This is a genomic window from Scytonema sp. NUACC21, from assembly GCF_054684315.1.
Map to the genome: position 1 here is coordinate 1 of NZ_BAAFZH010000067.1, position 87,047 is coordinate 87,047.

66 protein-coding genes and 7 pseudogenes are annotated in these 87,047 nt (G+C 42.8%); 39 read left to right on the plus strand and 34 right to left on the minus strand.

Features of this window, described 5'->3' with window-relative positions; genetic code table 11:
• A partial coding sequence (mfd, locus tag ACYRY3_RS11715) for a transcription-repair coupling factor (protein WP_460201847.1) occupies nt 1-2,823 on the minus strand: 2,823 nt, incomplete at its 3' end.
• Between the two features lie 298 nt (nt 2,824-3,121).
• Here mfd and ACYRY3_RS11720 point away from each other — a divergent pair.
• On the plus strand, nt 3,122-4,453 hold the full coding sequence (locus ACYRY3_RS11720; protein WP_460201848.1) for a hemolysin family protein: 1,332 nt from the start codon (nt 3,122-3,124) through the stop codon (nt 4,451-4,453).
• Between the two features lie 282 nt (nt 4,454-4,735).
• Here the strand turns inward: ACYRY3_RS11720 and ACYRY3_RS11725 are convergent, their stop codons facing one another.
• Nucleotides 4,736-5,521 carry an HAD family hydrolase gene (locus ACYRY3_RS11725; RefSeq protein ID WP_460201849.1) on the minus strand — a complete coding sequence of 262 codons (786 nt, stop codon included), beginning with the start codon at nt 5,519-5,521 and terminating at the stop codon, nt 4,736-4,738.
• A gap of 104 nt (nt 5,522-5,625) precedes the next feature.
• Here ACYRY3_RS11725 and ACYRY3_RS11730 point away from each other — a divergent pair, with 104 nt between their 5' ends.
• Entirely contained in the window at nt 5,626-6,504 is an 879-nt protein-coding gene (locus ACYRY3_RS11730; RefSeq protein ID WP_460201850.1) for a hypothetical protein, read from the plus strand.
• Between the two features lie 28 nt (nt 6,505-6,532).
• Here the strand turns inward: ACYRY3_RS11730 and ACYRY3_RS11735 are convergent, their stop codons facing one another.
• The 3 genes and pseudogenes from ACYRY3_RS11735 to ACYRY3_RS11745 all read right to left on the minus strand — a co-directional run.
• Nucleotides 6,533-7,240: a DevA family ABC transporter ATP-binding protein gene (locus ACYRY3_RS11735; protein WP_460201851.1), complete on the minus strand. Its 708-nt coding sequence runs from the start codon at nt 7,238-7,240 to the stop codon at nt 6,533-6,535.
• Between the two features lie 118 nt (nt 7,241-7,358).
• The gene (gene devC / locus ACYRY3_RS11740) at nt 7,359-8,528 is read right to left on the minus strand and encodes an ABC transporter permease DevC (RefSeq protein ID WP_460201852.1); all 1,170 of its coding nucleotides are present in this window, start codon (nt 8,526-8,528) and stop codon (nt 7,359-7,361) included.
• Nucleotides 8,529-8,552: 24 nt separating this feature from the next.
• Nucleotides 8,553-9,605 (minus strand): annotated as a pseudogene (locus ACYRY3_RS11745) (Tex-like N-terminal domain-containing protein); the annotation flags it as partial.
• A gap of 244 nt (nt 9,606-9,849) precedes the next feature.
• Here ACYRY3_RS11745 and ACYRY3_RS11750 point away from each other — a divergent pair.
• Nucleotides 9,850-10,161: a hypothetical protein gene (locus ACYRY3_RS11750; RefSeq protein WP_460201853.1), complete on the plus strand. Its 312-nt coding sequence runs from the start codon at nt 9,850-9,852 to the stop codon at nt 10,159-10,161.
• 216 nt (nt 10,162-10,377) lie between these two features.
• On the opposite strand, the gene ACYRY3_RS11755 is transcribed toward ACYRY3_RS11750, so the two are convergent.
• The 4 genes from ACYRY3_RS11755 to ACYRY3_RS11770 all read right to left on the minus strand — a co-directional run bounded on the left by ACYRY3_RS11755 (nt 10,378) and on the right by ACYRY3_RS11770 (nt 15,537).
• A complete protein-coding gene (locus ACYRY3_RS11755) occupies nt 10,378-10,893 on the minus strand; it encodes a DUF4385 domain-containing protein (RefSeq protein ID WP_460201854.1) in 516 nt (171 codons plus the stop codon).
• 248 nt (nt 10,894-11,141) lie between these two features.
• Complete coding sequence (locus tag ACYRY3_RS11760) at nt 11,142-13,196, minus strand: hypothetical protein (protein WP_460201855.1); 2,055 nt, start codon at nt 13,194-13,196, stop codon at nt 11,142-11,144.
• Between the two features lie 196 nt (nt 13,197-13,392).
• Entirely contained in the window at nt 13,393-14,010 is a 618-nt protein-coding gene (locus tag ACYRY3_RS11765) for a hypothetical protein (RefSeq protein WP_460201856.1), read from the minus strand.
• Nucleotides 14,011-14,319: 309 nt separating this feature from the next.
• On the minus strand, nt 14,320-15,537 hold the full coding sequence (locus ACYRY3_RS11770) for a methyl-accepting chemotaxis protein (RefSeq protein WP_460201857.1): 1,218 nt from the start codon (nt 15,535-15,537) through the stop codon (nt 14,320-14,322).
• A gap of 349 nt (nt 15,538-15,886) precedes the next feature.
• Between ACYRY3_RS11770 and ACYRY3_RS11775 the strand changes: the two genes are divergently transcribed.
• Together ACYRY3_RS11775 and ACYRY3_RS11780 are read left to right on the plus strand one after the other, a co-directional pair.
• Nucleotides 15,887-16,348: a VOC family protein gene (locus ACYRY3_RS11775; protein ID WP_460201858.1), complete on the plus strand. Its 462-nt coding sequence runs from the start codon at nt 15,887-15,889 to the stop codon at nt 16,346-16,348.
• Between the two features lie 133 nt (nt 16,349-16,481).
• Nucleotides 16,482-16,769 carry a hypothetical protein gene (locus tag ACYRY3_RS11780; protein ID WP_460201859.1) on the plus strand — a complete coding sequence of 96 codons (288 nt, stop codon included), beginning with the start codon at nt 16,482-16,484 and terminating at the stop codon, nt 16,767-16,769.
• A gap of 180 nt (nt 16,770-16,949) precedes the next feature.
• Here ACYRY3_RS11780 and ACYRY3_RS11785 read toward each other — a convergent pair.
• Nucleotides 16,950-17,114 (minus strand): annotated as a pseudogene (locus tag ACYRY3_RS11785) (chorismate-binding protein); the annotation flags it as partial.
• Between ACYRY3_RS11785 and ACYRY3_RS11790 the strand changes: the two are divergent.
• From ACYRY3_RS11790 to ACYRY3_RS11810, 5 genes are all read left to right on the plus strand, one after another.
• Entirely contained in the window at nt 17,092-17,763 is a 672-nt protein-coding gene (locus ACYRY3_RS11790; RefSeq protein WP_460201911.1) for a phosphopantetheine-binding protein, read from the plus strand. The pseudogene ACYRY3_RS11785 and the gene ACYRY3_RS11790 overlap by 23 nt on opposite strands.
• Nucleotide 17,764: 1 nt before the next feature.
• Entirely contained in the window at nt 17,765-22,444 is a 4,680-nt protein-coding gene (locus tag ACYRY3_RS11795) for a type I polyketide synthase (RefSeq protein WP_460201860.1), read from the plus strand.
• Between the two features lie 124 nt (nt 22,445-22,568).
• Nucleotides 22,569-23,639 (plus strand): LLM class flavin-dependent oxidoreductase, encoded by a 1,071-nt coding sequence (locus ACYRY3_RS11800; RefSeq protein WP_460201861.1) that lies wholly within the window; start codon nt 22,569-22,571, stop codon nt 23,637-23,639.
• 56 nt (nt 23,640-23,695) lie between these two features.
• Nucleotides 23,696-26,569 carry a 3-dehydroquinate synthase gene (aroB, locus tag ACYRY3_RS11805; RefSeq protein WP_460201863.1) on the plus strand — a complete coding sequence of 958 codons (2,874 nt, stop codon included), beginning with the start codon at nt 23,696-23,698 and terminating at the stop codon, nt 26,567-26,569.
• A 113-nt stretch (nt 26,570-26,682) separates the two neighbouring features.
• Complete coding sequence (locus tag ACYRY3_RS11810; RefSeq protein WP_460201864.1) at nt 26,683-27,585, plus strand: flagellar assembly protein H; 903 nt, start codon at nt 26,683-26,685, stop codon at nt 27,583-27,585.
• A gap of 33 nt (nt 27,586-27,618) precedes the next feature.
• On the opposite strand, the gene ACYRY3_RS11815 is transcribed toward ACYRY3_RS11810, so the two are convergent.
• From ACYRY3_RS11815 to ACYRY3_RS11840, 6 genes are all read right to left on the minus strand, one after another.
• Entirely contained in the window at nt 27,619-27,768 is a 150-nt protein-coding gene (locus ACYRY3_RS11815; RefSeq protein ID WP_460201865.1) for an NACHT C-terminal alpha/beta 1 domain-containing protein, read from the minus strand.
• Nucleotides 27,769-27,888: 120 nt separating this feature from the next.
• Nucleotides 27,889-28,494 carry an exopolysaccharide biosynthesis protein gene (locus tag ACYRY3_RS11820; protein ID WP_460201866.1) on the minus strand — a complete coding sequence of 202 codons (606 nt, stop codon included), beginning with the start codon at nt 28,492-28,494 and terminating at the stop codon, nt 27,889-27,891.
• A 169-nt stretch (nt 28,495-28,663) separates the two neighbouring features.
• Entirely contained in the window at nt 28,664-29,569 is a 906-nt protein-coding gene (locus ACYRY3_RS11825) for a lipid kinase (RefSeq protein ID WP_460201868.1), read from the minus strand.
• A gap of 400 nt (nt 29,570-29,969) precedes the next feature.
• On the minus strand, nt 29,970-30,314 hold the full coding sequence (locus tag ACYRY3_RS11830) for a cupin domain-containing protein (RefSeq protein WP_460201869.1): 345 nt from the start codon (nt 30,312-30,314) through the stop codon (nt 29,970-29,972).
• Nucleotides 30,311-33,196: a glycerol-3-phosphate acyltransferase gene (locus ACYRY3_RS11835; RefSeq protein WP_460201870.1), complete on the minus strand. Its 2,886-nt coding sequence runs from the start codon at nt 33,194-33,196 to the stop codon at nt 30,311-30,313. Before ACYRY3_RS11835 ends, ACYRY3_RS11830 begins: the two co-directional genes overlap by 4 nt.
• A gap of 295 nt (nt 33,197-33,491) precedes the next feature.
• Nucleotides 33,492-33,632 carry a hypothetical protein gene (locus ACYRY3_RS11840; protein WP_460201871.1) on the minus strand — a complete coding sequence of 47 codons (141 nt, stop codon included), beginning with the start codon at nt 33,630-33,632 and terminating at the stop codon, nt 33,492-33,494.
• A 341-nt stretch (nt 33,633-33,973) separates the two neighbouring features.
• Between ACYRY3_RS11840 and ACYRY3_RS11845 the strand changes: the two are divergent.
• Nucleotides 33,974-34,408 (plus strand): annotated as a pseudogene (locus tag ACYRY3_RS11845) (SGNH/GDSL hydrolase family protein); the annotation flags it as partial.
• Here ACYRY3_RS11845 and ACYRY3_RS11850 read toward each other — a convergent pair.
• Nucleotides 34,367-34,564, minus strand: a pseudogene (locus ACYRY3_RS11850) (iron uptake porin); the annotation flags it as partial. The pseudogenes ACYRY3_RS11845 and ACYRY3_RS11850 overlap by 42 nt on opposite strands.
• Before the next feature lie 409 nt (nt 34,565-34,973).
• Between ACYRY3_RS11850 and ACYRY3_RS11855 the strand changes: the two are divergent.
• From ACYRY3_RS11855 to ACYRY3_RS11905, 11 genes are all read left to right on the plus strand, one after another.
• Nucleotides 34,974-35,846, plus strand: a complete 873-nt coding sequence (locus ACYRY3_RS11855; RefSeq protein ID WP_460201872.1) for a lysophospholipid acyltransferase family protein — start codon at nt 34,974-34,976, stop codon at nt 35,844-35,846.
• A gap of 358 nt (nt 35,847-36,204) precedes the next feature.
• Nucleotides 36,205-39,069 carry a HEAT repeat domain-containing protein gene (locus ACYRY3_RS11860; RefSeq protein WP_460201873.1) on the plus strand — a complete coding sequence of 955 codons (2,865 nt, stop codon included), beginning with the start codon at nt 36,205-36,207 and terminating at the stop codon, nt 39,067-39,069.
• A 370-nt stretch (nt 39,070-39,439) separates the two neighbouring features.
• Complete coding sequence (locus tag ACYRY3_RS11865; RefSeq protein ID WP_460201874.1) at nt 39,440-43,138, plus strand: PAS domain S-box protein; 3,699 nt, start codon at nt 39,440-39,442, stop codon at nt 43,136-43,138.
• A gap of 136 nt (nt 43,139-43,274) precedes the next feature.
• A complete protein-coding gene (locus tag ACYRY3_RS11870; protein WP_460201912.1) occupies nt 43,275-45,620 on the plus strand; it encodes an ATP-dependent helicase in 2,346 nt (781 codons plus the stop codon).
• A gap of 59 nt (nt 45,621-45,679) precedes the next feature.
• On the plus strand, nt 45,680-46,426 hold the full coding sequence (locus ACYRY3_RS11875) for a hypothetical protein (RefSeq protein WP_460201875.1): 747 nt from the start codon (nt 45,680-45,682) through the stop codon (nt 46,424-46,426).
• A 211-nt stretch (nt 46,427-46,637) separates the two neighbouring features.
• Nucleotides 46,638-46,835 carry a 50S ribosomal protein L35 gene (gene rpmI, locus ACYRY3_RS11880; protein WP_460201876.1) on the plus strand — a complete coding sequence of 66 codons (198 nt, stop codon included), beginning with the start codon at nt 46,638-46,640 and terminating at the stop codon, nt 46,833-46,835.
• A gap of 20 nt (nt 46,836-46,855) precedes the next feature.
• Complete coding sequence (gene rplT / locus ACYRY3_RS11885; RefSeq protein ID WP_460201877.1) at nt 46,856-47,212, plus strand: 50S ribosomal protein L20; 357 nt, start codon at nt 46,856-46,858, stop codon at nt 47,210-47,212.
• Between the two features lie 58 nt (nt 47,213-47,270).
• Entirely contained in the window at nt 47,271-48,218 is a 948-nt protein-coding gene (locus ACYRY3_RS11890) for a transporter substrate-binding domain-containing protein (RefSeq protein ID WP_460201878.1), read from the plus strand.
• Nucleotides 48,219-48,675: 457 nt separating this feature from the next.
• Nucleotides 48,676-49,842 carry a prenyltransferase/squalene oxidase repeat-containing protein gene (locus tag ACYRY3_RS11895; RefSeq protein WP_460201879.1) on the plus strand — a complete coding sequence of 389 codons (1,167 nt, stop codon included), beginning with the start codon at nt 48,676-48,678 and terminating at the stop codon, nt 49,840-49,842.
• Nucleotides 49,843-49,866: 24 nt separating this feature from the next.
• Entirely contained in the window at nt 49,867-50,694 is an 828-nt protein-coding gene (locus tag ACYRY3_RS11900) for a WecB/TagA/CpsF family glycosyltransferase (protein ID WP_460201880.1), read from the plus strand.
• Between the two features lie 249 nt (nt 50,695-50,943).
• Nucleotides 50,944-51,468 (plus strand): tetratricopeptide repeat protein, encoded by a 525-nt coding sequence (locus tag ACYRY3_RS11905; protein WP_460201881.1) that lies wholly within the window; start codon nt 50,944-50,946, stop codon nt 51,466-51,468.
• Nucleotides 51,469-51,825: 357 nt separating this feature from the next.
• Here ACYRY3_RS11905 and ACYRY3_RS11910 read toward each other — a convergent pair whose 3' ends face one another.
• Together ACYRY3_RS11910 and ACYRY3_RS11915 are read right to left on the minus strand one after the other, a co-directional pair.
• A complete protein-coding gene (locus ACYRY3_RS11910; protein WP_460201882.1) occupies nt 51,826-52,191 on the minus strand; it encodes a hypothetical protein in 366 nt (121 codons plus the stop codon).
• Nucleotides 52,192-52,363: 172 nt separating this feature from the next.
• Nucleotides 52,364-52,627: pseudogene (locus ACYRY3_RS11915) on the minus strand (RNA recognition motif domain-containing protein); the annotation flags it as partial.
• Between the two features lie 164 nt (nt 52,628-52,791).
• On the opposite strand from ACYRY3_RS11915, the gene ACYRY3_RS11920 reads away from it, so the two are divergent.
• Together ACYRY3_RS11920 and ACYRY3_RS11925 are read left to right on the plus strand one after the other, a co-directional pair.
• A complete protein-coding gene (locus tag ACYRY3_RS11920; protein ID WP_460201883.1) occupies nt 52,792-53,058 on the plus strand; it encodes a hypothetical protein in 267 nt (88 codons plus the stop codon).
• 26 nt (nt 53,059-53,084) lie between these two features.
• Nucleotides 53,085-53,573 (plus strand): CVNH domain-containing protein, encoded by a 489-nt coding sequence (locus tag ACYRY3_RS11925; protein WP_460201884.1) that lies wholly within the window; start codon nt 53,085-53,087, stop codon nt 53,571-53,573.
• Nucleotides 53,574-53,815: 242 nt separating this feature from the next.
• Here the strand turns inward: ACYRY3_RS11925 and ACYRY3_RS11930 are convergent, their stop codons facing one another.
• The 3 genes from ACYRY3_RS11930 to ACYRY3_RS11940 all read right to left on the minus strand — a co-directional run bounded on the left by ACYRY3_RS11930 (nt 53,816) and on the right by ACYRY3_RS11940 (nt 58,263).
• A complete protein-coding gene (locus ACYRY3_RS11930; protein WP_460201885.1) occupies nt 53,816-54,460 on the minus strand; it encodes a Uma2 family endonuclease in 645 nt (214 codons plus the stop codon).
• 70 nt (nt 54,461-54,530) lie between these two features.
• Nucleotides 54,531-56,546: an AAA-like domain-containing protein gene (locus ACYRY3_RS11935; protein ID WP_460201886.1), complete on the minus strand. Its 2,016-nt coding sequence runs from the start codon at nt 56,544-56,546 to the stop codon at nt 54,531-54,533.
• A 1,288-nt stretch (nt 56,547-57,834) separates the two neighbouring features.
• A complete protein-coding gene (locus ACYRY3_RS11940) occupies nt 57,835-58,263 on the minus strand; it encodes a hypothetical protein (RefSeq protein ID WP_460201887.1) in 429 nt (142 codons plus the stop codon).
• Between the two features lie 197 nt (nt 58,264-58,460).
• Between ACYRY3_RS11940 and ACYRY3_RS11945 the strand changes: the two genes are divergently transcribed.
• The gene (locus ACYRY3_RS11945) at nt 58,461-58,811 is read left to right on the plus strand and encodes a DUF3611 family protein (protein WP_460201913.1); all 351 of its coding nucleotides are present in this window, start codon (nt 58,461-58,463) and stop codon (nt 58,809-58,811) included.
• Between the two features lie 24 nt (nt 58,812-58,835).
• Here ACYRY3_RS11945 and ACYRY3_RS11950 read toward each other — a convergent pair whose 3' ends face one another.
• Nucleotides 58,836-59,606, minus strand: coding sequence for an SDR family oxidoreductase (locus ACYRY3_RS11950; protein ID WP_460201888.1), 771 nt, complete (start codon nt 59,604-59,606; stop codon nt 58,836-58,838).
• 214 nt (nt 59,607-59,820) lie between these two features.
• Here ACYRY3_RS11950 and ACYRY3_RS11955 point away from each other — a divergent pair.
• Nucleotides 59,821-60,669, plus strand: a pseudogene (locus tag ACYRY3_RS11955) (alpha/beta hydrolase); the annotation flags it as partial.
• 147 nt (nt 60,670-60,816) lie between these two features.
• The gene (gene folE / locus ACYRY3_RS11960; RefSeq protein WP_460201889.1) at nt 60,817-61,524 is read left to right on the plus strand and encodes a GTP cyclohydrolase I FolE; all 708 of its coding nucleotides are present in this window, start codon (nt 60,817-60,819) and stop codon (nt 61,522-61,524) included.
• A gap of 94 nt (nt 61,525-61,618) precedes the next feature.
• Here the strand turns inward: folE and ACYRY3_RS11965 are convergent, their stop codons facing one another.
• Complete coding sequence (locus tag ACYRY3_RS11965; protein WP_460201890.1) at nt 61,619-62,254, minus strand: phosphoribosylanthranilate isomerase; 636 nt, start codon at nt 62,252-62,254, stop codon at nt 61,619-61,621.
• Nucleotides 62,255-62,473: 219 nt separating this feature from the next.
• Here ACYRY3_RS11965 and psaK (ACYRY3_RS11970) point away from each other — a divergent pair, with 219 nt between their 5' ends.
• The 4 genes from psaK (ACYRY3_RS11970) to ACYRY3_RS11985 all read left to right on the plus strand — a co-directional run bounded on the left by psaK (ACYRY3_RS11970) (nt 62,474) and on the right by ACYRY3_RS11985 (nt 65,484).
• Nucleotides 62,474-62,728 (plus strand): photosystem I reaction center subunit PsaK, encoded by a 255-nt coding sequence (psaK, locus tag ACYRY3_RS11970; RefSeq protein ID WP_460201891.1) that lies wholly within the window; start codon nt 62,474-62,476, stop codon nt 62,726-62,728.
• Between the two features lie 269 nt (nt 62,729-62,997).
• On the plus strand, nt 62,998-63,276 hold the full coding sequence (gene psaK / locus ACYRY3_RS11975) for a photosystem I reaction center subunit PsaK (protein ID WP_460201893.1): 279 nt from the start codon (nt 62,998-63,000) through the stop codon (nt 63,274-63,276).
• A 304-nt stretch (nt 63,277-63,580) separates the two neighbouring features.
• Complete coding sequence (locus ACYRY3_RS11980) at nt 63,581-64,774, plus strand: site-2 protease family protein (RefSeq protein ID WP_460201894.1); 1,194 nt, start codon at nt 63,581-63,583, stop codon at nt 64,772-64,774.
• 119 nt (nt 64,775-64,893) lie between these two features.
• A complete protein-coding gene (locus tag ACYRY3_RS11985; protein WP_460201914.1) occupies nt 64,894-65,484 on the plus strand; it encodes an HD domain-containing protein in 591 nt (196 codons plus the stop codon).
• Here ACYRY3_RS11985 and ACYRY3_RS11990 read toward each other — a convergent pair.
• On the minus strand, nt 65,481-66,179 hold the full coding sequence (locus ACYRY3_RS11990) for a lipoate--protein ligase family protein (RefSeq protein WP_460201895.1): 699 nt from the start codon (nt 66,177-66,179) through the stop codon (nt 65,481-65,483). The genes ACYRY3_RS11985 and ACYRY3_RS11990 overlap by 4 nt on opposite strands.
• 5 nt (nt 66,180-66,184) lie before the next feature.
• Nucleotides 66,185-66,688, minus strand: a complete 504-nt coding sequence (locus ACYRY3_RS11995) for a YbjN domain-containing protein (RefSeq protein WP_460201896.1) — start codon at nt 66,686-66,688, stop codon at nt 66,185-66,187.
• A gap of 277 nt (nt 66,689-66,965) precedes the next feature.
• On the opposite strand from ACYRY3_RS11995, the gene ACYRY3_RS12000 reads away from it, so the two are divergent.
• The 7 genes from ACYRY3_RS12000 (at nt 66,966) to ACYRY3_RS12030 (ending at nt 73,438) form a co-directional block, all read left to right on the plus strand.
• Nucleotides 66,966-68,030: an aromatic ring-hydroxylating dioxygenase subunit alpha gene (locus ACYRY3_RS12000; RefSeq protein ID WP_460201897.1), complete on the plus strand. Its 1,065-nt coding sequence runs from the start codon at nt 66,966-66,968 to the stop codon at nt 68,028-68,030.
• A 147-nt stretch (nt 68,031-68,177) separates the two neighbouring features.
• Nucleotides 68,178-68,354 carry a hypothetical protein gene (locus ACYRY3_RS12005; RefSeq protein ID WP_460201898.1) on the plus strand — a complete coding sequence of 59 codons (177 nt, stop codon included), beginning with the start codon at nt 68,178-68,180 and terminating at the stop codon, nt 68,352-68,354.
• Nucleotides 68,355-68,890: 536 nt separating this feature from the next.
• Entirely contained in the window at nt 68,891-69,907 is a 1,017-nt protein-coding gene (locus ACYRY3_RS12010; protein ID WP_460201899.1) for a DUF362 domain-containing protein, read from the plus strand.
• A gap of 1,059 nt (nt 69,908-70,966) precedes the next feature.
• Nucleotides 70,967-71,149: a TLTLP motif-containing protein gene (locus tag ACYRY3_RS12015; RefSeq protein ID WP_460201900.1), complete on the plus strand. Its 183-nt coding sequence runs from the start codon at nt 70,967-70,969 to the stop codon at nt 71,147-71,149.
• 320 nt (nt 71,150-71,469) lie between these two features.
• Complete coding sequence (locus ACYRY3_RS12020; protein WP_460201915.1) at nt 71,470-71,982, plus strand: inorganic diphosphatase; 513 nt, start codon at nt 71,470-71,472, stop codon at nt 71,980-71,982.
• Between the two features lie 160 nt (nt 71,983-72,142).
• Nucleotides 72,143-72,526 (plus strand): aspartate 1-decarboxylase, encoded by a 384-nt coding sequence (gene panD / locus ACYRY3_RS12025; protein WP_460201901.1) that lies wholly within the window; start codon nt 72,143-72,145, stop codon nt 72,524-72,526.
• A gap of 12 nt (nt 72,527-72,538) precedes the next feature.
• On the plus strand, nt 72,539-73,438 hold the full coding sequence (locus ACYRY3_RS12030; RefSeq protein ID WP_460201902.1) for an MBL fold metallo-hydrolase: 900 nt from the start codon (nt 72,539-72,541) through the stop codon (nt 73,436-73,438).
• Nucleotides 73,439-73,468: 30 nt separating this feature from the next.
• On the opposite strand, the gene ACYRY3_RS12035 is transcribed toward ACYRY3_RS12030, so the two are convergent.
• The 3 genes from ACYRY3_RS12035 to ACYRY3_RS12045 all read right to left on the minus strand — a co-directional run bounded on the left by ACYRY3_RS12035 (nt 73,469) and on the right by ACYRY3_RS12045 (nt 76,818).
• Nucleotides 73,469-74,563, minus strand: a complete 1,095-nt coding sequence (locus ACYRY3_RS12035; RefSeq protein ID WP_460201903.1) for an anthranilate phosphoribosyltransferase family protein — start codon at nt 74,561-74,563, stop codon at nt 73,469-73,471.
• A gap of 85 nt (nt 74,564-74,648) precedes the next feature.
• Entirely contained in the window at nt 74,649-75,599 is a 951-nt protein-coding gene (locus tag ACYRY3_RS12040) for a LysR family transcriptional regulator (RefSeq protein ID WP_460201904.1), read from the minus strand.
• A 103-nt stretch (nt 75,600-75,702) separates the two neighbouring features.
• Nucleotides 75,703-76,818 (minus strand): HEAT repeat domain-containing protein, encoded by a 1,116-nt coding sequence (locus ACYRY3_RS12045; protein ID WP_460201905.1) that lies wholly within the window; start codon nt 76,816-76,818, stop codon nt 75,703-75,705.
• A gap of 531 nt (nt 76,819-77,349) precedes the next feature.
• On the opposite strand from ACYRY3_RS12045, the pseudogene ACYRY3_RS12050 reads away from it, so the two are divergent.
• Nucleotides 77,350-78,246 (plus strand): annotated as a pseudogene (locus ACYRY3_RS12050) (CmpA/NrtA family ABC transporter substrate-binding protein); the annotation flags it as partial.
• A 397-nt stretch (nt 78,247-78,643) separates the two neighbouring features.
• Here ACYRY3_RS12050 and ACYRY3_RS12055 read toward each other — a convergent pair.
• The 5 genes from ACYRY3_RS12055 to ACYRY3_RS12075 form a co-directional block, all read right to left on the minus strand.
• A complete protein-coding gene (locus tag ACYRY3_RS12055; protein WP_460201906.1) occupies nt 78,644-79,813 on the minus strand; it encodes an NAD(P)/FAD-dependent oxidoreductase in 1,170 nt (389 codons plus the stop codon).
• A gap of 122 nt (nt 79,814-79,935) precedes the next feature.
• Complete coding sequence (locus ACYRY3_RS12060) at nt 79,936-80,388, minus strand: response regulator (protein WP_460201907.1); 453 nt, start codon at nt 80,386-80,388, stop codon at nt 79,936-79,938.
• Nucleotides 80,385-81,884, minus strand: a complete 1,500-nt coding sequence (locus ACYRY3_RS12065) for a sensor histidine kinase (protein WP_460201908.1) — start codon at nt 81,882-81,884, stop codon at nt 80,385-80,387. Before ACYRY3_RS12065 ends, ACYRY3_RS12060 begins: the two co-directional genes overlap by 4 nt.
• Nucleotides 81,853-83,829, minus strand: coding sequence for a CHASE3 domain-containing protein (locus tag ACYRY3_RS12070; RefSeq protein ID WP_460201909.1), 1,977 nt, complete (start codon nt 83,827-83,829; stop codon nt 81,853-81,855). The genes ACYRY3_RS12065 and ACYRY3_RS12070 overlap by 32 nt, the downstream gene beginning before the upstream one ends.
• Before the next feature lie 133 nt (nt 83,830-83,962).
• Nucleotides 83,963-87,047, minus strand: a 3,085-nt coding sequence (locus ACYRY3_RS12075) for a response regulator (protein WP_460201910.1), incomplete at its 5' end; no start/stop codon positions are given.

The following is an 87,047-nucleotide window of genomic DNA, read 5'->3' on the forward strand; positions in this document are numbered from 1 at the left end:
GGATAAACCGAAGCGGTGAGCATCTTCAATCAAGATAGTATTGACTCGCGGGATGTCCAAACCTGATTCAATAATGGTCGTACAAACCAGAATATCTGCTTCTGCATTGCTGAAGGAGAGCATGGTTGATTCTAACTCACTTTCTTCCATCTGACCGTGGGCAATGGCAATTCTTGCTCCCGGTATCATCTCCCGCAAACTTCCTGCTATCTCTTCAATTCCCTCAACTCGTGGAACTACGTAAAACACCTGTCCGCCCCTATCGAGTTCTTGACGAATAGCACTGCGGACAGTTTCTGGGTTCATGGGAGAAAGGTGAGTTTTAATTGGTCGCCGGGATGGGGGTGGCGTGGTAATCAAACTCATTTCCCGAATTCCCGATAGGGACATATACAGAGTCCGGGGAATGGGTGTCGCAGACAGGGTTAACACATCAACCTGAGTTTTGAGTGATTTGATTTTCTCTTTTTGGTTGACCCCAAAGCGCTGTTCTTCATCCACCACTAACAATCCCAAGTCGCGGAAAACAACGCCCTTACCTAAAAGTTGGTGTGTTCCAACAACCACATCTAATTCCCCAGTTGCCAATCGTTTCAGAATATCGCGACGTTCTTCGGCAGTACGGAAACGGTTGAGTAAACCTACGTTGATGGGATAAGGTGCAAAGCGTTCTTTTAGGGTATGATAGTGTTGCTGAGTCAGGATGGTAGTCGGTGCAAGCAGTGCCACTTGTTTTCCTGCAGCAGTGATGGCTTTGAAAATGGCGCGGATTGCTACTTCTGTTTTACCAAAACCCACATCCCCACATACCAATCGATCCATTGGTCGTTCGCTTTCCATGTCTCGTTTGACATCTTGTGTTGCTTTTAACTGGTCGGTTGTGGGTTGGTAGGGGAAGGAATCTTCCATTTCCTCCTGCCAAGGTGTATCGACGGGGTAAGCATATCCTTTCTGTTGCGATCGCGCTGCGTATAATTTCAACAAGTCCACTGCCAATTTTTTGATAGTTTTGCGGACTTTGTTCTTGGTATTTTCCCAAGCTTTGCCAGTCATTTTATTAAGTTCTGGTGCCTTATCGCTTGTTGTACGCAACCGCGACAAAACACCGACTTGGTCAGCAGCAACTCTCAGTAAACCGTCAGCGTATTGTACTACCAAATACTCGCGTGTTTCCTCATTCAGTGTCAGACTTTCTAGTTTGAGGAATTTACCAACACCGTGGTTTTTATGAACGACATAGTCTCCCGGACGCAGTTTGTTGGGATCGACTTGTTTTGAAGCAGCTTTTCGCCGCTTGCGAATATAGGTGGGAGTTGCAAGAGTGTGCTGACCGTAGAATTCGCGGTCAGTAACGACGACTAAGCGGAAAGTCGGAAGAATAAATCCTTCTAATTCAGCCAGCCCCGAATACTTCAGAGCAACTGGTGTGTGATTGAGTTGTAACTTTTCAATCGCTTGGTAGTCGCGGGGGTTGGGAATAAACTGTGCGGGACAGTCGTGTTCCTGCAATAGGGAAACCGAACGGGAAGGTTGGGCGGAAATCAGCCATATTGAGAACTTGCGATCGCGTTCTTGTCGCAGTGTTTCCGCAATTTTCGCAAATTGGTGTGGATTGACCGGAACTCTGCGACTGGCAAGATTAACAATACCAGAACCTTCTTCTACCAGTTCCGATAGGGACAATTTATGAAATTTTGCCAGTTCCCCAAGACACTCATCAAAGCAACAATGGAGTTTCGGTAAAGTTATGGAACAGAAGGCAGTGTCTTCCCGACTCTCCAAATGCTGCCATTGTTCTTCAGCATTTTCTACCCACCGGTCGCTATGAGCATGGCATTGTTCTGGCTCATCAATAGCCACTAAAGTATTGCTAGGTAAATAATCTAGCAGTGAAGCTGGTTTGTCAAAAGCTAAACCCAAAAAGCGCCGACTACCTTCTAAAAGAGCGGAATGCTCGGTAGTAAGTTCTGAGTCGTTTAACTCCCCACTCAGTATTTGGAACTCAGCACTATCTTTCAGTGCTTCTGTCACGATGGGAGCAAAGCTAGTAGGGGTAAGAATCAGTTGGTCTATTTTGTCAAGGGCTGCGGAACGTTGAGTTGCTGGGTCAAATTCTCGTAGCTGCTCAATTTCGTCACCAAACCATTCCAGTCGAATTGGTAACTCTGAGGAAACAGGGAACACGTCAACAATATCACCGCGTCGGCTCCACTGCCCTTCTGTTTCCACCATAGGTACCCGTTCATACCCCAAATGAGTTATTTTTTCACTGAAGGCATTGAGGTCAAATTCCATACCCCGCTTAATAGTTAGGCAGAACGGCATTAAGGCGGATGGTGGCGGCAAATGAGGTTGTAGTGCTGCAACCGTGGCTACGATCGCTATTTGTCCTTTATCATTTGTCCTTTGTGCTTTGTGAGCCTGCGCTGTCGGGGTGTCCTCCTCTGTAGAAACATTGAGGGAATCAATTGCTGAGGACTCGTGAAAGCTGATTAAATCCGCCAGGACTTGCATTTGTCCCCAAGTCATTTCTGTCTCGGGATCGAAGGGTTCGTATGGGGATGCTTCAGAGGTTGGGTAAAAATGGACTGTCTGCCAACCCATCGCCTCTAATTGCGTTGTCCAGCGTCCGGCTTCCTCCAGAGTTGCACAAACCACGAACAAATTTCGTCCCTCAGTTTGAGCTAATGCCGAAGCCACCAAGCCTTTGGGCAATCGAGGAATGCCACTTAACAGCAATTCTTGTTGCCGATTTAACTTGGAGAGAAGTTCAGTGGTGAGCGGAGACCGCCCTAAAGTACGCACAATGGAAGAAAATGCCATAAGTTTCTAATCGATTCTTCTAAGCAGGTAAGTAGAATACACCTACCTTCTCCATTTTAAAAGTCTCAACAGTTGAAGGAGTCTCGCTCTAGATCGGTAAATAACTAGTACAATGTCCACTGACGAATCGCTAACATACGAATCAGTGTGACTTATAGTAACTAGCTTATGACTGACCTACGGTTCTTGATTAATTGCTTTTTCTGTATTTAAAGTATTTCATAACAACTCCTTGGATACTAGATACTAAGAGGTTAAGGTTAAGCACAGGTTGCCGAAGGTATCGGCATTTATAGAAATGTCTCCAACAATCGAAATTCTATTGATTCTTCTTTTAATTCTCGCCAATGGTCTGTTTGTCATGTCTGAATTGGCGATCGTCTCAGCACGAAAAGCACGCCTGCAACAACTGGCTAATCAAGGTGATACCAAAGCTCGGGTTGCTTTGGATTTGGCTTCTTCTCCCAATCAGTTCCTGGGAACCGTTCAGATTGGGATCACCCTCCTCACGATTCTTTCCGGTGCTTTTGGTGAAGAAACTATCGCCAAAAGACTTGTGCCTATTTTAAGTGTTATACCTTTGCTAGAAAAATATAAGGGACAGTTAGCTCAAGGATTAGCAATTTTAATTATCACCTATTTGACGCTAATTATTGGTGAATTAGTACCAAAACGGCTAGCCTTAGGTCACCCAGAACCGATAGCTTCTGTTCTTGCCATCCCAATGCGGATGTTAGCTACAATTGGGGCACCTGTTGTTTATTTACTCAGCGTTTCTACGGAAACAGTACTGCAAGTTTTGGGGATCAGACCATCCACAGAACCGCAGGTAACAGAAGAAGAAATTAGAGTCCTGATCGAGCAAGGGACTGAGGAAGGAACTTTTGAGGAAGCAGAGCAAGATATGGTCGAACGGGTATTTCGCTTGGGCGATCGCCCTGCTAGTTCCTTCATGACCCCCCGACCTGATATTGTTTGGCTGGACTTGGAAGATACTCCCCAAGAAAACCGAAAAAAAATCATTGACAGTGGCTATTCCCGGTATCCTGTTTGTCAGGGAGGGCTGGATAATGTACTCGGTATTATCCGAGTCACCGACTTGTTAGCCCGGAGTTTTTCCGGTGAGCAGCTAGATTTGACAATGGGTCTGCTACAGCCAACCTATGTGCCAGAAAGCACTCGCGGTCTGAAAGTTTTGGAATTGTTCAAGCAAACCGTAACCCACATGGCACTTGTGGTTGATGAATACGGCGTGATTCAGGGGCTAGTGACCCTCAACGATGTCATGATAGAAATTGTTGGTGATGTTCCCTCAATTGAAGACCAAGAAGACCCGCAAATTGTACAACGCGAGGATGGTTCCTGGTTGTTGGATGGGATGCTGTCTGTAGAGGAATTTTTTGAACTTTTTGATGTCGATCGTCTTCATTCTGAAGATCGGGGTAGCTATCAAACATTAGGTGGTTTTGTTATGGCACATTTAGGTCGTATTCCTACAACAGCAGATCACTTTGAATGGCAAGGTATGCGGCTTGAGGTGGTTGATATGGACGGGAACCGCGTTGATAAAGTGCTGGTGATGCCGCCAGTGGATAAATCAGCAGAAAATAATAGTAACTCTGATTCATAAAATTTTATTTGAATTGGTGGGGCTTTAGCCCCACCTACTGTTTATGTTTTAAGTAAATGTGCGGGAATAAACAGAACTATGTTACAAAATGTAATGTGCGGGAATAAACAGAACTATGTTACAAAATGTCAATAGATCGAGAAGTCTTACCAATGAGGAATGACCCTCCGGGTATCTCCTCCTCCAGAGGCTGCGCCAACGCCAGTTCACTCTTGTTGGGAAACCCGCCTGCTTTCCCTGGACTCACAAATGACTAAGGACGACCATTACCAGTGATGTTTTTTATACCGACCTACTTATTTGTAACAAATGACGGGTAAATTCACAAAAGCCTTCTCCTTCGCGGGCATTTGTAACATAAGCAGGTTGATACTTGAGTTGACCTGTATATTCAATTACGTTTGCTACCCCCACCGATACGGAAAAATAACCCTCATTAAATAAACTTTCATCATTGGGGCTGTCACCAACAGTCACTATCTGTTCTGAGGTGTATTGGGGAAAGTACTGCTGCAATACTTGTAACAATCCAATGGCTTTATCTTGTTCCAAAGGTTTGATGTGACACTGTACGTTACTGTAGGTGAATCCCCAACCCATTTGCTGGCAAAACTGACTTAATATTTGTAGTTCGTTTGTACTTAAGCCTTGGACATCAAAAGTCCAGTCAGTGATGCGAAAACGGTTATCTGTTGACTCTTGAAGCAGGGGAAACTGGGTTTTTAATTGCTGAAAAGCTGCTGCAAGCTGTTGGCGGTGGGCAACGAGGTCGGGAATGGGCGTTAGAGGTATTGGCGTATCACTTCCAGAGAGATAAAACAAACCACCGTTTTCAGCTATGGCACCAACAATAGGCAAGTAGTACGCTAAACCACTTACCCAACCCGCGCTTCGCCCGGTAACGATCGCGACTTGAATGCCAGCTTCTGCTAAATCCTGTAATCCTTGTAACAAACTACTGGTAAACTTTCCTCTCCTGGTTAAGGTACCATCCATATCAGTGGCGACTAAACGAATATTGGTAAAGGATGTAGTTGAACCACTCGATAGGGGGAGGAGTTTGTGCATATGCGGTAATGGAAAAGCTGTAAAAAACACTAACAATACCGCAATTTAGCATAGACGATTTGGGCATCCTAAAAGTGATGAATCATTTTTTGTGTTTGTCAATCATGTCCATTTTAGTGAGTGCTGCCCAATCCGCAAAACCAAAAACTGCAACAACAAAGACCACTCCCACAAAGGCATCCCAGGAAGTACCAGCGTTGGAGCCACAAGCATCTCCCCCAATCTTGGCGGTCACTTCGGTCGGGCTAGGTTTAGTTGTGGTTGCTTTAATTGTGTATGGTAAATTCCAGTTCAAAAAGTTGGAGAAAAAAGTTAAATTTGAACAGTTCCGCACGCGAGAACTGGAGAAGAAGTTTAAGCTAGCTCTAGAAACAATTCGTAAAATGGAAACGAACCCCGATTTGATCAACTCACGGGAGTTTAACTTGGATTATCTGCGAATGCGGATGTCGGAAGAGGTTTTCCATTTTGCGATCGTCAATCAAGTTAAAATCCAAGTCAAAGAAAAAATTTCTCAAGCACTCCGTCCAAATCAAGCCAATCAAGGCGTTGTGGGTATTGCTAGCAGCAATGGACGTCAGGTAGATGAAATGTTTGACGTAGAGTATGAAACTGGTAGTCCACCAAATACAGCTAAACGCGTCCTGTTTCGCGCTCAAATCCGTCTGATGAAGTTACCCACGCAACCGACTTCTGCCACTATCAGCCAAATTATTGACTGCATTGAAAATTTTCTCAGTCCGGCTGATGACCATGATACTTGGCAACCAACAATTCAAGGTCGCATTGCCTATATGCACTGGGACCAAAAGGCTAAGCCAACCCCTCTGCTGGTGTTGGAACAATCCAATGAAGGTGTGAATGTGACTTTCCGTACAAGTCGTCAGCCTAACGCCAACGCCCCTGCACAACAGCCTGTCAGTCAACCAACTTCACCAAGTTCATCCGCAAAGAAAAAGTCAGCAAAGAGTGAAAAGCCGTAAACAAGTTGCAATCAACGTTTTTACACAATTAGGAACTTCTCACTTTACTTTGAGAATTACGGGTTAAAAGACCATCTTCCATTTCTACAATGCGATCTGCTATGTCTAAAATGCGGTTGTCGTGGGTCACTAATAAAATCGTTGTTCCCTGTTCTTTTGCCAGGCGCTGCATCAACTCCACGACATCTCGCCCTGATTGTTTATCCAACGCTGCTGTTGGTTCGTCTGCTAACACAAGTGGTGGATTATTGACCAAAGCGCGGGCGATCGCAATTCTTTGTTTTTGTCCTCCTGAAAGATGTTCGGGATAGTAATTAATTCGTTCTCCCAAACCAACTGCTTTGAGCATCGCTTCCGATCTAGCAATGGCTTGTTGTTGAGAAATATGCTTGTTTAGTTCCACTGCCATTTGCACATTTTGCCTTGCAGTTAAAAATTCTAGCAAGTTATGCGCTTGGAAAATATAACCAATCTTACGCCGAATATTCACTAGTTTATTTTGGCTAGCTCTAAAAAGTTCTACATCTAAAAACTTTAAGCTTCCCTCTTGTACTGAACGCAGCCCACCAATCAAGCTCAGTAATGTAGTCTTCCCTGAACCTGATGGTCCAGTCATAATAACAATCTCTCCCGCCGCAATTTCCAGATTAATATTAAATAAAATTTGTTTTTTTAGAGCACCTTTTCCATAGTAGTGGTTAAGATTTTTGATACTAATGACAGAGCCTGTATACATAATTTTACAAGTGAGTGGTTAGTTGTTAGTGGTTATTGGTTGTCAAGACGCTACTAATAACAAATGACAAATGACTAAGGACAGCCTTCTCCAGTTACATTTTTTCACACTGATCTACTTAAAATATATCTGCTGGATCGGCTGACTGTAGTCTTCGTACAGCGATCGCGCCAGAAATAAAACACATTAAAATAGTCAAAATAAGTACCGTCACTGCTCTTTCAAGGCTCATAAAAACTGGTAGAAGAGTGGCAGCCCTTGCCCTGTCATATAAAAACAGCGTGACACCCAATCCTGGCAAGTATCCTAAAATTGCTAAAATCAAAGCCTCCTGTAGAATGACAACTAACAAATAATTATGTGTATAGCCTATTGCCTTTAAAGTGGCATATTCTGATAAATGGTCTGTTACCTCAGTGTAAAGTATTTGATATACAATTACAGTTCCAACAATAAAACCCATGATGGTTCCCAAAGTAAAAATGAAACCGATGGCTGTACTGCTTGCCCAGTAATTTCTCTCAAAATCAATAAACTCTTGCTTAGTTAAAACCTTAATATCTTTAGACAAATAGGCTTGTAATTTTTTAGCAACAATCTCCGGATTTGCTCCTGATTTTAACCTTATCAAACCAATATCAATTAACCCTGTCTGACGGTGAGAAAATATTCTTAGGAAATTTAGATCGCTCGTTACTAAATTACCATCCGCTCCAAAGGAGGCACCTAATGTAAATAATCCCCCTACTCTAGTTTTTCGATTTCTTACTTCTGCAGTAACAATTTTTCCCTGCTCGTAATCAGCAACAATTGGTCCGTATTCTTGCCTGGAAGAACGGTCATATAAAACAACATCAGATAATTTTAAATTATTGATATTTTCCTGGATACCGGGTAAATCTAATAGATTAAAATCTGGGTTCATTCCGACAACAAGAAGATTGCGAAAGCGACCAGTGACAGGATTTTTCCAAGCAGCATAATCCAAGTAAATAGGATGAACGGATTCAACTTCCCGTACATCTAAAGCTTTGTACAATCGCCGTTGAGAAAAGCTTTTTAATGACAATACAGCATTAGATTGATTGTTAATTAAAACAATATCTCCTCGCAAACTCATGTGGAGACGAACATTACTGTGATAAAGAGAATCCCGAAAGCCAAGTTGCATAAACATGAGAACGTCAGCAAAGGCAATTCCTGCAAGTGCCACAGCAAGACGTATTTTTTCTCGCTTTAGTTGCAACCACGCTAATGGTATTTTGTCAAAGAATTTATTCTTAATCATTGGTCATTGGTCATTGGTCATTGGTACCGCTTGGTATTCTAAAAATTTACCTGTTTGGTCGAGTACTGCGACTTTACATCCAGTGCGAAAACCCGGATCTATAGCTAGCGTTGGTTTCATTCCTGCGGGTGCTCCCAGCAATAACTCTCGTAAATTAGCTTCAAATGTTTTGATAGATTCAATATCTGCGTAGGTTTTCTTTTCCGCAATCACTTCACTCATCAAGGAAGTTTTCATCAATCGATTGAAAGCGTCTTTGAGCATTGCTTGATAAAAGTCACGTATTGCGCGAACTTTTGTTTTAATTTCCTCTGATTCTAAATAAGATAGGACGACATCTTCATCATAGGAAATTTCAAAGTTCAGCACTTCCTCTGCTTCACCCCGACATAATGCCAGCATATTATGTGGGGCAATATTTTTGACTTTCATCTGATAATTGCGGTACATTTCAAATTTAGTTGTACCTTCTGGATGGTCATCCTTAATGCGGGAAACAAACACTCCTTCTTCTAGAAAATAGTCTCGGAGATACGATCGCAACTCCGCTTTTTCCGCAACTTCTTCCGCGAGGATATCCGCAGCGCCTTTGAGTGCTTCGGAGGCTGTTTTAACGCCCTTCTCAAGGGAAATGTATTTTGCTGCTTCAGCATCTAAAGAGGCTGATACACCGTTTTTGACGTTTAATGACTTGATGAACTCTGCAAGTGGTTCTAACCCTTTTTCTCTGGCGACGGTAGCACGGGTACGTCGTTTTGGACGGAAGGGTAGGTATAAATCCTCAAGTTCGGTTTTTTGTAAACAAGCTTCTATTTTTTCTTTCAGTTCGTCTGTGAGTTTACCTTGTTCTGCGATCGCGTTTAAAATTGTCGATTTTCTTTCTTCCAATTCTGTTAAGTAAGAATACCTATCTGCCAGTAGGCGCAACTGAACTTCATTCATTTCCCCAGTACGCTCTTTGCGATAACGTGCAATAAAGGGAATTGTTGCACCCTCCGCTAAAAGATCTAGCGCGTTTTGCACCTGATAGGGTTTAAGGTCTAGTTCAGTAGCCAGTAATTGAGGAATGTTTAGCATTGGGTGTTTCAGTTGAAAACGCTACTTTTAAGGGTAATACGCTAGATAGATTCATCAGCGCAAGCAGAAAATGTTAAGCTAGTTTAACAGACTCATTCGGAATCTTGTATTTATACGCTGTTGTTATGGTTAGCGTGTTATGGCTGAAACAGGATAGTCTGTTATATTAAATACACTTGTTACCGACAACAGTTCTGATATGCACACATTAACGCTTCTGCTATTTGCCCAGAGGTGAGGAACGATGGCTTTGTTTTTCTTGATTCCGCTACTTACCGGTTTGATAGGTGGCTACATCTTTAAAAAATGCACTGACGAAATTGGGTATTTCGTGGGGATTTTTGCAATTATCTGCTTTGTTTTAAGTTTGGTGCTAGCACCGTGGCAGATTTTGCTTTTGCTGCTCCTAGTTATCCTCATTACTACTCAAAAACTTTTGCAGAGAGTGGAAAAGAACGATGAAAACGTAGATGACTCTGGTGGAAAAGAACTAGTCGATTCTAAACATCAGGTAACTGAGGAAATGGGACGCAAATACCGTGGTATAACTTACTAAGTGTTGCATCCCTACCGATCCAGTTACTGAGAAAAAACTTGCAGGAGTAAGTCTTTGAAAATTCAAAGCGCTCGCGGCTCCTGTAGTTTAAATTACTTCGTTAGATAAGTAACTCATTTTTTGACTTGAATAATTAACAATCTTATTTAATTTATGAAAATGAAAATTACAGACCCCGGTTTCTTTAAGAAGTTGAGGGTTTCGTTTTTTGGTAAGTCAATGTTCATACATTTGCTTGTGCTTGGCTAAAAGCTGGAGGTACTTTTCATTTGTCTTTGCTTGTATCCACTTTTCTTTGAAAATTGCAGCCGACTCAGCCTTAACTGGGTCAGTCTCTGTCGGCAGAATCTCTTTCCTAGCTTGAAGTTGAGCTTCTTTAGAAGTTTCTTTTTGTGGATTTGTTTTGTACTTTTTTCCACTTTTGTGATTGGCATAGCGGCGCGATCGTGTATAACCCATCTGTAAAAACTTACGTGCCATGTCTGCACCCACAAAATCATCTTGCTCTAAATATTTCAGAAACATTTGGTATATTTTTTCACTTGATTGTTTGGCAATCTCTGGAGTTTTGAACCGCCAATAAGGCAGAATTTCTGATTTGTAAGGTTCTACCAACAGCACTCCCTGTTCGCCTTTTCCAATGTGATAAAGTTCAGGGCATTGTCTGAAATTAATATTCTGAAAGTCTAAAGAATAATCAAACATTTGAGGTTGTCCTTTGTCATTAGTCATTTGTCATTTGTGATTTGTAGAAGGTCATTGGTTATTTGTCCATTGTCTTTTGCTTAATACAAAAGAAATATCCGTAGGTAGGGCTATGACTCACAATTGAATAACGGTGGGCAGTGCTACATGACTCATGTTGTGCAATTGGTGGGCAGTGCCCACCCTACATGACTACTAGTTTGAACCGTTAATCATTTGTCCAAAGTCCAATACTTAATACAAATGACTAAGGACAAATGACTTTTGACAAATGACTAGGGACAACCCATACCACATCTATCAACTTTTGCCCAAACTTTTGTTGTCTTTTGAGTGGGACTGGGAGGTGGTACAAATTCGACTTGAAGAATTTTGAGTTTTTCTTTAGGTTTAAGAACTGACACAGCTTTTTGTTCTTTATGACTAAAATTAGGTGCTTGCGGTCTATTCTCCCTTAGCGTCACTCCTGGTGTAACTATTACAGTGACTATTTCTCCTACTGAAGGAACAACACGTGAATCGGTAGACTGGGAATTTTGGAGTAAAGGCTTTCCAACCAATGCTGTATTTGAAGCATTGTTAACATTACCCAGAAAAATCCAGCCATCAGGATTGGAAAAGATTGGAGATGGTGTTGTAGGTGATGCTTGATTGATATTTTGGCTAACTTCTGACAATGTTGTGGATGATATTTGATTGATATTTTGGCTTGGTTCAGGTGCTTTTGTAGCAAACAGATTTTGTTTTGGAATAAATCCTGCGATCGCACCAACCAAAGTTATAATTCCTACTCCTGCAATAAATTCGCCAATTCCAGAGAAGCTTCGTTTTTGTTCTGTTTTTGGTTGAATTCTTTGATGCTGAAGCTGTTGAAAATCTTCTTGCCTTTGTTGATTTTTTTGATTCTCTGTGGTTTCACGAGCATTATTAGCCTGTTGTAAATCATTCAACCTTTGACCAACCTGTTCCTGAACATCATCGCTGGGTGGATGCTCGATTGGCTTCAAAAGCTGCACTTTCACCTTATGCTCTTCACTCAATTTAGTGTTGAGATTTGCAGGCTTCTCTTCATGAACGACTTTTTCAACGTTTTCTACAGCAATTAGAGATGGCTGAACATCTTTAGGTGTAGCTTTTACGGTGTTTTTTACATCAACTACAAAGGGGCTAAACTCATTAGGCGTAACTTCTACTACATTACCAACACCATTGATGGTGTGGTTAATTACCTCAACAAAATTCTGGAAGTTATCTCCTACAGATGGTCTAGTATTCTCAGGTAAAGCTTTTGGAGCATCCTCTGCACTTATTACAGGTGGCTTAACATCCTCAACTGTATCTGCTGTTGATTTTTCTGCATTGTTTACACAGGAGTTCACACCCTCAGTTTCATTGTTATCTGTACCTTTTACAGATTCCTGGGGCTGCACTTCTTCTACTTCTTCTGGTGTCTGTTCTACCGCGTTAGCAATATCGGACTTAGAGGCATTCACCAGTTCAACTGTTTCTTGAACTGCCTCGACTTTGCTTTCTACAGATTCCTGAGGCTGCACGTCTTCTGGTGTTTCTTTTGCTAGAAACTTTTCATTATTGACATTGGAGGGAAAAGCAGTAGGTATATTTTCAGATTCACTGACTACAAGAGGCACTACGGAAGGCGTAACCTCTGGCGGCGTAATTTTTTCTGTATCCTCTATGTCTTCTACACCGACTACAGAGGACTTGACTTGCTCAACTGTATCTTTTACTGTATTCGCTACATCGTTTACACTTTGGTAAACAACCACAGCCACGTCTTGGGCTGTATCGACTACATAGGGCTTGACCTGCTCAACGGTGTCTTTCACCGTATCAACAGCAGTCACCACAGAAGGTTTGACTCGATCGACCGTGCCTTTCACCGTATCAACGGTATCTTTTACTGTATCAACGGCACTCACTACAGAAGGTTTGACCCGGTCAAAGGTATCTTTCACCGTATCAACCACACCCACTACAGAGGGCGTAACTTGCTCCACTGTATCCTTGAGTGCATCTCCTACACCATTTACACTATGATGAACAGCGTCAGCTACAGTCTTGGCTGCACCTACAACACCCTCGACAGTCCGGTTCACAGTTTGAGCTGTACCCTTACCTACTAAAGCGCCAGCTACTGTGCCCACTACACCACCAACAGCTCCTCCGACTCGGCGACCAAGTAAACCACCAATTGCTGCTCCAACTAACCCACCACCTATACCTGTTGCTACTCGCGGAACCACATTTTGCTTCCTAGAGCGGTCAGCCTTTTCTCCATGCTTCTCAACAGGCTGGTTGTTATCACTCATAATAATTGTCTCTCTCCTACAACAAGGCGGTATTACACCCAACTGAAGCAGCTATTAAGCACAAATTTAACAGGTGATTGAGTGACAGCTTAACGACCTAAAGGTGTATCTCCTGAGATTGTTGGCAATAGAATCTTAACTTTTGTTGCAAGCTGGGAAATTGAATCAGCAGGGTGGGGAAATCCCACCCCAATCTTTATTTTTGCTGGTCTAATGGAACTAAAATATAAGTCGTCTGATTATTGGGTGCCTGACTATTAGGTAGGGTGACTATTTGACCGATGGGTGGAGTCTTATCTTCAACTGCGTTAGTGGCTACGTCTACCGTACCTTTGATGTTGTTGTTAACACCTTCGGCTGCACCCTTCACGATGCCTATGGAGTTGTTTAAGGTGTCATTAACGTTGACTGCTGTGGCTTTGACAGCAGCCATAGCATTGTTTACAGTTTCGTTAATGCCCAAAGCTGTATCTCTGACGGTCTCCCCTACTTCGTTGACAGTGCCGTTAACACCATCTGCTATTGAGGTGACTGCGTCTCCTACACCTTTTGCAGTTTGGTTAATCCCCTCCGCTGTATTCCGTACCGCGTTTCCGGCTCGTTTTACATTTTGGTTAACCCTTTCGGCTGTACCCTTAATAGTCAAAGCTCCAGCTATTGCGCCTAAGCTAGCACCAATGAGTGCTCCAATAGCTACTTTAAAAAATCCATTACTCTTATCTTCATTTATTTGAGCGGCATTTTCATCAACATTAGGTTGCTCTGTACTAAAATCAATATCTTCCCGATCCAAAACTTGCTGGTTACCGTTCATAATAATTCTTTCCGTTGTGCCAAAAGTTATTCCTGCTTACACCATGAATCAATGTTTAGAACTTTTTTCCTTGATTTAACAAGGTCTAAACAGGAAAAATCCTAGTGTGTGACTTGTATGTTTCCTATGTTTTTAGGTAGCCCTCAAGCTTGAAGGTATAAGAATAGCTCCAAGTTTATCGAAAAGAACTATGGTTTACCCTTGGTTGTTTAGGACTACCTTGCTTTAACAGTTAACAGTGAGTAAATTCTAGGGCTTATACCTTTTTGTTCGGCGATAACTGCTCACTGTTCTCTGATTTTGCTCAAATTATCTATTGCGATCGCTCAACCGAGAAATTTCTTCATCAATTGCCTTTTTTTCGTCATCATCTAACGACATCCCAGCGGTTACAGCCATAGTTGGATCGCCTAAAGGCATAGTTGGAGCAACATCAAGTCCTTCCATTGGGTCTGGTGCTGAAACATAGACCATTGGCATCCGATCCATTTCTACGTTCGCACTGTCGATTTGCTCTTTACCCGCATTCGTTCTGTCTTGAAATTGATTGCTCCGATCTTGCGATCTTTGTGCATTATTAGCTGCATCTTGCACAGATTGGCTAATATCCTGGGCTGCATTCTGTACGGAGTCCGATGCACTTGCTACAGTTTGCTTAGCTTCCTCAGCAGCACGATTTGTTGTATCTTTTGCATTCTCAGCAGCAGTTTGTACAGCTTGGTTAAGATTGTGCGCTGTATTCTGTACTGCGTCTACTGTACCTGCCACGGTTTGCTTAGCTAACTCAGCTGCACTCTGGGCTACTTCTACTGTACCTGCTACAGCTTGGGTGGCTCCCTGAGCAACACCTTGTGCTGTGTCCACTGCACCGCCAACAACAGCTTCGCTAGCCCCCTCAGCGATGCTCTTTACTGCTTGCCCTAAGCCTTTTCCCGCATGGCCGAGACCCTCGCCTATAGTCTTTGTCGCTTCTCCAAGTCCTTTTGCAGCAGTATTAAAACCTTTAGCTACTCTTCTACCAGCAAAAGCGCCAATTAATGACCCTAATGTACCAGCAACGAGTCCTCCTACTAATGCTCTGGTTAACATAGGATTCATGCCTTTGTTACCAGTTTGAGTATTGGATTGACCTGCAGATGGAGAACTATTTGCCTGTGTATATGCCCCCACACCTGTATTAATACTTACTGAACCTGCATTAGGTTGAGCCGATCTCGTGCGGTTAGCATCATCGTTTCTCGATACTCCTGCACCTGTGTTGATACCTGCTGAACCTGCATTATAACCTGCATTATATTGACCGGAACTCATGCGGTTAGCATCATCGTTTCTCGATACTCCAGAACCTATGGTGATGTTATCTACTAAACCTGCATTGGATGGAGCCGAAATCATGCGGTTAGCATCATCGCTTCGCGATACCCCTGCACCTGTGTTGATGCCTGCTGAACCTGCGTAAGGTTGTTCTGCTGTCATACCGTTAATATTTACGTCCTGTCTATCCCGACCCTGCCTGCTTTCAACCATGATTATTTGTTTCCTGATTCAAAAGGGGTTAACGCTTATTTAGTAAAGATTGTTTTCATTTGAAATCTAACGATTAAAATTAACAACTTAACCAATCTCAGGGTATACATATTAAAATAGATACTCTATCTGTAGTTGTAATTAATAAGCTAATTGACATATATATATATTTAACGTTACTTATTTTTACTTGTTAATATATGTTTCATCTTTAATTTCTTGTCGATTTCCTATTAAATAACATTAATTAATTCATTTTATCAATTTTATTTCTAAGTTATTGAATTTATTTTTAACTAACTGTTTTAATAAAAATGTTCCTATCTGAATCAAGAAATTTAGGTCTGCTATGCTATCAAGTCCCCAATCCCTACAAAATGTCCTTGCTCCGGGCGATCTACGGCAAGTGCATCACATAGCCCTCAACGTTCACGATATGCAAGCTTCACGACATTTCTACGGCACTATTCTCGGTTTGCACGAACTAACTGGTGATGAAGTTCCTGCAACCCTGGTGGATTTAGTCGCACAAGGAAAGGTCGCCAATTTTGTCACTCCTGATGGCACGATTCTCGATTTATTTTGGGAACCGGATTTACCGCCACCAGACCCGAATCCAGAACGCACTTTTACCAGAGCATACCATTTGGCATTTGATATTGCTCCCCAGTTATTCGATCGCGCTGTTGAAGTTTTAAGACAGAATCAAATGACAATTGCTCACGGTCCAGTTACCCGCCCAACAGGTAGGGGAGTGTACTTTTATGACCCCGATGGCTTTATGATAGAGATTCGTTGCGATCCAGAATAGATAATGGTTAGTGGTTAGTGGTTAGTGGTTAATGGCAAAACTACTAATTACTAACTACTAACCCCCACCTACTAACTACTAACCCCCACCTACTAACTACTAACTACTAACTACTAACTAATCACAAACGACCATGATTGACTCAAAGACATATCAAGTGATTGAAGAAGCAATTCAGAGACCTCCAATAACACATGAACCGCAGAAGCAGTCATTGAAAGCTTGGGCAATGTATTGTTTGCGTGATAGAGGTTTTAAGGTGGTATATGCTCAAAATGCTGATTTTGCTATAGAAAGTCGAAGCGGAGAAAAAATGTATTTTAAGGTCACGGAGAGTACAACCGATTTGGATAATCAGTTTGGTTGGATAGTTTGGGATAGTACAACTAAAAGTGCTAGCTTGATTCCGCCTCAATCTTAGGGAAGAATTTTGGTGGGCAGTGCCCACCAAACACTACTTATGAGGGGGGAAACAAGACATCTAATTCCCGAACCTTTATAAGGGGAGGGTTAGGGAGGGGTAAATTTAAATTTTATAGCTTGACCGAAGCGTCAAGAATCACCGACCCTTTAGGGCGGTGAGCATGTCAAAAATATCCGCTTATCGCAAGCAGCGAATTGCCTCTAATAAACCTCGAGATTTATTCAAGGTTTCTTCATATTCTTTTTCTGGATCGGAATCAGCAACCAAGCCTGCACCTGCTTGCACGCTGACGGTATTATTGCGGACAACCATTGTGCGAATGGCGATCGCACTATTCAATTGTGGTTTCCGTATCGAAACTGGAGAGATTGAAACCCAACTTGCCCAATATCCCTCGGTTCAAGAATCCGTAGTTGTAGTGAGAGAGGATATACCAGGTGACAAACGGCTTGTGGCTTATGTAGTATCTGAACGGGAATTAGCTCCTCAACTCAGTGAATTACGGTATTTCTTAAAAGAAAAACTACCCGATCACATGATACCTACTGCCTTTGTACCAATGAAGGCACTGCCACTCACACCCAATGGCAAGGTGGATCGCCAAGCGCTACCAACACCAGATAATCTTCGCCTACAGTTAGAAGAAACTTACATTAAACCACAAACTGATATAGAAAAATCTATCGCTACAGTTTGGCAGAAAATACTCAAGGTAGACAAAGTTGGCATCCATGATAACTTCTTTGACCTTGGTGGACATTCATTATTAATGGTTCAAGTTCACAGTCAACTCTGTCAAATATTCCAAACAGAATTATCCATACTTGAACTTTTCAGGTATCCAACCATCAGTTCTTTAGCTGATTTTTTCAGTCGAGCCAATCACAATAAATTATCAGATTCTTATCAAACGGAGTCCCGAACCCAACAGTTAGAAAATGGAAAAGCTCGCATCAAACAATTTCTAAAAATTAGCAAGAAAGTGAAATAAAATGAATCATTCTGTAACTTTCAGTCAAACTGGTTTAGAAATAGCGATCGTTGGTATGGTAGGGCGTTTTCCTGGTGCCAACAATCTTGAGGAATTTTGGCAAAATCTACAAAATGGTGTAGAGTCAATAGAGTTTTTTAGCGATGAAGAACTGAAATCGGCAGGAATAGACCTGGATAAAGTCAATGACCCTAATTATGTCAAAGCAGGATCTGTATTAGAAGACATAGAGCTATTTGATGCTTCATTTTTTGGCTTCAATCCCAGGGAGGCAGAATGTATCGACCCTCAACAACGCATTTTTTTAGAATGTGCTTGGGAAGCTCTTGAAAGTGCTGGCTACGATTCTAAGCAGTATAAAGGTTTGATTGGAGTTTACGCCGGTACAAGCATTAATAATTATTTCATTAATCTTTATTCAAATCAGAACGTTAGAAATTCTATTGATGAACAACAGCTTGTTTTTGCCAATGATAAAGATTTTCTAACAACACGAGTGTCTTATAAATTAGAGTTAGAGGGACCTTCGGTAGACATTCAAACTGCCTGTTCGACTTCACTAGTTGCCGTACATTTAGCTTGCCGTAGTTTGCTCGGTGGTGAATGCGATATTGCCTTAGCTGGTGGCGTTGCAATTAATTCATCACAAAAATCTGGATATGTCTATCAAGAAGGGGGAATTTTATCTCCTGATGGTCATTGCCGTGCTTTTGATGCTAAGGCACAGGGAACCGTTTTTGGTAATGGTGTAGGAATTGTAGTTTTGAAGCGTTTGGAAGATGCTCTTGCTGATGGGGATTGCATTCATGCTGTCATCAAAGGTTCAGCTATCAATAATGATGGTTCTCTCAAAGTTAGTTACACAGCACCTCGTATCGATACCCAAGCAAAGGTGATTAAAACGGCTCAAACAATTGCTGAACTTGACCCTGAGACAATTAGCTACATTGAGGCACACGGAACAGGAACTTCTCTTGGAGACCCGATTGAAATTGCCGCACTGACGCAAGCTTTTCATGTTGGTTCACAAAAGAAAAATTATTGCGCTATAGGTTCAGTTAAAACAAATATTGGACATCTGGATACCACAGCTGGTGTTGCAGGCTTAATTAAAACAGTTTTAGCCCTTAAAAATAAACAAATACCGCCCAGTTTGCATTTTGAGCAGCCCAATCCCCAAATTGATTTCGACAACAGTCCTTTTTACGTTAACACCGCACTTTCAGAGTGGAAGGCAAATGGCACTCCTCGCCGTGCTGGCGTGAGTTCTTTCGGCATTGGTGGAACAAATGCCCATGTGATTCTGGAAGAAGCTCCACCTACTCAACCCTCTGAAGCATCTCGCTCCTGGCAGTTGTTGCTGCTTTCTGCAAAAACAGATTCGGCATTAGAAACGGCAACGGCAAATTTAGCGACTTATTTCAAGCAACATCCTAACGTAAACTTAGCTGATGTCGCGTATACCTTACAAGTTGGTCGTCGAGCTTTCGATTACCGCCGAATACTGCTATGCCAAAATGTTAATGATGCGGTGACAGTTTTAGAAAGTTTAGACCCACAAAGAATTTTTTCCCGCTTCCATGAGTTATGTAACCGACAGGTTGTATTTATGTTTCCCGGTCAGGGTTCACAGTATGTCAATATGGGTCAACAGTTATACGATTCTGAGCCAGTATTTCGGCAACATATAGACGAGTGCTGTGAAATACTTAAATCTCATCTTAGTGTCGATTTACGCTCTATTTTATATCCGGATAAAGAACGAGCACAGGTAGCTGTAGAGCAATTGCAACAAACTCAAATCACCCAGCCAGCAATGTTTGTAACTGAGTATGCCTTGGCTCAGTTGTGGATGTCATGGGGTGTATCACCCGCAGCCACGATCGGTCATAGTATTGGAGAATATGTTGCAGCTTGTTTGGCAGGTGTTTTTTCTCTAGAAGATGCTTTAGCGCTGGTTGCTGCCCGTGGACGGCTCATGCAACAACTTCCCTCTGGGGCTATGCTTTCGGTTCCACTTTCTGAAGAGGCACTACAACCCTGGTTGAATGAGGAGCTTTCGTTAGCGGCAATTAACGCACCATCTCTGTGTGTTGTATCGGGTTCAGAAGGAGCGATCGCCCAGTTGCAAAGTCGTTTAACACAAGAAGGTGTGGAATGTCGTAGATTGCATACTTCCCATGCCTTTCATTCCCAAATGATGGATTCCATTCTGGAACCATTTACTGAAGAAGTTAAAAAAGTTACTCTAAATCCTCCTCAAATTCCTTTTATCTCCAACCTGACAGGAACCTGGATTACAGCATCGGAAGCAACTCATCCCAGCTATTGGGCAAGTCATTTACGGCAACCAGTGCGTTTTGCTACAGGCATTGCTGAGTTAATAAAAGAATCAGAGCACATATTGCTGGAAGTTGGTCCTGGGCGAACGTTAAAAACTTTAGCCAAACAACAGACCAATGATTCAATAGTCTTGAGTTCAATACGCCATCCGAAAGACCAACAGTCAGATTTAGCATTTTTACTCAATACTTTAGGACAACTTTGGCTAGCAGGGGTACAAGTGGATTGGTACGGCTTTTATGGAACTGAGCAACGCCACCGTATTCCATTGCCTACTTATCCATTTGAGAGACAAAGATACTGGATCGATGCACAACCAGAAGTCGCTGTCAATACAACTCAAGGATTGTTACATAGGAAGCCCAATATTGCTGATTGGTTTTACATTCCTTCTTGGGAAAAAGACATAGCGTTTGAGTATGTTGACAATCAAAGGCAAACAACGCCAAAATCCTGTTGGCTAATTTTTGTGGATACTTGTGGGATAGGTTCACAAATTGCCAAACGACTAGAACACGAAGGTGAAGATTTCATTACCGTAACCCTAGGAAAACAGTTTACCAAATTCAGCGATCGCTCATACGCTATTAATCCCCAAAAACGAAATGATTATGATGCTTTGCTCAAAACTCTAGACGCAAAAGATTTGACACCAAATATAATTGCTCATTTATGGGGAATTTCACCCAATACACAACTCCATGACAATTTGCCCAGCCAACATACGCAGCTGGAAATTACAAACTTTGAAGAATATCAATCTTTAGGCTTCCATAGCTTACTCTTTTTAGCTCAGGCATTGGGAGAAAAAAATAATAGCAATCCTGTAGAAATTGCGGTTGTTACCAACAATATGCAAGATGTCGTTGGTGACGAAAATACCTATCCAGAGAAAGCAACCGTATTAGGACCGTGTATGGTCATTCCCCAGGAGTATCCAAATATCACCTGTCGTAGTATTGATATTCTTATCCCACAATCGGGAACAAAGATAGGAGATAAGTTAGTAGAACAGCTCGTAGCAGAAATAAAAACACAACCAAATCACCCAGTGGTAGCCTATCGTGGTGGTTACCGATGGATTCAAACCTTTAAAGCTGTTTCCTTGGATGACACGATTAAGGAAAGAACGCGATTAAGACAGGAAGGTGTATACTTAATTGCAGGCGATTTAGTAGAAGGTTTTGGTCTTGTTTTTGCAGAGTATTTAGCTCAGACAGTACAAGCAAAATTAGTTTTACTTGAAACGGCAAATTTTCCCGAACAACATGAATGGGAACAATGGTTAGTAACTCATGATGACCAAGATAGAATCAGTCATCATATTAAGAAATTACAAACCCTCAAAGAGTCTGGTGTAGAGTTTATCCTCATTCAGGTTGATGTGACTGACGAAGACCAAATGCTGGCAGCGATCGATAGAGCCTATAACCATTTTGGTGCAATTCATGGAATATTTTATATACCGGAAATTAGTCCCTTAAAGTCCGCCGTTTCAATCCAGGAAGCCACTCAATGTGACTGTTATTTGCAATTCCAGTCGAAAGTTTACGGTCTCTTGATACTAGAAAAAGTTTTGCAAGGGAGAAACATCGATTTTTGTCTTGTACAATCCTCAATGGCAACGATTTTAGGAGGGTTGGGTTTAGTTGCTTATGCAGCATCTTACCAATTTATTGATGCCTTTGTTCGCAAGCACAATCAGACTAACTCTATTCCCTGGTTTAGTATTAACCGACAAGCTTTGCACTCTGATTCAGAACAAGAAGCAATTGAAGTGACTGCCACAGAATTGGCAATGACGCCAAAAGAAGTTTGGCAATCCTTTGAATTAGTTTTATCTATGAAAGCACCGTGTCAAGTTATTGTCTCAACAGGTGATTTACAAACTAGGGTTGACCAAGCAATTAGATTTAAAGCCTTAAAAGAAATAAATTATTCCCAAACATCACAGCAAGCAGACTCTTTAAAATCTCACTCACGACCAAATTTACAGAGTGTTTATGTAGCTCCTAGTAACAACATTGAGCAAACGATCGCAACCACTTGGCAAGAAATTCTTGGTGTTGAACAAGTCGGTATTCACGATAATTTTTTTGAGTTGGGGGGGCACTCTTTACTCGCGGTTCAAGTGACTTCACGTCTGCGAGAAATTTTTCAAGTGGAATTGCCCCTACAAAGTATTCTTTTTGATGCTCCTACCGTGGGTGGACTTGCTGCTATCATTGCAGAACAGCAACCCAAACAAGAAGACATTGAAGAAATTGCTGCTTTATTAGAAAAGGTAAAAAGCCTTTCAGCAGAAGAGATTCAACAAGAACTAGTTAAGGATTCTTAATTATTAGTCATTTGTCCTTGGTCATTTGTCCCTAGTTCAAATTTCTTGACAAATGGTCAAAAACTAATAACAAAGGACGCTCTTCATTTAGATAATTGCTCGACCCAATTTAGGGAGTAAAGAAATGGAATTTAGCCTATTTTATTTTTCTGGTGATGGTTCTAAAAGACAAAAAGACAAGTATAATATTTTCATAGAAAGCGCTAAATTTGCAGATCGCAATGGTTTCTCTGCACTTTGGACTCCTGAAAGGCATTTTCATCCATTTGGAGGTCTTTATCCCAATCCTTCTGTGACCTGTGCAGCCCTAGCAATGGTAACTGAACGAATTCAATTACGCGCAGGTAGCGTTGTTATGGGACTTCATAATCCAGCACGTGTTGCTGAAGAATGGTCTGTAGTTGATAATCTTTCAAACGGTAGGGTGGCTCTAGCTTTTGCCTCAGGTTGGACTATAGAGGACTTTGTACTTTCTACCACAAGTCATGCTAACCGAAAAGAAACTATGTGGAACGGAATCAAAAAGGTTCAAAAACTTTGGAAAGGGGAACAGGTTGAACTTCAAGATGTGACAGGAAACAGTTTCAATATAAGGACATTTCCACGACCACTACAGGATAAATTACCTACTTGGATTGTGTGTCAATCTTCAGCAACATTTATTGAGGCTGGCAAAATGGGTGCCAATGTACTGACCTCTTTGCTGGGAGGGACTTTAGAAGAAGTTGCTCCACAGATAGCACTGTATCGCGAATCTTTAGCAAAGCACGGTCACGATCCGAAAGCTGGAAAGGTCGCAATGATGATACATACCTTTGTAGGAGAAGACTTTAACACCGTAAAAGAACAAGTGAGAGAACCTTTTTACAATTACTTGAAAACACATCTCGACCTGTTAGAAAATCTAGCAAAAAACGCTGGAATCAAAGTAAATTTAGAAAAATTTACGGAAGCAGATATTAATAGCCTTTTACGTTTTGCCTACGAAGGTTGGCTCAAAGGAAGAACTCTGATTGGCTCGAAAACGACTTGTATGCAGATGATAGAACAACTGAAACAAGCCGATGTTGATGAAGTCGCTTGCCTCATAGACTTTTATGAGAATTTTGATGCAGTTATGGACAGTTTACCTTACCTAAAAGGTTTGAAGGATATGTGTAATTTGAAAACAGAAAAAATGATGGCTCGCAGTTGAAACTTTAGTTAATTTGATAAAGCTTTGTTGAAAATTAATGATTGCGGGTTATACTAATGAATGATTTCAATCTAGAGATTGCTGCTCTTTCTCCAGAGCAAAAGGCACTATTTGACAAGCTACTCAAGCAAAGTGGTTTGAGCCATGTCAAAACTTCAGAAATCTCAAGAATATCCATTCTAAAAAGAAAATACGCTGACAATATACCTTTATCTTTTGCTCAGCAAAGACTGTGGTTTTTCCAGCAATTAAATCCTGATAACGGTGCTTATAATGTTTTTAGCGCCTTGCGTCTTAAAGGTCAGCTTAAGGTCACACTCCTAGAAAAGGTATTTACTGAAATTGTCAGGCGTCATGAAACCTTGCGGACAACTTTTATAACCAATTCAGAGGGACAACCAGTTCAGGTCATTGCTTCGCCTCAGCCATTTACACTACCAATACTGGATTTGAGGGAAGCATCTAATGTAGAGCAGGAAGTTGAGCGATTAGCAATTGCACAAGCCCAATGTCCTTTTGAACTAACTCAACCGTTACTGCGAATCACTCTCCTAAAGTTGACAGCGACAGAGCACGTTTTGTTGTTAACAATGCATCATATCATATCTGACCGCTGGTCTTTAGGGGTATTTGTTAGAGAAATGAAAGCCCTTTACGAAGCTTTTTCTAATGAGAGGTCTTCACCCCTCCCTGAATTACCAATTCAATATGCAGACTGGGCAATTTGGCAGCAACAATATCTGCAAGGAGAAGTGTTGGAAGCCCAGATGAATTACTGGAAGCAACAACTTGCTAATCTTCCTGTTTTGGAATTACCCACTGATAAACCTCGACCAGCTATTGCAACATATAAAGGTGCAAAACAATCTTTTGAATTATCTAAAGCTCTCACTGATGCACTTAAGGCTTTGAGCGCGAAGGAAGGCGTCACATTATTTACATTATTATTAACAGTATTTAAAGTCTTATTACATAAATATACTCATCAAAATGATATTGTCGTTGGCACTGATATTGCTAATCGCAATCGAGTAGAAACTGAAGGATTAATTGGTTTTTTGATTAACACTTTAGTACTACGCACTAACTTGTCTGAAAACCCGACTTTTCGCCAGTTGCTAAATCGAGTACGTGAAGTTACTCTTAAGGCTTATGACAATCAAGATATACCCTTCGATAAACTGGTGGATATTTTGAAACCAGAGCGAAATTTAAGCGATATGGTACCGTTGTATCAGGTCAAATTCGATCTGCAGCTGGCACAGGTGGAACCATTAGAACTTTCAGGACTAACTGTGAGTCCTTTGGTATTTGACAACGGGACGGCTAAGTTTGAGTTGCGTTTTAACTTGTTGGAAACGTCTCAAGGACTGACAGGGCTGGTAGAATACAGCACCGACCTTTTTGAGGCTCTTACCATCACTAGGATGGTGAAACATTTTCAGAACTTGCTTGAGGTTATTGTCGCTAATCCAGAGCAACGCCTTTCAGAGCTATCCTTCTTAACAGAATCCGAGCGACACCAATTAATGGTTGAATGGAATGATACAAAAGTTGAGTATCCTCAACATCAATGTATTCATCAGCTGTTTGAAGCTCAAGCAGAACGCACGCCTAATGCTATAGCAGTGGTGTTTGAAGACCAACAGTTAACCTACCGGGAACTCAACGCTAAAGCAAATCAACTAGCCCATTACTTGCGTTATCTGGGAGTGAAACCAGAGGTGTTGGTGGGGATTTGTGTGGAGCGATCGCTTGATATGGTCATCGGACTTTTAGCCATCCTGAAAGCAGGCGGTGCATACGTTCCACTAGACCCAACTTACCCGCCACAACGATTGGCATTTATACTAAAAAACGCTCAAGTATCAGTGTTGTTGACGCAAGCATCCCTCGTGCAGGCAATGTCGCAACACAAAGCAAAAATCGTTTGTTTAGATACTGATGGGCAAGCTATTGCACAACACAGTCAGGAAAATGTATTGTGTGATCTAACAGATCAAAACCTGGCTTATGTGATTTATACCTCTGGTTCCACAGGCAAACCCAAGGGCTACAAAACCCTGAATTCGGTGCAGAAAATCTATGATGCTGCTTTGGAAAATCGCATAGAACGCTCGTCAACTATGGTGGCATTGGGAGGCGGTGTCATTGGAGATATGACTGGCTTTGCAGCAGCAACTTGGCTGCGGGGAATTAACTTTGTACAGGTGCCAACCACTCTGTTAGCAATGGTAGATGCGTCCATCGGTGGCAAAACTGGTGTAAATCATCCCCAAGGCAAGAACTTGATTGGTGCATTCCATCAACCCCGTTTGGTTCTGATAGATCCGGAGGTATTAAAAACTTTGCCAGTGCGGGAGTTTCGTGCTGGAATGGCAGAAGTGATTAAATACGGTATTATTTGGGATGCTCAATTGTTTGGCGAGATGGAACAGAGCAAACGTCTTGACCAAATGCGCTACATCAAGCCAGAATTAATAGACACCATATTGACACGTTCTTGTCAAGCAAAAGCCGATGTTGTTAGTAAAGATGAGAAAGAAGCCGGACTGCGGGCAATTCTCAACTACGGTCATACAATCGGTCATGCAGTAGAAAGCTTGACAGGTTACCGTGTTGTGAATCACGGTGAAGCAGTTGCCATTGGCATGGTAGCAGCAGGGCAGATTGCAGTGGCACTGGGAATGTGGCAGAAAGAAGAGACAGAACGTCAAGATGCCCTGATTCAAAAAGCGGGTTTACCAACTCAACTTCCACCAGGGTTGAATGTTGATGGGATTGTTGATGCTTTGCAATTGGATAAGAAAGTGAAAGCTGGTAAAGTCAGGTTTATTTTGCCAACCCAGATTGGTGTAGTACAAATCACTGATGAAGTCCCCTCGGATACGATCCGGCAGGTGTTGCAAGGGATGATGCCTTCAGAATAAATAGCCCGCAGGTTTAGCCAGGGGTTAAACGAACAAACAGGTAAGGGTCAAAAAGAATACTTGTACTGGGAGATAGTATGTGGTAAATAAGGATAGTACTGCTATACTATCTCATGACTAGAACTCCCTTTGACCAGTTTTCCAAACAATTCTTGGAAGAGTTCCTAACTCCATTCGGAGAAGTGAAACCAAATTTTGAAGTCCCAGGGGAATCTAGATTTGTTGATATTTGGTTTGCCCCATCCCAACAACCAACTCTCAATCCTCAAACTTTGGGTTTGTTAGGTAGGATTGCCACCACACCTTGCTTGCTAGAACCTTTCCGCAATCAACCCTCATTCACACAAGTACGAAATTGTTTACTCAAGCTATTTTTGGTACAAGCTGATTTTCAACGCCAAGCCAAACGAGGAGGTTCGCTGATTCGAGAAACAGAGCTGCCTCATTTATGGATTCTTGCTCCCTCCGCCTCGGATAACCTTTTAAGTGCATTTGGTGCGTGTTTAGATGAGACTTGGCTAGAAGGAGTTTACTTGATGGTCACTGCTCTGAGGGCAGCAATAATTGCTATCAATGAGTTACCTCGAACTCCAGAAACTCTGTGGCTGAGAATTTTGGGTAGAGATGCGACACAACAACAAGCCATAGAAGAAGTTATTGCTCTGCCTGTTGAAGATCCGCGACGCTCTGCAACATTAAAGTTGCTATCAACTTGGAAGATTAATATAGAAGCAAGTGGCGAAATTGGTGAAGAAGAGCAGAGGTTGATTATGACATTATCACAAGCATATTTAGAGTGGGAAAAACAAACTGAGCTTCGAGGAATTGAGCAAGGAATCGAGCAAGGGCAACGCTTAGTAGTGGAGAACCTTCTTAAAGTTCGCTTTGGTGAATTAGACAAACAGCTAGTTAATATCATTCCATTGTTGTTAGAGCTACCAATTGAGGAGTATACTCCGCTACTGCTGTTGTCCCGAGAAGAACTACTGGCACGATTTCAACGCCCGCCCGTGTAAAGAACTAAAAATGCGTTTTTTGAGAAGATAGTATCAAATGAAGCTATTTATCCAAGCCAGTACATCCTCTGTTGGCTGGCTTGACCTGAAGAAGGTCAGTGGCGAGTTATTTTTACAATCGCCACAGATAACACAAATCGCGCCATCAAATTTGCTTAGGTCATTGAGAATTGTTTCGCTCAATTCTTCACCAACTCTGAAGGAACTTCTTGATTCTTTCCGGAAAAACAGGGAGTTGAGGGGGATATAGAGATGGTAGATGCACCCTAATTATCATCCCTCAGTCTGTGGCTGAGGGTTTTTTTATCGCAAAATTTGAGGAAGTAAACTAGGAGCCATCCACAAAGCGTAAATAATAAATCCAAAGAATAAAGTTGTTAAAACAGTGAAAATATAGCCAACCCACATCAACAAACCATCAGACTCTATAGTGGCTACTGCTAAAAGTAATATCCCAACTGTGGGAATGGGGTTGGTTAGAGGAACTGGTGAAATCAGTAAAATAGTTAACCAAGATATACAAAGACCATTAAATCTCCAAGTTAAAGGATGTTCTGCTATCTTTGCCAAGCGAGGACGGGTGATTTTTTCTAACACTCTGGTCACTCGTTGCAGGTTTTGTAAGAGTATCTCAACAAAGGCACGCGGGATTTTGTACTTGGCTATTTTTTTCGGGAGCCAAGGCGATCGCCTTCCAAACACCATCTGCACTGATAATATCATGCTAGCGCCACCAAAAGGTCCAGTTAATCCTGGCGGTATGGGAAATAGGAAAGGCAAAACTAATAATACAATCACCAGGCAAAGCCCTCGTTCTGAAGTTTCTGCCAAAATATCACCCAGACTAAGTGGCTGTTCTGCTAATCGCTGCAGCAAGGACTTAATATCTTGAGAGAATTTGAGGTGCATTGAGCTTGAGTTGAATGTGAGTCTCCACAATACCCAGCTTTACTTAACTAATAGAAGAATTGCAACCAGGTTATAAACACAAATCCTGTTTCTTCTATCCTAACCTAGCCTATGATAAGCGATCTATTTGCCTATTATGCAATAATTTACACTTAGTCATTAGCGATCGCTAGTAACTGTTCAAGCCCACGCCATTAGATTCTGCGATTGGAACTATCACAGCTAAAGCTTTGGGAATAACACGGAAGTGAGCCGGGGTATAAGTTGTAATTTCACCATCAGTATTAATAGGGCGTGGTTTGCGAGTATACACTTCAATTTCCTGACCTGAAAGGGAACGAACACCCTGCCAATGAACGTGCCGCCCTTGCCGCATGGTAGGTAAAATAGGAATAACTTGCCACCAGTGGCGAATTTCCAAACTGTACAAGTCCAATCTTTGGTCATCAATTGTGGCATCATGAACAACTGCCATCCCGCCGCCATAATAGCGACCATTACCCACTGCAATTTGCACCGTTTTTACCAGATATGATTGACCGTTGACACGCAGTTCTGCGCTAAAAGGTCGAGATTCCCAAATCACTTGTAAAGCAGCGAAAGCATAAGCAAATATTCCCCAACGGCGCTTAGCTTTTTTAGTCAATTTCTGGGTAATTTTTACACTCAATCCCAAGCTTGCAACATTAAAAAAGTGCTTACTGTTGACCAAGCCTAAATCTATATGTCTTACCTCACCTTTGGCAATAATTCTGCAAGCTTCTGGTATGGAATTGGGAATTCCCAAAGTTCTAGCCAAGTCATTTGCAGTTCCTAAAGGTAAAATTCCCAGAGGTAACTGAGTTTCTACCAAAGCGTCTACCGCCGCATTTAGGGTACCATCACCACCACCAACAATGATGAAATCAACTTCATGTCGATAGCGCAGGATGATTTCATGGATATCTTGTGGGCGTTCAGTGGTTTCTTGTATCAATTCAATGCCCAATTGCTCAAGACAGCGAATCGCTTCAGGTAAGCGCTTTTCTCCTTGACGGGCGTGGCGATTGACTAACAGCAGTGCGCGGTGTCTCATCGGCTGTTGCTTCTCGATTGATAAGCTGAAGGACTTAACTCTTATATATACAGTCTGCTAAAAATTTCTGTTATAACTGTATTTGTAATATAATGTATAAACTTTGCTCGAATTATTAGATATTTTTATGTTTCTTGTATCTTTGCGAATCCAAAAGAATAAATAAAAAAGATACAAAGTTTGTAAAGTAAAGGAAGAATTTTATTTTTATGAAAGCTTGGATTTACTTTATAACTAAGTTGACGTATTTTTAACTATAGCAGTTCTATTTGACTGGGTAAAAATTATTAACTGCCAAGACGCTAAGAGCGCCAGGAAAAGAGAGAATTTTACAAATGATTTAGGATTGCTACAGCAGTTCTCTGGGCGGGCAATAAGTTTAAAAAGGATTGCTAGAATATCAGCTTTTCTCTACCCGCAATCCAAAGTAGGTTAATACCAATTCAGTAGAACCAATATTAATAACTTCATGATATTCTCCCGGTTCAACTGCTACGCAACTTCCTGGAGCTAGAGGATACTCTTTGTCATTGATGCGAATCGTGCCAGAACCGGACTCAACAAAGAATACCTCACACATATCTTGGTGCGCGTGGGCTTTTGCTGTTTGTCCGGGGGCAAATCGAGATTGAGAAAAGTTAGTCAGGTGAGGCAAGTCGCCGAAGCGCAGCATCACCTTTTTCTTAATTTCGGGATTGTGTGAAACAGGTTCTTCTGGTAAGTCGTTGAGGGAAGTGAGTTTCATTCAGGTTGTTGTTCGGGTCTTAAATCGTTAGATATTTCTACGATACCCTGATACCCATCAATTCTTACTCTCTGCCCATCTTGCAAGACCCATGTTGCGCTTTTAACATCCATAATTGCGGGAATCCCATACTCGCGAGCGATGATTGCTCCGTGAGAGAGGCGTCCACCGGCTTCAGCAATTAATCCCCCAGCCCTTACTAGCAAGGGTGCCCAGCCAGAATCGGTGTATGGTACGACCAGAATAGTATCTTTATCTACATCTGGAACTGATTGTAAATTTCGCAACACCTTGACTCGTCCTTCTGCTTTTCCAGGACTGGCTGGAATGCCTTGCAGGACTTGGTCGGGAGAAGCGATCGCAGTTCGGAAAGGGAATTCTGGGGGATCGTTTCCGTAAACTAACAAAGGTACTGGATCTAACTGGCTATCATTTGCAAGATGGTTTCGTCTCAATTTCACCAAGTCGTGTAATTGATCCACAAAATCTGGTTCAAAACCTTCAACAAGACGTCGCACCTCATCATAATCCAAGAAAAATATATCCCCTGGTTCTTCAAGCAAGCCTGATTTTAGCCAAACCTGTTCTAAAGCAACAAAGCACCAGCGCAATTCAGCCAAAAGCTGGGAATAGACCTCTGTGACTCGTCCCTTTAAATGAACGCGGCTTTGTACAAATCCTCTTTTTTTCTGAGGTTGTTTGGTTTGAGGTGGTTCTGGTGCGAGGATGAACTGCACGAACAGCTGCTTGAGGGCTGATGGTTCTTCCTTCCAGGTGGGAACAGCAATATCAGTTCCTACTTCACTCAAATAACCATAACGGTGAAGCAAATTCTGAAATTTTGTCAAAATCTCTTGCCCTTCGGGTGTTTGTTCTAATTGCTCAAACACTTTATCTGGGTCAACTTCAAGTATAGCTTGGCGGGCTTTCGCTGCTAATTCCTGAAGCGATCGCAACGCCGCTATCTCAGGAGTCCTGCTGTTATCTAATTCTCCATCCTTTACCCGAAAGATAGCTTGTCGTAATGCCGCACTCAATGGAGCCATTATACTGTAGTAGGTCGCACGACGAAGTAACTCCAAAATCTCCTCTACTCTGGCGACCAACCTCACCGGATCGAGGTCTTCTACAGATTCCTGGCTTAATTGAGACAAAGCAGGAGCAAATCGCTTGCGATTGTCCCATTGAAAATCCATTTTTAAACAAATTTCCCGCCAAACTATCCGCAACAATCCGGGTAAATTGCGTAAAGTGGTATCCAAGGGTGGCTTACTCATTTTTGCTCCCCGAGTTAAAAATTCCAGACTTTCGGGAGGTAAACCCATACGTCGGAAAATTTCCCCCAACAAGGACGCATTAAAGTAAGCTCTGGAGTAGTGTAAGGTTGCTGTTTTGTTGAAATCCAGCCCGACAGAGCGTTCACCCAACACCAGAGCAAAAATTCCCCCCCAAACACCACAAGTTAACGGGCGATTAATCGACCAGGTTAGGGGGCGAATCACTCCGGGAATGACTTCTGCTGCAATTTTACGAGTCCAAATAGGTAGTAGGGTGGTTATAGGACGTGCTTGCAACACCCAAAGAGTTTGCCCATCAAAAGTCCATTCTATGTCTTGAGGAACGCCATGATAACGCTGTTCTATAAGCCGACATAAATATGCAACTTGCTTGATTAAAGCGGGTGGGATGTTCCCTTTCCCCTCTAGTTGTATGGAAGTGAAATTATCTGTATCGACAATATAAGCGCGATATTGCTCTGGCGTAACTCGTCCGGATACCACCTGTGTTGCGTTTCCTGGCAATGCTTCTATCACAACGGCTTCACCTTGCTTGGTAATGGGGTCGCGGGTAAAGGCAACACCGGAAAACACTCCTTGGACTTGTTGTTGAACAATAACCGCCATTGCTCCGTTGTAGACTCCGCGATCGCTTCGGTATTGTACTGCTGATGTACTATCGTAGGAAGCTTGACAGGTGGCGATTGCCGAGCGTAATTCCTCTTTTGTTGTTACATTCAACACTGTTACGTACTGACCCGCAGCAGAAGCCAGTTCTGAGTCTTCTCCTATTGCCGAGGAACGTACCACCAAGGGAAATATACCTGATGGCTGAAGCAACTCTATCAAGGGTTCGGGATTGTCATAGGGAGCAAGTACCCATCCTTTTGGGACTGGATAACCCCATCGCTTAACCTCTGATAATCGCGCTGCCTTTTGTCCTACAAAAGCAGCATCTAAATCATCATCTAAGGTGAGAATATTTTGTTCGCCACGAAAAAATTTAAACGCCGTTTGTGTTTCTGGTTGTGCCTGTTCAACTGGTAAGTCCAAGTCATCCGGCATTTGTTTGTAAATCCAACCGAGTAAAACAGCTAGGGCAATTGCGGCTACAATTTTGGGCGGATCTTCGCTATGTAAAATCCCTACAATCAGTGGGAATAATATTAAAACACCAAATTTTGCCAACTGTCTGGAGCGCACAATCGTAAAACTCGCGCTAGCTAGCAAAAATACAAATGTTGCTGCCAGGGGATCGTGTACGGCGAATCCCCAAACAACGTTGGTCGTACCCGCTCCTCTGCCCGCTACATATCGACCTAATACTAAGGCAATCAAAGCTACCAATTCCCATGCCGAGCCATCTTTGAAAACGGCACGGGCAAGTAAGACGGCAGCAATCCCCTTCAACGCTTCTGATAAAACTGCCAGCACTCCTACCAGCGTTCCACCGTGGTAGAAGGCAGCTGAAACACCGATGTTACCTGTTCCCAATTGTGCTATCTTCCGCTTCGATAGAGCTTGGGTAATCCAGGCAATAAGCGGTAGCGCACCCAGGAGGGGGCAGATAATGCAGATTGTTAAAATACCCCAGAGTTCTAGCATTTTTGATTCTGATTTTAGATTTATTTTCAATCCAAAATCTAAAATCTGAAATCTAAAATTTTCCTTATATTATTATATGATTATCATATCATTACAGACACTTGGCTGTGATATTTAATATCTCTGCCAGTGACTTAATTTGACTGACTTATACACAGTCAGATTTTATACCATAGTTAACATCTAATCGGTCAGTCATTTCCGAACACAACACTTGCAAGCAGGTGTAAAGCTATGCCCGGAATGACTGTTTAGGATAACTCGGCTTTTAAATTCAGCTCGTCCCCTAATTGAATTAGTGGACTGCGTAGGCGGCTTGGAGTGCCCAAATAATAAGGGCAGAAATCGATCCCAAAATTAGCACGGAGAAGATGGTGACTAATTTTGGGGAGTCCGCGCCTTCAAACTTCATGATTCCTCGATTTAAGTCGGACATAGCTCGATCGGCTTGCTCCTTAAAACTCAGTCAAAATTGTCTAGTTCTATTTCCCGCTTATCCATTGGAGTTGGCTCCTTTGAGTCCACGGGGCTAAAATTCGGACAGTGTTGCTCTGCCCGTTTCGATTTTAGACCTTAGGTTAGCATGGAATGCAAACTTTCTTTATCATTATTGTTCAAGTTTGGCAATGTTGACATCGCCACAATTACCTATACCAAAAGATGTGACATCTACTTTTATACAAAAGCGTACTTGGAAATTTTCCAAAAAATTAGTTGCAGTTGGAACTCTTAACTTTCCAGCTTTGTTTACAAAAATTTACTTGGGGGAATTTGGCGGTGAAAGGTTTGCTATTACTCAGTGTGGGGGTCGTTGTTGGCTTATTCGTAGCTCTAGAGTTAGGATTGCGATGGCTCTTTGGTTTCGCTAACCCCCTCACCTACATCGCGGATGAGGAGATAGGCTACTTGCTAGCCCCGAATCAGCGTACCAAACGCTTTGGAAAGCGTATAGAAATTAATGAGTATTCAATGCGAAGCGAGCCAATACAAAAGTCGCTTTCATCTTCTACTCTACGCGTACTGCTATTGGGTGATTCTATAGTCAATGGTGGCTGGTGGACTGACCAGGATAAGACGATTTCCAGCTTGATGAGTCACTCTCTACCATCAGCAGTTGGCAACAGTTTCCAACAGGTGGAAGTACTCAATGCTTCCGCTAACTCTTGGGGGGAATGCCCAGTCTGTAGGTTGTACATCAGAAAACTGGGAAACAGATGTGACTTGACCGATGTTAATGCCTTCGGATAATTCAGCAACAGATGTTAGCCGTTGGTTAATTTCACTAGCTAAGGTGCTGTTGGTAGCAAAAAATGTGGTGGCAAAAACAACTGGACTCAGTCTTAGAAAGTTCCAGAATAATTTTGTCATAATCTTTTCTCTCACACCTAATTAACAGGAAATAGGGAACAGGAAATCCCCATACCGTTGCTAGGGGAATTTACCAGGTAATAAAGTTTTGTTTTATACTAACATAAAATCAAGGGCTGTTTTACCATCTGAGCCGACATCAAAATAACAATAAGACAAGATTTAGGAGAATATACCAAGTTTTTGAGCAAATAAATTCAACATTTAAGAGAGCTTAAAAGAGTTATAAATGGCGTATTGTTTAAGTAAATGAATGCATAATATCATGAAATGATAACCATAATAGAAAAATGATGAAAATTGCAACTTAATTTCAAACAAATATCATCATTTGATTATTTATGGGCGAAAGAGAAGAAAAGGTGCAATATTAAGAAAGTCTATATTATTGTGGTAATAGCCCGTTTCCATGCTAGAAGAAGTCCGCAGCGTTAGCAAAGATTTACTTGATGTATTGAAAGGACACAACGAAAAAACAAAACTGGGATGGTCTTTGGATCGACGAGATCCAAAATTTATTCAACTTTTCATGCCAGTATGGGAATGGCTGTACTACCACTATTATCACGTCCAAACAAGTGGCTGGGACAACATTCCTACTCAACAAAAAGTCTTATTTGTCGGTTCTCATAATGGGGGATTTTCAGCTCCCGACCAGTTTATGATTATGTATGACTGGTTCCGACGATATGGTGTGGAAAAACCAGTCTACGGTCTTTTGCACCGTAAAGTATGGCAGGTGTCCCCACAACTGGGGTATATGGCTGCAAAGATTGGAGCAGTTGTAGCTCATCCTAAAATGGCAATTGCTGCTTTGCGTTCGGGAGCGAGTGTACTCGTCTATCCTGGTGGAGTACAGGATGTTTTTCGACCACACTATTTGCGTAACCAAATCTGCTTGGCTGGGCGTAAGGGGTTTATTAAGCTAGCGTTACAAGAAAATGTTCCTATAGTACCTGTGATTTCAACTGGTGCTCACGATACGTTTTTTGTGTTGGCTGATTGCTATGACATTATGCAGCAACTCCATAAATGGGGAATGCCTTGGTTGTTTGGCATCGATCCAGAAGTCTTTCCTATTTATTTGGGATTACCTTGGGGAGTTGCTTTTGGTCCTTTGCCTCATATCCCAATCCCTACAAATGTCCGCATCCGCATTTGTCCTCCCATTGTGTTCGATCGCTACGGTGTAGAAGCGGCTGGCGATCGCGAATACATTGATGCTTGTTATGAAATTGTTCGCTCTCAAATGCAACAAGAGTTGGACTGTTTGGTAAGTTAAAAAGTATAAAGGATGAAGGGTAAAGGATGAAAAATTTCGCTCTCTAGAAACAGTAGCATCCAACGTAGGTTGGGTTGAGGAACGAAACCCAACAAAATCAATTATTTGTTGGGTTAAGCCACAGAGAGACCCAACCTACAATTCATCGTAACTGAACCGTATTGTCTTACCTAGAAATTATCTGTAGCGCTTTGCTGCTTAGTTGGTATAAATGTAGTAAAACAAGTATCAACATAAACCTTTAAATTGGATTTTATTGTAACATAAATTTATTACCACAAATTTACATGAAATCCCCAAAAGGATAGAATAAACGCATAATTTTGATTACCATCAATTTCTCTGCACAGTCTGATTTATGCGTAGACTGCCTTTCTTATTGCTGCTAAAAGTTTTACTTTTGAGTGCTTCATCTAACTTATTGTTGGCAAGTTATATTTGGGTTTTCTCAGTTACCAAGCAAGAAAACCGAGTTAAAGCTCAAACTCTAGTTCAGTCTAACCTCCAATCAAGTCAATCTGCTAACCGAAATCAGACAAATCCACCTACTCAACAGACAAAACAAGAGGAAGAGAAGAAATCGGATGAGCAGAAAAAGCAGGATCTGCCTTTAGTAGTAGTCGCAGCAATTGTTGCAGGTACTGTACTTATCTACTTGGGAGTTCTCAAGCTGCGTCCATTATGGTTGTTGTTGCTACCTGCAGAATTAAAGATACCTAAATTAGTACCAGGCATCCCAGAATTTAAACTACCCGTTCCAATTTTACTTTGGTTAAAGTATAGACCTAAAATTCTGGATGCTTGGGTGAAAAAGCACATGGCTACTTTTGCAAAGAACTTTGAAAAGAGTGAAACTGTCGCAGAGCGGAAATGTTATGTTTCTATCCCCGTACAGTTAGATAATAGGGAAATTGATGAACTCACTGTTGAAACTTTAAGAGAAACTTTTAAACAAAGACGAGTACGGCTGCTGATATGGGGAGAGGGCGGCTCGGGAAAAACGACCCTTGCTTGTCAGATTGCTAAGTGGGCAATGGAAGAAGAAAAATCCCAACGCCTATGCGAACATTTGATGTTACCAATTCTTATTGAGCAAGAACTTGACCTTGAAATTGGGGAAGGTAAAAAACCTTTGATGGAAGCACTTGCGGGAGAACTGCAAGATGCAATTGACAGCGAACAACAGATTTCCGATGAATTAGTTGAACAACTGCTCCGTCAACGCCGGATTATAGTGATTGTGGATCGTCTCTCAGAGATGAGTGAAGAAACCCGTAAAAAGATTAAACCTGCTGTCAGAGACTTTCCCGCTAATGCTTTAGTGATAACGTCTCGAATTGAAGAAGATAAACAAATCAAAGGAATTGACAATAAGATTAAAACTCTTCGTTTTGATGGAGAGGAGCTAGTTTCTTTTATTAAGGATTACTTAAAGAAACGGCAAAAATGGCAGATCTTTGAAAATGAGGAAACACCTTGGGAATTTTTACAAGAGTGTGCTAAGGTTGAACGCATTGTAGGTGAAAGGAAAACGATTACAGTTTTGTTAGCCAAGCTATATGCAGAACGAATGATCAATGCTAAGGAGAATGTATTTGTTTCTGTGCGCTCCCTCGATAACATACCCGCTTTGATCGTTGACCATTTAGAAAAACTTAATAATGATGTAAAAAGACGCACTCGTAAGGAGTACCATACTCTTAAACAAGATGCCCAATGGATTGCTTGGAAATGTTTGGAGCGAGAGTATAAGCCCAGCTATGCAAAGCGTGTTGATATTGTGGCTGGCTTAGAGACAGAAAAAGCAGAAAATTCTATTGAATTCTTTGAAAAAGAACTGCATCTCATTGTGTCTGGCAATGAGGGAGACACAATCCGCTTTGTCCTCGAGTCAGTGGCTGAATATCTTGCTGGTTTATATCTGGTTGAAAACTATAAAAACGATACAACTAGATGGTCGGATTTTCTGAAAAAAGCAGAAAGCAAACGACCAGAAGAGATTGAAAAAATTAAAGGGTTTCTGCTAGCTATAAGAGAAGGCTGTCTTGCTAACGGTTCGGAAAACAAAGTCCCAGGGTTTGTCGAGAAGGAGCTGGGTAGACTTGCGGGGCTGGATTTAGAAGTTATTGAAGAAGAACAACTGAAACAACGCATTCATCGCTTAACAGAAGATCTATCTTCTCCATTTGTAGAAGATAGGCGACATGCTGCTGAAACCATAAACGGGATTGGTTTAAAAGCAAAATCTGCAGCTTCTGCTCTCTTGAGAGCAATGAAAGATGAGGATTTTGAGGTCCGTTTCATTGCTACCAATGCCTTGGGCAAGATAGGCAAGGACTCGGAGCCAGTAGTGAAAGGTCTAGTGACACTGCTCAAAAATGAGAATTCTGAGGTACGCTCCTGTGCTGCCGAAGCGTTGGGTAAAATCGGCAAGGACTCGGAGTCAGTGGTGCAAAGTCTAGTGGCACTGCTCACAGATGAGGATTCTGGGGTGTGCCGCAGTGCTGCTAATGCCTTGGGCAACATCGGCAATGACTCCAAGCCAGTAGTAGAAGGTCTAGTAACACTGCTCAAAGAGGAGAATTCTTTGCTAAGCTCCAGTGCTACCGATGCCTTGGGCAAGATCGGCAAAAACTCAGAGCTAGTAGTGGAACGTCTACTGACACTGCTTAAGCATACGGATTATTGGGTACGCTCCGGTACTGCCTATGCCTTGGGCAACATCGGCAACAACTCGGAGTCAGTGGTGCAAGGTCTACTAGAACTGCTTACAGATAAAGATTCTGGGGTACGCTTCCATGCTGCCAATGCATTGGGTAACATCGGCAATGACTCGGAGTCAGTGGTGCAAGGTCTACTAGCATTGCTTGAGGATGCGGATGATTGGGTACGCTCTGGTGCTGCCTATGCCTTGGGTAACATCGGTAATGGCTCCGAGTCAGTGGTGCAAAGTCTAGTGACACTGCTTACAAATAAAGATTCTGGGGTCTGCTCCGGTGCTGCCTATGCCTTGGGTAACATCGGTAATGGCTCCGAGTCAGTGGTGCAAGGTCTAGTGACACTGCTCACAGATGAGGCTTCTGAGGTACGCTCCGGTGCTGCTGATGCCTTAGGTAAAATCGGCAATGACTCGGAGTTAGTGATGCGAGGTCTAATGAAACTGCTTAAAGATAAGAGTGAGAGGGTACGTAAGAGTGCTATTGAATCCTTGGAAAAATTGTAATTATAGCATATTTTAGGTAAGTGAAGTACATAGGTAGGGGCGCAAGGCATTGGTCTCTTACAACAACCTGTACCTCCTCCGCGTTGCAATCTGCTGTAACAGTGGGTCATTACAAATAAGGGAGCTCCAGATAAAAAAATATCCAACTTTCTCTTGTGGTGCAGGCTTCTAGAAAGCCACTCATGTAGAACGGGTGAGGACGCCCGTCCCACAAGATGGATAATTTATTTCTTGGACATCCCTAAAGTTAACTGGTGGTGGTTGTCCTTTGTAAAGGTCATAGCCAAAACCTCAGTCTTAAGGAAGATCCTTATTAGAGAGCCAGTGGGATTGAATGGAAAAGACCGTGTATGCATACGGATGAATTTTCATGAAACGCGATGCCAGTGGTAAGTTTGTTAGCAATTGGGGCTCAGAAACGAAACAAAGAGTTAGCCTATCTCTTACCAGTACAGCATGGCGATCGCTCAATGAGGAGGCTCAGAAGCGAGGAATTTCCCGTTCGGAAGTGATCGAACAGGTTGCCCGCAGTTTTGGAAATGAACGACATCTCGATTCCGGTGAAAGGGGCAAACAAGCTCTTGCAGAACGGGAGCGGTTGCTGCAAGAATTGGAAACCGAACGCACTCGCTTTGAAGCCGTTTTACGACAGATGCCAGCAGGTGTCATGATTGCCGATGCTGCATCTGGCAGATTGGTTCTAGCAAATGAACAAGCCAAACAGATTGTTGGCTACGCCTACGAACAATTACTGGAACTGAACGAGTACGATCCCCTCGTTTCATACATTCCGTTTCGTTCTGACGGTCAACCCTATACTCATCTAAATATGCCCTTGGCGCGATCGCTGAAAATGGGTGAGGTCGTGACCAACGAAGAAATGGAGATTCATCGGGATGATGGCAGTTGTATTTTCATCAACATCAATTCAGCACCGATTTTAGATAACCAGGGGCAAATTGTTGCAGCCGTTGTTATCTTCCAAGATGTCACCAACAGCAAACGTGTAGAGCAAGCCTTACGGCAAAGTGAATCGCAGCTGCGAGGTTTATTCAATGCAAATCTGATTGGCATTATTGTTAGCAATTCTCAAGGCTATATTTTAGAAGTCAACGACGCTTGGCTAAACATTTTAGGTTACACGCGGGAAGAAGTTTTATCTGGAGATGTCAACTTCCATGAGATTACTCCACCGGAGTTTCGGCATTTAGACCGGCAAGCAATGGTAGAAATGAAACAATTTGGCTGCCATACACCGTTTGAAAAAGAATACATTCGTAAAGACGGCACTCGTATCCCCGTCTTAATTGGAACTGCTTATCTCGGAGAACCAGACAGTTTAGAAATCGGATTTTTAATAGACCTGACAGAGCGCAAACAGATTGAAACGGAGCGAGAGGAACTACTGAAACACCTCCAGCAGAAAGAGAGACAGCAACAATTTCTGATCGAATTGAATGATGCAATTCGCACTATTAAAGACCCAAAATCCGTCATGTGGCAGGTGGTTCGCGCAACAGGGCAGCACTTCAAGGTCACTCGCTGCACCTATGGTGAAATCGATCCCACTCAGGAATACGTGATTGTCGATCGCGACTTCTGCGATGGCACTATCAGCGTTGTAGGTAAACATCACATGAATTCCTTTGGCCCTGAAATCATTGCCCAGTTGAAGCAGGGCAAAACAATCGTCGTGGATAATGTTGATGTCGATCCCCGTACTGCTGATTCTGGAGTTGCTGCCTTTAACGCCATTCAGACAAAATCTCTCCTGTGCGTTCCTTTAGTCAAAGAAGAACAATTTGTGGCATTGTTTGTGTTGCACCATGTCTCTCCTCGGCATTGGACAGAAGAGGAAGTGGCGTTGATGGAGCGAATTGCCGAGCAAACCTGGTTAGCCGTAGAGCGCACGCGAGCAGAAGAATCATTGAGAGAAAGTGAGGCTCACCTGCAACTAGCAGTCAAGGTTGGGCGTATGGGAACCTGGGACTGGGATGTGCAAACTGGTGCATTGCTATGGTCGGAAGGACACTACAGTGTACTGGGTTTGCAACCCTATGAATGTAAACCGAGCTATGAAGTGTGGGCAAGCCGCGTTCATCCTGAGGATTTAGCGCAAACCGAAGTGAAACTTCAACAAGCCATGCTTGAAAAGAAGGAGTACCACCACGAATATCGGATGCGTTGGTCAGATGGCTCAGTCCATTGGGTGGAAGCGAGAGGAAAGTTTACCTACGATTCTGGAGGAAATGCCAAACGCTCCATCGGTGCTGTTATTGACATCACAGAGCGTAAGCAAGCTGAACAAGAACGAGAACAATTGCTAGAGCGAGAACGAATTGCTCGTACTCAAGTAGAAGCCGCGCAGCGCCAATTGGCAACTATTTTTGAAACCTCTCCCGTTGGTATTGCATGGCTGGATACGGAGCAAAGATTTATCGCCATTAATGAAGCATTAGCAGAAATCAATGGATTAACCCGAGAGCAACATTTAAGATATTCAATTCCAGAACTTTTTGGTCAATCCGATCCCAAGCTAGTTGAAGTCTTTCACCAGATTTACACCACAGGTAATCCTTTCATTTCACCCAACTTTGGGGTTAATGTGCCAGGACGCGACGATCGCCGTCCCGGTTACTACAACGTTTACTATCTTCCGACGACCAACCCAAGCCATGAGGTGGAAGGGGTTTTAGTCTATGTTATAGACGTCACCGAACGAGTACGATTGGAGCATGCCCAACGCTTTCTTTCTGAGACAAGTGCTGTTCTTGCTTCGTCACTGGACTATCAAACAACTCTGGAGAGAGTGGCACAGCTGACAGTACCGGAATTAGCAGACTGGTGTACTATTCACATGGTTGAAGAAGATGGTTCTATCGAGCAGATTACTGTCGCTCACACCGATCCTGCCAAACTCCAATGGGCAGACCAGATCCGACGTAAATATCCTCTCAATCCGGACGAGCCTCGGGGTGCTGCATTTACATTGCGAACAGGGCGCTCGGATTTGCTAGCGGATATTCCAGATGAGTTGCTCTTACAAGCAGCCCAAGACCCAGAACATTTAGAAATTTTGCGGCAGGTTGGATTCAAATCTGTAATGACAGTGCCATTACGAACCCAAGCCAACATTATAGGCGTCATTTCCTTTATTTTCGCTGAGACTGAGCGACGTTACGACCGGAGCCATTTGCAGCTCGCAGAGGAACTGGCTTACCGTGCTTCCTTGGCCATCGAGAATGCCCAGTTGTACCGGGTGGCTCAACGGGCTCGCGCTAAAGCAGAATCTGCCAACCGGGTAAAAGACGAATTTCTTGCTGTACTGTCCCATGAATTGCGATCGCCCCTCAATCCAATTCTGGGCTGGACAAAAATGCTCCGAAGTAAGCGGCTAGACACCACAAAAGTTGAGCAAGCTCTGGAAACGATCGAGCGTAACGCCAAGCTACAAGCGCAACTGATTGAGGACTTGTTGGATGTCTCCCGCATCTTGCAAGGGAAAATGACGTTAAACGTCGTTCCAGTTAATCTAGCTGCAACGATTCAAGCAGCCAAAGAAACAGTACGACTGGCAGCAGAAGTTAAAAGTATTCAAATTCACACCACACTCAACCCAGTTTTGGGAACCGTTTTAGGGGATACAAACCGCATACAACAGATTGTCTGGAACCTCTTCTCCAATGCTGTAAAGTTTACCCCAAATGGGGGACGAGTCGAGGTGCAACTGGAGCAGGTTGGTACTTATGCTCAAATTCAAGTCAAAGACACGGGAATTGGTATCAGCCCAGAGTTCTTGCCCCATGTTTTTGAATACTTCCGGCAAGAAGATGGCACAACGACACGACGATTCGGCGGGCTGGGATTGGGGTTGGCAATAGTTCGCCATTTAACTGAACTGCATGGAGGAACCGTTCAAGCAGTTAGTCCGGGACAGAATTTAGGGGCAACGTTCACCATCCGGCTACCGTTAAACGCTGTCGAGCCGGAAGTTTCTTCCGATCGCAGCGAGCAAGAAAGTGTGACAAAGCTAACAGGTATTCAGATATGGATAGTCGATAGTGGATAGTTGTTCTACTAACTACTAACTACTAACCACTAACGACTAACTACTAACAATTTCCAATCTCAACTCTTATTACTAAGACCTTTAATTTACAGATACAGTGCCTCAAGAATCCAATCCTACAGAAATATATGCTGAAATGCCAGTGTCTTCGTTACGGGAGACAGCCATAACACGCATTCGTAATAGCTTGCGTCCCGGTCAACAGCAAATGGCTGACTGGCTATCGGGTCCATTAGCTGTTTCGGCGGTTCCTGGTGCTGGTAAATCAACAGGTATGGCAGCTGCTGCCGCAATTGCCATCGCCCGTCAATACGAACGTGCTGCCTCCTCACGCAAGCGATCCCGCAGTCAATTGATTGTGGTGACCTTTACTCGTTCGGCTGCTGCAAATATTAAAGCTAAAATCCGTCAATACTTACGGGAAGAACTATCCTTACCTCAAACGGGCTTTGTGGTACATACATTACACGGTCTCGCATTAAACATTGCCAGCCGCTATCCCGATTTGTCAGGTTTGCAATTAGAAAACGTTACTTTAATTACACCGAACCAGAGTCACCGATTTATCCGTACTGCTGTAGAACAGTGGATTTCCAATCATCCGGGACGATATTCCCGTCTTTTGGAAGGTATACAGTTTGACGGAGAAGAAACAGAAAGACTGCGGCGTCAATCCGTATTGCGAACAGAAGTGCTACCGGATTTGGCGACGACCGCGATTCATGAGGCAAAAAGTTCTGGTCTATTACCGGAACATTTACGTACTTTAAGCCAACAAACACCGGATGAATATGGGATTTTAAGCATTGCTGCTGGGTTGTACGAGCAATATCAAAATTTGATGACTTCTCGTGACTTTATTGATTACGATGATATGATTCTAGCCGCCTTGCGCGTTCTAGAAAACGAGAAGGCTCGTAAAATTGAGCAAAACCAAGTTTTTGCAGTTTTTGAAGATGAAGCGCAAGATTCCAGCCCTTTGCAAACTCAACTACTCACAATACTTGCCGTTGACCCCAATCATCCCAACCAACTACCCAATCTCATCCGTGTTGGTGACCCCAACCAAGCGATTAATTCCACCTTTACCCCAGCCGATCCGATTTATTTTCGGCAATTTTGTGAAGAGTGTAACCTGCAAAACCGACTGGCAACAATGAATCAAGCAGGTCGCAGTACCAGAATCATCATTGAAGCTGCTAATTTTGTCATGCAATGGGTGAATAGTCATTCCTCCGTTGATAACGATGGAGGACGTGTGACAAATGACACTGGACAAAGGACGGATAACCAAGGACAATTACCTTTCCGCCATCAAATAATTCGACCTGTCAATTTTGGCGACCCACAACCAGATGCCAATCCCAAACCAGTAGGAGGGGGACTAGAACTTCAGACTCCCCGCGATATTCATCACACAGTTGAATTGTTATCTGCAAGGATTGTAGAGTTATTTGCTCAAGACCCAACTAATACCAGCGCAGCAATTTTAGTACGGGAAAACCGTCAGGGACGATGGCTGGCAGAGGCATTAGCTCCTACGTGCAAACTGCATAAAATTCCCCTTTACGATGTCGGCGAACAGGAACGCCACTCCCATGTCCCAGAAGAAATTTTGGCATTGCTGCAATTTTGCGATCGCCCTCATTCCCCAGATTACCTGAAAGCAGCATTAGAAGTGTTTGTACAAAGGCGATTGATTGAAACACAAGACCTCAATGCTCTTGCAACTCAACCGGAAGAATTTTTGTATCCCGGTCCTTTAGCCCCTCCCCAATTAGAACCCGTGCAAAAAGCAGCCCATCTGTGTCGAAGTTTACTTCGCGCCCGTTTGGAACTGCCTTTGTACCATCTGATTTCTTTTCTGGCTTTGGCACTTGATTACGACCAAGCAGAACTGGCAACAGCTGACAAATTAGCAGAAAGAATCAACCAACAAATAGCCGGTCATACTTCAATGGGTATGATGCTCAACGTATTAAGTGAAATCGTTAGTTCCGAAAGGTTTGAACCTGTGGAAACAGAAGATTCAGAAGCGCGTTACACCCGTCGGGGTCAACTGACAATTATCACCATGCACAAAGCAAAAGGGTTAGATTGGGACTGCGTTTTTATACCTTTTCTACACGAAAATTTGATTCCCGGTAGATTTTGGGTTCCCCCGCAAAGTCAGTTTCTCGGAAACTTTACTCTATCAGAGGTCGCCCGCGCTCAAATTCGTGCCGCTCTCCACGATGACTCTACTTTACCCAGTGTGACTACCGCTTGGGAACAGGCTAAATACTTAAAAATTGCCGAAGAGTATCGTTTGCTTTATGTTGCCATGACAAGGGCAAAGCGACTGCTATGGATGTCTGCAGCACAGAAAGCCCCATTTACTTGGAGCAAACCTGAAAATTTACAAGACCAAGCTCCTTGTCCTGTCTTTTCAGCATTAAAGCGCCAGTTTCGCAATAGTGTAGTCCCAATGGCAACAATATAGCACTAAAACCGTCTGTTTTATTATGTGAAATTCTGCGATTTAAATAGGCTATTGTTAATATGAGATTCACAGTTAATAAGCAATTTCCTCTGATTTATGCTGTCTGTAAACTTCCTAAAGGTGTTGTTTTGTCACTGGTGTTAACGAGTTTGCTTTCCTATGGGCTGGTGAATATTTCTTCTGCCTTTGCGATCGCACAACCAGCAAGCCGGGGTAGTAACATAGCTCAGGCTGAAAACTCCAACCCCCAGGCAAAGACACTACCAAAACGCATTGCCAATGCAATTTTGCGCGATGCATCCAAACGTTCTAACCTACAGATTCGGGATTTACAGATTACTAAAGTTACATCAAAAACCTTCGGCAATCCCTGTATTTTCAAGTTTGGGGAAGTTTGTACTAGAGAATTCAAGCCTATTGAAGGTTGGGAAGTCAACGTACAGGTACGGAATGATTCTTGGACTTATCATGTTGATAAATCTGGCTCGCAAATCGTTTTAGATCCAAAAGTAAGCAATTCTCAAGGAAATACATTACCAAAAGCGATTGAAAATTCTATTTTACGTGATGCTTCAAAACGTTCCAAAGTCCCAATTGCTAACTTAAAAGTTACCCAAGCTACGCAAAAAACCTTTGGAAATCCTTGTGAGTTCAAGTTTGGTGAAATTTGCACCAAAGAATTTAACCCTATCAAGGGGTGGGAAGTGGTTGTAGCAGTTGGCACGCAATCTTGGACTTACCATGTTAACGATTCGGGAGCGCAAATTGTTTTAGATCCTAAAGTCAGCGCAACTACCAGAAGCTGAATCGATGGAACGGGAGATGCGTGAAACTTAGTAAAACGACGTAAAACGGTGTAGTTTATTGAAATAATGGGTGAAAAAGCTGGGAAATAGACGGGGGGGACGCCCATCCCACTTGTAGAATCAAATCGGCAGCTCCATAAGAATCAAATTGGCAGTTCGTTTTGATTTTCTTAGTTTATAATTATGGATTGTGTCTAATTAACGCCAACCCATGCCTAAACTAAAAACCCGTAAAGCGGCGGCGAAAAGATTTCGTGCCACAGGTAGTGGCAAAATCGTCCGCCGTAAAGCTTTCAAAAACCACCTCTTAGAGCACAAAAGTTCTAACAAAAAGAACAAACTGTCTAAAATGGCAGTTGTTAACGAGCGCGATGAAGAAAATGTGCGCTTGATGCTTCCATATTTGTAATAGATTCAGGAATATAAGACATGACAAGGGTAAAACGCGGTAACGTTGCTCGCAAACGCCGCAATAAAATTCTCAAACTGGCTAAAGGTTTTCGCGGTTCTCACTCAACTCTGTTTAGAACTGCCAATCAGCGGGTAATGAAAGCCCTTCGGAACGCCTATCGCGATCGCAAAAAGCGCAAACGCGATTTCCGTCGCCTGTGGATTACCCGGATTAACGCTGCTGCACGCGCACACGGTATGAGCTACAGCAAGTTAATGGGCAATCTGAAAAAAGCTGATATCCAACTCAACCGCAAAATGTTGGCACAGTTGGCAGTCCTCGACCCAGCTAGCTTTAGCAAAGTTGCTGAATTGGCAAGTCAAGCCCAAGGATAACGGTGGCAGGTGATGTGTAACGGACGTAACAGATTTAGCAACAGATGTGATAACGGATATGGCAACGGATGTGGTAATGCATATAGCGGGTAAGTTGTCTGTGGGAGTCATAGATAAAATATCCGTAATAACCGCTCTTAAATCCGCTGCCACGTTGTATCCGCTACCTAATCCGTTGCGAACGTTACATCTGCTGTTATCCGCAACCATTTTTTTATTTTTGACTTTTTGCTTGATTTTTGCAGATACACAATTGTCAGCATCTGCCGCAGAAATGCCAGAAATTCAGCGGCGGGGCTACATAAATATTGCCGTCAAAGATAACTTGCGTCCATTGGGATTTCGAGATGCAAGCGGTCATTTGCAGGGCTTAGAAATCGATTTAGCAAAGGCATTGGCAGCAGACTTACTGGGGAAAGCAGACGCTGTGCGTTTGCAGCCAGTAGCAAATCAAGAGCGTTTGTCCGCAGTGTTACAAAATAAAGTGGATATCGCCATTGCTAGAGTAACAGCAACCGCCTCACGTGCTCGCTTGGTGAGTTTCAGTGTTCCCTACTACTTTGATGGTGCTGTCATAATCACGAAAGATAATACAGTGCAGCGGCTTAGCGATCTGGCAAAGCGAAAAATTGCTGTTCTCGATCGCTCAAGCACAATTGCTTCAGTACGTTATTACTTACCAACTGCTTCCATAGAAGGGGTTGATTCTTATCAGGCAGCAATTGCTCTTTTAGAAAAGGGTGCAGTTGCTGCTTTTGCAGCAGATGGTAGCGTTCTTAGTGGTTGGGTACAACAAGATCCTCAGTATCGTATACTACCAACCAAGCTATCCACGGAACCGTTGTCTGTAGTCATGCCTAAAGGCTTGCAGCACGATCTACTACGAAGGCAGGTGAATGAAGCACTCGCCCGCTATATTAATTCTGGTTGGCTTGAAGAACGCATCAGCTACTGGGGTTTACCTAACATACACAAAGAATTAAAAAGTCTTCAAGAAACTACGTAAAGATTGATTGTAGTTGGCAACAACAAAGCGAGCGGTAGGTGGCTAGGAATAAAAGCCGATATGTTAAGGTATGTAACCACTGTCTCAACTCTTACCAATGACAAAGGACAAGGGACAAAGGACAAGACACACCAAATTTGTGCCAACCTGTTTAAAATAATAAAGTTCATATTAACTAATTAAAGAATTCAAGGGTTTTTCTTAAAAAACACGTAAAGATAGTAGACTTAAAGCCCTAACATCAGTAATTTTACAGATAGACCAAAAAATGAGTGTTTTACGAGTTAGCAGCCTAATAAATAGATAAGGCTGGCATTGGCATTTTCGGCAAAAGCAGAAAGTGCGCGATTGCAGGACTAGGGATGACTACCAAACTACACATTCGGGTATGTTTTCAAGGGTGTTTTCTACCTGATGCGTAGTAGCTTTCTTTGGCAGTATAACCTCACAAATTCCCATGCAAAGCGAGATAAAAGTAGAGACATCTGGCGGCTTCAAGCAACCAGGAACGTTAAAGTTGCTTTGGTATTTTTCAAATGTATCGGTCAAAGACCTATTCAATAAACCCAAAACAAGATTTGAACCAAGAGAGCACCTAGAAGTTGCTATTCAATGGCTCAAACGGGCTCACGATTGTAGCCCTGATGATGGAGTCAGTTGGGGTTATTCTCTCAAGGGAGGGTGGAGGCTTAGCTACCGCGAAACATCTGGGTACATTGCCGACACATTTTTTGATTTAGCTGATGACACTCAAGATGATGACGCTTGGGAGCGAGCAGTTAATATTTGCAAGTGGTTAGTGCGAGTCCAAAACGATGATGGTTCCATTTCCGACCCTCGATATGGTTCCCAAGGTATTGTCTTTGATACAGGTCAAGTCCTGCAAGGTCTAATTAGAGCCTATGAAGAGACACACGACACCTACTTCTTACAAGCAGCTCAAGCGGCTGGTAATTGGCTTGTTAGAGTTGCTGATGAAACAGGGCGTTGGACTCAAAACACGCATTTGGGTGTTCCTCACGTCTATAACACCCGTGTTGCTTGGCCCTTGTTAAAATTACATACTCATTGCCCCCATCCAGACAGAGAGAGAGTTGCCAGAGCTAACCTGGATTGGGCAATAAGTCAGCAAAATAGAGGATGGTTTGACCAGTGCGCCTTTAAACCAGGAGTTCCTCCCTTTACTCACAACATTGCATACGCCAATCGCGGTCTTTTAGAAGCAGGTTACTTGCTAAACGAGCAAAAGTATGTTGATGCCGCGATCGCGGGAGCCAAAGCAATGTTAAAGCACGTCCGTGATGATGGATTTATTCCCGGACAGATAGATATTCAAGGGATGCCTCACGGAAATTACTGCTGCTTGACTGGTAACTGTCAAATGGCAATTATTTGGCTCAAGCTTTTTCAACAAACAAGAGAACAGCAATATTATCAAGCCGCATTCAGCAGTTTGCAATACGTCATGTCCTGCCAAGACATTCATACCTCTAACCCAGATATCCGAGGAGGTATTAAAGGCTCTCATCCGATTTGGGGACAGTACACTCGCTTATCGTATCCAAATTGGGCGGCGAAGTTTTTTATTGATGCAGTGCTTCTGCTACTTGAGGTCGAGCAATAGAGGCTAGATACTGAGGATATAGTTATGGAAACAGTAGAAATTTTCAATTGCAGCCCTGGGAAAGAGCCAATCCAACATTCTCGAAGCGAGGATACGGCTACAAAGAGAGTGCATATCTTAAACAGTAGTTTTGATCCCGTGACAACTCAAGAAACAGTCGATTGGGCAATTCGTTCGATCCAGCAGGGAAAAAGGGGATATATATGCACGGTTAATGTTGCTATCCTCATGATGATGCGAAACAATGAGCGGTTGGCAAAGTTTGTTAATAAAGCAGCATTAATTGTGGCTGACGGTCAGCCAATTATTTGGGCTTCACGATTGTTTGCAACCCCATTACCACATCGCGTTGCAGGGATTGACCTAATTGATGAGCTAGCAGCCGTGTCTGAACAGTTAGGGTTGCATATCTATTTACTGGGAGCAACAATGGAGGTTATTACAGCCGCCGTCTCGAAATTGCAGTCTAAGTATCCTCGACTAAATATAAGTTTTGATAACGGTTACTTCACTCCACAGCAGGCAGCTGAACGGGCTGAAGCAATTTGTCAAAGCGGTGCTGACATCCTCTTTGTAGGTATGGGAGTTCCCCGGCAAGAATATTTTCTTGAGGAGCATTGGGCAAATTTGGGTGTGAAGTTGGCTATTGGTATAGGTGGCAGCTTTGATGTGATTGCAGGTAGAAAAAAACGTGCCCCTCTGTGGGTGCAGGAGGTAGGACTCGAATGGCTCTACCGCTTGCTTCAAGAACCGCGAAGATTGTGGAAACGCTATTTATTCACGAATTTGCAGTTCCTGTATAGATTGCTGCGGGCTTTAGTTACCAAAATCTATAAGAAGCAAGCAGCTTGAAAACAGCAGAAATACTCAAACACTCACCTAGAAACCTGATTTATAAAGTAAATTTAAGAGTGATGGGTGACTTGAGTTACTGCTGCTACAATTATCAGCTTTCGAGAATTCCCCAGTGAGAGGCAACTCCAATCGATTGGCGTGTGGTGATTCGCCTTGCAGCATTACAGCTACAATTGTTATCTGAGGCTTTTGTCCTATTTTGATAATAGGTACAAAGGAAGTGTTTTAATTTCCTTATTTTTGACAATGGATAACAATCTAGCGGTTATTTATCTCTCAGTTTTTGTGGGTCTGCTTGCAATTACAGTTGTCACCATTTTTCGCCAAGTCTTTAAAACTCGCAGGCGGGAAAATGTTATGTCACGCCTGCGAAACAAGCTAAATAAAGAAAAAGGTACAGCGCAAGAATATTACGAATTAGCTAGTATTTATTCAGAGAAAAAGATTTTTTCTCAGGCGATCGCGCTGTTTCAAAAAGCTCTTAAAGCCGCTGAAGAAGAAGGGGAAGAAAATGTAGCCTACATTTACAATGGAATGGGCTATGCTTACTTTGCCCAAGAACAGTATGACCTAGCAATTCGTCAATATAAAGAAGCTATTAAATACAAACCTGACTACGTAACAGCATTTAATAATCTAGCTCATGCCTACGAACGCAAGAAATTAAATGCTCAGGCGCTGGAAACTTACGAAAATGCACTGAAATTAGACCCAAACAATGCCACAGCGAGACGGCGCTCTGAGTCTTTGCGTCGTTTGGTAGCTGCATAGGTTGGTCTTTTTCCCCCAATTTTATTGTCTCGTTCCCCATCTCCATTAGGGAACGAGCAAAATTTAAGAATTTTACCCAAATATTACGATTTCTTTCACTTAAACAACATTTTTGTTGTTTAAATCGTAAGCTGGATCTCAATCACAGCGTTAGTTTCAGCGATTTCATATTGCTAAGGGCGACCTAATATCCCCACTTCATCAAACACGACAAGTTTTGAGAAAATCAAAAACGATTTAAAAAGTGGTCAGTTCTCAGCCCAAAAGCTATAGAACTTAAAAAAGCTGACAGCTAAAAGCTGATAGCTTTGATAAACAAGCACTCATAGTCGGTTTTTCAACAGACAAGCATTCGTTTCAAGAGAAGGGAGAACACCTGAATGAAATTGGCTTACTGGATGTATGCAGGTCCATAGGACAAAAGTTTGGTTGCTGCCCCATCCATCTTTCGATAGATTCTCCACCGAAATCTTCCAAGAGAATAACGAGCGTGCGCTGATAGTCTTGCTGACTATATGCTTTGATTACTCCTTCCTCTTTGAGGGAACGGGTAATTTCATATTCCTGCCTATAGCGAATGAGTTCTTCAGGAGAGGGATAATCTTGCTTAAGTAGTTTGACGATGATTGCCCGACCATCCTGCACCCTGATCCCCCGGTACACAACAGATGCTGAACTTGAATAGATTTTGCTTTGGATGGCGATCCCAACTAGAGCAATCATTGAACTCTCTCCCGATCGGTGCCGTGGGTTGTGTTGCTTTAACTGCGCTCTGACAAGCCATTGACTTGACTAAAACTCGCTTTAAGCAACCACTCCAAAAATTTGAGTTCCGAACTCTACAGCCGCGCTAAAATATTCCCTTTAGTATACAATACATTATTGATTTCAAAGCTTAGTAACGTTTGGAATATCCGCTACCACCATTTCCCCGTCTACCACCACCAAACGAAGAACCTCTATCTTCCTTGGGCTTAGCCTTATTCACCTTGAGGTCGCGACCCATCCATTCAGCACCGTCAAGACCCTCAATTGCTGCTGTTTCTTCTGCATCTGATGACATTTCTACAAACGCGAAACCTCGCGGACGACCCGTTTCTCTATCTGTAGGCACTTGGACATTTTTAACAGTTCCATATTCTGCAAAAACTTCCCTGACTCACATCTTGCACCTAACCGAACAAACCCGTAAAAGGTAAATAAGGAGTACAAAAATATAACAGAAGAAGAAGTCAATTTAAGTATATTTAAATTAATCTATACTTATTTTTAAGTAATATAACATAATTAGCGAACAGAAAGACAAGATGTAGGGGTGGCTATTTGCCTCATCACGTAGTGCGATCGCGAAGCGCAAGCCGAAAGAGCGCTTATCGCCCTTGGCGCAAGCCGCTCATAGTGCTTATCGACTACGGCGGGGGCGGCGCGCCATCGCTAACTGTAATTACAAAATTTGAATTTGCTTTTCTAGCAGAAAATATGAGCAGAGCTAGTGGCTTTCAAAAAAGTTGTTTTAACAGAAGGCAGAAGTACGCTCGTCTGATGGCAGAAGGAATATGTCCTCGTACTTCTCACGACCTCTGGGAGTAAGGGTAACGGTCCCTCCACCATAATCTTTGATTTGGTGGCAAGCAATTGGTGAGTCCAGAGAAAGTAGGCGGGTCTCCCGCCGTAGGGGACTGGCGAACCCGAAGGGTGGTGGGTTGAAGCCCCTACCATATTGCATCCCTTCTGCCCTCTGCCTCCTGCCCTCTGCCTTCTTCACCATTAAGGTTGAAGACGGAGATTTGTTATCAGCAACTTGTAAAAAAATAGATGGCATTCTTAATAATACATCTATTCGTATTTTCGGAATTGAAAATGTTAATGGGGTGTTAACGTTTAATCATCTCAATAATTCTAGTAGCTTTCAAACAAGTTGTTTTAACATTAAGGTTGAAGACGGAGATTTGTTATCAGCAACTTGTAAAAAAATAGATGGTAGCCTTAATAATACATCTATTCGCATTCTCGGAATTGAAAATGTTAATGGTGTATTGATGTTTAAGGGGTCACCGTGCCCGTTCGGTTTCTTTTGTACGCCGTTTTCTGCCGTAGTGGAATAGATAATCTTAGAAAAGTCAAGCCTAAATTTGGTTTGACCGCATGACTTTACACTTCAGATTGTATATGTTAAGCACTCCAGCTTTGTTTGCCCCTCATAACAGCTACGTTATATCTAAGCCTACTACGCTACTACGCTACGCGGACGATCGCTGCATCTAATTTCCTGATTTTTTCATCCTTGATACTTCATCCTTCATACTTTATGGTGTGTTGGGTTTTGTTCCTCAACCCAACCTACCAATCATTTTTCTGACTCTCGTAGCAAAGCTCTGAGTTCTCGCAGCATTTGACTGGTTCCATCATCAATGGCTTTTTGCACTAGTCGGGGAATAAGTTCGGTTACGGGTAAATTGGGAAAGGTGGAACTGTGGGTAGATTCTACATAGCCGTCAGTTTGGAGAATGTAAATAGTTAGCTGGTGGTTGCTATAAATCCACACTTCCGGAACGCCCAGAGATACGTAAGCGTTGAGGGTTGTTTTTGAGGTAACATCAGATTCAACGGCAAGGTCTGGAGGAGGATATACGCTCAAATCCATTTGGGTACATCCTTTGACCTGGTTGGCATTCTGGATATAGAAGCAGGTATCTGGTTCAACTCCGGCAATCTCTGGACGTTTAAAAGTTGTTGAGCCGAAATCTTCCCAGTTGCGTCCTTGAATTTCCAAAATTGTGGTGATGATGTAAGCAATAATGCGATGGGGACGCTCGTGAAGTGCTAACGGGGACATGATTTCTAAGGTTCCTCGGTAGTATGCGACGCGGGTTTTGCGTTTTTCTCCTAAGTCTTCGAGAAGTCGCTCAAAGTCCTGCCAAGACAGGTTATGAATGGCAATTTGACTACCGGGAGCAAGTTCTATGGCTTGAATGGGAATAGTTACGGTCACGTTTTTGCCTCCGTTAACGGCTGTCCTACTTTCTCAATTTTGACGCGCCATTCTGCTCCCAAAACTTCCACTACAACTCAACTTTCAAGCTTTGATTAACGCTGACGCAATTACGACCTTTTCGGATTGCTTGATGAAGTGCGGTGTCAGTAGCATCAATGAGCATTTCCAAAGAGGTTTCTTGGCTGGGTATAATGCTTGCTACTCCTAAGCTTGCTGTAAGCACGCGAGCTGGGAAGCCACCAAATATCGAGCGTTCGTGTTCGATCGCTAATGCAATGATACTATCTCTAATATTACTGGCAACATTAAAAGCAAATTCACTACTAAGTTGGGGCAAAACTATAACAAATTTTGCACCTTCATAACGTGCCACAAAATGCTCTGAGTATTCTTCCAAGCACTCACAAATAGTATTTGAAATTCTTTGCAAACTCTCATCTCCAACCTTATATCCGTAAGCATCGTTGAAAAACTTGAAATAGTCTACTTCACACATTATGAGAGACACTGGCGAAGCATCTTTTGCCCATTGCTCCCAGTTGTTTTCCATGTATTGGTTGAAGTAGTGCCTGGTTGCAAGCTGAGTAAGTTCATCAAGGTTGTTTGCATAGGCTAGGTGGCGTGATTCTGTCTCCACTGCCTCATGCTCGGCAACATCTTTGGAATTCTGTTGTTGCAACTGTTCCTGAAAATAAAGACGATATAACTCACAGCTTGGCTTTGCCCAATTTCCCTCAAGTTTGATTAATCCCATGCTTTCTAGCTTAAAAGCAGCGATCGCCTCCAACTGCACGCTTTCGTCAGAATTAACCACCTCTTGCAGGGCTGATACCAGTTCTGGCACTTGTCGAATGATAGCTAGCAGGCTTCGCAAATGGTCGCTGAAAATTCCAGCTGATGTGGATGCCGTTTCCAATAACGTCTCAAGGGTTATCTCTTCTCGTTGCAGATAGTAGAATGCAAGATTCAAAAGATAAGGATGCCCAGATAGCATATTTATCAGAGGAGCAAGAGTTTTTGCACCTTTTTCGCCACTTGCCCAATTTAATCCATACCGCAGCGCTAAATCCTGTGCTTGCTCTGGGGTAAATGGTGGTAACTTAATAGTTTGCCCGACATTAAAAGGCGATTGATTGAGATTCAATGGAACATATATTTCTGTGGCATGAACAACAACTAGTCGCAATTTTTGCCAAATTGTATCCTGTTTTGCCTGTTCATGCCAAAAGCGCAGCATTGGGAAAAAGTCTCTAGCAATCTCGGAATGCTCAAAAACCCTATTAACTTCGTTGAAGGCGATGACAACAGGGCTATCAACTTGCTTTAGCAGGTAAGCTTCAAAATAAATTTTGCTGCTCACCTTACTTCCCATATCCTCATCCCAGTAATCGTCTAACCTAGAGGTGAGGTTCAATTGTCTGCTCACGTTAGCACATAACCAACGCAAAAACCTATTCAGGGAGGTATAAATAGTTTCGTCAGCTTCTTGGAAATCTATAGAAACCGTTTTGTAACCTAACGTTTTTGCATAGGAGACAATACGGTGTAGCAAAGAGCTTTTTCCCATCTTTCTGGGTGCTTTAATCCCAAGAACACATCCAGATTGACTGATTTCTTGATAAGCAATTTCCTCTATGGGAGGACGGTTAATGTATAAAGGAGAATTCAGCGCTACAGGACCACTAGGAAACTTAATTTCTGTATCTGTAACAGGCGATCGCAATTCTTCGTTATTTTCTTCTAGCGAGTCATTGACGAACACTGATTTTGGTTCAGATTGTTTTTTTTCTTTCCCGACTGGAATAGGTTTGATCTGGCTCAGAACCAGATGCAAATTTTTCTTTGTAACTCTTTCCCCTATTACGTCTGAAATATCCTGCCATAACTGGGAGCCCACCTCTTTGATGTAATCACTGGCATACCCTGAATTTTGAGCCATTTCACCATAGGTTTGTCCCAGCCAGGATTGATGCAATATAAATCTCTCAATAGAACTGAGCCTTCTTGGTAGTAGAAATTTCTCTATTGCTTCTAAAACCTCATTCACTTCTATTTGGCGGCTAAGTTGTGGCAGAGCATTCATATAGTTATACGTATTCTTAATGTACACCTACGTACCCCTGTATTAAAGTGAAATTCAAGATATGTTACTACATCAGATGGATACTGAGAGATAGGAAAAATCAATAGTTATTTCCCGTATCATTATTTATCTAGTCCCATCCACAACTGCGACTTTCAATCTTGAAATGCTCACCAGTAGAAGTTTTTACTTAGCACCCATGAATCACAGTGCGGCTCTTCCAACTTTTTGAATTAGAAACTAGCAAACTGACCGAATTGGCAGAGCGCAGTAGATGAGAAATCTATCAAAAGTGTTTTGGCGTTACTGAAAAAAATGCAGTGCACTACTAGGTGAAGATTTTCTTTTTCAAAAAGATTGTCAAATTATCTAATTTTGAATTTGCAGATGCACAACTAAGGATTGTATCCTCTGCTAGGTTTTCAGCAGTTAATTGAATTTGTCAACTTTCCTATTTAAATAACAAATCCTCCTTTACTTGCTATCAACAACTTTTCTATTCCTGAGACATTTTACACTAAAACTCTACTAATAGTTTATACATTAGCTGAGTATTTTTAGCGTAATTGTAACCAGAAAAAATGGTATCAGAAACTTCTAAATTTCGAGTCAATATGCCGAGCGGCAGGCTTTTAGGTTATGTCAGCAGCAACGGCGATTAGGATCGTTTGGCTGTTTCTGATGAATACCTATATTTTTTCCCAATATATTTTAGTACTATACTTGCACTCCTGTTTAGAGTTTCTACCGACACTTTATGAAAACTTTAAAAAAGGTTTTTACAAATTATTTTAAGTATAAACAAGAACTGCAATTTTTATTATATACGTAAATTTAATGAAAATTTTCCGGTTTTAGAGTTTGGAATATATAAAATTGACTACATATTTAATCTTTAAAACAATTGCTCCCACTTTTCTTACCTTTTAGTTTTTTACCTATTCTTCATATCATTCAAATTAGAGTTGGAATTATAGAGTAAGGTATAGATTGTTGTAAGGGCGTAAGTCCTGCGGACAGGCTTCGCCAACGCGTAGCGTGCCACGCTCGTGGAGATAAGACTGTTTGCCCCTACCGCCACACTTCATTTACCTGAAAAATGTTGTAAAAGCAATGACATTAAAGAATATAGAAATGGCTATCACTCTTACAAATGACTAATGACGAATAACAAAGGAAAACTTCAAAGGGCTAACTTTATTTGTACCCACCTACTGATATCTTGATTTTTTTATGTTAACTAACTGAACCTGTCAACTTAAAATTGTTAGCGATAAACATAATAAAGTTAATATCTGATACTGGGGAAAAGAACAATGTCTATGACTTCGCCAACTATCAAACCCAAACCAGCGATCGCAGTTAACCACAAAAATGTATCTCTTTGATTGAGCCCAGCAAAACGAAGTTCTATCTCTGCCAAAATTGTAGTTGCTAAAGGCATAACAATGAACGTCAAGAATATTGACCACGTTGCAATCAGAGCAATGGAGGCACTTAAAGCCATAACTACAATTAGAGTTCTAGAACCAAATCGAATCAATCGCTCCAACCAGGAAATAGTTCTCCAAACGATGGCTAACACCACAACAGCAACAAAAGCTCCAACCAGCCAAACAATGTGATGGTCAGATAGATACCACCCCAGCCAAGCATAAGCAAGCCAGAGGAAAGCTAGAGGTAGCAGGGGAACTCTGTTAAAAAATTCAACTTTCATAACCAACCTACCATCAGTCATCAATGACCCGTTACCAGTGGGTGACTCTTCTTTCTAATCTAAAACGAAATTGAAACAAGATTGCAAGGGCATGATCTCCCAATGATTGAAAGACTTCGCCAGTCACTATGCTCCCGGTCAGTGGATGCTGTTTTGTAACAAATTAAATTTTAGACCAAGCTTTATCACTTAGGTCACTGCTTTTTAGTATTTACTTAGCTTTTCGTCTCACTCGCTTTGGAAAACGGCTTCGCAATCCAAATCCAGAGTTGCATCCTAAAAAAGCAGAGGTCATGCAATTACTGCGGATTGGTGTCATTGCTCATCTGGTGGGAATGTTGTTGTTCATTTTAGGAGGTGGGGCAGGTTTGGGAGTTCTACTGTCAAAATCGATTGCCCAGCCTCAAGGAGTTGCAATTTACGATCCAAGCCGTATTATTCGCTCTCTTGATATTTTTGTCGCAATGTCAAATATGAACGGCATCGCCGCTCACTTTATTGGTACGGTAACTTCTTTGGGGCTTTTTAATTGGCTGTATCGGGATTGACGCGATGGATAAACCCATTTTGATTTAAAAGCCAAAGGATAAAAAACCGCCATCAACAGCGATACATTGTCCTGTGATGTAGGTCGCTGTTGGCATACTCAAAAAAGCTACCAAACCTGCGACTTCTTCCGGTTCTCCTACTCGCTGCATAGGAGTGCGGGATGCAACCCTTGCTAGAAAATCTGAATTATTTAATAACGGTTCTGTTAAGGGAGTACGAATAAACCAAGGAGCAACGGTGTTGACCCGAATCCCATCTTGTGCCCACTCCACAGCTAAAGAACGGGTAAGTTGCACGATCGCTGCCTTTGTCATCCCATAGGGCACACCAGTACGAACTGAGGTTAGCCCAGCAACAGAACCGATATTCACAATGCTGCTGTTATCTTGAGCTTTGAGTAAGGGGTAAGTCAGTCGGCACATTGCAAACACCGAAGCTAGGTTGGTTTGAAAAATATATTCATACTCATCTTCCGTGTAGTCCACTGCTTGTTTGCGAATATTGGTACCAACATTGTTGATGAGAATATTCAATGCTCCTAAAGCTTCATTCACTTTCTCAAAAATTGCCCTTCGACCATCAGATGTTGCAACGTCTGCAGCAATTCCATGAGCTTTCCATCCTTGGAGTTCCCAGTTTTTAAGCTGCTGTTCAACTAATTCTTCATTTCGGGCAACAATTATCACCTCAGCGCCTAAAGACAGGAATTCTTGCGCGATCGCCAATCCAATTCCTTTTGTTGCTCCAGTAATTAAAGCTTTTTTTCCAGTAAGTGTCCAGCGGTTATTGCTCATGACAATTTTGTCCATAAGTGGCAGCCCAACCTACACAATACGGCATTTTTCAGGGCGCAATGCCTTGCGCCCCTACTGTATATTATTTAGCAATTGGTTGCGGATATGCGGCGCGAGCAGAAGCTTCCCCCATAGGTAAGTAAATGCCACTTTTGGCTATGCGCCACTTCTATTTTATTGACTAAGATGGCTAACAAATCCATGAGAGATAACTATGAGTTACTCGCTAATTTCGCCTGTCACTATCAAGTGTCCTTGGTTCCGCTCCAATACTCCTCATACCAAACCCAAGCAGTTTATTCGGTTCAAAATAGCATTGGGGTTTCTCAGTCTTGGATTGCTAGCTCCGCGTCCTACCTTAGCTGCAGAACGCCTGACTCTCTCTTTCGGTGTTTTGGAACGCTCTATCCCCATAGATTCTCTTGAAAAATATGCAAAGACGGGGAAGATAGATGACGAATTAGCAACATACGCTCGGTATGCGGGCAAGGAACAATTAGCTCAACTGCGACAAGTTTTGCTAACACCAATTCCCTTGAAGCCCGTGCAGGTATCTCAGTTTCTCTACACGCCAATTGGCGAGCGATTGTTAGAAACTCTGGGAGAAGTGATTCAGCAGGAATCTGGCATTAGTGGATTTTATGCAATCCGAGCATCTTTAATTCTCGCTGCCGTCGATCCACAAGGGTTAACGTTATTGACCGTGCTCAGAAGGTTTCCCTCAAGGTCGATTTCGATTAATTTAGCCCGCAGTTTAGAAATAGCCCAAGCAGTGGAGCGGTTGGTCAATCAAACTCAAAGGGCGATCGCACTTATCAACCAGCAATCGTCTCAAATAGCAACCAACACGGCTGTAGCAGAGAACATTTCGGTAAGAGAGTTGCTAAAACCGGGAAATTTTAAATGGCAAAGACGTACCATCGTACTCAATGATATCTCGCGCCGTCGCACCTTTCCTGCTGATATATACTTGCCCTTGGTTTCCAACCCTCGCCCGGTGGTTGTCATCTCTCATGGACTCGGGTCTGACAGAACAAGTTTTGCCTACTTAGCTGAATACCTTATGCCTAGTGCTGGTGTTTTATGATTTGTCCGGTGTCCAGTGTCATTTGTTTTAGTTTAAAGACCAATGACAAATGGTAAATGACAAATGACCAATAACCTCTTGACAAATGACTAACTTTCAAACCTTTACTCAGACTGTGAAATCATGACTATTGCTAGTTCCAACGGTACCGATCGCTCTCACTCTCCTCTTAGAACTGATTTAACGGAAGCCATCACCGCAAGACCCGATCGCAACACTCACAACGGGAAGCAAGCCGATTTGCACCCGCCAACAGAGGAGGATATGGAGCAGATGATGGAAGCCGTGCGGACTCTACTCGTAGGTGTAGGGGAAGACCCCGAACGCGAAGGATTGCTGAAAACACCCAAAAGGGTAGCAGAAGCAATGCGGTTTCTTACTAGCGGTTACAACCAGTCCCTAGAAGAACTTGTTAACGGTGCTATCTTTGACGAAGGTCATAACGAAATGGTACTCGTGCGGGATATTAATCTATTTAGCCTGTGCGAACACCATATGCTGCCGTTTATGGGCAGAGCCCATGTAGCCTACATCCCCAACCAGAAAGTCGTGGGACTGAGTAAACTTGCTCGCATCGTGGAAATGTATTCCCGTCGCTTGCAGGTACAGGAAAGGCTAACCCGCCAAGTAGCTGAAGCAATTCAGCAGATCTTGGAACCAAAAGGAGTAGCTGTAGTCGTTGAAGCCAGCCATATGTGCATGGTCATGCGGGGTGTTCAAAAGCCCGGTTCTTGGACTGTCACTAGTGCAATGGTGGGTGTGTTCCAAGAAGATCAAAAAACCCGTGAAGAATTTCTGAACTTAATTCGCCATCAAGCAGCATTCTTTTAAAACGTAGTTATTGGTTAGTAGTTAATGGTTAATGGTTAGTGGTTATTGGTTACTAACTCCCAACTACTATCTACTAACTGCTAACTACTAACCACTATCTACTCTTACTTCCCAATCTTTCAAACAACTGCGCTACCTTATCTAAATCCTTATCTCCTGGCGCACGTTCTACTCCACTGGATAAATCAATCCCAGTGGGATTAACCTGGTTAAGAGCTACCAGAACGTTATCTGGATTTAATCCTCCTGCTAGGAACCAAGGACAGCCAGGGTTGAATTGCTCCAACATAGCCCAATCTAACGTTTTACCCGTACCGCCCAACTGTTGTGGATGGTATGCATCCAGTAGCAAAGTATCGATGTAATTTGTATAATTAGATACTAGTTTAAGATCTTCGGCACTGCGTATTCTCAAAGCTTTTAAAATTTCTACATTGGGTAGGAGCTCGCGCAACTGTAAAGCAAATTCTGGAGGCTCATCTCCATGTAGTTGAACACCAGTTAACCCAGACTGAAGAACTGTCTGCTGAATTTCAGTGGTAGTCGCGTTGGCAAAAACTCCTATTTTGTCAATTGTTTCCGGCAATTGTTCTATGACAGCCCGAATTTGCTCTACGTTGACATAGCGCGGTGAGGATGGGACACACATCAATCCCAACGCCGTAGCACCCAGTGAGGCAATTGTCTTTCCTTGTTCTGGCTGAGTAATTCCGCAAATCTTAACTCGCATAAATTCTTCACACTTAGTAGTAATTAATACAAAAAATTGAGTTGTATAAAAATTTCAAGTTTTTTCCCTCTGTAATTCTATAATTTTTGTGGTTGAGCTGTAAGCTATCAGTATTCAGCAGTCGGTCAAGAGCAGTTATCAGTCAAAGGTGAAACCCCAGAGCAGATAGCTGAAAGCTGATGGCTTATTGCTTGTTAATTCTATTGAGGAGAGAAACGCTTGATTTTATCAACTTTACTAGCAGCCGCCACCACTGTTCCCGCAACACCCGAGTTCAATACCACTGTGGCAATCATCATCAGTGTCAGCTGTTTAGTATCTGTTTTGCTAGCTACAAGAATTGAAAAGCCTCAGGTGGGTATTAAGCTGCCCATACTACCCTTGAGTATTCCGGCATTCATCGGTGCTATGTGTTTTGGTCATATTCTCGGGGTTGGCATTGTATTAGGATTGACTAACATTGGGGCTATCTAACAGCGTGCCGCTATGCTGTAGCGAAGCTATCGCTTAGCACTTAGCATTAACTGGTTGGCGTTACTGTTCGCGGATTAAAGTTCTTTCTCCAGAAAACTTGCTCTAACTTGAGGGAGAGTGACACTCCTCCCCCAAGAGGGAAGATTTAGCGGCTTCATCAGACGGAGCATAAATCTGGTAGTGGAGGCGCGAAGCAGACAGATCTTTATAGAGCTGGGCTGTATCGCTCCTCTACAGCAATAACTTTACGTTTTGCAGGAGAAAGAGCAGTGATTTCATCATTGTTACTAGCAGTTCAATCTACCGACCCCAATACTGGCGTGGGATTGCCCTGGAGTGGAACGGCAATCATCATTGGCGCTTGCATATTATCTCTTCTGATTATTCCCCGCATAGTTCGCTATCCCCACGTCGGTCAAAAAATGCCCCTTCCTTTCCCAGCCATTTTCAACAATCCTAGTGTTGGTTCATTCCTCGCAGCAATGAGTACGGGTCATATCCTTGGTATTGGGGCTATTTTGGGCTTGACCAATCTTGGTGTTATTTAGATTTGCATAACTTTGAATAGCTTATCAAAGGTGGTAGGTCTTTTTACCTTTTGGATAAATCCAAAAGAGCAAGACTTACTGCCTTTGTTTTTATTTATTAAAATACTTAATCCCTGTCCTATTTGAGATTTGCTGGCTAGCGGTAATTGTCTATTCTAGAAATAGAGCATCACAAAAGCGCAATTGCCGATTTTTCCAATCGCTGTCTGGACTTGTTGGTGCAACCAAATTATATATGCATAAAAAATAACACGTAGTATGTGTTGTCAAGTAGCTGTAAACATCTTGATTTTAGGAAAATGTAATGCAAACAAATTGGAAAATCGGGTCTTTATTCGGAATTCCGCTGTTCTTAGACCCTTTATGGTTTGTGATTTTAGGGCTGGCAACCCTTAACTTTGGAGTAGCCTACCAAACATGGGGTGTTGTCCTTGCTTGGAGTTCTGGAGTTGTGATGGCACTACTGCTCTTTGGTTCGGTCTTGCTCCATGAATTGGGTCATAGCTTAGTGGCGCGATCGCAGGGCATAAAGGTCAATTCAATCACCCTGTTTCTGTTTGGTGGGATTGCTTCTATTGAAGAAGAATCTAAAACTCCAGGAAAAGCATTTCAGGTCGCAATTGCAGGACCTGTAGTTAGTGTTGTCTTGTTTTTGCTCTTAAGATTGTTGGTGAATGCTTTGCCCGCGAATAGCCCAGCCAGTATTATGGTAGGAGATTTATCGAGAATTAACTTAGTTTTGGCACTCTTCAACCTGATTCCCGGTTTGCCTTTAGATGGCGGACAAGTTTTGAAAGCAGCACTGTGGAAGGCAACGGGTAACCGCTTTCAAGCTGTCAAACTAGCAGCAAGGGCAGGGCAAATTTTAGGTTACGGTGCGATCGCCCTTGGCATGGCAGTCGATTACTTTACAGGTGAGTTAGTCACTGGTTTGTGGATAGCATTATTAGGTTGGTTTGGAATCCGCAACGCCAGCAGTTACGATCGCGTAACCGTTTTACAAGAAACCTTACTGAGTTTAGTCGCTGCCAATGCCATGACACGAGACTTTCGCGTCGTGGATGCAAACCAAACTTTACGCTCCTTTGCTGATTTTTACTTGTTAGAAAGCACTTCGTTAGAAGTTTATTATGCTGAATCTGATGGACGTTACCGGGGTATGGTTTCTATAGAGGATTTGCGTCTAGTGGAAAGAAGTCAATGGGAAACCCTAACTGTCCAAAGCATAGTGCATCCTCTTACAGAAATTAAGAGCGTAGCTGAGACAACTCCTCTAGTTGATGTCATTAGTAAACTGGAAAGCGAACAGTTACCGCGCATTACTGTACTTTCTCCAGCTGGTGCTGTGGCTGGTGTTATTGACCGAGGAGACATTGTCAGGACTTTAGCACAAAAGCTGAATTTGCGGATAACAGAAGCTGAGATTAAGCGAATCAAAGAAGAAGGCAGTTTTCCACCTGGTTTACAATTGGGCGTCATTGCCAAATCAACCCAATAGTAGGACAAAATTCATGAAAATAGGGTGCGTGGGCAAAGTATAGCGCACCTTATTTTATGTCTGATGTTTTGAGAATCTGCTAAAAAATGGTAAGTTTACTTGTAAGATTGGGATTAAACGTGACAATCAGCCGACTTAGTCAACAAATACAGTTCATTATTGAGATTGACCGACTCAAGCAGGTTCTTCGCCAAACTTTGCTCACCGATAGTTCGCGTCGGGAAAACAGTGCAGAACACTCCTGGCATATAGCGATAATGGCAATTGTCTTAGCCGAATATGCCCCCGAGGGAGTTGACTTATCCCGTGCTATCAAAATGCTGCTGATTCACGATCTAGTAGAAATTGACGCAGGTGACACTTTCTGTTATGACCTGCAGGGTAACGAAAATAAACAAGCGCGAGAAGCTCAAGCGGCGTTGCGTCTGTTTGGACTTTTGCCACCAGATCGGGCAAATGAGTTGCGCTCGCTTTGGTCCGAGTTTGAAACACAGGAATCACCAACTGCAAAGTTCGCAGCAGCTCTAGATCGCATACAGCCGATACTGCACAATCAGCAAACTCAAGGGGGTACTTGGCGCATTCATGGTGTGACACGAAGTAAGGTTATGAAACGCATAGCACCTGTAGAGACAGGAGCACCGGAATTGTGGTCATTTATTCAACAACTGATAGAAGACTGTGTAGCAGCAGGTTATTTGAAAGTTTAACGAAGAATAGCTTCCCACTCGCATTGAGACAAAGGCTGCACCTCTAACTGCATTTTAAAACAATCACTAGCAGCGTCAATTAATGCGGCAATAATCGTTTCAAGATTATGGGGAAGTGGCACGGGAGTGAAAGTTTCTTCCCCAAAAACTCGCTCGCACAACTCAGCATCTGGTTGTAGAGGGATGGAACCTTGTTGCAAAATTGCCCCTCCCCGTCGAAGTTGGGCGCTACCGATGAATTTTGTCCCGTCTGGCAAAACGAGATCGGCACCAGTCGCCGTACCAAAACAGCTGGGATTGTGGATGTAACCTCGCCCAGCTATACCATAGTGCAATTCTATGCCAAGCGATCGCCACCCTTGAATCAGAAACTCGCAAATTTTTTCGTATACTTGGACTCGATTCCCAGCTAGCCCAGATGTCACCACAGCATAAGTTAAATCACCTTGATGCAGCACCGCCCGCCCCCCTGTAGGACGCCGCACCAAATCCACTTTCTGTCCTTGCCAAACAAGATGCTGCCATTGTTCGGGATATTTGTGTTGATGGTATCCCAAGGAAATAGCAGGTGGCGACCAAGTATAAAACCGCAATGTGGGGGGATGTGTTCCCGAAAGGTGCTCTTCTAGCAGCCATCGGTCAATCGCCATCTGCCTGTCACCAGGGGCTTCTAGTAACGGAATAAGTCGCCACATTGAAATCAAGCTACACCAAACTCCGATTGTAACGTTTCGTCGTTGTTATCAGCGATGGTAGCGACAACAGTAATCAAGCGAGACACTTCCCCAGGTGATAAATCCGCTAGGGTACGTGTTCCCATGACAACCACTTGGTTTTCAATTATGGCGAAATGGGCTTCAAAGGTACTGGATGCATTCATGGACAGGAGTTGTCGCATTAACTTGGGTTCATCTTTGGCTGGTAATTTTAGCACCGCAGACCAAACCGTTATGGTGTCTTCATCCGTTGTCCCAGTCAGTTGAACAAAGACTTCTACAGTACCGTACTTGAACTTCCAACGGTAACCTCCTTCTTGAGGGTGGCTTACCATTGCGCTGTCATCTTGTTCTAAGGTATCGATGACGTTTTCAACGATCTCTATATAATTGATGCTTGTGGTTTCCTCGATAAACTCATTGATAAGTTCCACGTCTGATACGGGTTGGGTTGCAACCGTTTCTTGCTCTGATTGGTAACTTGTCATACAGATTTTTTACTCAACGCCATGATTATTACATCTAGAGATACTTTATAACTTGTCAGCCAAATTATGTTTAGCTCCTCAAGTAGTAAGCTGACCAAATTCGTACACAGTTAATGGTAAAGAGTTATTAGTGCATGGATATGCGCTACATTCGTATTCAGTGGTTCGGTTTGCTCCGTTATTTGGCTACTCAGCATCACAAAGTTCGGGATATCCTTGTATTTTTGTATGCAGCCTCTGGCAGGAATAATTTTCACCACCCATTTTTTAATGATTTATGGCTCCTGTTTCCCATGCTACCAAAACCTCTGATGTTCGACAGTTGGGTATTAACCCAAATCACTGGTACGTTGTTGCTCGTAGCAGCGAGGTGAAAACTCAGCCAGTGGGTGTAATGTTATGGAAACAGGCGATCGCACTCTACCGCGATCGCCAAGGGCAAATCCACGCCATCGAAGATAGATGTCCCCATCGGTTTGTAAAACTGAGCCACGGGCAAGTCATAGATGATGAGTTGGAATGTGCCTACCATGCTTGGCGCTTCAATCATAAGGGAGAATGTGTTGCAGTTCCCTATTTAGCGGATAATCAAAAACTCCCTACTTGCAAAATTCGCCATTATCCCGTGTTGGAACAAAGCGGTTTTATTTGGCTTTTTCCCGGAGATCTAGCGACATTGCACGCAACGTCTCTAAAACCGATGAGTCTTCCTGAATGGGAACACTTGAATTACATTGCCACAGTTTCAGCCATTAACTGTAAGGCTCACTATTCATTTCTGATAGAGAACTTGATGGATATGTACCACGGGCATTTACATCAAGATTTCCAAGCTTGGGCAGATCCGGTTCTAGAAAATATTTATGAAGATAAGCATCGGGTTGATGCTCATTACAATGCTCAAAGTTATTACAAAATAGACAAGATTTGGTCGATTTCGCAGTTATTTTTTCCTGCTTTACGCCGCCTCCATCCCGAACCGTTAGATGTGAGTTATATTTATCCTCACTGGTCTTCTACATTAGGCAAAGATTTTCAAATTTACTGTTTATTATGTCCGGTCAATGAAACAGAAACAAAAGCATATTTGATTCATTTCACATCATTAAATGCCTTTTGGCGCTTGCACAAATTACCCATATGGTTTCGACGATTTGTGAAAAGTAGTTTATTTGGTGCAGCCCAAAGATTCTTAGATGGATTGGTAGAACAAGATGTTTTGATGATTGAGGAAGAACAGCAAGCATATTTGGAGAATCCTCAGAGGCGGAGTTATGAGTTAAACCGTGCCTTAGTAAGCGTGCAGAGGTTAATGAAGAGTCAGATTGAGGAAATAAATTAATATTCTGAAACGTGTCAATGGATTTCCAACAATTAAGTGACAGTTTCTCCGACTCAACCCAACCTACAATTCTTCGTCTTTGGTGATGCAATCCAAACATACATAATTATATAGACATAGCACAACAGATTTCATTAGGAAACACTGATGAACCGTGGAAAAATAGTTGCAATTATTACAGGAGCGATTTCTATATTACTGGCAATTGCTTACCTCATCCTTGTACAACTTCTGGACTTTCGGGGTGAAATGAAACCTGCTCCTATTAGTTTAGTGCCACAGCAAACAATCATGGCGACCTATATTCTCCCAGAGAACAGGTAGGTAAGCTTTGTTACTGTCACCCTAGGGTTGCAGCCCATCTTCTCGACCTCAACCCCCTAGTCCCCCTTGCCTACAAGGAAATGGGGGTTTCAAAATCCCTCTCTTCAGAGAACACGGGTTTGGAGAGAGGTTGGCAAGTAAACTTTATGGTTTGACAAATATTTCCCGACCGTACAGTGCTTGACAGCACATAACACGATTGTTGGATTTCGTAAAGATTTGTTAAAAAAATTAGTAAATTTAATATTTATCATTAGTCAAAGCTTATCGTAGTTTCTAAATCCATAGATAAAAATCAATAGTATTTATTTGTTAATTCTATATCGTCAACTATAAGGATTTCTTAGAAGATATATCGCTTAATTATTTACCCACGTTATTCCTTTTTTAATCGATAAAGGCTAATCTATGTTTAATGGGATCATTATTAAATAAAACTTAAGTAGCTCTAAGTTTCATATCTGCAATTACCTAAAAGGTAACGGTTGTATGTTGGTAACCGGGCTCGATTTTGCTAATTATGTAGAGGTGAGTGAATGGCTCAATTCCTGCTTGAAACGGTTTGGTTAGTTCCTTGCTACGCCTTAATTGGCGGGCTTTTAGCTTTACCTTGGTCACCAGGGATCGTTCGGAAGACAGGTCCAAGACCGGCTGGTTATGTAAATTTAATCATGACTTTTCTTGCTTTTGTTCATTCTGCATTAGCATTAACAGCCACTTGGAATCAACTGCCACAAGGGATGTCTATTCCTTGGTTGAATACAGCTGGTTTGACTCTATCGATAGATATAGAAATCTCTTCAATCAGTGTTGGAGCAATGGCTGTTGTTGCTGGCTTAAATTTGCTAGCACAGATTTATGCTATTGGCTACATGGAAATGGATTGGGGTTGGGCACGTTTTTATTCTTTACTGGGATTATTTGAAGCTGGGTTATGTGCTCTTGCCTTGTGTAACTCCTTATTCTTTAGTTATGTCATCTTGGAAATTCTAACATTAGGCACTTACCTACTAGTCGGGCTGTGGTTTAGTCAGCCATTAGTGGTAACGGGTGCCCGAGATGCTTTTTTAACCAAACGGGTAGGAGATTTATTTCTGTTAGCTTGGTGGCACATGGAAGCGGGGAAAGACGCAAATCGGTTTGCTGATATGTTGGTGGAAACCGCCAGGACAATTAATCCCGACTTAACCATCATAGATGGCATTATTGGTCATGAAGGCAATGGTCCTAGTGGAGGAGAACCCCGTCCATTGGGAGTTTTAGGGGCGTCATCAGATATTTTTGCTTTGGATAGAGCAATGGTGGAAATCTTAAACGTGCAACCAGAACAAGTACCAACCATTGCTGCATCCATGCGGTTGGGGCTAGTTGGTGAACTTGATGCCATTTACTTTCCCAATCTGCATCCCAACCTGCTTAAGATAGACGACTGGCGTTTACCGGACAAGTTCTTACCCATTGACTTTGGTATGCCTCGCGTTATCAAGTCTACGTTTAAACATCTTTACATTAGATTTATCAAAGAACCCATCAACGCTTATGCCAAACGCTAGTACAGAAAAGCTGAAGTGTGAAGGATAAAGGATGAAAATAAAAAGCTTACACTATAAGCTTTGGAGCGATTTACAATCGTCGCCTTATTTACGCCGAATTGTACTAGTTAAGGATTTAAGCCGTGCAGTCAAGGAGACGATCGACAATAAGTGCAAACTCTGTTACAACAATTCCAAAATTGGCAGAGTAAGCTGAAAGTACCCTCCGATTGCTTAACCAGACCGCCCTAATTTAGTGGCGGTTTTTTTCCATATAGTTTCCCATGTTGGCGTTCCCATATAAAGAAATATGGAAACCGATTTAATATCCACAAAATGCAGATTGCGTCCAAAATTTTTTCTCATTAGCGCTTCCGACGTTTTGGAGGCATTCTTTCCTGAATTGTTGCACTCTTCTTTATTTGTATCCTCCTCCTGAGCTAAGCCCCCCTGAATCGATCGCTCTAAAAGCAGATTTTCTCAGACAACCTCAATAGGTAGCATGAGTGTAATCACTGATAAATACTTCTTAACAGAGCTACTTTCTCTGTATGTATTGGTATGTATTTCTTGTTAACAAACTTATCGCATCAGCACTTCCAATCAAGTATAAATAATTTCAAGTATTTCTATTGGATAAAATCTACATATCAATAGAAACTTAGAAAGTTGTACGTGTATATAGAGCTAAAAAACAACAAGTCATAGATGAAAACCTCTTGAAATATAAGTTTTCGGTATTTCAATATCGTCTGGTCTTACCTGGATAAGACCCCAAAATTCATGTATAAGATAAACAAATGTAAATTTTAATGCAATAAGATTTGGCATGCGTAAAGCAAACATTACAATGGGAGAACACAGTATTTTAAGATTACAGTCAAGAGGTTAAAAATAAAATGTTGATTTCTCAGCTTGTGTCAAGTATTTTTTGTATCAAAAAATCGTGCGAGGTCAATTTTTAAAATGATTGATATTCCTTATTAATACAGCAATTGATGTAAAAAAATAGCTAAAATAGCAGTATATCTCTCTAGAAAAGAGGGAAACTACAAGTGGTGTATCTAGCTTCGATTTTTTATGAATTCAAATTCTCAATCTGTCAATACAACCGACACATACTCCCATCGATTGGCAGATATTGTAGGAACTTTAATTGGGTTACTAACCCTGACGTTACCCCTTTTTATCATCGCTCACTATTCTTCAAACGATGCTGATGCAGTACGGCAAACCGTTACGTACCATGTGAAAAGCCAGTAAAGATAAAAAATTGGAAGATATGATTTAACGCTTGAAAGTGTTAAAAACAGAATTTAATCAACTGCAGCGCTAAATAAAGAGTACATATCCCAAACAGCCTATTAATAGGTTAGTAGATAGTCATGAGGATGTGTATGTCACCAGACATCCGTTGGCTTCGCCATTTAGTACTGCCAGGGGTGTCTCCGTAGCTTTTTTTCTGCTAAAAGTATTTGGGCAGAATAATTGTTCCCCTATTGTTACCTACTAGGGATAGAATTCTACACTGGGAGTGACTCGTGTCTTTCCCGCAGTTTACAGTTAGCAAACGGAGTGTTGTTGTGGACTTATCCCGTATTCCTGCACAGCCCAAACCAGGTCTGCTCAATGTTTTGATTGAAATTCCAGGGGGAAGTAAAAACAAATACGAGTATGATAAAGACCTGGAGGCTTTTGCTTTAGACAGAGTTCTCTATTCGTCGGTAAGGTACCCCTATGACTATGGCTTTGTACCCAACACTCTAGCTGACGATGGCGACCCCCTAGATGGCATGGTTATTATGGATGAGCCAACCTTCCCAGGATGTATTATCGCAGCAAGACCAATAGGTATGTTAGAGATGATTGATGGTGGAGATCGCGATGAAAAAATTCTTTGTGTTCCCGACAAAGACCCTCGCTACGTTCATGTCAAATCCCTAAAAGACTTTGCACCGCACCGACTTGATGAAATTCAAGAGTTTTTCCGCACTTACAAAAATTTGGAGAAGAAGGTGACGGAAATTCTTGGATGGCGGGATGTTGATTCGGTAATGCCTTTGGTAGAAAAGTGCGTTAAAGCAGGTAGTAAGTAAAAAGGTCGAAGTTCAAACTCTGACACTCAGCAGCCGTCAGCTTTTCAGCTTTGAACTGGATAGCTGAAGGCTAATAATGATAATAATTAATGAATAAGCGATGGGTGATTTATAGTTTAAACTGATAACTGGTAACCGAATCGCTGGTAAAAAAGTCACGATGCAGCGCACTTTACTTTTGGCAAAAATTCACAATTGCACTCTCACAGCAGCCAACATCAATTATGTGGGCAGTATTAGTATCGACCAACTTTTAATGGATAAGGCTGGTATCTTACCTTACGAGGAGGTGCAGGTAGTGAACGTAACCAATGGAGAGCGCTTTACTACTTATGCAATCTCAGCTCCAGCCAATTCAGGAGCAGTTGAGCTTAATGGAGCGGCAGCACGTCTAGGCATTAGGGGCGATCGCTTGATTATAATGACTTACGGGCAGTTAAGTTTGGAAGAGTTAAAAACTCACTCTCCCACCGTAGTCCTTGTGGACGAAAAAAATCGACTAACGGAAGTGCGGCGTTACGATGACTTGCTCAGTAAGACTTAATATTGACCAAACATGCCAAACTTTGAACAGTCGTCTCCCCAAAACTACGTAGATAAAGAGCACCCAACTGAAGTTCAAACTCAGGAGTCAGAATTTTTGGTAAAATTCTGGGGCGTGCGGGGATTGGTTCCCAGCCCAGGTACGAACACGAGTCGATATGGTGGCAATACTGCCTGTGTAGAGATGCAAGTTGCCAAGAAACGCTTGATTTTTGATGGAGGAACTGGCTTACGGTTATTGGGGAGGAGTTTGCTGCAACAGCAACAGAGTATAGAAGCCCATTTATTCTTCACCAACTCCCAATCAAATCGCATCCAAGGGTTTCCCTTTTTTGCCCCTGCATTTCTGACAGAAAATAGTTTCCACATTTATGGAACTGCAGCGTTGAATGGAGCCTCAATCAAACAATGTCTGTACGACCAAATGCTCCAACCCCACTTTCCTTACCCATTACAGGTTATGCAATCAAAATTGCATTTCTACAATTTTGCTCCAGGTAAGGTGTTTAAAGTAGACGATATTACCATTACAACAGCATTAATCAATCGCCATCAAAAATCTGTTGGCTACCGGGTTGCTTGGAAGGACTATAGTGTTGCTTACATCACAGATTTGCATCCAAGCCCAAATGAAGCAGATAAAGAACACATAGTACAGATCACCAAAGGTATAGATTTGTTAATCGCCAATGCAACCTATACGCCTCCCTCTATACGAAAACACGACCAAACACAAACCTATTGGGAGACGGCTGTTGATTTAGCTCAAAATATTGGGGCAAAATGGCTAATCATTTCTCACCATCACCCTGATGACTGTGATGATTTTCTTGATGGAGTTCAAACTCAAGTGAAATCAATTTTTCCAAAAGCATTATTAGCTCGTGAAGGGCTGATTTTACTAGTGGATTAAATGAGATAAGGGTCAAGAGGAGACTCCCAGTCAAAACTGATAACTGAGAACAGATAATTGAGAACTGTTAACTGTTTGAGAGAGTTCTTGCAGTTTTTGAGCGGCTGCACCACTTGTTAATAGGTTTTCTGCTTGGGCGATACCCTCTCCCATACCCGAACAAACTCCACAACGCCACAGATAAAACCCTCCATTCCACAAAGCTGTTGCCATAAGTTCAGAAGCTTTTCCATCTAATACCCCCTGCATATCAACAACGAGTTCTTCTAAAGAATTAAGAGGTACGTTCTTCATCATAAAGCCGTAATCGCGAGCAACCAAATGCAACCGTTCTATGGGTGCTACTTCTGGTTCATCGGGTGTTGCAGCACTTCCCAATCCGATAATAGCTGTGCGATCGCGTGGTAGATCGCAACTCCCCTCCAAACCCTTGACAGTTGTAAACTGACTCACTCCTTGTAACGCCAAAGCAGTTTGGAAGAAGCCTTCTGTGGGCGGGTGAACAAAACCGGCGATAATATGAGCATCTCCTGCATAGGGACACCAAATGAGTTCCATTGTCGCCAAGGGCGGGCGCTTACCTAACTGGTCGCGATATTCCCACAGACTTTGAGTTAAAGGAAAATGTTGAGGAGTGTAAACAAAGCCTATTCCAGTTTTCTCAAACACTTGCTGGGTTTTTTCTAATGGCAGCCCAGTCCAATCAACTCCTAACCCCTGCCAAATATCTATTAATGGTAAACCGTACTTGGTCGGCTTGCGATCGCCGCCATGCATAACCACTGGTTGTCCTGCTGCTGCTAGTAGCAAAGCCGTGATTGGGCTAATAGGAGCAGTGCGGCTTCTGCCATCATAGGGTATGCCCAAAACTATGACAGGACGATTGCTGGTTATTGGTTGTAATTTTGGTCCCAATTCGTTGTAGGCATCCAACATACCTGCTAACTCTTCCCCTGAAGGGCGTTTGATGCGGTGAGCAATGAGAAACGCCCCTATTTGGGCTGGAGTCGCTTCTCCTAGCAGCATCATTTTTGTCGCTATCGCTGCTTCAGCACGAGTTAAATTCTCGCCTGTATGGTTACCACTGCCTACCTTCTTCAAGAATTCTCTAAATACTGTGCTCATAGATTCTTTATGTCTTTTGTCCTTTGTCCTTTGTTATTGGTCTTTTGTCAATCACTAATGACCGATGACTCATGACTAATGACATTTAAGAAGCTGAACAAACCAAAGCATCTACCTTGGGTGGTATGTTGTCCTTTACCAATTGCCAAAAATATTTGATTGGGGGAATTTGCAGGCGATCTTGAGTCGTTACCATAACAACTCGACGAGTCAAACCCGAGTTGTCAGATACAGAACCATTACTGTTGCAGGCTAGGGAACGAACTGCAAGAGTAGGATCGTTCCGTGCTTCTACTAATGCCGAGTAAGGTAGCAAAGCCACGAGTTCGCCTTGACGCACCACTCCCCTAAAGGCATCCAGGGTATTGACCTCTAAAGCTGCTTGTAGCTGGGCTTCCAATCTCTCGAATCTATCTTGGACTAAACGTTGCATTCCATAACCGTCCTTAAAAACCACTTGCGGGTAACGAACGAGTTCTGACCAAGGAATGTGTTCGTGTTTTGCCAGTGGATGATTGTTTCCTATCAAAACTTCTATAGGTTCATCATAAAGCACTTCTACAACCATTTCTTTTCCTGCGGTTAAGAAGCGATTATTCATGACAATTGCCAAATCTACCAATCCATCTTTAAGGACTTTTAATGCGCGGTCGCTACCTAGGGATGTTACCCGCAATTGTACTTCTGGATAATTATGGCAGAACTGTTGCAAAACTGGTGGCAGATAATAGGCACACAGTGAGTGAATTGCCGCAATACAAAGTTCTGGCTGCTTTCCTGCCAGTAAATCAGAAATTTCTTGCGTTGCACTCTGCCACTCTTGACAAATTTTCCGGGCACGGGGTAGCAAGCGTTCCCCTGCTAGTGTCAGTTTTGCTTGACTCGTTCTATGAAACAGTTCCAATCCCACATCCTCTTCCAGCGCCTGAATTTGGCGACTGATAGTCGATTGGGTTACACCACATTTTCGTGCTGCTGCTTGGAAACTGCCAGTTTCTGCGATCGCCAGAAAGGCTTGCAACTGCTCTAGTCGCATCTTAATGTAGCCTGAATTACACTTATGGCTCTCATTAAATTAACGTATTTTCATGCACAAATTGGTACAGTGTGTTACAGGAATTCTTCACTGAGAGATTTTTTTACTTCTTTTCTAGGGACAAATTTTTCAGTGCCGCAGTTGCGTGTAGTCTGACTTGTACGTCTTCATCTGCCAATAAGTCGTTTAATGCGTTTATGGCTTGCATTTTCCCCAACTGACCTAGAGATAGGGCGATCGCACTTTTGATGCTAGAAATCTCAAGGGCAGGGTGGTTTTGTTGTAAGATTTCTAATAAAACCGTCGTTGCTTTATCTTTAAGAGTCAAATCGCTGACCCGTCCCAAAACAGTCACAATCTCCTGCCATAAACTTGTCAATTGCAGGGTGTAAAAGGCTTGCTGGAGATACTCAATACCAGAGAGTGTCTCTACCCAACTTAAAGCACGAATAGCTTCCAATTGTAATCGAATTGGTGTATGAGGTGATATTAGTACCTGAAATAAGTGCTGTGCCGCCGTGTCACCACCCATTCTAGAAAGAGCGATCGCCGCCGCACAACAAACATCTAAGTTAAAGTCATAAAGCCTTGGTTGTAATTTCGCCACCAAATCCAATTCCGAACACAAGTCTTGACGAAAGCCCAGACCCAACACAGCTTCTCTTCTAACAGCTGCGGCGACATCATCCAACGCATTTAAAAGCACGGGTGGAATACGGGGATCGTGAAAGCTGCTGAGTGCTTCAAGCGCCACAACGCGGACAGCAACTTGTGAATCTTGCACTACACCCAACAAAGGTGTAATGATTTCCTGCTGCCGGATGTAAGAAAGAGCTTGGACTGCGACTAGACGTGTCTCATCCTCTGCCAAAAGTTCTATCAACGGGGCGGTAGCACCCATTTGTCCTAATGCAGTTGCGGCGATGGTTTTGAGGTCTTCGCTTTCGCCACTTTTCAATAATTCCACTAATGGAGCGATCCCATCTGAATTTTTCAACTCTCCCAAAATCCGTGCTGCATACCAGCGCACTTCTTCCTCTGCGTCTTCATCTTGCAAAATTTCGACAAGTGGGGGAATGGCAAGATCTCCTAAACGGGAAAATAATTTAACAATTTCCCAACGCTGCTGAAAATCCCCACTTTCTAAAACCGAGAGTGCTAACTCCAGCAAATCTTCCCGATCTTCCTCTATTTCTGAAACTTTTGAGTTTTCTGTCATGTCAATTTTTGCTGACTGTCCCGTGGCTGTCGCCTTTAAACCCTGTAACTAGATTAAGCTTTATAAATTGCTTATTAGACGAGCTTGATGCAAAAAAAGCATCTATTTTATACGCTTTTTGCAAACTTATTTGATTTTAGTAGCACACTATACGATTTTCATCATTTCTCAAGTTTAATTTATAAACTGTTACGTAGTTCGCAGACTGCCTTTAGACAACATTAAGACAGATTGACTTTAACAAAAATGTAAAGGCAAACCAAGACTCTTTGTTCAATTTTCCATCTGTACCTCATAACTTTCAAGTTGTGGGGTAGCAAACAGTGTTGAGATATACACGAGGGGCACAGTAGGCACAGATATCAGATTGGGAACCTGTATTGAAGGTATTCCCAGCAAAGATGAGCTACCTGTATGGACAAAATTTCATCAAGCATTGAGCAGTAAAGCTGAACTCATTAGTTAATCGTTACTACAACAACTAACCACTCACCACTCACCACTAACAGCCAATAATTTAACAACAAACAAATGAAAAACTTTTCTAGAAGACAATTTATCGTTACCGCAGGTGCTACAGCAGTTGGTTCTATCTTGGCTCACGGTTGTTCATCTGATAAACCAAGTGCAGATAACTCCTCTAAGACTGGTAATACAGCAAACACAGCTGCCAATGTTGCAGTAGCAGCTGATGCTCCAAAAGTAGAAACAACAAAAGCAAAATTGGGATTTATTCCCCTCACCGATGCTGCACCCTTAATAATTGCTAAAGAAAAGGGCTTTTTTGCCAAGTACGGCATGACAAATGTTGAAGTTGTCAAGCAAAAATCATGGCCTGTAACCCGTGACAATTTGAAAATTGGTTCATCTGGTGATGGTATTGATGGAGCACACATCCTCAGCCCAATGCCCTATTTGCTCACCATCAATGACAAAGTGCCCATGTACGTCTTGGCACGCCTGAATGTCAACGGTCAAGCTATTTCTGTTGCCAATGAATTAAAGGATTTCAAAGTGGGCTTAGAGAGTAAAGCACTCAAGCAAGCCGTTGATAAAGCCAAATCAGAGCAAAAATCTATGAAAGTGGCTATGACCTTCCCCGGCGGTACTCATGACTTGTGGATGCGTTATTGGTTGGCAGCTGGAGGGATCGAGCCCAATCAGGATGTGGTGCTCGAACCAGTACCACCACCACAAATGGTGGCGAACATGAAAGTCGGAACCATAAACGCTTTTTGTGTTGGAGAACCTTGGAACGCTCAGTTGGTAAGTCAAAACTTGGGTTACACAGCCCTAGTTACAGGCGAATTGTGGAAAGATCATCCAGAAAAAGCCTTTGCTATGAGAAAAGACTGGGTTGATAAGAATCCCAATGCTGCACAGGCGCTATTGATGGCGATTATGGAAGCCCAACAGTGGTGCGATAAACCATGAAATTTAAGGAGATCAACCCGAAGATTAAATAAGTTGCGGTTATATGCAGCAAGCAAGGATAAAACAATCACTTCCATAGTTGAAGATTGGATTGACCGTCTCCCTAACGCAGAACTTGGCAATCAAGCCACTGTCCCCACTCCCACGTTAGCCGACGGTCAACATAGGTGAGCAGCGCGTTGGGCGGGTTCCCCGACTTGAAGCGACTGCTCACCCGTAGGGTCGGGGGACGTGCCTTGATTGCCCGGTCATTCATCCCACACTGCCTTCGGTCAGATGTGGGGCAACTGAGCCGATTAAGCTAAAGTATAGGTTCCCAACTAAGTTTGATATCTATAAAAAGCTGGGTTATTAGTTTTTTTTATTATAGCTAACCCAGGCATAAAATTTATCAACGTGCGGGATACAGTTTGGGAATAATTTCGTCTTTTTCTCCAGATACCCAGCGAGCAAAACGTTGCGCTAAGGGTGGCACGATCGCGAGTGGATTGCTAAATCCAGAAAAAACGTGAATATTTTCGTGTCCGGGAATGGAACCGATTAAGGGAAGTGCATCACGACTAAATGACACCAAACAGCGGTGCAAAGTTCCTGGTAGACTACCCAAAGTTGGTAGCACCCTTTCAATTTCTGCTCTCAGAGATGCTTCACTTTGTGCTGTATCAATGTAGGCATAAGGATCGGTTAACACACGACTAATTTGACCAAAGCGGAAACTGCCGTCTTGGAATTGAATCCCGCCAGGATCTAGAATGGGAGGGGCGGGTTCAAGACCGGGTTGTTGCCAAACCTCATCGTTTTTGGAAGATTCAGCTTCCAATACAAAGCGTTTGAGATTTGCTGGCATCACTAAGGTACGCAGTCGTATATGATTCACAGGTGGAGTCTCTATTGTTTCTGCATGGGTAAAGTACAGCTTGATGGGAATGTTGGATGACTGAAGTAATTGTCGGCTGAACCCACCAGCACAGACAACCGTGTTAGCACTGTAGTACGTTTCTGTAGTGGTGCGTACTTCCTGAATTCTCTCTTTTTTTTCTGATAGAGAAAAATCTTTCACTAGGGTAATCTTCATTTCACCCCCAGCACGCAAAAATGCTGTAATATAGGCTAGGGCTGTTTTTTCTGGGTTGATATGACCGTGTTTGACAGTTAAAGCACCTGCGATCGCTTCCGGATTTAACAAAGGTTCTAATTCACAAGCTTCTTTAACGCTAAGTAAACTTGGGGGAATGGCAAAGCGAGTGTAGGAGGCTGCAACCCCCTCTGGATTGACATCAGCAGGAATAGTCAAAAGTAAATCCAACTCTCGAAATTCAGTGTCAAAATCTAATTCTGCGGATAGTAGGCGATGGCGTGTAATTCCTTCATGACAGAGCTGGCTGGTCAGTGGAGTTGTACCAGCCCAAAAGGCTAAACCACCATAACTATATCTGGTTGCATTTTGTGGAGTGGTGTTTTGTTCTAGTAAAAGCACCGCATAACCCTTCTTAACAAGTTCATAAGCAAGTGCAGCACCCGTAATACCTGCGCCAACTACAATCCAGTCGTAGGTTTTCATCAATCGATTTTTTTGCTTTGATTAAGTAAAATCACACAAATAAAGTTAACTTATGAAGACCGTCCTTAGTACGAGTGTCATTTGTTATTGGTAAGGATTGTGAATTTATATTCTTAAGCGGCTCAAGGGCTTTCAATTTGTGGTTTCTCATTAAAAACGATCCAATGTAAGTTGAGGGTTTTAAAAATTTCTACTAAATTATTAAAGACGACAGGCTTAACCATGTAAGCATTGACACCAAGGTCATAGATGTGGTTTATGTCAATATGGTCTTTAGAAGAGGTAAGAACTACCACTGGCAAGCGCTTAAGTCTTGACTGCTGCCGCAACCACATGAGAACCTCAAATCCAGACCTGCGGGGAAGCTTCAAATCAAGTAGAATCAAGACAGGTAGGGGGTAGCGATCGCGATCGCTGTAAGGCTCTTGTCCGGATAAATATGATACGGCTGCATCACCATCATTCACGACTTGCAGGGGGTTAGTAATATTAGCCTTATTAAGTGCTCTTTGTATCAGGAAAATATCTCTAGGATTATCCTCTACAAGTAAAATTGTTTCTTGCTCTGCGCTCATTCTATAGCTAGGGGTAATTCTATCCAAAATTGGCTTCCCTGTCCTTGCTGCGATTCTAAACCAACTTGTCCGCCCATACGCTCAACCCCTTTTCGCACAATAGATAAACCAATTCCCGTACCGGGATAAATATCATCGCCATGCAAGCGCTCAAAAACGTTGAAAATTCGATTTTGATATTTTGGCGCAATACCAATGCCGTTGTCTTCCACCCACAGGCGAACCATGCTGTTGTGTTTTTCAGCCCATATTCGGACTTGGGGTTGGACTCCTGGTGTCACAAACTTAGTAGCGTTAGATAGTAAGTTAGTAAGCACTTGAATTAAGACTGTGCGGTTGCCAATAACTTCAGGTAAAGGTTGCTCAAGCCACACCTTTGCCTGTCGCTGTTTTAATTCTGGTTCTAGCTGTCGGAGAATTTCTGGCATCAGCAAGGATAAGTCAATAGGTTGTAGTGGTATTTCAGCGCGGCTGAGGCGACTGTATGCGAGCAAGTCTTGAATCAACCGATCCGCTTGTTCTGTACTTGTAATAATACGCTGTAAATAGTTGTGTTGGCGTTCCACACTCAGGGTAGATTCCTGAGCCTGAGTTTCTAACAAGATAGAACTAAATGCTTGGATGGCACGTAATGGTGCGCGTAAATCGTGGGAAATTGAGTAGGCGAATTCTTCCAAATCTTGATTTGCTGCCTCTAATTGAGCAGTGCGTAGTCTGACTCGCTCCTCTAAGCTGTGGTTCAGTTGCTGAATTTCAATTTCAAACTGTTTGCGATCGCTAATATCTTCAATTAAACCATCCAGTACCTCCTGTCCCTCAATCGTATTTATGGTTACACTTAATGCCACCCAAATCAAGGTGCCATCAGTTCGGCGTAACTGTATCTCCCACTCTTGTGGAGGGGGTGATTCCTCGGTCAAATCTAAGCGGTACTGACGGATATTTAATAAATTCATTGACTTAACTTGTGCCAATGAATCCGCACCTAATAGTTTGAGAAAAGCTGGATTGCTTTCTATTAAATTGCCATTGATATCACATCGAAAAACCCCTACTCTCAACTGATTGAGCAACCGTTGCAGGCGAATTTCAAGTAGGCCTGCTTGTCGTCGGTTTTCGGCTCGTTCTAAAGCAATTCGGACAGATACAGGTACGCGAATGTAGCGATTTGGTAGCTTGAGAATGTAATCGTCTAATCCATTTTTCATTGCCTCAACAGCAATTTCTTCATTCCCTGTATTGGTAAACATTATGACCGGGCAGTTTGGATAGTGCTGTTTGGTAGTTTGTAAAACTTGCAGCCCGTCACTCCAGCCTAGTTGATAGTCAGTAATCACCAAATCAAACTGCCCTGCTTCTATTGCACTGGCAAAGCCCGTTGCTTCGAGAATTTCTTGTACCTGAAGTTGGGGGAATTCTCGTTGCAGTTGTCGAAGAACTAAAGCGCGATCGCCGGGATTATCATCAATTAGTAGAATGCGGATTGCTTGACTCATGGGTTCCGTTGGAAATGAGAACGGCTTTTGGCAAAGCAATAAAGAAACGACTACCAGCCCCAAGCTGTGATTCCACACCAACTTGACCGCCCATGCGCTCTATCCCTTTGCGAACAATAGCTAAGCCAATACCCGTGCCGGGATAAATTTCAACGCCGTGCAGCCGTTCAAACACGCGAAAAACCCGCTCCTGATATTCAGGTGCTATGCCGATACCGTTATCCACCACCGATAATTCTATCCAATTTTCTTGCTCTCGAGCATAAATCTCTACTTTTGGCTGTATACCAGGCTGCACAAATTTCAGAGCATTACCAAGCAAATTTGTGACAACCTGGATAAGTGTAGAGCGGTGAGCCATGACTGATGGCAGAGAGCGAACGATGACCTCAGCTTGTTTTTCTGCAAGTTGTGTGCTAAGTTGCTTTCGTGCTTCAGTAACAACACCATTTAGGTCAACGGGCTGAAGTTGAATTTGACCGCGACTCAGACGACTGTATCCCAGTAAGTCATCAATGAGAGTGTCTAAATGAATCGCACCCTCAGTAATAAATTGGATGTATTGTTGCCCCATTGAGTCTATTTGGTCGCCGTAGTCTTCCTGCAACGCCTGAGCAAAGCCTTGCATCGTCCGAAGGGGTGCCCGTAAATCATGGGAAACTGAGTAAGTAAATGCTTCTAACTCTTGATTTGTTTCTTGCAACTCGTTGGTACGCTCAATGACACGCTCTTCTAACTCCAAGGCATACTGTTGCAGTCGGTCGCGTAGCAAAGATTGTTGGATGGCGATAGCTAATTGATCTGCGACTTCACGAATAACTTCCCGTGCTTCGACATCAAAAGCGTCGGTTTGAGTTGCGGTAAGGTTAAGTTCGCCAAATAGATTTTTTTGAATCACCATTGGAACGCAAAGGCAACTAATCATTCCCCACGATCGCAGTCTAGCTAAAATAGGAGGACAGGGCTCAGCAGTAGCCAAATTCTCTACATAACGAATGCTTTGGTGCAAAGTGTGCTCGGGTGCAAAGTCAGCCAGTGGCATTTGAGTGCCTTCAGGAGGTTGCAATTCTCCCGTGACACTTCTCCCTGCAAGGATTTGGCAGGTTCCTGTTTCCAAGTTAAAAAGAGCAACAAATGCTTGTTGGTAGGGCACTAATTGACTCATTTGAGTCAAGGCAGTGCGGATAAGGGATTCAATAGACTCTGCTGATAAAATTGCCCGGTCAATATTATGCAAAGCGGCGAGTCGTTGGGCAGAACGTTGAGAAGAAGCTGTTTGTTCTCGTGCGGTGACAAGAGCATTCTCGTAACTCTGAGACACCTTTAAAAGTTGTCTCCAAATAAAATAGGCAAGGAGACTGCCAATTGCCACTGATAAGATAACACTGGAGAGAATCACTCGTTGAGTGTTCCTTCTCACGACTTGGCTGCGGCGATCGCGGAGATACTCTTCAATAGCGATAAAATCAGCAAATTGGTTTCGTATCGCGTCCATGCTTTTTTTCCGCAATCTAAGTGCAGGTAGGGTTTCAGTCTCACCTCGTTGTTTGCGAGTGATGGCTTGGGAGATAGAGCGGTTCCATACTATTTTTTGCGCTCGGAGTTGCCTCAAGCGTTGGCTTTGTCCCGGATTATCTGAAACCAAACGACCCAATTCGTCAAAAGCACTGTTGATAACAGAATTAGCTTGCTGATACGGTTCCAAAAAGTCTGCTTCCCCTGAGATTTGGTAGCCACGTACTCCAGTTTCTAAATCCAGTAGCAGTTTCTGAGTCCGATTTGCCTGAGCAATAACGCGGTCTGTATGGTCAACCCACTGCATAGCTGAAAGCAAGCGGGTAATTTGCCAAATTGATATTCCTGACAATAATAGCAGTAGGGAAATTGGCAGGGCAATAGTGCTGATGAGTCTGCGCCTAAATAGCACTTGAGGAATTTGCAGCATTTCCCAATTCTAGTTATTTATTCTTGTATCATCGTGTCTATATAAAAAAGTATCCAACAATTTTTTGGGACGAGCAGGGATGCCCATCCCTAGCCTTCCCCAATATAAAGGGGGAGGGAACTGGATTTGCTTGTCAACGGTACAACCAAACGCGCAGTAGTGACAGCAACTGTTCAACATCTACAGGTTTGGTGATATAGTCCGATGCACCAGCGTCAATGCATTTTTCTCTATCGCCCTGCATTGCCTTAGCAGTTAGAGCCACAATTGGCAAAGATTTAAATCTCTCGTCTTGCCGAATCATGCGAGTTGTTTCGTAACCGTCCATTCCCGGCATCATCACATCCATCAAAACCACAGCGACATCCGGTGTGTTGTAAAGAAGGTCAACGCCCTCTCTACCGTTTTCAGCATATATCACCTGCATCTCATAGCGCTCCAACATACTCGTGAGAGCAAAGATGTTACGGACATCGTCATCTATAATGAGAACCTTTTTACCCACAAGGACAGGATCGGAGCTGTGTAATTGTTCCAGTATTTGTCGCTTGGGTGCAGGTAACTCTGCTTGAACTCGATGGAGGAACAAAGCAGTTTCATCTAGGAGACGTTCGGGAGAACGGACATCTTTAACAATAATCGTCTCTGCCAAGCGCCGGAGTTGAGTGTCTTCTGAGCGAGTCAGTTCTCTTGCGGTGTAGACAATAATTGGCAGTGCTTCGCCATTGGGTAGTTGCTTAATTCGTTCGATGAGGTCAAACCCGCTCATATCGGGTAATCCCAAATCCAGAACAACGCAATCAAAGTACCTATCGCGTACAGCTTGTAGTGCCTCGGCACCTGTTTTGACAGCAATGGTAGCAACATCCGTGTTGCCTATCAATTCCACAATGCTATGACGCTGAGTATCATCGTCTTCCACGACCAACAGACTCTTCACCGGGCGTTCAACAAACCCTTTAATCTTGCTGAATGCTTTATGCAATGCCTCACTACTCACGGGCTTTTGCAAGTAAGCAATTGCACCTAGTTGCAAGCCACGTTGCCGCCCGTCTTCCACGGTCATGATATGTACTGGGATATGGCGGGTTTTTGGGTCGTGCTTTAAGCGATCTAGGACTGTCCAACCATCCATTCCAGGTAAGCGAATATCCAAAATGACAGCTGTTGGTTGAAATTGTTGTGCGAGTCCCAAACCCGTGTTACCGTTATGGGCAACAATGCACTTAAAGCCCTGTTGCCGCGACATATCTAGAAGAATGCGGGCAAAGTTGGTATCGTCTTCCACAATAAGAAGTACGCGATCGCCGTTTTCAATGTTACCCCTGTCATCCATAAGAGGAGTCGAAATCCCAGGGAAGTTAGAGGAAGGGAGGTTTCCACCGTTACCGTCTTCAGAGAATGGGGAAGTAGGGCTGGGGGGAAGGGGGGGAGTGGGAGACGCGGAAACAAGCCACGGCATGGTGGAAGCAAATTCCGCATTCTGGCTGCTGCCATTCAGCCACTGGCTTGTGGGGGTGTCTCCAGTTGAAACAGGTGGCGTGTTAGTAACCGTTGGGGGTTCTTTGGTTGAAGTTACTGCCGTGGACTGGGAGTCAGGCGTGGGGGATAAAGGCGTTAAGACTGGCAAACTTTGTGGTTTGGTGACAGACAATGGTTCTGCATTCCTGCGTTCCCACGTCCCTATATCCCTTTCTTCTCTAATTTGGGGTAAGTAGAGTGTAAAGGTGCTACCCTCCCCAAGGCGACTGACAAGTTTAATTTCCCCACCCAACAAACGGGTAATTTCGCGGCTAATTGACAAACCCAACCCCGTACCACCATATTTGCGGCTGGTGGTACCATCTGCTTGTTGAAACGCCTCAAAAATGATTTTTTGCTTGTCGGGGGCAATGCCAATTCCCGTATCGCTGACAGCAAAAGCTATGACAGTTTGGGCGCGATTCAAAGTTTGATGATCCGGGCTCCATCCTTGTGTTGCCACAAACATCCGCAGGCGAACTTCTCCACGTTCTGTAAATTTAAAAGCGTTGGCTAGGAGATTTTTCAAGACCTGCTGCAAACGTTTTGCATCTGTATGAATGCTTCTGGGAAGTTCGGGTCCCATCTCCACCGTAAAATTCAGACCCTTGCCAATAGCAACTTGTCTAAAGGTTCGCTCAATGTGTTGGTGCAATTCTGTCACCAGCATCTGGTCAACGTCAATTGACATAGTTCCAGATTCAATTTTTGCCAGATCCAGAATGTCATTAATTAATGCCAACAGGTCGTTACCGGCAGAGAAAATGGTACGGCTGTATTCAACTTGTTTCTCAGTTAAATTGCCTCCAATATTATCCGCCATTAACTTAGCCAAAATTAACAAGCTATTGAGGGGCGTCCGCAATTCATGGGACATATTCGCCAAAAATTCAGACTTGTATTTTGATGAAAGGGCGAGTTGTTCTGCTTTCTCTTCCAAAGAACGTCTTGCATATTCAATTTCTTGATTTTTACGTTCGACTTCTTTATTTTGCAGGGCTAACAACTCTGCCTTTTCTTCCAGTTCGGCGTTGGTTTGTTGCAGTTCCTCTTGCTGTTTCTTCAACAGTTCTTCGGAAGCTTTGAGGGTGAGGGCTTGTTGTTCCAGACGCTTGTTGGTTTCCCTGAGTTCGTTTTGCTGTGCTTGCAACTCCTGTGCTAAAGACTGGGACTGTTTGAGCAATTCTTCAGTCCGCATACTAGCAGCAATGGTATTTAATACAATTGCAATACTTTCAGTCAGTTGGTCGAAGAATGTCAGGTGAATTTCGCTAAAGCGCCGGAATGAAGCGAGTTCAATGACTGCTGTGACCTGCCCCTCAAACAGAACGGGTAACACAACAACATTCAGTGGTGACGCTTCGCCCAAGCCAGAACCAATCTTAATATAGTCTTGGGGGACTTCTAAAAGCAGAATGCGTTCTTTTTCCAAAGCACATTGTCCCACCAAGCCTTCACCCAAGAAGAAGCGGTTGGCAAGATGTTTGCGTTCGCGGTAAGCATAGCTACTGAGGAGTTTGAGGAATGGATTGTCCTCTAAGTTTTCCATGATGTAGAAGACGCCGTGAGAAGCTCCCACCAATGGCGCTAACTCGGAAAGAATTAACTTGGATACCGTTTCTAGGTCGCGCTGACCTTGTAGCATCCTGGTAAACTTGGCTAGGTTTGTCTTCAACCAGTCTTGCTCGGTGTTCTTC

Excerpts from the sequence above, each read along its gene's own strand:
- aroB (WP_460201863.1), top strand. The coding sequence starts at position 23,696 with ATGAATGATTTCAATCTAGAGATTGCTGCTCTTTCTCCAGAGCAAAAG.
- ACYRY3_RS11720 (WP_460201848.1), top strand. The coding sequence starts at position 3,122 with ATGTCTCCAACAATCGAAATTCTATTGATTCTTCTTTTAATTCTCGCC.
- rplT (WP_460201877.1), top strand. The coding sequence starts at position 46,856 with ATGACAAGGGTAAAACGCGGTAACGTTGCTCGCAAACGCCGCAATAAA.
- ACYRY3_RS11905 (WP_460201881.1), top strand. The coding sequence starts at position 50,944 with ATGGATAACAATCTAGCGGTTATTTATCTCTCAGTTTTTGTGGGTCTG.
- ACYRY3_RS11875 (WP_460201875.1), top strand. The coding sequence starts at position 45,680 with ATGAGATTCACAGTTAATAAGCAATTTCCTCTGATTTATGCTGTCTGT.
- ACYRY3_RS11965 (WP_460201890.1), bottom strand. The coding sequence starts at position 62,254 with ATGCGAGTTAAGATTTGCGGAATTACTCAGCCAGAACAAGGAAAGACA.
- ACYRY3_RS11865 (WP_460201874.1), top strand. The coding sequence starts at position 39,440 with ATGAAACGCGATGCCAGTGGTAAGTTTGTTAGCAATTGGGGCTCAGAA.
- ACYRY3_RS11770 (WP_460201857.1), bottom strand. The coding sequence starts at position 15,537 with ATGGTTGAAAGCAGGCAGGGTCGGGATAGACAGGACGTAAATATTAAC.
- ACYRY3_RS11980 (WP_460201894.1), top strand. The coding sequence starts at position 63,581 with ATGCAAACAAATTGGAAAATCGGGTCTTTATTCGGAATTCCGCTGTTC.
- ACYRY3_RS11725 (WP_460201849.1), bottom strand. The coding sequence starts at position 5,521 with ATGCACAAACTCCTCCCCCTATCGAGTGGTTCAACTACATCCTTTACC.
- ACYRY3_RS11810 (WP_460201864.1), top strand. The coding sequence starts at position 26,683 with ATGACTAGAACTCCCTTTGACCAGTTTTCCAAACAATTCTTGGAAGAG.
- ACYRY3_RS11790 (WP_460201911.1), top strand. The coding sequence starts at position 17,092 with ATGGCGATCGCACTATTCAATTGTGGTTTCCGTATCGAAACTGGAGAG.
- ACYRY3_RS12040 (WP_460201904.1), bottom strand. The coding sequence starts at position 75,599 with ATGCGACTAGAGCAGTTGCAAGCCTTTCTGGCGATCGCAGAAACTGGC.
- ACYRY3_RS12045 (WP_460201905.1), bottom strand. The coding sequence starts at position 76,818 with ATGACAGAAAACTCAAAAGTTTCAGAAATAGAGGAAGATCGGGAAGAT.
- ACYRY3_RS12060 (WP_460201907.1), bottom strand. The coding sequence starts at position 80,388 with ATGAGCGCAGAGCAAGAAACAATTTTACTTGTAGAGGATAATCCTAGA.
- ACYRY3_RS11765 (WP_460201856.1), bottom strand. The coding sequence starts at position 14,010 with ATGAACGGTAACCAGCAAGTTTTGGATCGGGAAGATATTGATTTTAGT.
- ACYRY3_RS11760 (WP_460201855.1), bottom strand. The coding sequence starts at position 13,196 with ATGAGTGATAACAACCAGCCTGTTGAGAAGCATGGAGAAAAGGCTGAC.
- ACYRY3_RS11910 (WP_460201882.1), bottom strand. The coding sequence starts at position 52,191 with ATGATTGCTCTAGTTGGGATCGCCATCCAAAGCAAAATCTATTCAAGT.
- ACYRY3_RS11730 (WP_460201850.1), top strand. The coding sequence starts at position 5,626 with ATGTCCATTTTAGTGAGTGCTGCCCAATCCGCAAAACCAAAAACTGCA.
- ACYRY3_RS12035 (WP_460201903.1), bottom strand. The coding sequence starts at position 74,563 with ATGAGCACAGTATTTAGAGAATTCTTGAAGAAGGTAGGCAGTGGTAAC.
- ACYRY3_RS12030 (WP_460201902.1), top strand. The coding sequence starts at position 72,539 with ATGCCAAACTTTGAACAGTCGTCTCCCCAAAACTACGTAGATAAAGAG.
- ACYRY3_RS11830 (WP_460201869.1), bottom strand. The coding sequence starts at position 30,314 with ATGAAACTCACTTCCCTCAACGACTTACCAGAAGAACCTGTTTCACAC.
- ACYRY3_RS11795 (WP_460201860.1), top strand. The coding sequence starts at position 17,765 with ATGAATCATTCTGTAACTTTCAGTCAAACTGGTTTAGAAATAGCGATC.
- ACYRY3_RS11890 (WP_460201878.1), top strand. The coding sequence starts at position 47,271 with ATGGCAACGGATGTGGTAATGCATATAGCGGGTAAGTTGTCTGTGGGA.
- ACYRY3_RS11940 (WP_460201887.1), bottom strand. The coding sequence starts at position 58,263 with ATGAAAGTTGAATTTTTTAACAGAGTTCCCCTGCTACCTCTAGCTTTC.
- devC (WP_460201852.1), bottom strand. The coding sequence starts at position 8,528 with ATGATTAAGAATAAATTCTTTGACAAAATACCATTAGCGTGGTTGCAA.
- ACYRY3_RS12010 (WP_460201899.1), top strand. The coding sequence starts at position 68,891 with ATGGCTCAATTCCTGCTTGAAACGGTTTGGTTAGTTCCTTGCTACGCC.
- ACYRY3_RS11750 (WP_460201853.1), top strand. The coding sequence starts at position 9,850 with ATGGCTTTGTTTTTCTTGATTCCGCTACTTACCGGTTTGATAGGTGGC.
- ACYRY3_RS12015 (WP_460201900.1), top strand. The coding sequence starts at position 70,967 with ATGAATTCAAATTCTCAATCTGTCAATACAACCGACACATACTCCCAT.
- ACYRY3_RS11860 (WP_460201873.1), top strand. The coding sequence starts at position 36,205 with ATGCGTAGACTGCCTTTCTTATTGCTGCTAAAAGTTTTACTTTTGAGT.
- ACYRY3_RS11950 (WP_460201888.1), bottom strand. The coding sequence starts at position 59,606 with ATGAGCAATAACCGCTGGACACTTACTGGAAAAAAAGCTTTAATTACT.
- ACYRY3_RS11870 (WP_460201912.1), top strand. The coding sequence starts at position 43,275 with ATGCCAGTGTCTTCGTTACGGGAGACAGCCATAACACGCATTCGTAAT.
- ACYRY3_RS11780 (WP_460201859.1), top strand. The coding sequence starts at position 16,482 with ATGATTGACTCAAAGACATATCAAGTGATTGAAGAAGCAATTCAGAGA.
- rpmI (WP_460201876.1), top strand. The coding sequence starts at position 46,638 with ATGCCTAAACTAAAAACCCGTAAAGCGGCGGCGAAAAGATTTCGTGCC.
- ACYRY3_RS11935 (WP_460201886.1), bottom strand. The coding sequence starts at position 56,546 with ATGAATGCTCTGCCACAACTTAGCCGCCAAATAGAAGTGAATGAGGTT.
- ACYRY3_RS11840 (WP_460201871.1), bottom strand. The coding sequence starts at position 33,632 with ATGTCCGACTTAAATCGAGGAATCATGAAGTTTGAAGGCGCGGACTCC.
- ACYRY3_RS11755 (WP_460201854.1), bottom strand. The coding sequence starts at position 10,893 with ATGACTAATGACAAAGGACAACCTCAAATGTTTGATTATTCTTTAGAC.
- folE (WP_460201889.1), top strand. The coding sequence starts at position 60,817 with ATGACTATTGCTAGTTCCAACGGTACCGATCGCTCTCACTCTCCTCTT.
- ACYRY3_RS12055 (WP_460201906.1), bottom strand. The coding sequence starts at position 79,813 with ATGAAAACCTACGACTGGATTGTAGTTGGCGCAGGTATTACGGGTGCT.
- ACYRY3_RS12065 (WP_460201908.1), bottom strand. The coding sequence starts at position 81,884 with ATGAGTCAAGCAATCCGCATTCTACTAATTGATGATAATCCCGGCGAT.
- ACYRY3_RS11800 (WP_460201861.1), top strand. The coding sequence starts at position 22,569 with ATGGAATTTAGCCTATTTTATTTTTCTGGTGATGGTTCTAAAAGACAA.
- ACYRY3_RS11855 (WP_460201872.1), top strand. The coding sequence starts at position 34,974 with ATGCTAGAAGAAGTCCGCAGCGTTAGCAAAGATTTACTTGATGTATTG.
- ACYRY3_RS11735 (WP_460201851.1), bottom strand. The coding sequence starts at position 7,240 with ATGTATACAGGCTCTGTCATTAGTATCAAAAATCTTAACCACTACTAT.
- ACYRY3_RS11835 (WP_460201870.1), bottom strand. The coding sequence starts at position 33,196 with ATGCTAGAACTCTGGGGTATTTTAACAATCTGCATTATCTGCCCCCTC.
- ACYRY3_RS11895 (WP_460201879.1), top strand. The coding sequence starts at position 48,676 with ATGCAAAGCGAGATAAAAGTAGAGACATCTGGCGGCTTCAAGCAACCA.
- ACYRY3_RS11990 (WP_460201895.1), bottom strand. The coding sequence starts at position 66,179 with ATGTGGCGACTTATTCCGTTACTAGAAGCCCCTGGTGACAGGCAGATG.
- ACYRY3_RS12000 (WP_460201897.1), top strand. The coding sequence starts at position 66,966 with ATGGCTCCTGTTTCCCATGCTACCAAAACCTCTGATGTTCGACAGTTG.
- ACYRY3_RS11775 (WP_460201858.1), top strand. The coding sequence starts at position 15,887 with ATGCTATCAAGTCCCCAATCCCTACAAAATGTCCTTGCTCCGGGCGAT.
- ACYRY3_RS11995 (WP_460201896.1), bottom strand. The coding sequence starts at position 66,688 with ATGACAAGTTACCAATCAGAGCAAGAAACGGTTGCAACCCAACCCGTA.
- ACYRY3_RS12070 (WP_460201909.1), bottom strand. The coding sequence starts at position 83,829 with ATGCTGCAAATTCCTCAAGTGCTATTTAGGCGCAGACTCATCAGCACT.
- ACYRY3_RS12005 (WP_460201898.1), top strand. The coding sequence starts at position 68,178 with ATGAACCGTGGAAAAATAGTTGCAATTATTACAGGAGCGATTTCTATA.
- ACYRY3_RS11820 (WP_460201866.1), bottom strand. The coding sequence starts at position 28,494 with ATGCACCTCAAATTCTCTCAAGATATTAAGTCCTTGCTGCAGCGATTA.
- panD (WP_460201901.1), top strand. The coding sequence starts at position 72,143 with ATGCAGCGCACTTTACTTTTGGCAAAAATTCACAATTGCACTCTCACA.
- ACYRY3_RS11900 (WP_460201880.1), top strand. The coding sequence starts at position 49,867 with ATGGAAACAGTAGAAATTTTCAATTGCAGCCCTGGGAAAGAGCCAATC.
- ACYRY3_RS11825 (WP_460201868.1), bottom strand. The coding sequence starts at position 29,569 with ATGAGACACCGCGCACTGCTGTTAGTCAATCGCCACGCCCGTCAAGGA.